This window comes from Actinopolymorpha rutila, from assembly GCF_013407855.1.
Classification (GTDB): Bacteria; Actinomycetota; Actinomycetes; order Propionibacteriales; family Actinopolymorphaceae; genus Actinopolymorpha; species Actinopolymorpha rutila.
The window spans coordinates 6,703,841-6,819,183 of record NZ_JACBZH010000001.1; the positions used below are offsets into that span (position 1 = coordinate 6,703,841).

The 115,343-nt window shown below is 70.1% G+C and carries 96 protein-coding genes, 3 rRNA genes and 1 pseudogene (2 of these 100 running past the window's edge); 38 read left to right on the forward strand and 62 right to left on the reverse strand.

Going from position 1 to position 115,343, the window contains the following annotated elements; genetic code table 11:
- The 3 genes from F4554_RS30190 to F4554_RS30200 form a co-directional block, all read right to left on the reverse strand.
- Positions 1 to 1,373 carry the 5' portion of a globin domain-containing protein gene (locus tag F4554_RS30190; RefSeq protein WP_179790986.1) on the reverse strand. 109 nt of this gene lie to the left of the window's left edge, so only the first 1,373 of its 1,482 coding nucleotides appear in the window; the start codon lies at positions 1,371 to 1,373; its stop codon lies off the left edge, out of view.
- A gap of 154 nt (positions 1,374 to 1,527) precedes the next feature.
- Positions 1,528 to 2,187, reverse strand: coding sequence for an SGNH/GDSL hydrolase family protein (locus F4554_RS30195; RefSeq protein WP_179790987.1), 660 nt, complete (start codon positions 2,185 to 2,187; stop codon positions 1,528 to 1,530).
- 49 nt (positions 2,188 to 2,236) lie between these two features.
- A complete protein-coding gene (locus F4554_RS30200; protein WP_179790988.1) occupies positions 2,237 to 2,449 on the reverse strand; it encodes a hypothetical protein in 213 nt (70 codons plus the stop codon).
- 10 nt (positions 2,450 to 2,459) lie between these two features.
- On the opposite strand from F4554_RS30200, the gene F4554_RS30205 reads away from it, so the two are divergent.
- Positions 2,460 to 2,861: a hypothetical protein gene (locus F4554_RS30205; RefSeq protein WP_179790989.1), complete on the forward strand. Its 402-nt coding sequence runs from the start codon at positions 2,460 to 2,462 to the stop codon at positions 2,859 to 2,861.
- 17 nt (positions 2,862 to 2,878) lie between these two features.
- On the opposite strand, the gene F4554_RS30210 is transcribed toward F4554_RS30205, so the two are convergent.
- Positions 2,879 to 3,889, reverse strand: coding sequence for a phosphotransferase (locus F4554_RS30210; protein WP_179790990.1), 1,011 nt, complete (start codon positions 3,887 to 3,889; stop codon positions 2,879 to 2,881).
- A gap of 22 nt (positions 3,890 to 3,911) precedes the next feature.
- Complete coding sequence (locus F4554_RS30215) at positions 3,912 to 4,829, reverse strand: GNAT family N-acetyltransferase (RefSeq protein ID WP_179790991.1); 918 nt, start codon at positions 4,827 to 4,829, stop codon at positions 3,912 to 3,914.
- A 218-nt stretch (positions 4,830 to 5,047) separates the two neighbouring features.
- On the opposite strand from F4554_RS30215, the gene F4554_RS30220 reads away from it, so the two are divergent.
- The 3 genes from F4554_RS30220 (at position 5,048) to F4554_RS30230 (ending at position 7,425) form a co-directional block, all read left to right on the forward strand.
- Positions 5,048 to 5,950 carry a phosphotransferase gene (locus tag F4554_RS30220; protein ID WP_179790992.1) on the forward strand — a complete coding sequence of 301 codons (903 nt, stop codon included), beginning with the start codon at positions 5,048 to 5,050 and terminating at the stop codon, positions 5,948 to 5,950.
- Between the two features lie 18 nt (positions 5,951 to 5,968).
- Entirely contained in the window at positions 5,969 to 6,358 is a 390-nt protein-coding gene (locus tag F4554_RS30225; RefSeq protein ID WP_179790993.1) for a protein kinase family protein, read from the forward strand.
- A 218-nt stretch (positions 6,359 to 6,576) separates the two neighbouring features.
- Positions 6,577 to 7,425: a C1 family peptidase gene (locus F4554_RS30230; protein ID WP_179790994.1), complete on the forward strand. Its 849-nt coding sequence runs from the start codon at positions 6,577 to 6,579 to the stop codon at positions 7,423 to 7,425.
- A 189-nt stretch (positions 7,426 to 7,614) separates the two neighbouring features.
- Here F4554_RS30230 and F4554_RS30235 read toward each other — a convergent pair whose 3' ends face one another.
- On the reverse strand, positions 7,615 to 8,529 hold the full coding sequence (locus tag F4554_RS30235) for a nitroreductase family protein (RefSeq protein WP_179790995.1): 915 nt from the start codon (positions 8,527 to 8,529) through the stop codon (positions 7,615 to 7,617).
- Between the two features lie 340 nt (positions 8,530 to 8,869).
- Between F4554_RS30235 and F4554_RS30240 the strand changes: the two genes are divergently transcribed.
- Complete coding sequence (locus F4554_RS30240) at positions 8,870 to 10,240, forward strand: serine hydrolase domain-containing protein (protein ID WP_179790996.1); 1,371 nt, start codon at positions 8,870 to 8,872, stop codon at positions 10,238 to 10,240.
- 124 nt (positions 10,241 to 10,364) lie between these two features.
- On the opposite strand, the gene recQ is transcribed toward F4554_RS30240, so the two are convergent.
- From recQ to F4554_RS30255, 3 genes are read right to left on the reverse strand one after another with little or no spacing between them, the layout of a single operon-like run.
- Complete coding sequence (recQ, locus tag F4554_RS30245; RefSeq protein ID WP_179790997.1) at positions 10,365 to 12,203, reverse strand: DNA helicase RecQ; 1,839 nt, start codon at positions 12,201 to 12,203, stop codon at positions 10,365 to 10,367.
- A gap of 10 nt (positions 12,204 to 12,213) precedes the next feature.
- A complete protein-coding gene (locus tag F4554_RS30250) occupies positions 12,214 to 12,483 on the reverse strand; it encodes a hypothetical protein (protein WP_179790998.1) in 270 nt (89 codons plus the stop codon).
- Positions 12,480 to 13,241, reverse strand: coding sequence for a hypothetical protein (locus tag F4554_RS30255; RefSeq protein ID WP_179790999.1), 762 nt, complete (start codon positions 13,239 to 13,241; stop codon positions 12,480 to 12,482). Before F4554_RS30255 ends, F4554_RS30250 begins: the two co-directional genes overlap by 4 nt.
- Positions 13,242 to 13,256: 15 nt before the next feature.
- Between F4554_RS30255 and F4554_RS33890 the strand changes: the two genes are divergently transcribed.
- The 4 genes from F4554_RS33890 to F4554_RS30275 all read left to right on the forward strand — a co-directional run bounded on the left by F4554_RS33890 (position 13,257) and on the right by F4554_RS30275 (position 15,267).
- A complete protein-coding gene (locus tag F4554_RS33890; protein WP_337796260.1) occupies positions 13,257 to 13,730 on the forward strand; it encodes a response regulator in 474 nt (157 codons plus the stop codon).
- 76 nt (positions 13,731 to 13,806) lie between these two features.
- Positions 13,807 to 14,526: a TMEM175 family protein gene (locus F4554_RS30265; protein WP_179791001.1), complete on the forward strand. Its 720-nt coding sequence runs from the start codon at positions 13,807 to 13,809 to the stop codon at positions 14,524 to 14,526.
- Positions 14,527 to 14,668: 142 nt separating this feature from the next.
- Positions 14,669 to 14,911 carry a hypothetical protein gene (locus tag F4554_RS30270; RefSeq protein ID WP_238341444.1) on the forward strand — a complete coding sequence of 81 codons (243 nt, stop codon included), beginning with the start codon at positions 14,669 to 14,671 and terminating at the stop codon, positions 14,909 to 14,911.
- Positions 14,896 to 15,267, forward strand: a complete 372-nt coding sequence (locus F4554_RS30275) for a hypothetical protein (RefSeq protein ID WP_179791003.1) — start codon at positions 14,896 to 14,898, stop codon at positions 15,265 to 15,267. Before F4554_RS30270 ends, F4554_RS30275 begins: the two co-directional genes overlap by 16 nt.
- Positions 15,268 to 15,337: 70 nt before the next feature.
- Here the strand turns inward: F4554_RS30275 and F4554_RS30280 are convergent, their stop codons facing one another.
- Positions 15,338 to 15,727 carry a hypothetical protein gene (locus F4554_RS30280; protein WP_179791004.1) on the reverse strand — a complete coding sequence of 130 codons (390 nt, stop codon included), beginning with the start codon at positions 15,725 to 15,727 and terminating at the stop codon, positions 15,338 to 15,340.
- Positions 15,728 to 15,889: 162 nt separating this feature from the next.
- Here F4554_RS30280 and F4554_RS30285 point away from each other — a divergent pair, with 162 nt between their 5' ends.
- Positions 15,890 to 16,630, forward strand: coding sequence for a DinB family protein (locus F4554_RS30285; protein WP_179791005.1), 741 nt, complete (start codon positions 15,890 to 15,892; stop codon positions 16,628 to 16,630).
- A 410-nt stretch (positions 16,631 to 17,040) separates the two neighbouring features.
- The gene (locus F4554_RS30290; RefSeq protein WP_337796261.1) at positions 17,041 to 17,949 is read left to right on the forward strand and encodes an aminoglycoside phosphotransferase family protein; all 909 of its coding nucleotides are present in this window, start codon (positions 17,041 to 17,043) and stop codon (positions 17,947 to 17,949) included.
- Here the strand turns inward: F4554_RS30290 and F4554_RS30295 are convergent.
- From F4554_RS30295 to F4554_RS30305, 3 genes are all read right to left on the reverse strand, one after another.
- On the reverse strand, positions 17,890 to 19,032 hold the full coding sequence (locus F4554_RS30295) for a mechanosensitive ion channel family protein (protein WP_179791006.1): 1,143 nt from the start codon (positions 19,030 to 19,032) through the stop codon (positions 17,890 to 17,892). The two genes, F4554_RS30290 and F4554_RS30295, sit on opposite strands and share 60 nt — an antisense overlap.
- Before the next feature lie 152 nt (positions 19,033 to 19,184).
- Positions 19,185 to 20,252 (reverse strand): YihY/virulence factor BrkB family protein, encoded by a 1,068-nt coding sequence (locus F4554_RS30300; RefSeq protein WP_202889529.1) that lies wholly within the window; start codon positions 20,250 to 20,252, stop codon positions 19,185 to 19,187.
- Positions 20,253 to 20,357: 105 nt separating this feature from the next.
- Positions 20,358 to 21,410, reverse strand: a complete 1,053-nt coding sequence (locus F4554_RS30305) for a serine hydrolase domain-containing protein (protein WP_179791007.1) — start codon at positions 21,408 to 21,410, stop codon at positions 20,358 to 20,360.
- A 120-nt stretch (positions 21,411 to 21,530) separates the two neighbouring features.
- Here F4554_RS30305 and F4554_RS30310 point away from each other — a divergent pair, with 120 nt between their 5' ends.
- Positions 21,531 to 22,100 carry a GNAT family N-acetyltransferase gene (locus F4554_RS30310; protein WP_202889530.1) on the forward strand — a complete coding sequence of 190 codons (570 nt, stop codon included), beginning with the start codon at positions 21,531 to 21,533 and terminating at the stop codon, positions 22,098 to 22,100.
- 36 nt (positions 22,101 to 22,136) lie between these two features.
- On the opposite strand, the gene asnB is transcribed toward F4554_RS30310, so the two are convergent.
- Positions 22,137 to 24,050 (reverse strand): asparagine synthase (glutamine-hydrolyzing), encoded by a 1,914-nt coding sequence (gene asnB, locus F4554_RS30315; RefSeq protein WP_179791008.1) that lies wholly within the window; start codon positions 24,048 to 24,050, stop codon positions 22,137 to 22,139.
- 180 nt (positions 24,051 to 24,230) lie between these two features.
- Here asnB and F4554_RS30320 point away from each other — a divergent pair, with 180 nt between their 5' ends.
- Positions 24,231 to 25,472: an MFS transporter gene (locus F4554_RS30320; protein WP_179791009.1), complete on the forward strand. Its 1,242-nt coding sequence runs from the start codon at positions 24,231 to 24,233 to the stop codon at positions 25,470 to 25,472.
- A gap of 3 nt (positions 25,473 to 25,475) precedes the next feature.
- On the forward strand, positions 25,476 to 26,003 hold the full coding sequence (locus tag F4554_RS30325; RefSeq protein WP_179791010.1) for a hypothetical protein: 528 nt from the start codon (positions 25,476 to 25,478) through the stop codon (positions 26,001 to 26,003).
- On the opposite strand, the gene F4554_RS30330 is transcribed toward F4554_RS30325, so the two are convergent.
- Positions 25,975 to 26,952, reverse strand: a complete 978-nt coding sequence (locus tag F4554_RS30330) for a pentapeptide repeat-containing protein (RefSeq protein ID WP_179791011.1) — start codon at positions 26,950 to 26,952, stop codon at positions 25,975 to 25,977. The genes F4554_RS30325 and F4554_RS30330 overlap by 29 nt on opposite strands.
- Positions 26,949 to 27,734, reverse strand: coding sequence for a TetR/AcrR family transcriptional regulator (locus tag F4554_RS30335; protein ID WP_202889531.1), 786 nt, complete (start codon positions 27,732 to 27,734; stop codon positions 26,949 to 26,951). Before F4554_RS30335 ends, F4554_RS30330 begins: the two co-directional genes overlap by 4 nt.
- 69 nt (positions 27,735 to 27,803) lie before the next feature.
- Here F4554_RS30335 and F4554_RS30340 point away from each other — a divergent pair, with 69 nt between their 5' ends.
- The gene (locus F4554_RS30340; RefSeq protein ID WP_179791012.1) at positions 27,804 to 28,190 is read left to right on the forward strand and encodes a VOC family protein; all 387 of its coding nucleotides are present in this window, start codon (positions 27,804 to 27,806) and stop codon (positions 28,188 to 28,190) included.
- A 126-nt stretch (positions 28,191 to 28,316) separates the two neighbouring features.
- Here F4554_RS30340 and F4554_RS30345 read toward each other — a convergent pair whose 3' ends face one another.
- Complete coding sequence (locus F4554_RS30345) at positions 28,317 to 29,705, reverse strand: SGNH/GDSL hydrolase family protein (protein ID WP_179791013.1); 1,389 nt, start codon at positions 29,703 to 29,705, stop codon at positions 28,317 to 28,319.
- A gap of 209 nt (positions 29,706 to 29,914) precedes the next feature.
- On the opposite strand from F4554_RS30345, the gene F4554_RS30350 reads away from it, so the two are divergent.
- Positions 29,915 to 30,391, forward strand: a complete 477-nt coding sequence (locus tag F4554_RS30350) for an NUDIX domain-containing protein (protein WP_179791014.1) — start codon at positions 29,915 to 29,917, stop codon at positions 30,389 to 30,391.
- 151 nt (positions 30,392 to 30,542) lie between these two features.
- On the opposite strand, the gene F4554_RS30355 is transcribed toward F4554_RS30350, so the two are convergent.
- Positions 30,543 to 31,511 carry a sulfotransferase domain-containing protein gene (locus F4554_RS30355; RefSeq protein ID WP_179791015.1) on the reverse strand — a complete coding sequence of 323 codons (969 nt, stop codon included), beginning with the start codon at positions 31,509 to 31,511 and terminating at the stop codon, positions 30,543 to 30,545.
- A 640-nt stretch (positions 31,512 to 32,151) separates the two neighbouring features.
- Here F4554_RS30355 and F4554_RS30360 point away from each other — a divergent pair.
- Positions 32,152 to 33,159: a L,D-transpeptidase gene (locus F4554_RS30360; protein ID WP_337796262.1), complete on the forward strand. Its 1,008-nt coding sequence runs from the start codon at positions 32,152 to 32,154 to the stop codon at positions 33,157 to 33,159.
- 283 nt (positions 33,160 to 33,442) lie between these two features.
- Here F4554_RS30360 and F4554_RS30365 read toward each other — a convergent pair whose 3' ends face one another.
- The 3 genes from F4554_RS30365 to F4554_RS30375 all read right to left on the reverse strand — a co-directional run bounded on the left by F4554_RS30365 (position 33,443) and on the right by F4554_RS30375 (position 35,192).
- Positions 33,443 to 33,952: a hypothetical protein gene (locus F4554_RS30365; protein ID WP_179791017.1), complete on the reverse strand. Its 510-nt coding sequence runs from the start codon at positions 33,950 to 33,952 to the stop codon at positions 33,443 to 33,445.
- A gap of 7 nt (positions 33,953 to 33,959) precedes the next feature.
- Entirely contained in the window at positions 33,960 to 34,613 is a 654-nt protein-coding gene (locus F4554_RS30370; protein WP_179791018.1) for an HAD-IA family hydrolase, read from the reverse strand.
- Positions 34,614 to 34,691: 78 nt separating this feature from the next.
- Positions 34,692 to 35,192 (reverse strand): MarR family transcriptional regulator, encoded by a 501-nt coding sequence (locus F4554_RS30375; RefSeq protein ID WP_179791019.1) that lies wholly within the window; start codon positions 35,190 to 35,192, stop codon positions 34,692 to 34,694.
- 152 nt (positions 35,193 to 35,344) lie between these two features.
- On the opposite strand from F4554_RS30375, the gene F4554_RS30380 reads away from it, so the two are divergent.
- Positions 35,345 to 35,869, forward strand: a complete 525-nt coding sequence (locus F4554_RS30380) for a VOC family protein (RefSeq protein WP_179791020.1) — start codon at positions 35,345 to 35,347, stop codon at positions 35,867 to 35,869.
- A gap of 4 nt (positions 35,870 to 35,873) precedes the next feature.
- On the opposite strand, the gene F4554_RS30385 is transcribed toward F4554_RS30380, so the two are convergent.
- The 7 genes from F4554_RS30385 to F4554_RS30415 form a co-directional block, all read right to left on the reverse strand.
- Entirely contained in the window at positions 35,874 to 36,461 is a 588-nt protein-coding gene (locus F4554_RS30385; RefSeq protein ID WP_179791021.1) for a hypothetical protein, read from the reverse strand.
- Positions 36,458 to 37,762 carry a DUF58 domain-containing protein gene (locus F4554_RS30390; RefSeq protein ID WP_179791022.1) on the reverse strand — a complete coding sequence of 435 codons (1,305 nt, stop codon included), beginning with the start codon at positions 37,760 to 37,762 and terminating at the stop codon, positions 36,458 to 36,460. The genes F4554_RS30385 and F4554_RS30390 overlap by 4 nt, the downstream gene beginning before the upstream one ends.
- A complete protein-coding gene (locus F4554_RS30395) occupies positions 37,759 to 38,808 on the reverse strand; it encodes an AAA family ATPase (protein WP_337796263.1) in 1,050 nt (349 codons plus the stop codon). The genes F4554_RS30390 and F4554_RS30395 overlap by 4 nt, the downstream gene beginning before the upstream one ends.
- Positions 38,809 to 38,810: 2 nt before the next feature.
- Positions 38,811 to 39,422, reverse strand: coding sequence for a hypothetical protein (locus F4554_RS30400; RefSeq protein ID WP_179791023.1), 612 nt, complete (start codon positions 39,420 to 39,422; stop codon positions 38,811 to 38,813).
- Positions 39,419 to 40,333: a DUF4129 domain-containing protein gene (locus F4554_RS33895; RefSeq protein ID WP_179791024.1), complete on the reverse strand. Its 915-nt coding sequence runs from the start codon at positions 40,331 to 40,333 to the stop codon at positions 39,419 to 39,421. The genes F4554_RS30400 and F4554_RS33895 overlap by 4 nt, the downstream gene beginning before the upstream one ends.
- A gap of 356 nt (positions 40,334 to 40,689) precedes the next feature.
- Positions 40,690 to 40,908: a BldC family transcriptional regulator gene (locus tag F4554_RS30410; protein WP_092651690.1), complete on the reverse strand. Its 219-nt coding sequence runs from the start codon at positions 40,906 to 40,908 to the stop codon at positions 40,690 to 40,692.
- Positions 40,909 to 41,148: 240 nt separating this feature from the next.
- Positions 41,149 to 41,979, reverse strand: coding sequence for a DUF8083 family protein (locus tag F4554_RS30415; protein ID WP_179791025.1), 831 nt, complete (start codon positions 41,977 to 41,979; stop codon positions 41,149 to 41,151).
- A 134-nt stretch (positions 41,980 to 42,113) separates the two neighbouring features.
- Here F4554_RS30415 and F4554_RS30420 point away from each other — a divergent pair, with 134 nt between their 5' ends.
- Entirely contained in the window at positions 42,114 to 43,196 is a 1,083-nt protein-coding gene (locus tag F4554_RS30420) for a Glu/Leu/Phe/Val dehydrogenase (RefSeq protein WP_179791026.1), read from the forward strand.
- Between the two features lie 190 nt (positions 43,197 to 43,386).
- On the opposite strand, the gene F4554_RS30425 is transcribed toward F4554_RS30420, so the two are convergent.
- Together F4554_RS30425 and F4554_RS30430 are read right to left on the reverse strand one after the other, a co-directional pair.
- On the reverse strand, positions 43,387 to 44,064 hold the full coding sequence (locus tag F4554_RS30425; protein ID WP_179791027.1) for a ThuA domain-containing protein: 678 nt from the start codon (positions 44,062 to 44,064) through the stop codon (positions 43,387 to 43,389).
- A gap of 147 nt (positions 44,065 to 44,211) precedes the next feature.
- Positions 44,212 to 45,093, reverse strand: a complete 882-nt coding sequence (locus F4554_RS30430) for an NAD-dependent epimerase/dehydratase family protein (RefSeq protein WP_179791028.1) — start codon at positions 45,091 to 45,093, stop codon at positions 44,212 to 44,214.
- 545 nt (positions 45,094 to 45,638) lie between these two features.
- Between F4554_RS30430 and F4554_RS30435 the strand changes: the two genes are divergently transcribed.
- Positions 45,639 to 45,845 (forward strand): DUF3073 domain-containing protein, encoded by a 207-nt coding sequence (locus tag F4554_RS30435; protein ID WP_179791029.1) that lies wholly within the window; start codon positions 45,639 to 45,641, stop codon positions 45,843 to 45,845.
- A gap of 21 nt (positions 45,846 to 45,866) precedes the next feature.
- Here F4554_RS30435 and purM read toward each other — a convergent pair whose 3' ends face one another.
- Together purM and purF are read right to left on the reverse strand one after the other, a co-directional pair.
- The gene (gene purM / locus F4554_RS30440) at positions 45,867 to 46,958 is read right to left on the reverse strand and encodes a phosphoribosylformylglycinamidine cyclo-ligase (RefSeq protein WP_179791030.1); all 1,092 of its coding nucleotides are present in this window, start codon (positions 46,956 to 46,958) and stop codon (positions 45,867 to 45,869) included.
- A gap of 56 nt (positions 46,959 to 47,014) precedes the next feature.
- Positions 47,015 to 48,505, reverse strand: coding sequence for an amidophosphoribosyltransferase (gene purF / locus F4554_RS30445; protein ID WP_179791031.1), 1,491 nt, complete (start codon positions 48,503 to 48,505; stop codon positions 47,015 to 47,017).
- A gap of 70 nt (positions 48,506 to 48,575) precedes the next feature.
- Between purF and F4554_RS30450 the strand changes: the two genes are divergently transcribed.
- Entirely contained in the window at positions 48,576 to 50,078 is a 1,503-nt protein-coding gene (locus tag F4554_RS30450; RefSeq protein ID WP_179791032.1) for a serine hydrolase domain-containing protein, read from the forward strand.
- An 8-nt stretch (positions 50,079 to 50,086) separates the two neighbouring features.
- Here F4554_RS30450 and F4554_RS30455 read toward each other — a convergent pair whose 3' ends face one another.
- Complete coding sequence (locus F4554_RS30455) at positions 50,087 to 50,455, reverse strand: hypothetical protein (RefSeq protein ID WP_179791033.1); 369 nt, start codon at positions 50,453 to 50,455, stop codon at positions 50,087 to 50,089.
- A 57-nt stretch (positions 50,456 to 50,512) separates the two neighbouring features.
- Here F4554_RS30455 and F4554_RS30460 point away from each other — a divergent pair, with 57 nt between their 5' ends.
- From F4554_RS30460 to F4554_RS30470, 3 genes are all read left to right on the forward strand, one after another.
- Entirely contained in the window at positions 50,513 to 51,085 is a 573-nt protein-coding gene (locus F4554_RS30460; protein ID WP_179791034.1) for a TIGR03086 family metal-binding protein, read from the forward strand.
- A gap of 165 nt (positions 51,086 to 51,250) precedes the next feature.
- Positions 51,251 to 52,297, forward strand: coding sequence for an L-threonine 3-dehydrogenase (gene tdh, locus F4554_RS30465; protein ID WP_179791035.1), 1,047 nt, complete (start codon positions 51,251 to 51,253; stop codon positions 52,295 to 52,297).
- A 37-nt stretch (positions 52,298 to 52,334) separates the two neighbouring features.
- On the forward strand, positions 52,335 to 53,504 hold the full coding sequence (locus tag F4554_RS30470) for a glycine C-acetyltransferase (RefSeq protein WP_202890276.1): 1,170 nt from the start codon (positions 52,335 to 52,337) through the stop codon (positions 53,502 to 53,504).
- Positions 53,505 to 53,522: 18 nt separating this feature from the next.
- On the opposite strand, the pseudogene F4554_RS30475 reads toward F4554_RS30470, so the two are convergent.
- From F4554_RS30475 to cysD, 3 genes and pseudogenes are all read right to left on the reverse strand, one after another.
- Positions 53,523 to 54,384 (reverse strand): annotated as a pseudogene (locus F4554_RS30475) (IS5 family transposase).
- Positions 54,385 to 54,608: 224 nt separating this feature from the next.
- Positions 54,609 to 55,859: a sulfate adenylyltransferase subunit CysN gene (cysN, locus tag F4554_RS30480; RefSeq protein WP_179791036.1), complete on the reverse strand. Its 1,251-nt coding sequence runs from the start codon at positions 55,857 to 55,859 to the stop codon at positions 54,609 to 54,611.
- Complete coding sequence (gene cysD / locus F4554_RS30485) at positions 55,859 to 56,764, reverse strand: sulfate adenylyltransferase subunit CysD (RefSeq protein WP_179791037.1); 906 nt, start codon at positions 56,762 to 56,764, stop codon at positions 55,859 to 55,861. The genes cysN and cysD overlap by 1 nt, the downstream gene beginning before the upstream one ends.
- 208 nt (positions 56,765 to 56,972) lie before the next feature.
- Here cysD and F4554_RS30490 point away from each other — a divergent pair, with 208 nt between their 5' ends.
- Positions 56,973 to 57,683, forward strand: coding sequence for an LbetaH domain-containing protein (locus F4554_RS30490; RefSeq protein WP_179791038.1), 711 nt, complete (start codon positions 56,973 to 56,975; stop codon positions 57,681 to 57,683).
- A 51-nt stretch (positions 57,684 to 57,734) separates the two neighbouring features.
- Here F4554_RS30490 and F4554_RS30495 read toward each other — a convergent pair whose 3' ends face one another.
- Positions 57,735 to 58,412 carry a sugar transferase gene (locus tag F4554_RS30495; protein ID WP_179791039.1) on the reverse strand — a complete coding sequence of 226 codons (678 nt, stop codon included), beginning with the start codon at positions 58,410 to 58,412 and terminating at the stop codon, positions 57,735 to 57,737.
- 714 nt (positions 58,413 to 59,126) lie between these two features.
- Between F4554_RS30495 and F4554_RS30500 the strand changes: the two genes are divergently transcribed.
- Positions 59,127 to 60,398 (forward strand): GH25 family lysozyme, encoded by a 1,272-nt coding sequence (locus tag F4554_RS30500; RefSeq protein WP_337796264.1) that lies wholly within the window; start codon positions 59,127 to 59,129, stop codon positions 60,396 to 60,398.
- Positions 60,399 to 60,410: 12 nt separating this feature from the next.
- Here the strand turns inward: F4554_RS30500 and F4554_RS30505 are convergent, their stop codons facing one another.
- A complete protein-coding gene (locus F4554_RS30505) occupies positions 60,411 to 61,754 on the reverse strand; it encodes a nucleotide sugar dehydrogenase (protein WP_179791040.1) in 1,344 nt (447 codons plus the stop codon).
- Positions 61,755 to 61,975: 221 nt separating this feature from the next.
- Here F4554_RS30505 and wecB (F4554_RS30510) point away from each other — a divergent pair, with 221 nt between their 5' ends.
- From wecB (F4554_RS30510) to F4554_RS30520, 3 genes are all read left to right on the forward strand, one after another.
- A complete protein-coding gene (wecB, locus tag F4554_RS30510) occupies positions 61,976 to 63,043 on the forward strand; it encodes a non-hydrolyzing UDP-N-acetylglucosamine 2-epimerase (RefSeq protein ID WP_179791879.1) in 1,068 nt (355 codons plus the stop codon).
- A 142-nt stretch (positions 63,044 to 63,185) separates the two neighbouring features.
- Positions 63,186 to 63,863 (forward strand): CDP-alcohol phosphatidyltransferase family protein, encoded by a 678-nt coding sequence (locus tag F4554_RS30515; protein ID WP_202889534.1) that lies wholly within the window; start codon positions 63,186 to 63,188, stop codon positions 63,861 to 63,863.
- Positions 63,863 to 64,318 (forward strand): VTT domain-containing protein, encoded by a 456-nt coding sequence (locus F4554_RS30520; protein ID WP_179791041.1) that lies wholly within the window; start codon positions 63,863 to 63,865, stop codon positions 64,316 to 64,318. Before F4554_RS30515 ends, F4554_RS30520 begins: the two co-directional genes overlap by 1 nt.
- Before the next feature lie 79 nt (positions 64,319 to 64,397).
- Here F4554_RS30520 and F4554_RS30525 read toward each other — a convergent pair whose 3' ends face one another.
- Together F4554_RS30525 and F4554_RS30530 are read right to left on the reverse strand one after the other, a co-directional pair.
- Positions 64,398 to 65,525, reverse strand: coding sequence for a glycosyltransferase family 4 protein (locus tag F4554_RS30525; protein ID WP_179791042.1), 1,128 nt, complete (start codon positions 65,523 to 65,525; stop codon positions 64,398 to 64,400).
- Positions 65,525 to 66,787 (reverse strand): nucleotide sugar dehydrogenase, encoded by a 1,263-nt coding sequence (locus F4554_RS30530; protein WP_179791043.1) that lies wholly within the window; start codon positions 66,785 to 66,787, stop codon positions 65,525 to 65,527. The genes F4554_RS30525 and F4554_RS30530 overlap by 1 nt, the downstream gene beginning before the upstream one ends.
- A 339-nt stretch (positions 66,788 to 67,126) precedes the next feature.
- Between F4554_RS30530 and F4554_RS30535 the strand changes: the two genes are divergently transcribed.
- Genes F4554_RS30535 through F4554_RS30555 form a run of 5 tightly spaced genes read left to right on the forward strand, consistent with a single transcriptional unit; the run spans position 67,127 to position 72,815 of the window.
- Positions 67,127 to 69,055, forward strand: coding sequence for an ABC transporter substrate-binding protein (locus F4554_RS30535; protein ID WP_179791044.1), 1,929 nt, complete (start codon positions 67,127 to 67,129; stop codon positions 69,053 to 69,055).
- A 10-nt stretch (positions 69,056 to 69,065) separates the two neighbouring features.
- Positions 69,066 to 70,076, forward strand: coding sequence for an ABC transporter permease subunit (locus F4554_RS30540; RefSeq protein WP_179791045.1), 1,011 nt, complete (start codon positions 69,066 to 69,068; stop codon positions 70,074 to 70,076).
- 6 nt (positions 70,077 to 70,082) lie between these two features.
- Positions 70,083 to 71,006 (forward strand): ABC transporter permease, encoded by a 924-nt coding sequence (locus tag F4554_RS30545; RefSeq protein WP_179791046.1) that lies wholly within the window; start codon positions 70,083 to 70,085, stop codon positions 71,004 to 71,006.
- Positions 71,003 to 71,953 carry an ABC transporter ATP-binding protein gene (locus tag F4554_RS30550; RefSeq protein WP_179791047.1) on the forward strand — a complete coding sequence of 317 codons (951 nt, stop codon included), beginning with the start codon at positions 71,003 to 71,005 and terminating at the stop codon, positions 71,951 to 71,953. The genes F4554_RS30545 and F4554_RS30550 overlap by 4 nt, the downstream gene beginning before the upstream one ends.
- The gene (locus tag F4554_RS30555; RefSeq protein ID WP_179791048.1) at positions 71,946 to 72,815 is read left to right on the forward strand and encodes an ABC transporter ATP-binding protein; all 870 of its coding nucleotides are present in this window, start codon (positions 71,946 to 71,948) and stop codon (positions 72,813 to 72,815) included. Before F4554_RS30550 ends, F4554_RS30555 begins: the two co-directional genes overlap by 8 nt.
- Before the next feature lie 90 nt (positions 72,816 to 72,905).
- Here F4554_RS30555 and F4554_RS30560 read toward each other — a convergent pair whose 3' ends face one another.
- Entirely contained in the window at positions 72,906 to 75,071 is a 2,166-nt protein-coding gene (locus F4554_RS30560) for a glycosyltransferase family protein (RefSeq protein WP_179791049.1), read from the reverse strand.
- A 282-nt stretch (positions 75,072 to 75,353) separates the two neighbouring features.
- On the opposite strand from F4554_RS30560, the gene F4554_RS30565 reads away from it, so the two are divergent.
- Genes F4554_RS30565 through F4554_RS30580 form a run of 4 tightly spaced genes read left to right on the forward strand, consistent with a single transcriptional unit; the run spans position 75,354 to position 81,086 of the window.
- Positions 75,354 to 77,117, forward strand: a complete 1,764-nt coding sequence (locus F4554_RS30565) for a glycosyltransferase family 4 protein (protein ID WP_179791050.1) — start codon at positions 75,354 to 75,356, stop codon at positions 77,115 to 77,117.
- Positions 77,111 to 78,445, forward strand: a complete 1,335-nt coding sequence (locus F4554_RS30570; RefSeq protein ID WP_179791051.1) for a glycosyltransferase — start codon at positions 77,111 to 77,113, stop codon at positions 78,443 to 78,445. Before F4554_RS30565 ends, F4554_RS30570 begins: the two co-directional genes overlap by 7 nt.
- Positions 78,442 to 79,554, forward strand: a complete 1,113-nt coding sequence (wecB, locus tag F4554_RS30575) for a non-hydrolyzing UDP-N-acetylglucosamine 2-epimerase (RefSeq protein ID WP_337796265.1) — start codon at positions 78,442 to 78,444, stop codon at positions 79,552 to 79,554. Before F4554_RS30570 ends, wecB (F4554_RS30575) begins: the two co-directional genes overlap by 4 nt.
- The gene (locus F4554_RS30580) at positions 79,551 to 81,086 is read left to right on the forward strand and encodes a glycosyltransferase (protein WP_179791053.1); all 1,536 of its coding nucleotides are present in this window, start codon (positions 79,551 to 79,553) and stop codon (positions 81,084 to 81,086) included. The genes wecB (F4554_RS30575) and F4554_RS30580 overlap by 4 nt, the downstream gene beginning before the upstream one ends.
- Before the next feature lie 113 nt (positions 81,087 to 81,199).
- Here the strand turns inward: F4554_RS30580 and F4554_RS30585 are convergent, their stop codons facing one another.
- The 21 genes from F4554_RS30585 to F4554_RS30685 form a co-directional block, all read right to left on the reverse strand.
- Complete coding sequence (locus tag F4554_RS30585) at positions 81,200 to 83,245, reverse strand: endo-beta-N-acetylglucosaminidase (protein ID WP_179791054.1); 2,046 nt, start codon at positions 83,243 to 83,245, stop codon at positions 81,200 to 81,202.
- Positions 83,246 to 83,635: 390 nt separating this feature from the next.
- Positions 83,636 to 83,752, reverse strand: a 5S ribosomal RNA gene (gene rrf, locus F4554_RS30590).
- A gap of 187 nt (positions 83,753 to 83,939) precedes the next feature.
- Positions 83,940 to 87,069 (reverse strand): 23S ribosomal RNA (locus F4554_RS30595).
- Between the two features lie 465 nt (positions 87,070 to 87,534).
- A 16S ribosomal RNA gene (locus F4554_RS30600) occupies positions 87,535 to 89,051 on the reverse strand.
- Together the 16S, 23S and 5S rRNA genes form the textbook arrangement of a ribosomal RNA operon.
- 754 nt (positions 89,052 to 89,805) lie before the next feature.
- The gene (dnaK, locus tag F4554_RS30605) at positions 89,806 to 91,707 is read right to left on the reverse strand and encodes a molecular chaperone DnaK (RefSeq protein ID WP_179791055.1); all 1,902 of its coding nucleotides are present in this window, start codon (positions 91,705 to 91,707) and stop codon (positions 89,806 to 89,808) included.
- Positions 91,708 to 91,860: 153 nt separating this feature from the next.
- Positions 91,861 to 94,476 carry an ATP-dependent chaperone ClpB gene (gene clpB, locus F4554_RS30610; RefSeq protein ID WP_179791056.1) on the reverse strand — a complete coding sequence of 872 codons (2,616 nt, stop codon included), beginning with the start codon at positions 94,474 to 94,476 and terminating at the stop codon, positions 91,861 to 91,863.
- Between the two features lie 135 nt (positions 94,477 to 94,611).
- Positions 94,612 to 95,082: a heat shock protein transcriptional repressor HspR gene (locus tag F4554_RS30615; RefSeq protein ID WP_420360739.1), complete on the reverse strand. Its 471-nt coding sequence runs from the start codon at positions 95,080 to 95,082 to the stop codon at positions 94,612 to 94,614.
- Entirely contained in the window at positions 95,079 to 96,269 is a 1,191-nt protein-coding gene (dnaJ, locus tag F4554_RS30620; protein WP_179791057.1) for a molecular chaperone DnaJ, read from the reverse strand. Before dnaJ ends, F4554_RS30615 begins: the two co-directional genes overlap by 4 nt.
- Positions 96,270 to 96,292: 23 nt before the next feature.
- On the reverse strand, positions 96,293 to 97,027 hold the full coding sequence (gene grpE, locus F4554_RS30625) for a nucleotide exchange factor GrpE (RefSeq protein WP_179791058.1): 735 nt from the start codon (positions 97,025 to 97,027) through the stop codon (positions 96,293 to 96,295).
- Positions 97,024 to 98,913, reverse strand: coding sequence for a molecular chaperone DnaK (gene dnaK, locus F4554_RS30630; protein ID WP_179791059.1), 1,890 nt, complete (start codon positions 98,911 to 98,913; stop codon positions 97,024 to 97,026). Before dnaK (F4554_RS30630) ends, grpE begins: the two co-directional genes overlap by 4 nt.
- Before the next feature lie 422 nt (positions 98,914 to 99,335).
- A complete protein-coding gene (locus F4554_RS30635; protein WP_179791060.1) occupies positions 99,336 to 101,552 on the reverse strand; it encodes a M4 family metallopeptidase in 2,217 nt (738 codons plus the stop codon).
- A 296-nt stretch (positions 101,553 to 101,848) separates the two neighbouring features.
- A complete protein-coding gene (locus tag F4554_RS30640; protein ID WP_179791061.1) occupies positions 101,849 to 104,038 on the reverse strand; it encodes a M4 family metallopeptidase in 2,190 nt (729 codons plus the stop codon).
- Positions 104,039 to 104,216: 178 nt separating this feature from the next.
- The gene (locus F4554_RS30645; RefSeq protein ID WP_179791062.1) at positions 104,217 to 105,617 is read right to left on the reverse strand and encodes a formimidoylglutamate deiminase; all 1,401 of its coding nucleotides are present in this window, start codon (positions 105,615 to 105,617) and stop codon (positions 104,217 to 104,219) included.
- 50 nt (positions 105,618 to 105,667) lie between these two features.
- Complete coding sequence (locus F4554_RS30650) at positions 105,668 to 106,987, reverse strand: allantoate amidohydrolase (protein ID WP_179791063.1); 1,320 nt, start codon at positions 106,985 to 106,987, stop codon at positions 105,668 to 105,670.
- A 31-nt stretch (positions 106,988 to 107,018) separates the two neighbouring features.
- Positions 107,019 to 108,752, reverse strand: a complete 1,734-nt coding sequence (gene hutU / locus F4554_RS30655) for a urocanate hydratase (RefSeq protein ID WP_179791064.1) — start codon at positions 108,750 to 108,752, stop codon at positions 107,019 to 107,021.
- A complete protein-coding gene (hutH, locus tag F4554_RS30660; protein WP_179791065.1) occupies positions 108,749 to 110,419 on the reverse strand; it encodes a histidine ammonia-lyase in 1,671 nt (556 codons plus the stop codon). The genes hutU and hutH overlap by 4 nt, the downstream gene beginning before the upstream one ends.
- Positions 110,420 to 110,708: 289 nt before the next feature.
- Positions 110,709 to 112,028 carry a YeeE/YedE family protein gene (locus F4554_RS30665; RefSeq protein WP_179791066.1) on the reverse strand — a complete coding sequence of 440 codons (1,320 nt, stop codon included), beginning with the start codon at positions 112,026 to 112,028 and terminating at the stop codon, positions 110,709 to 110,711.
- 337 nt (positions 112,029 to 112,365) lie between these two features.
- Positions 112,366 to 113,286 carry an ABC transporter substrate-binding protein gene (locus tag F4554_RS30670; protein WP_179791067.1) on the reverse strand — a complete coding sequence of 307 codons (921 nt, stop codon included), beginning with the start codon at positions 113,284 to 113,286 and terminating at the stop codon, positions 112,366 to 112,368.
- Between the two features lie 110 nt (positions 113,287 to 113,396).
- Positions 113,397 to 114,170, reverse strand: coding sequence for an ABC transporter permease (locus F4554_RS30675; RefSeq protein ID WP_179791068.1), 774 nt, complete (start codon positions 114,168 to 114,170; stop codon positions 113,397 to 113,399).
- Positions 114,167 to 114,817: an ABC transporter permease gene (locus F4554_RS30680; protein WP_337796266.1), complete on the reverse strand. Its 651-nt coding sequence runs from the start codon at positions 114,815 to 114,817 to the stop codon at positions 114,167 to 114,169. The genes F4554_RS30675 and F4554_RS30680 overlap by 4 nt, the downstream gene beginning before the upstream one ends.
- Positions 114,814 to 115,343, reverse strand: partial view of an ATP-binding cassette domain-containing protein gene (locus tag F4554_RS30685; protein WP_179791069.1) — the 3' portion only. The gene runs 643 nt beyond the window's last position; only the last 530 of its 1,173 coding nucleotides appear in the window; the start codon falls outside the window, past its right edge; the stop codon is at positions 114,814 to 114,816. The genes F4554_RS30680 and F4554_RS30685 overlap by 4 nt, the downstream gene beginning before the upstream one ends.

A 115,343-nucleotide genomic window follows, 5' to 3' on the forward strand; every position in this document is an offset into this window, starting at 1 on the left:
CGGCTGTCCAGGGCACGAGGGTCCGCACCGTGTTCGAGCAGCACCTCGATCGTCCTCAGAAAGCCTGCCTTGGCCGCGTAGTGCAGAGCCGTGGCGTTCAGCGCCTCCACTCCACTGGTACGCCCGGGTTCGCCGGTCCGGCGGTCGTCCGCCCGGGCGCCGTACCGGAGCAGGGCCCGTACGTAGTCCGGGTCGTCCTTGCGGGCCTGGTTTCCGGTGCAGGCAGCGCCGATCCACGACCCGGAGGAGTCGATCGACGCCCCGCTCCCGGCCAGCAATGGAGCGAGCTCGGGATGCAGCACCCAGCGGCCCACACCGATCCGGGTCGCGTCCGCGCCATGGTCCAGCAGGAGTTCGACCATCGGCACGCTCCCGTGCTCGGCGGCACCCCGCAGGGCGCGCGCTCCCCCGTCCCACGGTGCCGCGATGTGGCCCAGGAGCACCCGCAGCGCCTCGACCTGTCCGCCGGCGACCGCGTGGTCGACGGGTGTGATGTCGAGGACGTCCACCGCCGGATCGGGCGACCGTGCGAGGTCCGGTTCGTCCTCAAGCGTTCGTACGAGCGAGGAATGGTCGCCGAGGAAGGCGGAGGTGAAGACGTCCTCCCTGGCACCGGCCTCCAACAGCAGCGACTCGACCGACGGACGCCGCTTCAGCCGCGCCACGCACAGCGGCGTCGCGAACACCACCCGTTCGTACGCACGGCCGACCACGCCTACCTGCAGACGGAAGGGAGTGTCGGCTCCGACCCCGTGACGCAGTAGCGACCCGACGACATCGGCCCGCCCGGCGAGCGCGGCCTCCTGCATGATCGCGCCGGCGTACGTGGGAATCAGCAGGTCCGGCTCCTCCGCCAACGCCGCATCGACTCCGGCGACGTCACCGCGACGCGCGAGATCCGTTGCCCGCTTGACGACACGACCACCGACTCCGTGCAAGGCAACGTGTTGTCGACGTTCACCGGCAGCCGGCGATGACCGGTTGACGAGCGCCAACGCCAGCGAGTGGGCCTGGTCGAGGATCGTCCACCGGTCGTCCTCCGCCGCGACCGTGGCGCTCAGTGCCTGCCGGAAGTGCCAGAGCCATCGGCCGGCAACCGCACGGGTGACCGGGACACTCTCGTGCCGGTGGAGCAGACTGCCGTAGGCCTGCTCGCTGTACCGGTGTGGGCCACCCAGCCATTCGGCGAAGAACAGCTTCTGCATCGCACGCCCGTCGGCGAGGTCCCGGGGGAACAGCGGCCGGAGGAGCTCGTCGTTCTCGAAGCCGTCGTAGAGAGCGTCGACCAGCCTGTCAACCGTCGGTTGCCCACCGATCCGGTCGAACAGCCCGGCGCCGCGGAACGGCCGGAAGCCCGGCGAATGCCGCAGCATGACACGATGCGCGAGGGAAGCGGGAGGCGGTGCGACCGCTTCCCCTCGCCTCCCCGTGCGGGTGGTTCGCGACTTCGGCATCCTGACATCCGTCCCCGGCAGGAACCGCGTCCCGCCGACGCAGGCAGAGTAGCGGGAGTCCCTGCGTGGCGGTTCAGTCGCCGAGGATGCGCCGCACCTCGCCGGCCAGGGCTTCGCCGAGCACGCGGTTGTTGTCCTCGGTGAAGTGGATCCCGTCGACACCGTCCGTGCTGATCACCGAGCCCGCGTCGAAGAACGGGATCTTCAGGAAGCTCGCCAGCGCCTCGTACTTCCGGGCAAGCTCGATGGTCTTCTTTCGTCCCCCCTCGAAGATCACCTCGAACCACGGGTGTCCCATTTCGGCCAGCGGCGGCGGGGCGACCAGCAGGACTTTCGGCGCCGGATAGCCGGTCCCGACCCCACCGGCCGAGGTGAGGATCTGGGACAGCAGCAGAGACATGCCGGTCGCGATCTCGTTCGGTGTGCGCCGCAGATAGGACTTCGTGTCGTTCGTACCGAGCATCACGACGACCAGGTCGAGCGGCAGGTGGCTGGCCAGCGCGGACGGAAGGTACGTCGATCCGTTGAGCCGCGGGTCCGCCGGGTCGTCGGCTGTCGTGGTGCGCGCACTCAGCCCCTCCTCGACGACGTGGTAGCCGTCGCCGAGCCGGTCGGCGAGCACTCCCGTCCACCGCACGTCGCGTGGATACCGCCACGACGGGGCGCCCTCCGCCACCGGCACCCAGCCCCAGGTGAGGGAATCACCGAAACACATGATGTTCTTCTCGGTCATCGAGTTTCCCCTTCGATCTCGGCTCGGTGTTCGATGCCGGCTCGGTGGACTAGTCGGCAACCCGATAAGGGCCACCCGTCGCCCTCAGACATCGGCAGGACGAGTCTCCCCTGAGATCCCACACCTGGGTAGCGCCGGTTCGTCCGTAGGTGAAGTTCAGTGGGACCCCGTACGCCGACGGAAAGCTGTCGAGCTTGGCCAGCCCCGCATAGAAGGAAGCGGTCGAGGGCTTCGCGCCGCCGGCTTCGAAGGCGTCGTCCATCAGCGACAACATGTCGCTCGGTCCCGCCAACGTGCTCGTCGACCAGACCTCGGGCGCGTTCACCCTCATCGACTGGGACGAGATCGGGCCGATCAGTCCCAGCCGTGAACTCGCGTCACAACTGTGGACCTGGCACCTGCACAACGGGCAGCCGGACATCGCCGGCATCCGGGAGACCGTCACGGCCTACCGCGAAGCCGGCGGGACGGCCGACATCTCGGACCTGGGGGCGTTCAGCTTCGGGCTGGCCTGCGACCTCAACTACCTGGCCGACGAGATATCCGCGGCGATGGACACCGAGATGCCGCCCTCCATGCGCGAGTACGCCGAACGGCAGGCGGAGAGGTTCCTGGCCGACCTTCCGTCACCCGGCCAACTCGCGGCGATCGTCCAGGCTGCTCGTACGGTCTGAGCGCAGCATGACCGACATCAACGCGCTCTGAGGTCGCCGGTGCTGACGGCAAGCTGGTCGAGACGCGCCACCTTGGCAGTCAGTTCGCGCAGCAGGTCGCCGATGGTCTGCTCGTTCCTCTGGTCGTCGCCCATCCACCACGACGCAGGAAGCTCCCCGAGCGAGACCTGCACCCGTTCGAAGAGAACGTGCAGATCGTGTCGCGCCACGCTGAGGAAGAGGTCCGGTCCGGCCCAGGCGAGGTCACCACCGGCATCGGCGTACGAACGCAGGATCTCGTCGACCCGCTCCGGTTCACCCGCGCCGAAGATGTACGCCACCCGGCCCGCTTCGAGCGCCGCGCTGTCCTCCCGCACGGCGTCCCAGTCGACCAGGACCGGACCCGTCCTCGCCATGAGCATGTTGTGCGCCTTGAAGTCGCCGTGCGTCGTCACGCGATCCGGTGCACCTGCGCACAGCCGGTGGATCCGAGCCGACAGGTCGAGGATGCCCGGCAGCCGTTCCCCCGCGAGCTCCGACCAGACTCGGTTCTGTCGCCGTGCTTCGGCGAACCAGTCCTCCCACTTCGTGCGCGGCCCGACGGGCCGATGCCACCAGGCAGGCAGACCGATCTGCTCCAGCGGCGCCAACCGGTGAATCCGCGCCATCGTCCGGCCGAGCCAGCAGCCGACCTGATCGTCGGCCCGCAGCGCACGATGCTCGATCCATCGGTGTACGCGGAACAGCCGTTCGCCGACGCGAGCGAGCCAACCCACGCAGGGATCCACCGGCAGAACCGGATCGGCCATGTCTATACCGGCGTCGAGTGCACGACGTTCGAACGACATCGCGGCCTCGAGCTGGCCCACCAGGTCCGTACCCAGGTACAGGCCTGCCGACATCGGCCTGTATTTCTTGACGAAGTAGCGGCCCCTGCTCGTGTCGAGCCGCCAGGTGTCGGTGTCGCCGCTCCGGACGTGAACGAGGCTGCCGAGCGGTCGTCCGAGCTCGAATGCCTGCGCAATGGCTTGCGGGGTTGGCGTGTCCACGATTCCTCCGGGCCGCGGAGCTTCAGCGCTCGGCCGTGAACCCGCGGTCGGTTCGGGTCAGTTCGACGAAGCCGAGCTTACGGAACAGGGCGAGTTCGGCGTCGGCGGTCGACATGGCGTACTCCAGCAGGCGGTCGACGTTCGCCATCCGCAGCCAGTCGGCAACCGAGCCGAACAACCACGTGGCGATCCCGCGCCGCTGGTGGTCCTGCGGGACGTGCAGGTTTCCGATGTCGGCCCAGCCGTCGTGCCGGGCCACGCGTCCGGCGTCGGCGAGGTTCTCGACCTCGATGTAGCCCACGCACAGGTCGCCGAGGTAGGCGGAGAAGCGGGTGCCGTTGATGCCCAGGGACCGGCGTACGACAAGTCCGGGGATCGGCGGCTCACCCGCGCTGGGCAGGTCCTCCACCCGGGCGAGCAGGACGACCTCGGTGTGCTGTCCGTCGTACACGAACCCGGCCCGTTCATAGATCGCGCGCACGTGCGGCCAATGCTCCGGAACGCCGTAGATCGCCGGCGCCGGCAGAGCTCCGTCCGCGGACCGTCGGCTGACCCGCCAGGCGTCGAACTGCGCGTGGCAGGCCGCCGCAAGCGCATCACCCGCCGGCTCGGCGTCGGCCCACGGGAAGTCCGGCGGCCAGCAGACCAGCCAGCGGATCTCGCCGAGGCCGCGGTAGCCCTCACCCACCGGCTCGCCGTCGCCGTAGCGAAGGAGATGTGCGGCGGCGACCAGGCGGTCGTGCTGAACCGCGACCAGCGTGCGGCGTTCGGCGACCCAGGGATCGACGATCGGCTCACCCGGCTCGCGTTCGAGTTGGTTCAGCACTGTGTTCGCCGACACCGACATGCCGGGGATCACCGCCTGGATGTGGCGGTTGACCAGGACGGTGAGCTGCTCGCGATCGCTGCGGCGGAACGGACGCACCTGAACGGACGACATGAGCGGACCTCCAAGGGACAGCGCACGACGGCGCTTCGTACGGGCTGGAGGCCGCTACCAGTGCGGCACGAAGCCGACACTACAACAGGGACAACGCTTCGGCGAGGACCTGATCCGCTTCAGGGCGTCCGTGAAACGCGTTGACCAAATAGGCGGCGCTTGCTGAACTTTGCAGGCCGATCGAACCGCGTCGACCGGAGAGCCTGGAGGCAGCCCGCATGACAGAGCCGACCGAGGACCTGGTGCGGGCGAGCGCCGAGAAGGCCCTCGGCGAGACCGTCGTCGCTGCCAATTTCGTCGCGCTGAACTCGAATCACCTCTACCGGCTGGAGACCGCATCCGGCGCGCGGTACTCGCTTCGCGTTCCGCGGCTACGTCCTACGGCACTCTCGCCGTTCTGGCAGTACATGCAGGACACCTTCGGTCTCCGGTACGGCAGCCAACTGCTGTCCGTCGACCCGATCCTCCGCGCCATCGACGAGGACGGGCTCCTCGAGGCCCCGTGTCCGATCGCAGCCACCACGGTGGGCGACAGACCGGCGTACATCTTCACCTGGGTGGAGGGAACGTCGTGGGAGCCGGACGAGTTTCCGGACTCCGGCGAGGTGCACGAACGGCTCGGGGAGTACGTCGCACGCCTACACCTGCGCACCCACGACAAGTACGGAACGCTCACCGAACAGGCCTTCGATCCGGTCGAGTTCGTGGCCCGCACCAACGCGAACCTGCGGCACACGATCTCGCGGTTCTGGACGCATCGGCCCGACATCGGCGCGTGGTTCGAACGCCACGCGACGGCGATGGATCCGGACGTCTTCACCGGCCATCTGGCACCGATCATGCCGGACATCTCGGGCAACCAGTTCGTCTACCGCGACGGGACGCCGGCCGGGGTGGTCGACCTCGACTCCTATGTCGTGGGCCCGCGCGAACTGGAGCTGGCGGTGGTCGAGACGTGCCTCACCCGCCCGGAGGATTTCCGCCGAGGGTACGAGTCGGTTCTGCCGTTGCCGCGCTTCGAGGAGTTCCGGGCGTACTGCCGGTTCTGGATGCTGGTCTGTGAGGGCGGCGGCGACCCGGACGTCGACGAGTTCCTCACCTGCCGCACGTACTTCGCGTGACCGGTTCGGGGAGCCGCCGTGACCGAACCGTTCGTCAAACGCCGCGCACGCGCGACGCCCGGCTCCATCCCGGACGTACTCCGGATGTTCACGAACGAGGTGCGCTTCTACCGCGAGATCGCACCGGTGGTGGGCGTCCGAGTCCCCGTATGCCTTGAGGCCGAGGTCCAGGCCGACGGCGGCGCCACGTTGCTCGTACTCGAGAACCTCTCCGGCTGGACCCCTGGTGCCGACCCGACCGCGGCAGCCCGTGCGCTCGCGGGTATGCACGAGCACTGGCAGGGCGTGGCCCACCGACGACCTCGGCGCTGCCGGAGCAGTGGGACGACACGATTGCCGCGTACGGAACGTCTGCAGGTCTCGGCGACGCCCTTCCGGCCGCGGTCTGCCAGGCCGTCCTTTCCCTGACGGACACAACACCCGGCTCCGCCCAGGCAGGTGCGTGGGTGCGGCGAATCGAGGAAGCGATCCGTTGGCTGTGACGAGCGGCGGATTTGGGTCGAACCGGCGACCGGACACCGTTTCGGACGTACTCTGAAATCGCTGTATCTGGGTCCGTTCCTGTTGTTCACCGTTCGACGCCACACTTCCCCGCTCCACCGCACATTCGTGGAAGGCAGGCTCTGATGGACCTCCACCAATACGACCGCCAGGATCCTCGGCTCGGTCGCCACGTCGAGCACGACGAACGATCGCTGGCCTACGCAGTCGGTGTTCTCCCCCGTTCCGCCATCAAGACCGTCCACTGGGACAGACGGATCGGCATCCTTGATCAGGGCAACCTCGGGTCTTGCACGGGAAACGCCGGCACCGGCCTCATCGGCACCGACTCCACCGCCCGGCAGGGCCTGGTGAAGGTCGACATCACCGCGGACGGTGCCGCCGCGTCCCAGGGAACCTTCACCGTGGGTTCGTACCCCCTGGACGAGGACTTCGCCGTACGCCTGTACTCCCTGGCGAGCCGGCTGGACGAGTTCCCGGGCAACTACCCGCCCGACGACACCGGATCGTCCGGGCTCGGTGTGGCCAAGGCCCTGAAGGCCCTGGGGTTGGCCACGTCGTACCAGCACGCTTTCAGCCTGAACGCGTTGAACGCCACGCTGCAGACGGCGCCGGTCATGATCGGTATTCCGTGGCTGAACAGCATGTTCGAGCCCGACTCCAACGGACTGATCACGGTCGACAAGTCGTCCGGGATCGCCGGTGGTCACGAACTCGAGGTGAACGGGCTGGACGTCGACGCCAACACCTACACCCTCACCAACTCCTGGGGCACCGGGTGGGGAGTCGACGGGGTCGGCTACCTGAAGTCCGCCGACCTGAAGTGGCTGTTGTCCCAGCAGGGCGACGTCACCGTCCCGACCTGGGCCCTGGTCACGCCCGACCCGAAGCCGGACCCGGATCCCGGCACCGCGGACGACACCCACCTGTGGGAGGTCGCGAAGCAGTGGGCGGCCGCGAAGGGCCTGACCTGACAGTAAGGGCCCCAGAAGTCAGGAGGTGAACTTCGGGGCCCGGATGGCCGGGTGTGGGTTGAGCGCCACCGAATACTCACCCCACACCCGGCCCGCGCTTGTTCGAACGTTGGCCGGCAGATCCTCGAACGGCACGCGCGGCTTACAGACGCGGAACTGGTGCGACTCGGTCAGTAAGTATCACTGGTGTCAGGAGCAGAGGTCGTCGGCCACGAAGTCCGTGAGCGGACGGGGAGGCGTACGCGCGATCGACGGTCCCCAGCCGAGCCACAGCCTCACCTGAGCGGGCCTTCCCGCCCGCGGCTGGTGCGACGGCCCGAACGTGCCCGGCCAGCCCACCGACCCGTCGAAGCCATCGAACCCGTCGAACCCGTCGAGCTCGTCAAGCTCGCCGAGCGGCGAGCCGGACAACCCGTGCCGGGCCGCCACCAGCAGGACCCGCTGCAGCGCCTGCCCCGCCACCAGCCAGTCGCGCGGGCAGGCGCTTGACGTGGCGACCGTGGTCAGGACCGCCGGCGTCCAGAGGTCCTCGTACAACGGGGGATACGGGTTGCCGGGCAGTACGTCGTACTCGCCGCCCAAGCCCCTCACCCCGTCGCGATGTCCGTCGTACGCCCAGCTCAGGGTGGCTCCCTCCGCGGCCGCCGCGTCTTCCAGCTCCTGCCGGATCGCCTGCGGGATGTGCCGGTCGGCGTACGAACGCCGGCCGGTCCGCGGCCGGTACAGATGGAGGAGGAGTCCGGCCAGACCGACCTCCTCGCCCGGCCCCGGCCAGACCCGCACCTGCGCGAGGAGCCCCGGCCGACCGGGGTCGGGAAGCAGCTTCGTGGTCGTTCCCCGCGCCAGCGCCGCCGCCGCGACCCTGAGGTTGAACACCGCCGCGCCGACTCCGACCATCGCCCGCCGTCCACCGGAGTCCTCGCCGCGCTGCATCTCGCCGCGCTGTATCTCGCCGTTCTGCATCTCGCCGGGGTCCCGGCTCACGTCGACGGTGTCGCCGCTGAACGCGAACCGCCACGGCCGGGCATCGTGCACCGACGGCGCCAGGATCGCGGCGCGTACGAGCAGTTCGCGTTCGGTCGGATCGAGTTCACGCACGATCATGTGGACGCCTCTGGCCGGATGCGCCTTCGACGGACATGACGCCCTCTTTCTGGCAGACCTGATTCGGTCCATAGAGGATCCCGCTGATCCCTCCGTCCGGGCTGCTACCGATGTCCCCCTTCGGAGTAGTCGAACGTCCCTGACCTCAAGGCCCTTTTCCTCCCCCGCCGCCCGCGCCGGTGTGCGCCACGTCCGCCTGCGGCGACCGGCGACGGTCCCACGGTCCCGTTCGTCGAACGTCCAGGTTTCGAATTGTTTGTGCGGCTGAAGTAGGCCCTGCCGTTTATTACGCTTTTCCCATCTGCCGATTGACCCAGCTGCCGACTGAATGGAGTGCCCCATGCCCGGGAGACGTTTCGTGGAGTGGCAGCAACGCCTGGACGAACTGGTCCGCCGACACGGTGTTCCCGGGGCGTCGCTCGCCGTCCTCGCCGACGGTGACGTGTCGACCGCTGCGTCCGGCGTCCTGAACGTCGGAACCGGCGTGACGGCGACCCCGGACTCGGTCTTCCAGATCGGCTCCATCACCAAGATCTTCACGACCACCCTGGTGATGCGGCTCGTCGACGAACACCAGCTCGACCTCGACCAGAAGGTCGCGGAGCTTCTGCCCGAGTTCCGGCTGGCCGACGCCGACGCGCTCGGCCGGATCACGGTCCGCCATCTGCTCACCCACACCAGTGGCATTCCGGGCGACCACTTCGTGGACACCGGCCGGGGTGACGACGCGGTGGAGAAGTACGTCGAGACCTGTGCCGACCTCGGGCTCGTGCACCCGATCGGCTCCCTCATGTCGTACTGCAACACCGGTTTCGTCCTGGCCGGCCGGATCGTCGAACGCCTCACCGGACTGCCGTGGCGGGAGGCGCTGCGGACCAGGTTGCTCCGGCCCGCGGGTCTGCGCGAGACCACCGCGTTGCCCGAGGAGGCGTTGCGGTTCCGGGTGGCGTACGGCCACGACGTCGACGGCGACCAGCCACCGACCCTGGTCGCCCGGTGGCAGCTGCCCTCTTCCACCGCGCCGGCGGGAAGCACCCTGTGCGCGACGGCCCGGGACGTGGTCGGCATGGCCCGGGTGCATCTGGACGGCGGTCTCGGCGTGAACGGCCGGGAGGTGCTCACCGACGCCTCGGTCGCGGCGATGCGTACCCGCTCGGTGGCCCTGCACCGTGGCGCGACAGCGGTGGGTTGGGGCCTCGGCTGGGCGCTGTACGACTGGAACGGGCGCCGGGCGTTCGGCCACGACGGCGGGACGATCGGGCAGTCGTCGTTCCTGCGGGTGGTGCCGGATGCCGGGGTGGCGATCGCCCTGCTCACCAACGGTGGCCGGGCCGAGGACCTCTACCAGGAACTGTTCGAGGGGCTGCTCGCGGAGTTCTGCGATCTCGCGCTGCCGCCCCGGCGGACGCCGCCCGACGTGCCGGTCGGGCTCGACCTCACCAAGTACGCCGGGACGTACGCCACCGTCGGCCGTCACGTCGAGCTCGCCGTCGAGGACCGAGGCCTGGTGGCCAAGGTCAGCGCCACCGACGCGCTGGCGGAGGTGGTGGCCCAGCCGGTCGAGGAGTACGTCCTGGTGCCGGTGGAGGAGGACCTCTTCCTCACCCGGGCGGCGGACGCGAGGTCGTGGACGCCGGTGGCGTTCTCGACGTTGGAGGATGGGTCGAGGTACGCACACCTCGGGCTGCGCGCCCTGCCGAAGGTCAGCTGACTCTCGAGACGGTAGGACCGGCATATCGGCCGTCGACCGGGTGACGCCATCGACGATCACCCGCCGGACTCGAAGGGCACCGACGAATTCCCGACCCCGTTGAGCCCGTCGGCAGCAGGCGCGGTCAGCCGGCGAGGGCGGCGAGGAGTTGCTCGCCGTACTTGGCCAGCTTGTTCTCTCCCACCCCGCTGACCTGGGACAGGTCGGCCAGCGTCGTCGGTGGGTCGGCGGCGATCTGCCGTAGCGTCGCGTCGTGGAACACCACGTACGCCGGGACTCCCTGCTCCTTGGCGGCGGCCGCCCGCCAGGCGCGGAGCCGCTCGAACACCGGCTCGGCGTCGGCGGGCAGCTCGACGGCCGTGGTGCCCGCGGACCGGGCCTTCGCCGCCCGGGAAGGGGACGTCGGCCGCTCGGGTTCGCGGCGCATCAACACCGTACGACGGCGGCTCAGCACCTCTGCGCTGCCAGAAGTGAGCACCAGCGTGCCGTAGTCGCCCTCGACCGCGAGCAGTCCCTGGGCGAGCAGTTGCCGCACCACGCCGCGCCATCCGGCCTCGGACAGCTCGCCGCCGATGCCGAACACGGTGAGCGAGTCGTGGTCGTACTGTTTGACCTTGTCGGTGTGCCGGCCGAGCAGAATGTCGACCGATTGTCCGGCACCGAACTTCTGATTGCGTTCGCGCTGCAACCGCAGGACGGTCGACAGCAGTTTCTGCGCCGGGACGGTGCCGTCCCAGGACTCCGGCGGAGTGAGGCAGGTGTCGCAGTTGCCGCACGGCGAGCCGTCCTGGCCGAAGTAACGCAGCAACTGGACCCGGCGGCAGTCGACGGTCTCGCAGAGAGCGAGCATGGCGTCCAGGTGGGCGGCCAGCACCCGTCGGCGGGCCGGATCGCCGTCGGAGGACTCGATCATCTTGCGCTGTTGGACGACGTCCTGGAGACCGTAGGCCAGCCAGGCGGTGGACGGCAGCCCGTCCCGGCCGGCGCGGCCGGTCTCCTGGTAGTAGCCCTCGACGGATTTGGGCAGGTCGAGGTGGGCGACGAAGCGTACGTCGGGCTTGTCGATGCCCATCCCGAAGGCGATGGTGGCCACCATCACCAGACCGTCGTCGCGCAAGAACCGCTGCTGGTTGGTGGCACGGGTGGCCGTGTCCAGGCCCGCGTGGTAGGGCAACGCGGTAATGCCGTTGCGCACCAGGAACTCGGCGGTCCTGTCGACCGACGCCCGGGACAGGCAGTACACGATGCCGGCGTCCCCGGAGTGCTCGGTGCGCAGCAGGTCGAGCAGCTGCTTACGCGGCTCCCGCTTCGGCACGATGCGGTACTGGATGTTGGGCCGGTCGAAGCTGGCCACGAAGTGCCGGGCCGCCGTCAGGTCCAGCCGGGTGGCGATCTCGGCGGCGGTCGAGGTGGTCGCGGTGGCGGTCAGGGCGATCCGGGGTACGTCCGGCCAGCGCTCATGCAGCATGGACAGCGCCAGGTAGTCGGGGCGGAAGTCGTGCCCCCACTGCGCCACGCAGTGCGCCTCGTCGATGGCGAACAACCCGATGGTGCCACGGTCGAGCAGGTTGACGGTCGCCCGAGTGCCCAGTGCCTCGGGCGCCAGGTAGAGCAGGTCGAGCTCCCCCGCGACGAACGCTGCCTCAACCCGGCGACGTTCGGCCGGGTCCTGCGTCGAGTTGAGGAACCCTGCCCGCGCCCCGACCGCTGTCAACGCGTCAACCTGGTCCTGCATCAACGCGATCAGCGGTGAGACGACGACGGCGACACCGGGCCGCACTAGCGCCGGGATCTGGTAGCACAGGGACTTGCCCCCGCCGGTGGGCATCAACACAAGGGCGTCCCCACCGGTGACGACATGCTCGATGATCTCTCGCTGCTCGCCCCGGAAAGCGTCGTAGCCGAAGACCCGCCGGAGCACCGCCAGCGGCGATTCGGTCTGCACGTCGGGGAGGGAGTCCATCCGTCGGAGTCTACGGAGCCCGCCGACAGGTCCCGACCGCGACGGGCCCGCTGACCGCTCGCGCCCGAACGGCCCGGGCGAGCAGGCCGAGCAGCGCGACGGTGACGGCGAACAGCACCGCGACGCCGACCCGTGCGCCGGTCGTCCTCGCCTGCATCGGCCCCCAGGCCAGGCTGTGCCCGAGCAGTGCGCCGGAGGTCAGGGCCAGCAGGTGTAGGTCGTTCCAGCCGTTCGCGGCCGACCAGCGCCGGACCACCGCCGTCCCGACCGCGACGATCACGAGACTGCCCGCGACCGGCGCCCACGCGAGCGGGCCGTGCAGGATCGCGGCGTGCGCGTGCGCCGGCCACGCCAGGACCGCGAGTGCGCCGATCCCGCCAGCCAGGCCGAGACCGAACGCGGTGACGGACGTGGAGCGCGCGCCGCGGCAGCCATCCGGACCGGACGGCGCCGGCTCACCAGTAACGCGGCCACGACCAGCGCGGCCACCGCGACACCGACGGCCAGCAGCAGAGCGGGCGGCGTCGAGTAACCCGGATCACGGGTGCCACGGCCGGCGGCGGTCAGTCCCACGCCCAGACAGAAGACCACGGCAGTCACCGCGAGGCCCAGCCGGCCCAGTAGCGGGTTACCGCGGCGGTGCGGGAATGCCAGATCGGTGAGTGCGATCGGCACCGTCACGCTCCACACCGCGTGGTTGAGGAGTTGGACGACGAGGTAGACGCCGTTGACGCCGAGGACCCGAACGCCCCACGCCGGACCGATTCCGTTGTACATCGTCGGGCTGAACAGGCTCTGCAGCGCGATTCCCTCCTCGACGATCCCGTAAGCCACCCCGAGAAGGGCGATCGCCGGCCATCCGGTGGCGACGCGGCGACGGACGACCTCGCGGGCTGGCAACGCACCGGCGCCGTAGATCGGGAGCAGGAAGAGGAAACCCACCAGTCCCGTGGCCGTGAAGGGCAGGTCGCCGATGGACAGCTCGGCCACCACGGAGGCGAGCAGGACGAGCAGCAGTACCGGAGGTGTTCGGGTCATTCGGCCCGGCAACCGGTGGACGTGGTGGTGATGGACCTGCACATGCCGCGTCTGGACGGGCCGGCCGCGATCGGGCGACTCCGCGAGGTGGCACCGCTCGCCCGGGTGCTGGTGTTGAGCACGTACCACACCGACGCCGACATCGTGGCCGCCGTCGAGGCGGGCGCCGCCGGCTACCTGCTCAAGGACGCACAGCGCCCGGAGCTCCTCGCAGCCGTCCGGGCCACCGCCGCCGGTCAGGCTGTGCTGGCACCCCCGGTGGCCGCGCGCCTGATGGGCCGAGTGCGTCACCCGGAGACGCTGGCGCAGCGGGAGCTGGAACTCCTCACACTGGTAGCGCGCGGCGACACCAACCGGCAGGCGGCCGCGGCGATGTACGTCAGCGAGGCCACTGTCAAGGCGTGGTTGCAGCTGATCTTCGACAAGCTCGGAGCCCGAGACCGCGCGTCCGCGGTGGCCGAGGCCTACCGGCGCGGCCTGCTGACCTGACCCGGAGATCGGGCCGGTGGCAGTACGGGCGGGCCCGAGGGGGAATCGCCCACGACGGTGCGGTAGTTCTGTGCACATGGGCGCAGAAGGGGGTACGACCGAGGAGGCGCGGGCGGAGCGGGCCGCGGCCCGCGTCGATGACCGCGTTGAGGACCGCGGCGAGGGCCGCTTTGAGGACCGCGTGGAAGCGACCGCCGGCACCGAGCGGCTGGTCTTCTTCTCCGACGCGGTGGTGGCGATCGCCATCACGTTGCTGGCGCTGGACCTGCACGTGCCTTCCGGGGCGACCAACTCGGCCCTGTGGCGCGACGCTGCAACACACCGTGACGACTACCTCGCGTTCTTCATCAGCTTCGCGGTCATCGGCAGCCACTGGCTCATGCACCACCGGACCTTCACCTACCTGACCCGTCTCGGCGGCCGTCTGGTCCGCTGGAACATGATGTGGCTGTTGACGATCGCGCTGACGCCCTTCGCCACCAGGGTCATCGTCGGCGACGGCGCGTTCGCCTCGCGGTTCATGCTGTACGCGCTCGTGCAGGTGCTGGCGGCGACGTTCTCGCTGCTGTGCCTGCGGGAGATCGACCGCCACCGGCTGCTCCGTCCCGACGCCGAGGCGGGGGTTGTCGCCCTCGGCTACCGGCGGTTGACGGTGATGCTGGTGGCGTTCGTGGTCTCGATCCCGCTGGCGTTCGTGACGCAGCTGGCCTACCTGTGCTGGGTGGCGATTCCGTTCGTACTGCGGGCCGAACGCGAGATCGCAGCCCTCCGCCGAACCCGGCGCCGCCCAGCCTGACCTGTCACCTCGGGGCGCCGGGGGCATTCCTCGATCTTCTGTACGGGACGAGGCAGTGAGCGGGTCAAACCGTCCGATCCTGCGCAAACGTCCCACGTGCTGTACGGTCTCCGGCGGCCGCCGACGCGAACCGTCGCCGGCCGTGTCCCTGCGGACCGGCACCGTGAACACGACGGCGGTCCCGGTCCGGCTCGGCTGGAATGCCACCGACAACGCCGCGCTGAAGAACGTACATCTCACCGCGCCCACCGCGTTGACGTTCGGGGCCCACCACCACGTCCTGGAACCTCACCGCCGAGTTCGGCACCGCCACCACCTGCGCCATGCGCGCCTACGACTACGCCGGCAACTCGGCCTCGAGTTCCACCAGTGCCACAACCGGTGATCAGGCAGGAGACGCCCACCACCAGGTCCGGGTCCTGGCAGAGCAGGACCTCCACGCACTACCTGGGCGGCGCCTCCTACGGCAGTTCGTCCGCCGGCGCGAGCCTCACCTGGACGTTCACCGGCGGGTCCGCGGCCTGGGTCGTGTCCCGCGCCAGCGGCTCGGGCAAGGCGTACGTCTATGTGGACGGCGTCAACGCGAGTACGGTCGATCTCTACTCGTCGACCGTGATGTACCGCAACGCGATCTGGACTCGAAGCTGGAGCAGCAGCGCCAAGCACAGCGTGAGGATCGTGGTCGCCGGCACCAGCGGTCGCCCCATCGTCACGACCGACGGACTCGTCTACCTGCCGTGACCTCCGGGGAGCCCGGAGCCCGCACCCGTTCCCTTTCCTACCGCGGGCGACGTCCTGCGCGGACGCGAACTCACCTTCGGCGGCGACGCCACCACACCGCGCCCGCACCGGTGACCGCGGCCAGCGCAGCCAGTGCCGGCCCCGCGATCCTGCGGACCGTGGACAGGCAGCTGCTGTCCGCGCAGTCCGGGATGGGATAGGGCTGGCCCGGGTCGAGGTCGTGCGTCTCGTCGGCGGACACGTAGGCGCTCGTCGCCGGAAGGGGGAAGGCGTTGGGGTTCAGCAGGCGATACCAGTACGCCTCGTCCCACTTCTTGATCCGGCAGGTGACGTTGACCGAGGGTGACTCGTAGGGCGACGGGCCGAGAGTGCCGATGACCACGTGGTCCTGGTTGTAGACCGCCACGTGCCCGTTCGGGTCGTTCATCGTGACGGCAGGGTAGTCCGCGTCGAGCCCCATGAGGACCTCCTTGTCGGTCGTACGCCATCAGCAGTAGACGCCGCCCGGCCCGAGGTCAAGGTGGAAAAGCAGAGGAGAACGAGACGGGTGGCGAAGTAGCATCCGCCCGCGTGTCAGGAGTGACCGTCGGCCGAGCTCGAACGCGGCCCGAGAGGAGCAGTCGTGAACGAGATCCTGTACGACGCGGTTCGCCACAACGCCTGGGCGACCAGGCAACTGATCGCCTTCTGCCAGGACCAGGACCTCACCGAGGACCAACTGGTGAACGCCACCGGCGTCGGCACCTTCGGCGGAATTCTCGCGACGCTGCACCACATCGTGACCTGCGACGGCAGCTATGTACGTCGGCTGGCCCAACGTGAGCTCGCATGGGCCGACAGCGACACGGACGGCGTCGACCTGTCGACGCTGGCCAGTTGGGCGGCGGATGCCGAGCAGGTCTGGGAGGGTGTACTCGCCGAGCCGATCGACGTCGAACGTGTGGTCGTCATCGACGACGGACTGCGCGAGTGCCGCGCAGGGATCTTGCTCGCCCAGGCACTCAACCACGCCAACCACCACCGCGAGCAGGTCTGCGCGATCCTGACCGGCCTCGGCATCCAGCCGCCCGACATCCCCGACGAGCAACTGGACGCGCCGATCGAACTCTCGGTCGAGGGCATCGACGACGAGCCGACCCCACGATCACTGCTGTCCCGGCTGATCGGCCAACTGGACATGTGGACGGCCTCGTTCGAAGGCTGCGAATACGACTTGGCGACAGAAAGAGAGGAGCCGGTCGAGCGGATGCGAGATCGGTTGGCACGGGTCGGCCCGGCATTCCTGACCCACGTCCGCGAGATGTCCGAGCAAGGGCGGCTTGACGAGGCCGTCGTGTGCCCGGGCGAGCACACGGAGATCTAGACGTTCGGCGCGGTCATCGCCCATGTGCTCACGTTCGCAGCGCATCGCCGCACGCTGGTCGCTGGTGCCCTGTGGGACGCCGGGTTCACCGATCTCGAGGGTGGCGATCCCATCCGCTGGATCACGAAGCGCACCTGAGCTCACGGACACCATCCGGAATCGGCTGTGTCGTTCCTGTCACCACGCATCGACGTCCCTCGTCGCACATGCACACGACGGGGCCTGCCCGAACGAAGGCTCGGAGAGGAGCGGGCGACAAGAGGCTGGCCACGCAGTACACCGACTACGACGTGGACAAGGCGGAGCAACACTTCGACCGCGCCGGACTCAAGTAGACCTCCGTACGGCAACCAGACCTCCGTACGGCAAATGCGTTGCCCGCCGTCGACGGTGGCTGGAACACTGCGCGGGTGCTTTCGGAGACACATCTCGACGGGCGGGCCGGCATCGACGCGGGCCTGGTGAAGCGGCTGCTCACCGCGCAGTTCCCGCAGTGGAGCGACCTCCCGGTGACCCCGGTCGAGGTCGACGGGTGGGACAACCGCACCTACCGCCTGGGCGAGGAGCTGACTGTCCGCCTGCCGACGGCGCCGGGATACGTGCCGGCGGTGGAGAAGGAGCACCGCTGGCTGTCGGTGCTGGCCCCACACCTGCCCGTTCCGATTCCGGTGTCGGTGGCGCTGGGCGAGCCGGGCGAGGGCTTCCCGCACCCCTGGTCGATCCGCCGCTGGCTGGACGGCGACACCGCTCGTCCGGACCGGATCACCGAGCTGGCGGAGTTCGCGGAGTCGGTGGCAGAGTTCCTCCTCGCCCTGCAGCGAATCGACGCGACCGACGGGCCGACCGCGGGTGAGCACAGCTTCCACCGCGGCGCGCCACCGGCGTACTACGACAACGAGACGCGGGCCTGCCTGCGCACCCTCGAGGGCCGCCTCGACACCGACCGAGCAGCCGCCGTCTGGGACGCGGCACTCGCCGCCGAGTGGCGTGGCGAGCCGGTGTGGTTCCACGGCGACGTCGCGCACGGCAACCTGCTTGTGCGCGACGGGCGGCTGGCCGCCGTCATCGACTTCGGCACCTGCGGCGTCGGCGACCCGGCCTGCGACCTGGTGATCGCGTGGACGCTGTTCGCCGGGCCGAGCCGGGAGGCGTTCCGGCGTACGGTCGCACTGGACGCCGGCACCTGGGCCCGGGCCCGCGGGTGGGTGCTGTGGAAGGCACTGCTCGGACTGGCCGAGGACGCCAGGCAGGGACGGGCGCTAGCGGCGGGCAACCTGCGCGTGGTCGAAGAGGTCCTCGCCGACCACGATCTGGCCTGAGCTCTCCGATCCGCCTGAGCCACCGGAACCGTCGGATCTGCCCGATACGGCCCGCTCGGTTCGCAGCCGGGGCAGCGAGTTCGGGTGGTTGTCCCGCAGCCAGCCGAGCAGGTGCTCGCGTACGTCACAACGCAGGTCCCACGCCGACGCGGAGTCCGCCGCCGAGGCCAGCACCCGGACGACGATGGAATGTTCGGTCGTGTCGACGACCTGCAGGGTCCAGTCGCGCCGGTCCCACAGCGGGTTCTTCTCGATGATCCGCTGAGCCTCCGCACGGAGTTCCGCAATGGGCGTGCTGTGGTCGAGGTAGAGGACGACCGCGCCGATGACGCGGGACTCCGAGCGGGTCCAGTTCTGGAACGGCGTGGTGGTGAAGTACGTCGCCGGCAGCACGAGGCGCCGCTCGTCCCACAGGTTGACCACCACGTAGGTGAGGGTGAGTTCCTCGACCCGGCCCCACTCCTCCTCGACCACCACGACGTCGTCGATCCGCAGCTCGTCGGTGAACACCAACTGCAGGCCGGCGAACACGTTCGCCAGGGTCGTCTGCGCGGCGAGACCGGCGATCACACCGGCGACCCCGGCGGAGGCCAGAATCGACGCCCCGTAGGTGCGCAGCGCGTCGAACGTCATGAAGATCGCGGACGCGGCCACCATGGTGACCACGACGGCGGTCAACCGGCGCAGGGCGGTCAGCTGCGTCTGCACCTTCCGCGCCCGCCGGTTGTCGGTCACGTCGACCTTGATGTGGCGCAGTGCGGCGTCCTCGGCGAGGAAGAGGACCGCGGTGGCCAGCCAGGAGACCGCCGCGATGGTGGTGACCACCATCAGGTGTCGTACGCCGTTCGCCAGTTCACCGTGCAGACCCGCGCTCGGCTCGGCCGCCAGCATCGCCACCGACAGCAGCGTCACCGTCCACGGCCGGTGACAGCGCCTGCGCAGCCGCCCCCAGAACGGCTGGCTCTCCGATCGCGCGAGACGTGCGGTGATCCTGCCGGTGAGCAGGGTCACCACGAACGCCCCCGCCGCGGTACAGCCCAGGACGAGCAGGGTGTGCATCGGGTCGGGCACGGCAGTTTTCATGGCGGCAACTACTTGCATGAAACTCGGCGATCCTCCCCATGGGTGCGGTCGTCCTCACGGTCTCATCCGGACCTGGGACGCCCGCACCACGCGGCCGGAGGTCGCCGTTGACCTGACGGTGTGCCGTCAACCGGTGACGTCTCGTCGGACGGTCAGTGCTCGTCGGACGCGGCCGCCTCGTCGCGCAGCTCACGCGCCTCGTCGAGCGCCTTCTCCTCCTTCTTCGCGTCCTTGTCGATCTTGGAGGTGTCGCGGGGCGGAAGCTGGATCGACTCCTCGGCCGGGATCCCGGCCTGCAACTCCCGGCCGCGCTCCATCTCCGAGTCCAGCTCCGCGCCGAACAGCAACGCCAGGTTGGTGAGCCAGATCCACAGCAGGAAGACGATGACGCCGCCGAGCGAACCGTAGGTCTTGTTGTAGTTGCTGAAGTTGGCGACGTAGAAGCCGAACGCCACCGAGACGACCACCCAGGTGACGATGGCGACGACGGCTCCGACACTCAGCCAGCGGAACTTCGGCTGCCGGATGTTGGGCGTGAGGTGGTAGAGCACCGCGACGATGAAGATGACGATGAACAGCATCACCGGCCACTTGGCGATGCCCCACACCGTGACGGCGACGTCACTGAGTCCGATCACGCCGCCGATCGTCTTCGCCAGCGGCCCGCTGATCACCAGGCCGACCGCGGTGATCGCCACCAGGACGAGCACCAGCGCCGTGATGCCCAGCATCACCGGGCGCAGCTTCCAGATCGGCCGGCCCTCTTCCACCTCGAACACGCGGTTCATCGCCCGGCTGAACGCGTTGACGTAACCCGACGCGGACCAGAACGCCACCGCCAGACCGATGACCAGCGTGAAACCCGCCGACTGGCTGCGGGTCAACTGCTCCACCACGGGCTGGATCGTGCTGACGGCCTTGTCGGCACCGAGGCCACGCAGGATGTCCATCAGCATCGAGGTGGTCCGTCCGCTCTGCCCGACCAGGCCGAGGATGGACACCAGGGCCAGGATGGCGGGGAAGAGGGAGAGGACGGCGTAGTACGTCAGCCCTGCCGCGAGGTCGGTGCACTCGTCGTCGAGGAACTCCCGGAAGGTGTTCTTGAGGATGAACTTCCGGGTCGGCGGAGCCAGGTCGAGTGGACTGTCGGGCTTCTCCTCCGCGTCCGCCGGAGGCGCGTCCCGGTCGGCCGCACCGTTGCCACCAGCGTGTGTCGTCATCCCTCATCCTTCGCCTGGACTGGTCGTACCGGACTGTCGTAGCAGGGACGACTGTAAGGGGAACCGCTACCCGACGCAGGCAGCCGAAACCGTACGACCTGTGCCTCAACCGGCCGAGCGCAGCAGGTCTGCGACCTCACCGGCGAGGTAGGGGCGGAGGTTCTGCTGGTTCGTCAGCACCGCCACGGTCAGGTCGTCGTCCACCAGGTGCATCACGTCCGCCAGCGCGGGACCACCGCTGTGGCCCACCGATGGGCTGCCGTGGCGCTGGTCGACGATCCAGCCGACACCGAACGGACCCGCCGACCCGTCCCGCAGTCGTTCCGGTGTCCACATCTCCCGCACCGAGGCCGGCGAGAGCAGCTCACCACCACGCAGCGCCGCCGCCCAGGTGGCGAGGTCGGCGGGAGAGGAGTAGAGCCCGCCGGCCGCGTAGGTCCAGGCGGGGAAGAGGAACGCGTACACCTGCCGGCGGTCGTCGCGTACGTCGTAGATGGTGGCGCGCCGGGGCAGGACGTCGCTGACCCGGGCCGTACCGTCGTCCGCCGCGTGGTCGAACCGGGTGGAGGTCATGCCGAGGGGATCGGTGAGGCGCTCACGCAGCAGGTCGGTGAAGGTCCGCCCGGTCACGGCCTTCAGGAGGTATGCCAGCACGACATAGTCCGACAGGCCGTACCGCACCTGCGTACCCGGCTCGTACTCCAGCGGGCGCTCGAACGCCGCCCGCACCGCCTCCTCGACCGACGCGGGACTGCCCACGTCGTCGCTCAGGCCCGAGGTGTGCGACGTGAGCCGGCGTACGGTGACCTGCTCCCAGCCCGGCGGCGCGTCGGGGAGGTACTCCCCCACCGGGGCGTCCAGCCGCAGCGTCCCGTCCTCGACCACCAGCATCAGCAAGGTGGTGGTCAGCAGCTTGGTCACCGACGCGAGCTGGAACGCCGTACCGGTCGTCGCGGGGGCGTCCCACTCCAGGTTGGCGGTGCCGTACGCCCTGGCCAGGGGCTCGCCACCCCGAACGACGGCCAGGCCGAGGGCCGGGATGTGGTGCTGCTTCATCCGCGCGCGCAGGTGGTCCTCGACAGCGGAAGGCAGGAAGCCGTCAGAGCCGTCGGAGTTGGCGGGGACGGCGGAGTCGGCGGTTTCGTTGAGGTCGTTCATAGTGCCCGTCCTGGTTCGGTGATGCCGCATGATGGCACGCGCACGGAACCCGAGTCCTGACGATTCGAGGGACCGGCCGGTGGCGGACGCCCGGCGTCGACCGCGGTGTTGGATGGGGACGTGAACGATGCCCCAGCCCGCCGCGACGAAGACCCGCGCGCCGAGGGCGCCGAGGGCGGCGACGTCCGCGTGCGCCCACGGGAGGACGCCGACCTGACCGACTGCGTACGCCTGCTCGCCGAGGTGCACGAACGCGACGGCTACCCGCTGAACTGGCCCGAGCGCCCGGTCGACTGGCTGGTCGGCTCGGCTCCCCTCGCTGCCTGGGTCGCGCTCCTGGACGGGCAGGTCGTGGGCCACGTCGCGTTGTCGCGATCCGGGCCCGGAGACGTGGCCACGGACCTTCTGCGCGAGCGGGACGGCGGCGTCCGCGACGGAGAGCCCGCCGTCCTCGGCCGGCTGGCCGTCGGCCCGGCCGCACGGGGCCGCGGTGTCGGCACGAGCCTGGTGGCCCGGGCGGTCGAGCACGCCAAGGCACACGGCCTGCGCCCGGTCCTCGACGTGGTCGACTCCGACCGGTCCGCGATCGCTCTCTACGAACGGCTGGGCTGGCACCGGCTGGGGAGCGTCGAGCAGCTGTGGGGAGCCGGTCAGCCCGTCACGATCCACTGCTACGCCGCACCGGCCTGACCTCCCGACGATCCGAGCGCGTGCCCCTCGCCGACCTCAGGCGGGCAGGTCGAGCTCGACCCCGTACTCCTCCAGCCACTGGTCGAGGCCCAGCACCAGCTCGACCGCACGCCGGCCGAACTCCGAGCTCACCGTCCCGACCGACTCGGTGAGGATGCCGTCGGCCTGCTTCGGGTCGACCAGCGGCAGCACCGGCGCGTCCGGCCGGGCGAGCAGCTTGCCGAACTCCTCGCGCAGCGCCTGCTCGTAGGCGGGGTCCTGGGTCGAGGGGTACGGGCTCTTGCGCCGCGCCGAGACGGACTCCGGCAGCAGGTCGACGGTGGCGGCCCGCAGCAGGCTCTTCTCCCGTCCGTCGTACGTCTTCATCGCCCACGGCGCGTTGAAGACGTACTCCACCAGCCGGTGGTCGCAGAACGGCACCCGCACCTCCAGTCCGCTGGCCATGCTCATCCGGTCCTTGCGGTCGAGGAGGTACTGCACGAACCGGGTGAGGTGGAAGTAGCTCACCTCCCGCATCCGGCGTTCCAGGCCGACCTCGCCGGACAGCCTCGGCACCTCGGCCAGCGCCTGGCGGTAGGAGTCCGCACGGTAGGCAGGCAGGTCCAGCGCCCTGGTCAGGCCGGGGTCGAGCATCCCCAGCCGTTCCCCGCCTGCGCGGCCGAACATCGCCAGCCACGGGAACGTGTCGGCACTGACCGCCGCCGGGTCGTGAAACCACAGGTAACCACCGAACACCTCGTCGGCCGACTCCCCGGACAGCGCCACCGTCGAGTGCGCGCGGATCGCCGCGAACAGCAGGTAGAGCGAGGTGAACATGTCACCCATGCCGTTGGGCGCGTCGTTGGCCCGGAGTACGGCCGACCGGACGTCGCGGTCCATCAGGTCCTGGGTGTCCAGCACGATGTCGCTGTGGTCGGCGGCCACGTGCTCGGCCAGCTCGTGGACGTACGGCGCGTCCGGCGTGCCCCGCATCGCGTCCGCCCTGAACCGCTCAGTCTGGCCCACGAAGTCGACGGCGAACGACCGGACCGGGCCGGCGCCCCGCTCCGCCAGGCCCTTGGCCGCCAGCGCGGTGATCACCGAGGAGTCCAGCCCACCGGACAGCAGGGTGCACAGCGGCACGTCGGAGACGAGCTGGCGGGTGACGATGTCCTCCAGCAGTTCGCGAACCGTCGCGACGGTGGTGTCCAGGTCGTCGGGGTGTTCGCGCGCCTCGAGCTGCCAGTAGCGCCGCTTGTGCAGGCCCTCCCGGTCGACCCGGACCACCGAGCCCGGGCGTACCTCGTACATCCCGGCGAACGGCGAGCGCTCGGGCGTCTTCACGAACGACAGCAGCTCCCGCATTCCGTCCGCGTCCAGCACCCGCTTCGCGGCCGGGTTGGCGAGGATCGCCTTCGGCTCCGACCCGAACAGCACGCCGTGCGGAGTCGGGTAGTAGTACAGCGGCTTGATGCCCATCCGGTCGCGTACCAGCAGCAAGGTGTCTGTCCGGGTGTCCCAGACGGCGAACGCGTACATGCCGTTCAGGTGTGCGGCCAGGTCCTCGCCCCACTCCAGGTAGGCGTGCAGCACGACCTCGGTGTCGCTGCGGGTGCGGAACCGGTGTCCGACCGCGGCCAGTTCCTCGCGCAGCTCGCGGAAGTTGTAGACCTCGCCGCTGTAGGTGATCACGGCCGCCGGCGTTCCGACGTACGGCGTTCCGACGTCCGGCGTTCCGGGGCCTGGCGTTCCGGTATCACCGTCGCCGCCACTCTCGGCCGCCATCGGCTGCCGGCCGCCCTGGAGGTCGATGACCGAGAGCCGGCGGTGCCCGAGCGCGACGTGCGCGCCGGTCCACGTCCCCTCGTCGTCGGGTCCCCGGCAGGCCATCGTCGCGGTCATCGCGGCCAGCACCGCACGCTCGTGGTCGAGGTCGCGCTCGAAGTCCACCCAGCCGGTGATGCCACACATGCGGGCGTTCGTCCCCTTCGCTCCGGGCCGGTTCTCCGCCGGCCGGGTTCGCTCCGGGAGCCCGGCTTGCCGCGACCTGGCCCCCGCCGTCACGGTGGCGCGTCTCCACCGCACCACCCGTCCAACATAGGTCGCCAACCTGGGAACGCTCCGGCTGAGCGGGGCTCTACTGTCGAAGGTGTGTTCGCCCCCTATCGCGGTCTGCTGCGCCAACCCGGCGCCTTGAGGTTCTCGGCCAGCGGACTGCTCGCCCGGCTGCCGATCTCGATGGTGTCGCTGGGCCTGGTCATCCTGGTCTCGGCGAAGACCGGTTCGTACGGCCTGGCCGGCGTGGTGTCCGCTGTTTTCGTCGTCTTCCGCGCCGTCTGCTCACCGATGCAGGCCCGGCTGGTCGACCGGCACGGCCAGCACCGGACCCTGCCCGTCATCGCGGGACTGAACGCGGCCGCGCTGGGCGGGCTGGTGGTGGCGGTCGAGGTGGACACCTCGCTCGCGGTACCGGTCGTACTGGCCGGTGTGGCCGGAGCGAGTTCGCCGTCGATCGGTTCGTACGTCCGTGCGCGGTGGAGCCATCTGCTCGGACGGGGGCCGAAGCTGCAGACCGCGTTCGCGCTGGAGGCGGTGGCCGACGAGCTGCTGTTCATGGTCGGGCCGCCGGTGGTGACGTTCCTCGCCACCGGGATCAGCCCGAACGCCGGGCTCCTGGTCGCCCTCGGCTGCGGCCTGGTCGGCACCCTGCTGCTGGCCGCGCTCCGCGACACCGAACCGCCGGCCCACGGCCGCGGCGGAAGCGGCACCCCGCTGGCGCCGCTTGGCTGGCCGGCGCTCTTCCCCGTGGTCGGCGCGAGCGTGGGGATCGGCACCCTGTTCGGCGCGTTCGACATCTCCGTGATCGCCCTCGCGACCCAGGCCGATGCCCGGGCGTGGTCGGGTGTCCTGCTCGGCATCACCGCGACAGGTTCGATGCTCTCCGCGGCGGTCCTCGGCAGCCGGACCCTGCGCAAGCCGCCGTTGACACGGTTCCGGATCGGCGCGGCGGCCATCACCGCGGCGATGGTGCCGTTGCCGTTCGTCTCCCACCTCGGGTTGCTGGCGCCGATCGTGTTCTTCACCGGGCTGACGATCTCGCCGACGATGATCGCGAGTGTGGCCCGGGTCGAGGAGACCGTTCCCGCCAGCCGGCTCAGCGAGGGCATCACCTGGTCGACGAGCGCCCTCGTCGGCGGGATCGCCCTCGGCGGCGCGGTCGCCGGGCGGGTGATCGACGGCCACGGGGCGAACGCGGGGTTCTTCGTGTCGCTGTCCGCGGGCGTTGTCGCGACGATCGTCGCCTGGTCCGGCGCCCGGCGCGGGACGGGAACGCCGCCCGTCGGTGCGCCCGGAGTCGGTGCGGCCGGGGCCGATGCGCCGGCCGGAGGATGAGGCGTGTTCAAGGTGTTGGTTCTCATCGCCCTGCCTGTGCTGGCCGTGGGCGCCCCGGCAATCTGCATCGTCGCCGCAGGTGTCCTCGCCACCCGGGCGGTGCGCGCGCTTCGGTCCGGTGCCGGCGTCAAGAGCCTCGCCACGGTCTCCTCGCTGGGCTGGCTGGCGGCGCTGGTGTCGGTCGGTACGGTCGAGGCGTACGCCTACGGCGCGCTGAAGTACTCCCCGGGACTCTTCCCGGACAAGACGTGCTACTTCAACGTGGGTGCGCGGGCGTATCCCGACTCCTCCGACGTGCTGCCGCTCAGTACGGTGTGCCGGGGCCAGGAGATCGTTCCGTTCTGGTTCAACCCGCTGATGGCCGCGCTGGCGGTGGCCTCGGTGGCGTTGCTGGTGGCCGTTCCGTTCGCGTACGCACGACGGCGCCGAGCCGTTGCCACGACTGGCGCGGCCTGTATTTCGGATGCGGTGCGTACGCCGGAAGCGGCGGCCGGTGCGGCGGTCAGCCCATCCAGTGAGCGGGCGGAGTGAACCACGGCGGCACCTCGGTGTCCCGGTCGCCGTTGGCCGCCGCGAGCTGGGTGCGGGTGAGGAACATCGCCTCGCGCAGGTGGGCACCGCGCAGGTCCGCCGCACGCAGGTCCGCGCCGATCAGGTCCGTCCGGGCGAGGTTCGCCCCGCGCAGGTCGGCACCGATGAGGTAGCCGCCGCGCAGGTCCGCACCGCGTAGGTCGGCGTCGCGCAGATCCGCGCCCAGCAGGTCCGCCCCGGGGAGTTCGGCGCCTCGCAGGTCACCGCGCCGTCGGCGCCTGTCCGCCCAACCCGCCCGGTCCGGCCCGCCCGAACGTGACCGCCGGCCCCGCCCCCGCCCGCGTCCTGCGGGACCGGCCGCCCCTGCACCGCGTGCCGGCCCGGGCGTGTGGGACCGGACGAGTTCGCTGGTACGCCGCAAGAGCGGGTTGACAGCCGACCGGTACGCGTCAAGGTCGAGTTGGCGCAGGGTGTCGACGTCGGCACGGGTGTGGCGTTCGGTCCGGTCGTGCAGCTCGGTGAGTTCCTCGCGCAGCACGCGGGCAATCGTCTCGGTCGACGCCAGCTCCTTGGTCGACGCCAGCTCCTCGGTCAGCGCGAGTGCCTCGGTGAGGTACCAGCGGAACTCGTGCAGCTGCCGCATCACCACGAACGCGTCGAACATCGGCTGCGAGGTGTCCGGGTGGGCGCGCCAGTCCCGGCCGCCGAAGGTCACCTGTGCGACCCGTTGGCCCGCGCCGAGGCAGTCGAACGCCGTACAGCCGGGAAATCCGCGAGGGCGCAACTCGGTGTGAATGCCGCAGCGGAAGTCCGGCTCCAGGTTGGGGCAGGGGGTGCGGGCGGGCTTGTCGATCGCGAAGTCCGCCGACGCCGCGAACGCGGGTACGACGCAGCACAGGGCGAAACACCGCGCGCAGTCGGCGCGGAGCTCCTCGCGTGGGTCGTTCACCGACCCAGGCTAGACGCTGTGTCGATGACGACGGCCAGGCCGTCGAGGACCCGCACCAGGCCGAAGTCGAACGCGTGGTCGGGGTCGTGCGCGCTACCGTGCGCCGAGCCGGCGGCCGAACCGACGCGGATGGCCAGCGGGTAGGTCTGCGGGTCGAGCACCCTGGACAGCAGCGGCCCCGCGGCCGCCCACCACTGCTCGTCGTTCATCGCGCTGTCCGCCGCCGCGGCGCGGGACTCGATCCGGGCCCGGGCGTTGGCCTGGACGAACGCGAGGAGGTAGGTCAGGCAGTCGTCCCGGTCGACGTCGGTCAGCCCGAGCCCGTCGAACGCGGCGAGTTCGTGTTCGTACTTCGCGACCAGGCCGGGCCCCAGCGGCGGGCGGAGGGTGGAGACGCCGGCCGCCCACGGGTGTGCGTCGTACAGCGCGCGGTTCTCCTCGGCGACCGCGGTGAGCCGCCGGCGCCACGGCTCCCCGCCGGTGTCGGCGCGGCGCATCCGTGCGTACGTCGCGTCGAGCATCAGGTCGAGCAGCTCCGCCTTGCCACGGACGTAGGTGTAGAGAGTCATCGGCGCGACACCGACCGCCTCGGCCACCCGGCGCATGGTCACCGCCGCCAGACCTTCCTCGTCGGCGAGGTCGGTCGCGGCGTCGACGACCGCGTCCAGGCTCAGACCGCGCGCGGGACCCCGGCGGGGCACCACGGAGGGGTCCCGCCACAACAGGGCGAGGGTGCGGGCGGGGTCGCCGGCGCTGCTGCGTTCGATCGGCACGGGAATCATTCTTGCGCATCGTACGTTGTACGTCGTACTTTGTACGGCATAACTGGGCAAGCATCGTCAAGGAGTCCCGTGAAGATCACCTCGTCCGCCGTGTCGCTGAACGTCGACGACGTGTCGGCCGCCAGCGCGTTTCTCACCAGGCACTTCGGCTTCGTGGAGGAGATGGCCGCACCCGGCTTCGCCTCGCTGACCCGCGAGGACGCGGGCATGAACGTCGTCTTCCTGCGGCGCGGGCTGGAGACCCTGCCCGACGACCAGCGAGACGATCACGCCCGCGGGATCATCCTCGCGTTCGTGGTCGAGGACCTGGAGGGCGAACTCGCCCGCCTGCAGGCCGAGGGCGTGCCGATCACCATGCCCCTGACCGCCGAGGAGTGGGGCGAGCGCGCCTTTCAGGTACGCGACCCCAACGGCGTGATCGTCCAGCTCGTCGACTGGAACGGCCCGCGCTCCTGACGAACGCCCGGCCAGGCGCAGCGGAGCGCTGAAGAGCAAGGGTCCCGGGTGCCGATCGGCGGCACCCGGGACCCGCGTCACCTCACGGGCCTGCAGATCGGCTCAGATATCGGCTCAGTGGTCGACTCAGAGATCGGCCAGGTCGATCGCCTCGGCCATCGCCCGCATGCCCGCGTCGTTGGGGTGCAGGTGGTCACCGCCGTCGTAGGCCGGCAGGAATGCGTCCGGGTCGGCAGGGTCGGCGACCGCCCGGTCGAAGTCGACCACGCCGTCGTACTCGCCGCTGGTACGGATCCAGTGGTTGACCTCGTCGCGAATCTGCTCCTTCTCCGGGGTGTCGTAGCCGTACTCGTTGCCCTTCACCGGGGTGAGCGTCGCCCCCAGGATCCGAACCCCGCGCGCGTGCGCGGCCGCGATCATGGCGTGGTGGCCGGCGATGAGCTGTTCGGCGGTGACCTTCGGTGCCGTGCCGCAGCCGGTGTCCGGCAGCCCGCCGGAGCCGATGTCGTTGATGCCCTCGAGCACGATCACGGTGCGGACCCCGGGCTGGCCGAGCGCGTCCCGCCCGAACCGCGCGACTCCCCGCTCACCGAAGCAGGTCGAGTCACCGAGAACCTTGTTCCCGTTGATGCCCAGGTTGGCTACCCCGAGCCGTAGCCCGGCGGCCACCAGGCGTTCGGCGAGCTCGTCCGGGTAGCGGTTGTCGACGTTCGCGGCGGAGAGTGCGCCGTCGGTGATGGAGTCACCGAAGGCCACCACGGTGCCGACCTGGCGACCGGGCCCGCGGGTGACGTCCACGCCGGTCAGGAGGTAGTAGGAGTGGGTGGCCTCGCCGCCGAACGGCCCGGCCGCGGTGGCGAAGCGATGGTCACCGGCCGCGCGGTAGGTCGTGGTCAGCCCGCCCTCGTGGAACGTCGTCGCCCCCGTCGGCTGGGCGAAGTACGTCGTCACCGCGAGCCGCTGCAACGCCCGCGTCGGCAGCCGCACCGGGTCGGAGGCGAGATCGCTGCCGGCGGGAATCGTCGTGCTCGTCCGGCCGTCGAACGTCACCGGGCGCAGGGTCCCTGGCCGGACGGCCGCGCCGTCGGCTGCCCTGGCGACGGTGACGCCGGTGACCCGCAGCGGCGCCGTGCCGAACCGGTTGGACAACCGGACCCGGACCTGCGAACCGCCGGTGGTGACCCGCACCACCTGCCGCACCGTCTGGTCGGCGAACCCCTCCTCCGACCAGTTGGGCCCGAACCACTCCGACAGGGCGAACGGGTGGTGAACGGCGGTGGCCCAGGCCGCGGTCCAGTGCGCGACCGGTCGCTGCCGGCCGTCGTTCGGTGATCGATGGTCGTACTGGGAAGCGTGCTGGGATCGGTCGTTGTGGGATCGGTCGTCGGCACGGGCGACGGGTGCCGGTCCGACAACGACCGCGGCGGACGCGGCCAGCAACGCAAGCGTCGCGAGCACGGCCACCAACGCCGCGGACAGTCGGGTCGCCCCGGCCGGGACAGTCTTCGAGCGCATGGTAACTCCTTGCGGGTAACGGGGGGTGGAACAGTGCAGAGCAGTGGAGCGGTGTGGCAGTGGAGCGGTGTGGCAGTGGAGCGGTGTGGCAGTGGAGCGGTGTGAAACGCTCTGGGGGTCGACCCGCGTTCCGGCCGGAACTCATCGGTGCGGACAGCATCCTCGACACCACCGACAACGACTGCTGGAGAACCAGAGCGGGAGGCGGCATGGGGCGCGTCGACTTCTGGGACGACCCGAACGCGCCGTTCCCCACCAGCATCGTTCCGTCGGTCACCGCGGTCGTCACCCGTGAGGCGCAGCTGCTGCTGATCCACAAGGTGGACAACGACAGGTGGGCGCTGCCCGGCGGCGGTGTCGATCGCGGCGAGTCCGCCGTGCACGCGGCCGTACGCGAGACCGCGGAGGAGACCGGACTCGACGTGGAGGTCATCGGCCTGGTCGGCGTCTACACCGACCCGCGGCACGTGATGCGGTACGACGACGGCGAGATACGTCAACAGTTCAGCATCTGCTTCCGGGCGGCGCCGGTCGGTGGTGCGCTGCGCCCGCAGCCGGGCGAGACCAGCGCCGCCCGCTGGGTGCCGGTGGGCGACCTGCCGTCCCTGGACATCCATCCGTCCATGCGCATGCGGATCGACGACGGGCTGGCCTGGCGACCTGGTGCGCCCGCCCGCTTCACCTGACAGCCCACGACCTGACTGCGCACGGTCCGAACCCCGGGCCGTGCCGGATCGGGCCGGAGGTGGGCCGGGCATGCAGAACCTCGCGGCGGCCGCGTTCGACCCGGACCTGTTCGTCCACCGGGGCTGAGGCCGCGTCGGGGCAGAGGGAGAGTCAGGCCGTGGCCGGCTCCCGGTGCAGCCACCCCCACAGGTCGGCCGGCACCATCGCCTGCGTACGCGCCCGGTAGCGCGCCCACTCCTCCTCGCCCAGAACCTCCCGGCCCGACCCGGACCGGCCGCGCCGGAAGAACGCCGCGTTGTCCTTCAGTACGCCGGCCGGGTTGGGGGCAAGCTCGTCGGCGCGGGCCCGCATGTGGTCGAACGTCGCCGCCCGGACGAGCGCCGGCCACGTCGGCTCCGGCACCTCGATTCCGAGCACGTTCGCGAGCCGGCGCATCTGCCCCTCGAGGTCGGCGGACAGGTCGTCGTAGTGGACGAGGACGACGTTGGGCTGGTCGCGGCGGGCCCACGCGTCGGACAGGTGCCACAGCACCCCGGGCAGGGAGTCCATCTCCTCGCGGGGATCGGCCCGGCTCGCGGCCCACGACAGCAGCCACTCCCTCAGTGGTGGCCGGGGACGGGGCGGCTGAGGCGGCTGAGGCGACCGGTGCGCCTCAGGAGACGCGACGGTTGACGGCTCGGGGGCGGCCTGCCCGGTGAGCTCGCGCAGCCGGTCATGGTCGATGTTGGCGCCCTGGTGGTAGAGCGAGACCGCCATGTCCAGCGGGTGCCGGGCGACCACCACGTACGTCGCCCGCGGATCGAGCACCACACCGTCCAGCGGCGTGTGCGTCTTCACGAAACGGCGGTGCGGCTGCGCCTCCAGCCGGGCGAACATCCCGTCGGCGGGCTCGACCAGCCAGTCCACCCACGGCGACAGCTCGGTCAGCGGCGCGGGGAGTTCCGGTGTCCGGAAGACCAGCAACGCGCAGATCATCTGCATCCAGGTCGTTCCGCTCTTGGAACGAGTGCTGATCACGATGTCGCCGGGCCGGAACGCGAAGTCCAGCCAGCGGGCGCTGTCCTCGTCGGCGGAGCGGTAGCGAACGGGCGGACCGATGCTGCCATGATCACCGGGCATGCGCGGGATGTTATCCGACCGCTTTGCCCGACCAGCAGGCAATTTCCGGTTGGCGACGTTCGCGCAGCGCCGAGTGAATTGCTTGAGGACCTTTCCCTGCGATTTCCGTATGGCCGAAAAACAGTCGATCGTAAAAGCACTACGGACAATCCGAACTCCCGGCGAGCGGGCGATGAGGCCGTACGACGAAAAGCTCTCACTGCCCGTTGCCGAACTCTGTCGTTGGGTAATCTTTGTGTGGCACCACAGTGATGACCTTCCCCAAGACAGGTGCACCACCTCAGCGCCGAGGCCCTGCCGAAGGAAGCAACACCTCGCCCGATGACCGCCGCCGGTACAGGGGGTCGAGATGGTCCTACGACGAGGGCGCCCGCCACACACGGCGCAGAGCACCGGTTCGACACCGACTGAACTCACCGGTTCGCCCGAATTCACCGGATCCGCCGAATTCACCCGCCCACGTGGGTGGAAAGGCGGCCTCCGAATTCGTGGGGGCCGTATTCGCGGCCTCGGAATTCTCACGCTCGCCACGTGCACCGCCCTGGCCGCGGGGTGCACGGGATCCGGCGGAGGCCCGGACAAGGACGAGCGCGGCCCCACGCCGCTGGCCCGGATCGCCACCGATCCGCTCGACAACGCGGTGGCGGTCGGTCTGCACACCCCGGTCAGGGTGGTGGCGTCCGGGGGCATGCTCACCCGGGTCCGGGTGACCGACCAGACCGGGCGGGCGCTGACGGGTTCGCTGAACCCCGCGCGAACGACGTGGACGGCCACCGGCGCGCTCGTGCCGACCGAGGTCTACAGCGTGCAGGCACAGGCGGTCAACAGCGACGGGAAGAGTTCGCAGACGTCCCGGACGTTCAGCACCACCGAGCCGACGAAGAAGCTGAGCACCGACGTCATGCCGCGCGAGGGCGCCGAGGTCGGCGTGGCCATGCCGATCGCCGTACGGTTCTCCACGGCCGTGCGTAACCGCGCCGCGGTGGAGAAACGCCTGCAGGTGAAGACGTCCACGCCGGTCGTGGGGGCCTGGCACTGGATCAGCCCCTCCGAGATCCACTACCGGCCGAAGTCGTACTGGCCGGCACACACCAGGGTGACGCTGTCCGCCGAGCTGGACAAGGTGAACGCCGGCGCGGACGTGTGGGGTACGGCGAACCTCACCCGCAACTTCGAGATCGGCAACTCCGTGGTCACCAAGGTCGACCTGGTGGACCACCACGCGCGGGCGTACGTCGACGGAAAGCTCGAGCGCACCATCGCGGTCACCGGCGGCAAGCCCGGTTGGGAGACCCGGCAGGGCATCAAGGTGATCATCGACAAGCAGACCGACTACGTCTTCACCAACGAGATGATCAACGTTCCGGAAAGCTACAGCCTGCTCTCGCAGTACGCGATCCGGGTGACGGTGAGCGGTGAGTTCCTGCACACCGCCGAATGGTCCACCGGGTCCCAGGGCAACTCCAACGTCAGCCACGGCTGCGTCGGCATGAACCTCGAGGACTCCGACTGGCTGTTCCACCACACCCACGTCGGCGATCCGGTCGAGGTGCACAACCCCGCCGGGCCGCAGATGGAACTCACCAACGGGTACGGCGACTGGAACCTCTCCTGGTCGCAATGGAAGGCCGGCAGCGCGCTCGGCTGACGGACCTCAGCCCCGGGCAACTGCCCGGCCGGTCCCGCCAGAACGCGCCGGTCACGTCCGCTGCGTGATGACGGCTGCCGGAGCCGTCGCGGACGAGCCGGCGCCGGGGGGAAGGAAGGGCGGGGGAGGGAGCGGCGGGCTCCCTCCCCCGCCCGAGTCGTGTCGTTCGGCCCGACGACCCAGACGTCAACCCAGACTGGGATCTCCGGCCGTCAGCGGCGGACCGTGCGCGCCGCGCCGATTCGGACCCCTGACTCCCACCGCTGACTCCGACCGAACCCCGTCAGCCCTGCATTCGCGCGGCGCCGGCCTGGGCGTCGGCCACCAGCGCGCGCCGGAACATCACCCACAGTGCGAGTCCCAGCACGGCGATCCCGGCCACCAGGTCGGCGACGATGAGGAGGTTCTGCACGCCGTCGAACGCCGACGGTGGCCCGTCGGTGTAGTGGGCCGCGCTGATCAGGCCGCTGACGGAGTAGACCGCGATCCCGCCGACCGCCCGCCACAAACGCCCCTCGCGGTAGGCGAGGTAGCCGACCAACCCGACGGCGGTGAGCACCACCCAGGCCACCGGAACCACCCACGCCCCGGCGCCGGCGATCGGGCTGTCGGGGTCGACGGCGTACTGGTCGAAGCGAACGGTGTTGTCGACGTAGTGGAAGATCGAGACGACGAACGCGAACGCCAGAATCAGCAGCGGCGCCCACCGGGTGGCACCCGCGAACGCACCGGCACCAGGTCCCGCGTCCGCCCGAGTGCCTGCGTGCGAACCCCTCCGGCCCACCTCGGACATCGGTGGGTCACTCCTCCCCGAGCAGCCCCGGAAGCTCGCGCATGTCGTCGAACAACGTGGTGCCGGGGCCTGCGAGCCGTTCGGCGGGGATGATCCCGCCGCCGACATAACCGTACGCCGTCATTCCGGCCGCCCGCGCGGCCAATACGCCGTACTCGCTGTCCTCGATCACCGCGCAGTCGTCCGGCTCGACGCCGAGCGAGCGCGCCGCGTGCAGGAACAGGTCGGGAGCGGGCTTGCCGTGCGCGACCTCGGTGGCGCTGAAGATGCGGCCGTCGAAGCGTTCGTAGAGTCCGGTGAGACCGAGGGTGAACCGCATCTTCTCGTGGCTGCCGCTGGAGGCGACGCAGGTCAGGCCGGCGATCCGGTCGAGCGCCTCCGCGATCCCCTCGACGGGGCGCAGCTCTGCGGCGAGCACCTCGCGGTAACGCGCGACGAACCTGGCGTTGACGTCCTCGGGCACCGGTGTGCCGAGGTGCGCGGCCAGCTCGCCCATCATGTAGTCGGTGGTCCGGCCCACGAACCGCCGCGCGATCTCCTCGCTGGACAGCGGCCAGCCGAGTTCGGCGAAGAGTTCGGTGTCGACCCGGAGGGCGAGGGGCTCACTGTCGACGAGCACGCCGTCGCAGTCGAAGATCACCAGTTTGTACGTCGAAGCCACGCCGAGCACCCTAGGCCATGCCCGCCCAGGCCCCGTCCCGCGCCGTCTCCGCCGCCTTGCACCGTCAGTGCTGCGCGGTCACTCCTGCGCCGTCTCGCGGGCCCGCCGGGCCGCGCCTTCCCGGCCGGCCTCCAGGTGGCGGGCGAGGGTGGCGCTGATCGTGCCGAGCTCGGCCACCTGGTCGTCACTGAGCTGGTCGAACAGGTGCCGGCGTACGCCTTCCACGTGCCCGGGGGCGGCGGCCTCGAGCGCGGCGAAGCCGTCGTCGGTCAGTGCCGCGAAGTGCCCTCGCCGGTCGGTGTCGCAGGCTCGCCGGCGCACCCAGCCGCGTTCCTCCAGCCGGGCGATGGCGTGGGAGAGCCGGCTGCGGGACGAGCCGAGCAGGTCGGCCAGCTCGCTCATCCGCATCTCCCGGCTCGGGTGTTCCGACAGCCGGACGAGGATCTCGTAGTACGCGTGCGGCATCCCCGCCTCGGCCTGGAGCTCCTGGTCGAGGCGTTCGAAGAACAGCCTGGTCGCCGCGAGGAAGTCCCGCCAGACCTGCTGCTGACCGTCGTCGAGCCACCTGGTTTCCGCCACGCCCTCATCGTACCCCGAATTGGTTGAACGCTTGACGATCCTCTGCTACGGTCACAGTAGTCAAGCGTTCAACCAGTCAGCCTGACCCGTACGACCCGGGCATACCGGGCCCACGGACCTCCGGCCGGCTCGTACCAGGGAGGACGGTCGCCATGCCGATCACCCGTCTCAACCACGCCGTGCTGTACGTACGGAACGTGGACCGCAGCGTCGCGTTCTACTCCGACGTGCTCGGCTTCCGGCGCGTCGACATGACTCCGGAGGGCTTCGCCGGCGCGGCGTTCCTGCAGGCCGCGGGCTCGGCCAACGACCACGATCTCGGCCTGTTCGAGATCGGCGCGCAGGCCGGCGCCTCCCAGGCCGGCCGGGCCACCGTCGGCCTCTACCACCTCGCGTGGGAGGTCGACACGCTCGCCGAACTCGACGCCGTGCGGGACCGGCTGGTCGCCGCCGGCGCGCTGGTCGGCGCCAGCGACCACAGCACCAGCAAGAGCCTCTACGGCCGCGACCCGGACGGAATCGAGTTCGAGGTGGCGTGGTTCGTCCCGGCGGGCCTACTCGACGAGGCCACGCTCGCCGGTCGCAAGGTCGGCATCCGCCCGCTCGACCTGGAGCAGGAGAAGCAGCGGTACGGCGCGACCACCCCCGGCGCAAGCTCTGCAGTCAACCCGGCCTGACCGTTCAGCGGCGGGAGTGGCGCGGCAGGACGAGGACGACCGCGACGGCCAGGATCGCCGGAGCGGTCACCACCAGCCAGGCGGCCGGCGGTAGCGGGAGTACGACGGCGACGCACAGCACCACCGCGCCGGCGAGCCCGGCGGCGAGCAGCGGTGCGACCGTCCGTACCCAGCCGGACAGCCAGGCCGTACTCGCCCCGGAGCCCGCGGCCCGGGTGCCTTCGGGCTGCCAGCCCTCCTCCCCGGCCAGCGACTGGGCGAGCTCCACCAGCACGAGGTACGCCAGCGCCAGCAGTCCCAGCACGGCGGCGGTGGGCACCGGCAGCCGCCCGCTGTCGGCCGACAGCATGACGCCGAGCGCGGCGAGGGCAAGCCCGGCGGTGCCGAACGCACCCAGCCCGAGGTCGGCCAGGCCGCGCAGCCGCCCGACGCAGGCGCCGACCACGCCCGCGTATCCCAGGCACAACGCCACCACCATCGGCAGCCCGACCCAGACCAGCGCCGACGGCGGCAGCACCGCCAGCAGGACCAGCGCGAACCCCAGGACGCACGCCCCGGCCGCCAGCGCCGCGGCGAGCGGACCAGTCCTCATCGGGCACCTCCCAGCAGCGGCTCCAGCCGCACCCGGTCCAGGGTGATGCCGACCTCCTCGTCCCAGGCCAGCACGGTCACGCCCATCTCCACCAGGCCGTGCAGGAGGACCTCCCGCTCCAGCCGCCAGACCCGCAGGGCCAGCTCACTGTCCGGTTCCCGGGGCGACGGCTCGGGCTCGGTGGACAGCACGTCGACCACGATCACCGGGTGCCCGCGTTCGCGCAGGTCTCGTACGGCCTCGGCGGCGCGGGCGTCGACCAGCGGCGTGAACACGAACGCCAGCGCGCCCGGCGGCAGTGCCTGCGGCGGGAAGTGGGCCAGCTCGGGTTCGAGGTAGCTCTCGTCCACGCGGGACGCGAGCAGGGTCTCCACGATCCGGTAGTACTGCCGGGTCCCGACGTCGGGCGCCAGCCACCGCAGCGCGCCGCCGAGCGTGACCACTCCCACCCGGTCGGCGTACCGCAGGTACGCCTGCACCACGGTCGCCGCCCCACGCACCGCCAGGTCGAGGGAGGACCGCCCGAACGGCCCGAGGTCCGCGGTGGTGTCCACGACCGCCACCACGTCCGCGGCCCGCTCGGCGGCGTACTCGTTGACGTACAACTCGCCGCGGCGGGTGCTCACCGGCCAGTTGACCCGCCGCACCGGGTCGCCGGGTGCGTACGTACGGATGCCCGCGAACTCCACCCCGGGGCCGGCCCGCCTGGCCACGTGGCTGCCCACCCGGGCCAGCAGCGCGGGAGGTACGGCGACCTCGCGAGCGGCCGAGGGCGGCGGGAAGACGGTGAGCTCGGCCAGGGAGAGCGTGGCGGTCCCGACGTATCCCCAACCGCGGCTGCGTACCCGTAACCGCAGCGGCCCCGCCCGCCAGCGTCCCCACCGCCGCGCCCGGACGGTCCAGGTGTGCGACACGCTCCGCACCTCGAACTCCCGGCAGGCCCGCTCCCCGTCGACCTCGAACGTCCGCGGCAGCGCCAGGTCCAGCCCGATCTCGCCGAGCACCTCCTCCGCGCGCACCACGACGTGCACCTCGACGTCCTCGTCCTCGAAGCTGCGCGGCTCCGACAGCGCCGCCTCCACCCGGATCGTCTCCGGACGCGGCCGGCGCAGCGCGACGACCAGGGCGACCAGGCAGGGCGCCGCCACGAGGACGGGTTCGGGCCGGGCCGCGACGATGCCGGCCACCAGCGCCAGCGCGCCGAACACCGCCAGCCGGACCGCGAGCCTGCTCAGCCGCCAGGTCGGGGTGACCTCGACGCCCGGCAACGGCGACGCCGGTCGCGTCGGCGGGGTGGTCACCGGGCGGCGCCGGTGCGGTCGAAGACCCGGGTGCTGGGCGTCGGCACCCGCCCGAGGAGCTCGGTGATCACGTCCTCGCCGGACACCCGGCGTACCCACAGCTCCGGCCGCAGCACCAGCCGGTGCCCGAGCGCGGCGACGGCGACCTGCTGCACGTCCTCGGGCGTGACGTAGTCGCGGCCGGCCAGCACCGCGGCGCCCCGGGCCAGCTGGGTGACCGCGAGGGTGCCGCGCGGGCTGGCGCCCACCTGCGCCTTCGGGTGTTCGCGGGTGGCCTGCACCAGCGCCACGACGTACGCCAGCACGTCGTCGTGCACCTCGACCTGCTCCAGCGACGCGCTCATGGCCAGCAGCTCGGCCGGCTCCACGACCTGGTTCGGTACCGGCCGCTCGGCGCCCCGGTCGAGCCGGCGGCGCACCATGTCCGCCTCCAGCTCTGCGCTGAGGTAGCCGAGCCGGGTACGCAGCACGAACCGGTCCAGCTGCGCCTCCGGCAGCGGATAGGTCCCCTCGTACTCGATCGGGTTCTCCGTGGCCAGCACGACGAACGGCGCGGGCAGTGCGCGGGTCACCCCGTCGGCGGACACCTGCCGCTCCTCCATCGCCTCCAGCAGCGCGGCCTGCGTCTTCGGCGGCGTGCGGTTGATCTCGTCGGCGAGCAGCAGCTGGGTGAAGACCGGACCCTCCCGGAACGCGAACTCACCGGTCTTCTGGTGGTAGATCGACGCTCCGGTGAGGTCCTGGGGCAGCAGGTCCGGCGTGAACTGCACCCGGGTGAAGCGCAGGCCGAGCGTCCGCGCGAACGACCGGGCCAGCAGCGTCTTGCCCAGGCCGGGCAGGTCCTCGAGCAGGACATGCCCGTCGGCGAGGATGCCGAGCAGGACGAGGGTGAGCGGGCCGCGTTTGCCGACGATCACGCGTTCCATCTCGGCCAGGACGGCCAGCGCCCGCTCCCGGGTCTGCTCCGGACTCAACGCCGGTGGGTCCTGCGAGCCCGGCGCGGCCGGTGCTTGCTGCGTGGCCGGCGGGTTCTGCGGTGTCGTCACGGTCAGGCGCTCCTTTCCGGCCGGTCGACCTGACCGGTCGCGGTGTTCGGCTCGGTACGTCCCCCGGTACTCGCCTCGCCACGTGCCTCGGCACTTACCTCTGGGCGGAGGCGTTCGAGGGTGCCGACCAGGCGGTCCAGGGTGGGCAGGTCGGGCCCGGGCGCGGTGCGGTCGGTCGACGCAGGCTGTCCCGGTCCCAGCAGGTCCCAGGCCTCCTCGCCCAGCAGCCGGCGGGCGACCTCGGGGTTTCGGGTCAGGTCGACTCCGTGCCCCTCGGCCAGCCGTACCGACGCGGCGGCCAGCAGGCGTTCGCGCAGACCGACGTCGAAGTCGCGCCGGGAGAACCTCGCCCAGCCGATGTCGGCGACGATCCGTTCGTACGCCAGGAACGACGCTTCCGACCTCGTGCGGCGACGGCGCCGCGGGAACGGCAGCCGCCGCAGCCAGTCCCACAGCGGCCGGCGGCGCGCGCGTTCGGGGCCCTGCAGCCGCAGCAACGCTCCGACCACCTCGGACACGGCCAGGACGGTGAGCCCGAGCAGCAGTCCCTGCAGCCGCTGGGTGACGGTCGCGGCGAGCAGCAGGACGACCAGGATCGGGCGAAGCTGCCTCACCTGTCCGCCTCGTCCCGGGTCGCCGCCACGCGGAGTTCGGTGTCCAGCCGGCCGAGTACGTCCACCGCGCGGATGCGTACCTGCGGGTCGAGCTCCCGCCGGGTGTAGCGGGCCTGCCGGAACAACTCGGTGAGCTCCTCCGCCGCCGCGGCGCCCGCGGAGCTGAACAGCCCGGCGTCCACCGCCCGCCGGAGCAGGCCGGACGGGGTGTCGGTGGCGGCGCGGGCGACACCTGTCCTCGCCAGCGCCTCCTCCATCGCGGCGTACGCACCGATGACGGCCGCCCGCGGCTCGTCCAGGTCGGCCAGCGCGGCCCGGCCGGCGGCGACCACCGCGTGGACCTCCGCCGCGGAGGGTTCGGCCTCGACCTCCTGCGCCTGCGGAGCCTGCCGGCGGACGACCAGGGCCAGCGCGAGAGCGACCAGCCCGACGACGAACCCGGCGGCGACGGCGATCGGCCAGTTCCACGCCGGGCGGGGATCCTGCTGCGCCCCCGGCCCGGGAGTGGCGGCCCCGGCACCCGGCGGGACGGCGAGTGGCGTGGGCGGCGGCGTGGGTGTCGCACCGTGGTTCTGCATGGCCGACTGGATCTGGTCACGGAAGGCGAAGAGCGCCAGCACGATCACCAGCATGACCACGGCGCCGATCACCATGCTCAGCCCGCCGGTCCGCTGCGGCCGGTCCCCACGGCGGAGCGAGGGTCCGAGGAGCAGCGCCGCGACGAACAGCGCGAGGCCCAGGCCCAGCAGCACCCCGAAGATCGCGATGATCGTCTTCGCCGAGATCTGCCGGCTGTCCAGGGAGATCCGGTCCTGCCAGCCGAGGCCGACGGCGCCGGCGGCAAGAAGCACCAACACCATGGCGACCATGGCCGCGCCGGCCCAGTGGGCCGCCGGTCCGCGTGCACGCACAGCCGCCCCTTCCGTCCCCGGCAACCTCGACGGTCAGCGTCGTCAGCCTGCTGGACGACCTTCGGCCCCGCCAATCGCGAATTCGCAACGATCTGGCCGGACCCTGACAGCCGCTCCGGCGACGAGTCCGACGTTCACTCAGCGTGAGACGGCCGCCGCGCCGGCCGGGGCGGACCGAGGCCGGGTCGCGGGACGGGCAGAACCGAGGCCGGCGGGCACGCGGACGAGACTCTCCGTACACAGATGAGACCCGAACCCAAAGAACTCGTACACAAAGAAAGTGGCGGCCCCTCCCTCATCGGGATGGACCGCCACTTCGCAATACCTGCGTGTCCGAGCGTGAGACAACCACCTTTTCAGCGGCTCTCGGCTCCCCCGCGCTGTTCGGGGAGTACCCCGGCCAGCAGCGCTCGCACCTCGGACTCACGGTAACGCCGGTGTCCCCCAAGTGTCCGGATCGAGCTGAGCTTGCCTGCCTTAGCCCACCGGGTCACTGTCTTGGGGTCGACCCTGAACATGGCCGCGACCTCTGCCGGCGTCAGCAGAGACTCGGTCTCCGGCGTACGTGTCGTCATGAGCGGCCTCCTCCACGAGAACCGGACATTCGTCCGTCCCGCACCCTCCATGGTGCATCGAATCCCTCATCGAGGACAGGGGCTTGTGTCAGGACAAGCACCACTTTAGTCACGCCGCGTTGTGCATCCCCCACGTGACGTAGTGGTCTCAGTCCACCCCTCTCCTCACGTGACTCACCGTAACCCGAATCCGGTCGTTCCGCCCACTTTTCCCAGAATTTCCGGACCTGTTCCAGTGTTTCACGATGCGCGCTCTTTTTCGCGCATCTCCCACCACTGCTTCCGTAGGCGGTGGTAGATCGTTATCGCCTCCTCGTCGTCACCCTTCGCCACCGCCTGGAGGGCGGCGGCCACGTCACTGGCGGAGCGGTCCGCGGCCATCCGCTCCGAGCCCATCAGCCGCACGAGACCGCCGTAGTCCAGCTCCACCCAGCTGTGCGGGTGGAACGACTCGATCCAGCGGCCGAGCGTGCGAAGGGGCTCCAGCTCCCACTCGGGACGAGCCCGGGTCAGCAACCGGTGGGCCCGGCTGAGCCGGCGGCGCGCTTCCACCATGGGTGCGCGGTAGCGAAGCTCCACAGGATCCATCCCGATACTGCGGTCCTCATCACCAAAGATGACGAACCAAGCGAGCGGAACGTGCCATCGCGCGGTCAGGATGTGGGGCTCCGCGTCCGGCGGGCACATGTTCTCACTGAGCGCGTCGAAGTCGACACGGTCCAGTCCGCCCGCGGGCAGCAGGACCCGCAGCACGTGCTCAGGTAACGACATCATGAGATCACCAAGTGCCTGGCGGACCCGAAGGGCGGATTCGTCCGGACACAGCAGGAGGTTGCCCTCCACTTCCATGGCATAAGCGCGACGCGCCCGCGACACGGCACCAGGTGGCAGCATTGGTAACAACGCCGCGAGCGACTCCCGTTGCTCGGCTACGGCCAAAGACGACGTTTCCGGACGTTCGGGCACCCGGACCTGCGCTTCCCACGATGTCCGCTCCCGGGCCGGGAAGGCGGGCAGCGGCTCGTAAACCCGCAGGTAGCAGCAGTACGGCGTGACGACCGAAGTCCGCATGCTCCCATCGTGCACCTCTCCGTTGGTTCGCGGCACCTGTCCAGTGAGATCCTGAGCAGCCGTTATCCGCTCTAAGGTGGAGCCGGACGCCCGCCCCACCCCCTGCGGGCACGCAGCAGCGAGGAGTCACCAACGTGACGGAGTTCTTCGGCCGGCACCCCGGCCACGAGCAGCTGGTCTTCTGCGCCGACGAGACGAGCGGGCTGCAGGCGATCATCGCGATCTCCTCCACGGCTCTCGGACCGGCGCTCGGCGGCACCAGGTTCCACCCGTACCCCAGCGAGGACGCGGCCGTGGCCGACGCCCTCAACCTCTCCACCGCGATGGCCTACAAGGCCGCGCTGGCCGGACTCGCTCTCGGCGGCGGTAAGGCCGTGATCATCGGGGACCCTGACAGGGACAAGACCGAGCCGCTCCTGCGGGCGTACGGCCGGTTCGTCGAGTCCCTCAACGGCCGGTACATCACCGCCTGCGACGTCGGGACGTACTCGCCCGACATGGACGTGATCGCCCAGGAGTCCCGCCACGTCACCGGCCGCACCGTCGAGCAGGGTGGTGCCGGCGACTCCTCCGTCCTCACCGCGTTCGGCGTCTTCCAGGGCATGCGCGCCTGCGCCGAGCACCGGTGGGGGACGCCGACGCTGCGCGGCCGCCGCGTGGGCATCGCCGGCGTCGGCAAGGTCGGCCGGCACCTGATCGACCACGTGCTCGCCGACGGAGGCGAGGCCGTGATCACCGACGTCAGCGAGGCCGCCGTGGAGCGGGTACGCCAGGAGCACCCCGAGGTCGACGTGGTGGTCGACACCATGGCGCTGGTCGAGGCCGACCTCGACGTCTACTCACCCTGTGCGCTCGGCGGCGCGCTGGACGACACCAGCGTGCCCCGGCTGCGGGCCGGCATCGTCTGCGGCGGCGCCAACAACCAGCTCGCCCACCCCGGCATCGAGAAGCTTCTGCAGGACCGCGGAATTCTGTACGCGCCCGACTACCTCGTCAACGCGGGCGGCCTGATCCAGGTGGCCGACGAGCTGCACGGGTTCGACTTCGGGCGGGCCAAGGCCCGTGCCGCCCGGATCCTCGACACCACCCGGGAAGTCATGCAGGCGGCCGACGCGGAGGGCGTACCCCCCGTGGTCGCCGCCGACCGGCTGGCCGAACGCCGGATGGCCGACGCGGGCCGCGGTCGGCCACTGTGGCTGGGCGGACCGGCTCGCTGACCGGCACGGGGTCGACCTGACCGCCCGCCGCCGCCAAAACCTGAACCGACCGCGGGCCCGGCCACTGTGGCCGGGCCCGCGGTCGTGTCGTCGGCGCTTCGCGGTGTTCTCTGCGCCGTGTTCCGGGCGTGTCCCGGGCGTGTCCCGGGCGTGTCCCGGGCGTGTTCCGGGCGTGTTCCGGGGGGACCGGTCAGGAGCGGCCGGCGACCCAGCGGGCGGCGTTGCGGATGATGTGGCGTACGTCGTCCCGGTAGTACGTGGGGTTCTCCTCGTGGCCCGGCCGGAAGTAGAACACCCGCCCGTTGCCGACGGTGTACGCACACCCGGACCGGAACTCGTGCCCGCCCGGGAACGTCGAGTGGAACACCACCGTGTCCGGCTTGCCGCAGCCGAACTCCTCGTCGTACATCTCCTCGTCGTCGATGGCGAAGTCGGTCACGCCCGCGGCGATCGGGTGCTCCGGAGCCAGCACCTTGATCGACTCCGGGCCCGCGTCGTGCTTCACGCCGCCGATCCGGCCGTCGTCACCGATCAGCCGGGTGAACGGCTTGGCCATGTGCGAGGAGTGCAGGGCGAGGAAGCCCATCCCGCGTTCCTTGACGTGCCGTTCGATCCGGTCGACGGTCTCGTCGCTGACGTTGCGGTGCAGCATGTGCCCCCACCACGCCAGTACGTCGGTCTGCGCGAGCACCTCCTCGGGCACGCCCTGACCGGGGTCGACGAGCTCGGCCGTGCTCACCTGGAACCCCTGGTCCTTGTCCTGGCGCAGGCCGTCGGCGACCGCGCCGTTGATGTCGTGCGGGTACCACTCCTTGGGTGCGGTGTGCTCGGACCAGACGAGGACGCGGATCTTTCCCTGCTCGCTCACGTTTCCTCCTACGAGAGGTGGCCGGCGGATGGAGTTCGCCGGCCGGCGGAACCGCGAGGACGTAACGCCGAGACGCCGGTGTGTCGGCTACGGGCCTCACGGGGATCTGGTGGTGCGACGTATGCGGTTCGGACGGGCTCCGGGCGGCTAGGGCAGCGGGCCGACCGCGCACAGGCCGCGCTCCTCGTCGGGGTTCACCGAGTCGGCGAACGCCTCGGAGTCCAGGGCCGGCGTGTAGCCGAGGTCGGCGGTGGCGTTGTCGGTGTCCCACTCGCGGCGGGTGTTGGCGGAGATCCCGTGGTAGACGCCGAACGGCACCTTGGCGGCGTCCGCCTCGACCGCGCCGACCACCAGTGCCCGCAGGTCCTCCGGCCCGATCCAGGACGGCAGCCCGCCGACCGAGCCCGGCCGGGGCTGGACGCCCCCGAACCGCAGGCACACGACCGACAGGTCCGTGCGGTAGGCGTACGTACGCCCGATCGCCTCGGTGAACGCCTTGCTCGCGCCGTACAGGCAGCACGGCGACGGCGGCCACGCCGGGTCGATCGGTACCTCGCCCCGCCGGACGTAGGCGCCCATCGCGTGCACCGAGCTGGCCAGCACCACCCGGCGCACCCCCGCCGCCAGCGCCGACTCCAGGACGGAGGCCACCACGTCGAAGTTCGGGCCGCGCAGGTCCGCCCAGGACGCCTGCGGGCTGGGGTCGGCGGCCAGGTGCACGACGGTGTCCATGCCGGCGACGGCGGCGGCCACGAAGTCCGGATCGGCCAGGTCGCCGGGACGGACTTCCGCCGAGCCCGGGTCGGCGGGCGCCGCTTCCGTGCTGACCGGTGCCGTACCGGCGGAGTCTGCCGGGATCGAGCCGGCTCTGTCGGGCCGGTCGGTCAGCCGGAGCGAGTAGCCGGCGAGGCCGGGTAGCAGGAGCCGGGACACGTTGCCTGCCGCTCCGGTGAGCAGCACCCTGCGCTGGGTCATCCGCTGGTCGCCCGTCCCGTCCGGTGTCGTGGGGTCATCGGCTTCGTCGGCCACGGCGGCGCCTGGCGCCGCTGTCCGACGGTCCACCTCTATCGCACCATGCCGGGAGGGTTCGGTGCGATTCCGGCAGCCGGACCTGCGTGCCCGATCCCGGACTCGGTCGCCCGCAGCGGCTCGCCGAGAGCTCGCGGCAGCCTCTCGACAGCTACGGGCCTGCCCGAAACCGGACAGGCCCGCCCTGGCCGGGCCAGGGCACATGCGAATGCCGGGCGCCTGGGCGTCCGGCCCACGATCACGCCCCGGGACCCGCTCAGGACCTGCTCAGGACCGCTCCAGGGGCCTGCTCCGCCCCTGTTCGGGGTCGGAGGTGGTCGGGGGCAGGGCCGGCGCCGGGCCGGGCGCGACGTACGGAATCTCCTGGTTCGGACAGCTGCCCGCCGGGCCGTCGCCGGGCGACGAGGGATGATCCGGACCCACCCCAGGTGCACGATCCGGGCACGTGCCGGTACCGTTGACCCACGAGCAGATGAGACCGTGAGCCCGAGGGCACACGTCCGTGACGTGTTGCCCCGGTTTATGTTGTGCGAGGGGGTCGACCCATGGGGCGCGGCCGTGCTAAGGCCAAGCAGACGAAGGTCGCCCGGGAGCTGAAGTACCGCACCCACGACACCGACCTCGAAGCGCTGCAGCGAGAGCTGTCGAGTCGTGAGGACGCGAACGGCAACGTTCGTGGCGAGCAGGACGACCCCGACGAGCCAGACGAAGACGGGGCCGACGAGGACCATCGCATCGCACGTCGCCGCTGAACACGGTCGACATCATCGCGGTCAGCTCCGTCCATAGCTGCCCGTGAGATGCGCTGAACCCTCGCCTGCGAGCACTCTCCCGGCGATCCACGCGTGGATGCCGCGGTTGGCAAGAACGCCGACCGCGGCATCGGCGTCGTTCGCGTTCACCAGGGCGACCATGCCCACACCCATGTTGAGCGTCCGCTCGAGTTCGGACTGCTCGACCTGGCCCCACTCCCCGACCAGGGTGCAGATCCGCGGCGGAGTCCACGTCGACCGGTCCATCTCGACGTCCATTCCCCTCATACCCGACGGCAGCACCCGGGCGACGTTCGCCGCCAGCCCGCCGCCGGTGATGTGCGACATCGCGTGTACGTCGACCTCGCGGTTGAGCGCCAGGCAGTCCTTGGCGTAGACGCGGGTCGGCTCCAGCAGTTCCTCCCCGAGCGTGCGACCCAGGTCGTCGACGTGCTCGGCCAGGTCACGGCCGGTCGTCGCGAGTACGTGCCGGACCAGCGAGTAGCCGTTGGAGTGCAGTCCGGACGAGGCCATCGCCACCACCACGTCGCCGGGGCGTACGCGGTCCGGGCCGAGCAGTTCGTCGGCCTCCACCACCCCGGTGGTCGCGCCGGCCACGTCGTACTCCCCCGGCGACAGCAGCCCCGGGTGCTCGGCGGTCTCCCCGCCCACCAGGGCGCAGCCGGCGTGCACGCAGGCCTCGGCGATGCCCTTGACGATGGCCGCGATGCGTTCGGGTACGACCTTTCCGCAGGCGATGTAGTCGGTCAGGAACAGCGGCTCGGCACCACACACCACCAGGTCGTCGACCAGCATGCCCACCAGGTCGAAGCCGATCGTGTCGTGCTTGTCCAGAGCCTGGGCGATCGCGACCTTCGTACCCACCCCGTCGGTGGAGGTCGCCAGCAGCGGTCGCCGGTAGTCGCGCAGCGCCGAGGCGTCGAACAGCCCGGCGAAGCCGCCGACGCCGCCGACCACCTCGGGTCGCCGGGTCTTCTCCACCCAGGCGCGCATCAGGCTGACGGCCCGGTCACCGGCCTCGATGTCGACACCGGCCGCGGCGTAGGACGCCCCCGACTTCTGCCCGCTGCTGGGTTCGGCGGACTGGGTCACTGCTCGGTCCTTTCGTCGGGTGCGGCTCACGTACGGACGTGGGCGTACGGCTCGCGTCAGTTACCCGCGGCCGGGCCCACGACCTCGAGCTGGAACTTTCCGTGCCGGCTGGCGGCCTCGGGGATCGGCACCGGGTAGCTGCCGTCGAAACAGGCCCGGCACAACCGGTCGGCGGGAACGCTGCTCGCCTCGGTCAGCGACTCCAGCGAGATGAAGCCGATGGAGTCCGCGCCGATCGAGGCGCAGATCTCGTCCACGGTCTGCTCGGCCGCGATCAGCTCCTTGGGGGAGGCGAAGTCGATGCCGTAGAAACAGGGCCACTTCACCGGCGGGCTGGCGATCCGCACGTGCACCTCGCTGGCGCCGGCGTCACGGAGCATCCGCACCAGTGCGCGCTGGGTGTTGCCGCGGACGATCGAGTCGTCCACCATCACCAGGCGCTTGCCCTCGATCACCTCGCGCAGCGGGTTGTACTTGAGCCGGATGCCGAGCTGGCGCAGGGTCTGGCTGGGCTGGATGAAGGTGCGGCCGACGTAGCTGTTCTTGACCAGGCCGTGGCCGTACGGGATGCCGCTCTCCTCGGCGTACCCGATGGCGCCCGGCGTCGCCGACTCCGGCACCGGGATCACCAGGTCGGCCTCGACCGGGAAGTCGCGGGCCAGCCGGCGCCCGACCTCGACCCGGGTCTCGTGCACCGAGCGCCCGGAGATCCGAGTGTCGGGGCGGGAGAGGTAGACGAACTCGAACAGGCAGCCCTTGGGCTCGGCGGACGCGAACCGCCGGCTGCGTACTCCCTCGCCGTCCAGCGCGACCAGTTCGCCCGGCTCCACCTCGCGGACGAACGCAGCACCCACGATGTCCAGGGCGGCGTTCTCGCTGGCCACCACCCAGCCGGCGCCGAGCCGGCCGATCACCAGCGGGCGGATGCCCTGCGGGTCGCGGGCTGCGTACAGCGTGTCCTCGTCCATGAACACCAGCGAGAAGGCGCCCCGCAGCTCCGCGCACACCGCCTGCGCCGCGTCCAGCAGCGGCCGGTCGGGGTAGGTGGCGAGCAGCCGGGTGATCAGGCCGGTGTCGTTGGTCGAGCTCCGGTCACCGGGCGACTCGGCGAGATCGGTCTCGGCCGCGCGTTTCGCGGCGAGTTCGACCAGGTCGGCGCTGTTGGTGAGGTTTCCGTTGTGAGCCAGAGCCAGCCCACCGGCACTCGTCGACCGGAAGGTCGGCTGGGCGTTGGCCCACACGCTCGCACCGGTCGTGGAGTAGCGGCAGTGGCCGACCGCGAGGTGCCCGACGAGCGACTCGAGGATCGCCTCGTCGAACACCTGGGAGACCAGGCCCATGTCCTTGTAGACGAGCACCTGCTGCCCGTTGCTGACCGCGATGCCCGCTGATTCCTGGCCGCGGTGCTGCAGGGCGTAGAGCCCGAAATAGGTAAGCTTCGCGACCTCCTCCCCAGGCGCCCAGACTCCGAAGACGCCACAAGCGTCCTTTGGGCCTTTGTCGTCGGGATGAAGGTCGAATGAGAGCAGTCCGTCGCCGCCCGGCACGGTTCGAGTGTAACCAGACGTCCTGGGCAGCCCGTGCGGGGCGTACGCCAGACCGCCATAACCTGGGCGGATGCCACAGCGCAGAGATGCCGGGTCCGTCCCGTCCGAGCCCGCCCAGTCGCCCGCCCAGTCGTCCTTCCATCCATCCGTCCAGCAGGAGCACGGCCGGCCCGAGCCCGTGCGGCCGGAGACCGGAGCGGAGTTGCTGCGGCGGGTCGCCCAGGAGCAGTCCTCCGGCCGGATTCCCGCCCTCACCGCCGCGGTGATGCGCGACGGGGCGCTCGCGTGGAGCGGCGGCCGCGGCCGGGTCGGCGGCACCCGCCCGGACGCGGACACGCAGTCGCGGATCGGGTCGATCAGCAAGACGTTCACCGCGGTGCTGGTGGCCCGGCTGCGCGACGAGGGCCGGCTGGACTTCGCCGACCCACTCGACCGGCACGTGCCGGGTACGCCGTTCGGCGACCGCACGCTCGCGCAGCTGCTCGCGCACGTGTCCGGGCTGCAGGCGGAGACGAACGGTCCGTGGTGGGAGCGCACCCCGGGAGCGGAGTGGCCCGGGCTCGCGGAGACGCTGGACGGCGGGGTTGCCAGGCAGCGGGCCGGCCGCCGCTTCCACTACTCCAACCTGGGCTTCGGCGTGCTCGGCGAGGTCGTGGCCCGGCACCGGGGCTGCTCGTGGTGGGAGGCGCTGCGGAGCGAGGTGCTGGAGCCGCTGGAGCTTCGCCGTACGACGTACGCACCGCAGCGGCCGCACGCGTCCGGGTATGCCGTACACCCGTGGGCCGATGTCGTACTCCCCGAACCCGACCACGACGCGGGCGCGATGGCACCGGCCGGGCAGCTGTGGTCGACCGTCGCGGACCTGGCCCGGTGGGCGGCGTTCGCGGCCGGGGACACCGGCGGCGTGCTCAGCCCCGACACGCTGGCGGAGATGCGCGAGCCGCACGCGGTGGAGCAGGCGCCGACCTGGACCTCGGGGTACGGGCTGGGCTGGCAGGTGCTGCGGGCCGGTGAGCGCACCCTCGTCGGCCACGGCGGCTCGATGCCGGGCTTCCTCGCCGGGTTGTACGTCGACGTCGAGCAGAACCTCGGCGGGGTATGCCTGGGCAACACGACCTCGGGGCTGCGGCCGCTCGGCCTGGTGTCGGACCTGATCGACGTGGTGGAGGCGCGCGAGCCCCGGCTTGCACCGGAGTGGACGCCGGTGCCGAGCCTGCCCGCGGGGACGCTGGACCTGGTGGGGCCGTGGTACTGGGGCCCGATGGCGTCGGCGCTGCGGGCCGGGCGGGACGGGATGCTCGACCTGCGCCCGATCGGCGAGGGTGGCCGGGCGTCGCGGTTTCGGCCGAACGCCGACGGCACCTGGACCGGGCTGGACGGCTACTACGCCGGGGAGACGCTGCGGGTCGGCCGCTGCCCCGACGGCGAGGTGACCCATCTGGACATCGCGACGTTCATCTACGCCCGTGAGCCGTATGACCCGAACGCCCCGATCCCCGGCGGCGTGCACCCGGCCGGGTGGACCGGGACCGACCGGAACGGCAGCTCTGCTGGCAGCACGGACGGCGAGTGAGCCGGAGATCAGTTGCGCCGGGGCGCCATCTGGTGCTCCCTGGTCAGCGTGGTCCGGGCGCGCCGGCACATGGCGGTGAGCGCCGCCGCCTGCCGGTCGCCCGGGTCGGACTCACCGGACTCCCCCAGCGCCGCCGCCCCGTCGCCCGGGGCCGGCTCGGAGAAGGCGCTGATCGCCCGCATCAGGATCGTCCACTGCGGGTGCGGCACCACGCCTTCGAGTTCGGTCATTCCGTCAGCGTGACTTTCGGTGGTCACATAGCGTGCAAGGATTGCCGTGCCGGCGAGCGCCAGCGCCTGCAGGCCGGCCTGGCCGAGGGCTACCGCGTCGATCTCGTCGAGCCCGCCCGACGACACGCGAGAGGCATTCGAAAGCATGTTCGAACGCTATCAGGTAGCCGGCCGACCCGCCAGCGTCACCGGGAGGTCGTTCACATGACGATGACCCAAGGTTCCGCCCGGACCCTGATCCCCGCGGCGGCCCGGGAGTTCGGCGCCCGCGTGCACGGCGTACCCCCTGACGGCTGGTCCGCACCCACCCCCTGCACCGAGTGGTCGGTGCGCGACCTGGTCAACCACCTGGTCGCCGAGCACCTGTGGGCGCCGCACCTGCTTCGGGGCGAGACCATCGAGCAGGTGGGCGACCGCTACGACGGGGACGTGCTCGGCGAGAATCCGGTCGCCGCCTGGGACGCCGCCGTCACCGCCTCGCTGGCCGCGTGGGAGGAGGCGAGGGACGACGACACCGTTCATCTGTCGTTCGGCGACACCTCGGTGGAGGAGTACGCCGAGCAGATGCTGACCGACCTCGTGGTGCACGCCTGGGACCTGGCCCGCGGCGCCGGCCTGGACGACCGGCTGGACCCCCGCGCGGTGCGGCACGTCTGGGAGTACGCCTCGGTGCGGGTGCCCCAGTGGCAGGGCAGCAGTATGCTCGCGCCGCCGGTCCGCACCGCCTCCGACGACATTCAGGACCAACTGATCGCCCTGGTCGGCCGGCGGCCCTGATCGACGGCCCTGGTCGACGGCCCTGGTCGACGGCCCTGACAGGTGCCCCAGGCTGGTGGACTAGACAGGTGGGCCAGACAGGTAGGCCCGGTCGGCGACCCCGACCGCGGTCCGACAAGAGCCCCGGCCACCACACCGGGACGACACACCAGCAGTGGAGATCGAATGCGCGCGCTCGTGAAGGCCAAGGCCGAGCCCGGTCTGTGGCTGGAGGAGGTCCCCGAACCCGAGCCGGGCCCGGGCGAGGCGCTCGTCCAGGTCCTGCAGACCGGCATCTGCGGCACCGACCTGCACATCCTGAACTGGGACGAGTGGGCTCGGACCCACGTGTCCGTCCCGCTGGTGGTCGGCCACGAGTTCGTCGGCCGGGTGGTCGAGGTCGGCGCCGGCGTGGACCGGGTGGCGGTCGGTGACCTGGTGAGCGGCGAGGGTCACCTGGTGTGCGGTCGCTGCCGCAACTGCATGGCCGGCCGCCGGCACCTCTGCGCGCACACCCAGGGAGTGGGAATCACCCGGGCCGGCGCGTTCGCCGACCACCTCACCCTGCCGGCCGGCAACCTGTGGAAGCACCCGGCCGACATCAACCTCGACGTGGCCACGATCTTCGACCCGTTCGGCAACGCCGTGCACACCGCGCTGGCGTTCCCGGTGGTCAACGAGGACGTCCTGATCACCGGCGCCGGCCCGATCGGCCTGATGGCGGCGGCCGTGGTCCGGCACGCCGGCGCGCGCCACGTGGTGATCACCGACGTCAACCCGTACCGCCTCGAACTCGCCCGCAAGGTGGGCGTCACCGCGGCCGTCGACGTCTCCCGCACCACCCTTCCGCAGGTCCAGGCCGACCTCGGCATGAAGGAGGGCTTCGACGTCGGGCTGGAGATGTCCGGCCACCCGAGCGCGCTGCCGGCCATGGTCGACTCGATGTCCCACGGCGGCCGGATCGCGGTCCTCGGGCTGCCGTCGGGGCCGATCAGCATCGACTGGAGCCGGGTCGTACTCTCCATGCTGACCATCCAGGGCATCTACGGCCGGCAGATGTACGAGACGTGGTACGCGATGTCGGTGCTGGTCGAGGAGGGCCTGGACATCTCCCCGGTGGTCACCCACCGGTTCCCGGCCGCCGAGTACGAACAGGCCTTCGCGACCCTGCGCGACGGCAACTGCGGCAAGGTGATCCTCGACTGGAGACAGGACTCGCCGGCGGGGAGCTGACCCCGGAAGGACGGACTTGGCTGACATGGCCTACACGATGCGCGACCACCTGCGGACCCAGCTCGCGGAGATCCGGGCGGCCGGGCTCGCCAAGGACGAGCGCCCGCTCACCACGCCGCAGAACGCCAACGTCGGCGTCGCCGACGGCCAGCGGGTCCTCAACCTGTGCGCCAACAACTACCTCGGGCTGGCCGACCACCCCGACCTCATCGCGGCGGCGAAGGCCGGCCTGGACGAGTGGGGCTTCGGGATGGCGTCGGTGCGGTTCATCTGCGGCACCCAGGAGCTGCACAAGCGGCTGGAGAACCGCATCTCGGCGTTCCTCGGGACCGACGACACGATCCTGTACAGCTCCTGCTTCGACGCCAACGCCGGACTCTTCGAGACGCTGCTGGGCCCGGAGGACGCGATCATCTCCGACGCGCTCAACCACGCGAGCATCATCGACGGCGTGCGCCTGTGCAAGGCGCGCCGCTTCCGCTACCGAAACCGCGACATGGCCGACCTCGAGGCGCAGCTGAAGGACGCCTCGGACGCACGGTTCAAGATGATCGCCACCGACGGCGTCTTCTCCATGGACGGCTACTTCGCCCCACTGCGCGAGATCTGCGACCTCGCCGACGCCTACGGCGCGCTGGTGATGGTCGACGACTCCCACGCGGTGGGCTTCATCGGCGAGCACGGCCGGGGTACGCCCGAACTACACGGCGTGGCCGACCGGGTGGACATCCTCACCGGCACACTGGGCAAGGCGCTCGGCGGGGCCAGCGGGGGCTACACCAGCGCCCGGGCCGAGATCGTCGAACTGCTGCGGCAACGGTCCCGGCCGTACCTCTTCTCCAACTCCCTCGCCCCGGCGATCGCGGCCGCCTCGATCACGGTCTTCGACCTGCTCGACTCCTCCGACGAACTGCGGCAGCGGCTGCGCGACAACACCGCGTTCTTCCGGCAGCGGCTGGAGGACGAGGGCTTCGACGTCCTCCCCGGGGAGCACCCGATCATCCCGGTGATGTTCGGGGACGCCGTCCTCGCGGGCCGGATGGCGGCGGCCCTGCTCGACCTCGGCGTGTACGTGACGGCGTTCTCCTACCCCGTCGTGCCGCACGGGACGGCCCGGATCCGTACGCAGGTCTCGGCCGCGCACACCCGTGAGGACCTCGAACACGCGGCATCCGCCTTCGCCCAGGCCCGGGACAAGGTCGGCTAGGGCGTGTCCTGCGGATCTTCATCGCAGGAGCAGGATGAGGCAGGCGATAAGGACTTCGGAGCGGTAGTAGGCGGCCCGTTTGGCGTAGCGGGTGGCCAGACTGCGGAATTGTTTGAGGCGGTTGAAGCAGCGTTCGACCACGTTGCGGTTGCGGTAGAGCTCGGGGTCGAACGCTGGTGGGCGTCCGCCGGCTCGGCCGCGTTGTTTGCGGCGCTGGATCTGGTCGGCACGCTCGGGAATGGTGACCTTGATTCGCCTGTGCCGTAAGGCTTTGCGGGTGGAGGGATGGGAATAGGCCTTGTCGGCCAGCACCCGCCCAACCTGCACCCGCACCCCGTCGATGCGCGGTCGGAGATCTCATCCAGCAGCGGCAGCAGTTGAGGGTTGTCACCCGCCTGACCGGGGGTGAGGATCACGCTGACCGGTAGCCCGGCGCCGTCGACGGCCAGGTGCAGTTTGCTGGTCAGCCCGCCCCGGGATCTGCCCAGGGCCTCTCCTGGCACGGCGAGGTTTTCGATCCAGTCCGCGCAGCCCCCTTTTTCCGGGCTCCAGCGGCATGCTGGTGTGCCCGGATGTGGGTGGAGTCCACACTGATCACCCACTCGACCTCACCGACGGAGTCGTCTTTGGTGACGACCTCGCTCATCAGCTTGTCCCAGGTGCCGTCCGCGGTCCATTTCCGTAACCGCTCATGGGCTGTCTTCCATGGCCCATAACGTTCTGGCAGGTCACGCCAGGGTGCCCCGGTACGCAACTTCCACAAGATGGCGTTGACCACCTGCCGATGCTCACGCCACCTGCCACCAGGTGCTCCCGCACCCGGCAACAACGGCTCTATCCGCGCCCACGCCCGGTCAGTAACCTCACCCCGTCCAACCACCCACACATCGTGACCGAACGATCACCCAAGATCCGCAGGACACGCCCTAGGGGCTGCAGCAGGTCGCTGGGGGTTAGTACCGAAGTGTGGAGACCAACGGGGCTATGACCACCGCGAGTCTCCACACTTCACGACGACGAGCCGCCCCAACCCGGAAGCGTGAAACCAACGGGGGTCCTGACCACCCGCACCTTCCACACTGCAACGAGCTGCCGGCCCACGCCCTAGTCGGCGTTCATCACCATGCCGGCGCCGACGGTGACGTTGGTGGCCTCGTCGACCAGGACGAAGCCGCCCGTCTGCCGGTTGCGTGCGTAGTCGTCGACGAACAACGGCTGGGCCACCCGCAGGTCGACCCGCCCGATCTCGTTCAGCGCGAGCCGGTCGGCGCTCTCGTCGCGGTGCAGGGTGTTGACGTCGAGCCGGTAGTGCAGCTTCTTGACAATCGCCCTGGCGGTGCGGGTGGTGTGCTTGATGTAGATCCGCTGACCTGGCTTCAGCGGCGCGTCGGTCATCCAGCTGACCATCGCGCTGAGGTTCTGCGCGACCGTGGGCTGGTTGTGCGGACGGCAGATCAGGTCGCCGCGGGAGACGTCGAGGTCGTCCTCGAGCAGCACCGTCACCGACATCGGCGAGAACGCCTCGTCGACCGGGCCGTCGGCGGTGTCGATGCGTTTGATCCGCGAGGTCATCCCGGACGGGAGCACCATCACCTCGTCACCGGGCTTGAGCACCCCGCCGACGACCTGACCGGCGTACCCGCGGTAGTCGTGGTAGTCGTCGGAGTGCGGGCGGATGACGTACTGCACCGGCAGCCTGGGGTCCTGGAGGTTGCGGTCGCTGGCGACGTGGATGTTCTCCAGGTGGTGCAGCAGCGACGGCCCGTCGTACCACGGCATGTTGGTCGACCGCTCGACGACGTTGTCACCGGCGAGCGCGGAGATCGGGATCACCTGCAGGTCGGGGGTCGTCAGCTTGGTGGCGAAGCCCAGGAACTCCTGCCGGATGCGCTCGTACACCTCCTGGTCGTAGTCGACCAGGTCCATCTTGTTGACGCAGACGACCAGGTGCGGCACCCGCAGCAGCGAGACCAGGAACGCGTGCCGGCGGGTCTGCTCGACCAGGCCGTTGCGCGCGTCGACCAGCACCAGGGCGAGGTCGGCGTTGGAGGCGCCGGTCACCATGTTGCGGGTGTACTGGATGTGTCCGGGGGTGTCGGCGATGATGAACTTGCGTTTGGGCGTGGCGAAGTAGCGGTACGCCACGTCGATGGTGATGCCCTGCTCGCGCTCGGCGCGCAGTCCGTCGGTGAGCAGCGCGAGGTTGGTGTACTCGAAGCCCCGGTCGCGGCTGGTGCGTTCGACGGACTCCAACTGGTCCTCGAAGATCGCCTTGGAGTCGTAGAGCAGGCGCCCGATCAGGGTGCTCTTGCCGTCGTCGACGCTGCCCGCCGTGGCGAAGCGCAGGAGATCCACTAGAAATAACCTTCCCGCTTGCGGTCTTCCATCGAGGCCTCGCTCACCCGGTCGTCGGCGCGGGTCGCGCCGCGCTCGGTGATCCGGCTGGTGGCCACCTCGGTGATGATGTCGGCCACGGTGGCCGCGGTCGACTCCACCGCTCCGGTGCAGGAAATGTCGCCGACCGTGCGGTAACGGACCGTCGCCTCGTGCAGCTCCTCACCCTCCCGCCGGGGCAGGACGGCCGACTCCGAGAGCAGCATCCCGTCGCGCTCGAACACCTTGCGCCGGTGCGCGAAGTAGATGGACGGGATCTCCACGTTGTCGTCGGAGATGTACTGCCAGATGTCGAGCTCGGTCCAGTTGGACACCGGGAACGCCCGGATCGACTCTCCGGGGTGGATCCGGCCGTTGTAGATGTTCCAGAGCTCGGGTCGCTGGTTCTTGGGGTCCCACTGGCCGAACTCGTCGCGGAAGGAGAAGACGCGTTCCTTCGCGCGGGCCTTCTCCTCGTCGCGGCGCGCCCCGCCCATCAGCGCGTCGAAGCTGTGCTTCTCGACCGTCTCCAGCAGGACCTGGGTCTGCAGCGGGTTGCGGCTCTGGCCGGGGCGCTCGGTCAGCCGACCCTCGTCGATGGCTTCCTGCACCGAGCCGACCACCAGGCGTACGCCGAGGTCGGCGACCAGCCGGTCGCGGAAGTCGATCACCTCGGCGAAGTTGTGCCCGGTGTCGACGTGCAGGAGGGCGAACGGGATGCGGGCCGGCCAGAACGCCTTCTGGGCGAGGCGCAGCATCACGCAGGAGTCCTTGCCGCCGGAGAACAGCAGCGCCGGCCGCTCGAACTCCGCAGCCACCTCACGAATGATGTGAATGGATTCGGACTCGAGGGCCTGCAGGTGGGACAAGCGGTAGTCGAGGGGCATAACACCACCAGGTGGTCGTCGAGGTGGGTCCTCCGGCGGACCACCCATGGGCAGCAAATTCGAAAGTCTCGGCAACGTGGACGAACGGAGCGATGGTACCTGCAGCGCTGCGGGAACCCACTCGCATCGCCGGATCCTGGACATCACACGCGGCCGACGGACACGACGGTAACGGACGGGGAGTACGCATGACCTCGGTAGGGATGCGATGACGCTGTTCATCGTGGGAGCGGGCGGCTTCGGCCGGGAGACCTACGACGCGGTACTCGCTGCCCGCGACAGTGCGTCGGGGTCCGGTCACCTGAGTCGCCCGGGCAATGGTGGCGCCGGGCAGAGCGCCCCGGGAAACGGTGTGTCGGCGAACGGGTCCCTCGGCAACGGCCGTGCGGTGACCGAGCCGGTGGTGTTCTGTGACCACGCGCTCGCGGGGGAGAAGGTCCGCGGCCTGCCGATCGTCCACCCGGACGAGGTCGACGACGACTTCGTGGTCGCGATCTCCGACCCCGAGGTGCGGGCCCGGCTGTCCGCCGAGTTCGAGGGCCGCGGGCTGAACCCCCGCACGATCGTGCACCCGCGCGCCGTGATCGGCCCGGAGACGGTCCTGGGCGCCGGCAGCGTCGTCCTCGCGATGGCGTATGTCTCGTCCTCGTGCGTCCTCGGCCGGCACGTACAGATCAGCTACAACACCACGCTCGGCCACGACTGCCGGCTGTCCGACGTCACCACGGTCCTGCCGGGCGCCAACGTCGCCGGCTCGGTGCACCTCGCCGTCGGCGCCACCGTGGGCTCGAACGCGTTCGTACGGCAGGGACTGACGGTAGGCGCGGGCGCCTTCGTCGGCGCGGGAGCGGTGGTGACCAGGGACGTGCCGCCGCGGACCGTGGTGGTCGGCGTTCCGGCCCGGCCGCAGGCACACTGACCTGCCGGAGCCTGCCGAGCCGCCGGAGCCGCCGGGGCCGCCGGCGAACGGTCAGCCGGCACGCAACAGTCGCCGGGCCTTCGCGTCCAGGACGAGTTCGTCGGTCAGCGCCTCGCCGCGTTCCTCGTCCAGGTCGGACATCAGCGCACGGGAGTCGACCACGACGCCCTCCCGGGTGAAGACGATCTTCGCGGTCTGCAGGACGATCCGCAGGTCCAGCCACAGCGAGCACCGCTCGACGTACTCCACGTCCAAGCTCAGCCGGGCGCTCCAGCTGACGGTGTTGCGCCCGGCGATCTGCGCCAGCCCGGTGATCCCCGGGCGGACGTCGAACCGGCGGCGTTCGTGCGCGGTGTACCAGAGGTCGTACTTCCGCAGCAGCGGTCGCGGGCCGACGATGCTCATGTCGCCACGCAGGACGTTGATCAGCTGCGGGATCTCGTCCAGGCTCAGCGCGCGCAGCAGCCGGCCCAGTCGGGTGAGCCTCCGGTGGTCGGGGAGCAGATCGCCGTCGCGGTCGCGGCGGTCGGTCATCGTGCGGAACTTCAGGACGGGGAACGGCCGGCCGTTCATCCCGGTGCGCTGCTGACTAAAGAGCACGGGGGCGCCCAGCCGCCATCGGACCACCAAGCAGATGGCGAGGACCAGCGGCGAGAGGACCCCCAACCCGGCGAGGGCGAGCCCGATGTCGAAGGCCCGCTTGCACCCTCGTGCCACCTGGATTCTCACAGCGCTCCCCTCGGCGACGGGCGACCGCGCCTGTTCCGGTGCCCGTCGCACGGCAGGCGTCCGCAGAGGTTTTCCGTAAGGGAAGAAGCGGACGTGATGGCCGATACGAACAGATGCCGGTCGGTGCGGACAGACGATGTTTCGGACAGTTGTCCGGGCCGTCTGCGAGAACACCGCTTCAATTCGCTGACGCGAAGATCTGTGGGCGTTCTCACGTCGCAGGAGATACCCGGAGGGGTGACTGTCGATGCCCAGAAGTGATCTTCCCTTACTGTCCACGACAAACCTGTTGTGTACGACAAATAGGACGATAACGGGCCCCGCGGTGCCCGTGTTTGTACGTACGTAGATCGTTCACCCGCTTGGGATTCCACTGTTCGCGCTCATTCGGGACGGAGTTCGAAGATCGGCTTCTGAACACCTGACCACGTCGATCCGCCGGTGGAACTCGTCGCGACAGTCCGCTTTCCTCCCGACCTGCGCTTCCGCATGCCGGGACGAGCATTTGAAAGTTCTCACCGAAATCCCGCACAATGCAGCACGGCCACGGGGGCCGAAAGCCGACACAAAACGAGCACGGCCTCCGACATGTCCGAGCATCAACAGCATCGACAGCGCTGTCCTGTGTGCCGGAATCCGAGAATTCTGTGAGAGATTTCTCCTTCGTTCGGGTGGCCCGTGTGAACGACGCAGACCCGAAAGAAGGAGTCCTCAGTGCGGCTTTCCGCATCCGCGCGTAGCAACCCCAGCGAGCCGCCCCGTCCCCGCTCGCGCCGTTCGTCCCTCACCCGCGGTGCCGCCACCCTGGTCGGCGCCGCCGCGCTCACGCTCGGGGTCGCCGCACCGTCGTACGCCACCACGTCCGCCGGAGCGGCCGGAGCGTCCGGTGCAGCCGGTGCGAGGGCCGACGGCGACCTGGCCGGCATCCCGGGCCTGCGGATGTCCCCGCAGGCGTTCGGCGGTCCCGACTACCTCGCCCGCTACCGACCCGGCGCCGCGGCCGGCGCCGCGCAGCAGCAGGCCGCCCGGCCCGTTCAGCCGCCGCAGCCCGACGGAGTCGTCGCCGCCACCGGCGAGGTGGCCGACCTCAAGCAGGCGGTGCTCGCCCTGCGGGTGGCCACCCAGCAGCACGCCGCGGCGGTACGCGAGGTCGCGCGGGCCGCGGCCGCGAAGAAGGCAGCCGAGCGGAAGGTCGCCGAGCTCCGCAGGGCCGAGGCCGCGAAGAAGCTCGCCCAGGCAAAGGTCGCGAAGGACGCCGCGGCGAAGAAGGCGAAGGCGAACAAGTCGCAGGCCCCGAAGAAGTCCGCGGCCAAGCCGGCCGAGACCAGGTGGGAACCGCGCGGGCTGACCCGAGGAGCTCCCGGCATCGACGTGGCCAGCCACCAGGGCAACGTCGACTGGCCCTACTACCGGGACCAGGGCTTCAAGTTCGCCTACGTCAAGGCGACCGAGGGCACGTCCTACAAGAACCCGTTCTTCGACCAGCAGTTCAACGGTTCGGCGAAGGTCGGCATGCTGCACGGCACGTACCACTTCGGCCGGCCCGACCAGTCCAGCGGCGCCGAACAGGCGCGGTTCTTCGTCGCCAACGGCGGGCACTGGAAGCCCGACGGCAAGACGCTGCCAGGCGAGCTCGACATCGAGTTCGGCGAGGCGGTCGGGGTGTCGACCTGCTACAACCAGTCGGCGAACGGGATCGTCAACTTCGTCCGCGACTTCAGCAACGAGTACAAGCGGCTCACCGGCCGGCTCCCGGTCATCTACACCAACGGCTCGTGGTGGCAGCAGTGCGTCGGCAACAGCACCGCGTTCGGCCGCAACCCGCTGTGGCTCGCGAGCTACAACCCCGATCCCGGTCCCATGCCGGGAGGCTGGCAGAAGGGCCACACCTTCTGGCAGTACACCGAGACCCCGATCGACAAGAACTACTTCAACGGGTCGCTGGCGGACCTGAAGACCTTCGCCAACCAGCGCTGGCCGCGCTGACGGTCGGCGGCGTCAGCCCCGGCCGGGGCGCCAGCTCCGGTCGGGGGACTCGCCGGGTTCACCTGCTGGCGCGACGCCGATCACCCGGCGGGGCACCCCGGCCCAGCGGCTCTCGTCGGTGACCGCGCGGCCGTCGACCAGGGCGCGTACGCCGGGCAGGTCGGCCGGACCGATCGCGCGGTATTCCGGGTGGTCGGCCTGCAGGATCGCCGCGTCGACGGATGTGCCGAGGTGGTAGGCGGTGAACCCGAGCGCGGCCAGCTCGTCGTCGTCGTACAGCGGGTCGTGCACAACGGCCCGGGCGCCCCTGCGGCGCAGGGCGGCGACCGTGCCGAACACCCCGGAGAACGCGGTCTCCTTCACCCCGCCCCGATAGGCCGCGCCGAGCACCACCACCCGCGCGTCGGACAGGTCGCCGTACGTCTGCGCCAGCACCTCGACGGCGTACGCCGGCATCGCGGCGTTGGCCTCACGGGCGGCCCGCACCACGGTCGCGGCCGGGTCGTTCCAGAGGTACAGGCGCGGGTAGACCGGGATGCAGTGCCCGCCGACGGCGATGCCCGGGCGGTGGATGTGGCTGTAGGGCTGGGAGTTCGCGGCGTCGATCACGGCGAGGGCGTCGATGCCGTTGGCCTCGGCGAACCGCGCGAACTGGTTCGCCAACCCGATGTTGACATCGCGGTAGGTCGTCTCGGCGAGCTTCGCGAGCTCGGCCGCCTCGGCCGAACCGAGATCCCACACGCCGTTGGGCCGGGGCAGGTCGGTCCGGATGTCGAAGTCGAGCACCGCTTCGTAGAAGGCCCGGGCCCGCTCGGCGCCGGCCGGGTCGAGCCCTCCGATCAGTTTCGGATATTTCCGCAGATCGGCGAAAACGCGACCGGTGAGTACGCGTTCCGGTGAGAAGACCACCCAGAAGTCGATGCCCTCGGTGAGCGCCGATCCCTGCTCCAGCGCGGGTTTCCAGCGGGTCCGGCAGGTGCCCACCGGCATGGTCGTCTCGTAGATCACCGTCGTGCCGGCACGCAGGTGCGCCGCGATCGCGGTGGTGGCGGAGTCCATCCAGCCGAAGTCGGGCAGGCCCTCGTCGTCGACGAACAGCGGCACCACCACAACGACGTACTCCGCCTGCGGAACGGCGCGGGAGTAGTCGGACGTGGCCGTCAGCGCGCCGTCGGCCACCGCCTGCTTCAGGCGTACGTCCAACTCGGCCTCGCCCGGAAAGGGCTCGATACCGGCATTGACCGACTCCACGACGCGCGGGTTGGTGTCCACGCCGGTGACGCTGTGGCCCTTGCCGGCGAACTGGACGGCCAGTGGCAAGCCGATCTTGCCCAGGCCGACAACGGTGATCTTCACGGGCAACACGTCTTCCTGGGAAGGGATCCGAGGGACTCCGGCGGGTCGCTGGCTAGGGTAACCTGCCGCGAAGTCCGGTACGGAGTGTGACGCGCCGCTAACGTTACGGGTCTTGTCGCCGGCACCTGCGCGAGGGCGCCGGCTCACCTCGAGGAGGCACAGTGACCAAGCACCCCGAGCAACCGGGGCGGCCCGAGGTGCCCGGGCGGTCCGGGCGCCCGCTGACGGTGCTGAGCGTCGTCGGCGCCCGCCCGCAGTTCGTCAAGCTGGCTCCGGTCGCCGCCGCCTTCGCCGCGACCGGCCACCGGCACCTCATCGTGCACACCGGCCAGCACTACGACACCCGGATGTCGGAGGTGTTCTTCACCGACCTCGCGATACCCACGCCGGACGTCCACCTCGGCGTGGGCTCGGGCACGCACGGCGCGCAGACGGGCGCGATGCTGACCGCGCTGGACTCGGTGCTAGCCGAGCGGCGACCGGACTGGGTGCTGGTGTACGGCGACACCAACTCCACCCTGGCCGGCACGCTGTCCGCGGTGAAGCAGCACCTGCGGGTCGCGCACCTGGAGGCGGGCCTGCGGTCGTTCAACCGGCGGATGCCCGAGGAACACAACCGCGTCCTCACCGACCACGCCGCCGACCTGTTGCTCGCGCCGACCGACGCGGCCATGGCTCACCTGTCCGGCGAGGGTCTGGCCGGCCGCTCGGTCCTGGTCGGCGACGTGATGACCGACGTGTGCTTCGGCGTACGCGACGCCGTGGCCGGCACGCCCCTGCCCGCCGAACTCGACGAGGCCCTCGGCGGCGAGCCCGGCGGCTACCTGGTCGCGACCGTGCACCGCGCCGACAACACCGACGACCCGGCCCGGCTCGCGGCGGTGGTCGACGCGCTCGCCGGGCTGGACGAACCGGTCGCCCTGCTCGCCCATCCCCGCCTGGTCGCGCGGTGCGCGGAGTTCGGCATCGACCTGGCACGACCGGGCCTGCACGCCCTGCCACCGCTCGCCTACCCCGACATGGTGCGCGCCGTCCTCGGCTCCCGCGGCGTGGTCACCGACTCCGGCGGCCTGCAGAAGGAGGCGTTCCTGCTCGGCGTCCCCTGCACGACGCTGCGGACGGAGACCGAGTGGACCGAGACACTGGCCGGAGGCTGGAACGTCCTCGACCCGAACCTCACCCAGCTCAAGGAACTGGCCGCCCGTCCGGCGCCGACCGCTGAACGCGGCACCCCCTACGGCGACGGGCACGCAGCGCGCCGGACCGTCGAGGCGCTGGAAGCGGGCTGAGCCCCCGTTGACCGACTCGCCCCGTTCCGCTGCTTGCTCCACCGGTCCGCCCGCTGCTCCCATCCCGTCCGGTACGCGCCGTCCGTCGCCGATCACCCGTTATGGTGTGGCCTTACGACGTCACCGGGCTGGGAGTGGACTGATGGCGACCATGACCACCTCGGCCCGCCCGGAGCGGGGCTGGCAGTGCCCGGAGGCCGAACGCCTGCTCACCGGCGCGACCGTCGTCACCTTCGTCCGCACCGTGGCGTCCGTGGGCCTCGCGTTGTACGCCGCGTACGACCGGTCGCTGACCCTGCTGCTGGTCGCGCTGGCGGTCTACTGGGTGGGCGACATGGCTGACGGCGCCCTGGCCCGGCTGACCGATACCGAGACCCGGATCGGCGCGGTGTTCGACATCGTGAGTGACCGGCTGTGTGCGGGCACTTTCTACGTCGGGCTGGTCTGGCTGGAGCCGGCGATGGCACTGCCGGTGGGTGTCTTCCTGCTCGAGTTCGCGGTCGTGGACACGTTCGTGTCGCTGGCGTTCCTGGCCTGGCCGCTGCGCAGCCCCAACTACTTCTATCTGGTCGACCGGCCGATCTGGCTGGCCAACTGGTCCAAGCCGGGCAAGGCGGCCAACTCCTCGGCGGTCGCGCTGCTCATGGTGATCACCCACTCCGTACCCCTGTGCACCGCGGTGGCGCTGTGCCTGCTCGCGGTGAAGGTCTGGTCGCTGGTCCGGCTCGACCGGCTCGGCCTGCCGCTTCCGCAGGCGACCGGCTCGCCGAACCCGGCCGCTCAGGCGGGCCAGGCGGGCCACGCGGGCCAGGCGGCCTGATGGGACTGCTCACCGCGACGTTCTGCTACTGCATCGCGTCCGCGCTGATCCCGCTGTTCAACGCCGAGGCGTACGTCGGCGCGGTGGCCGCGACCTTCACCGGCCACTCCACCTGGCTGGTCGCCGCCGCGGCGGCCGGCGGGCAGATGGTGGGCAAGGTGGCGTTCTTCCTGATCGGCCGCAACTCGCTGCGCTGGCGGTGGGTACGCAAGAAGACCGAGTCGCCGAAGTGGCGGAACACGTTCCTCACCTGGCAGCGCCGGATCGGTGACCGGCCGTGGCTGGCCGCGGTGCTGCTGCTGGTCTCGGCCGCTCTGGGGTTCCCGCCGTTCGCCGTGGTCTCGGTGCTGGCGGGCCAGCTCCGGGTGTCGATCACGTTGTTCGTGGTGGTCGGGTTCGTCGGCCGGCTGCTGCGGTTCGCCTCGTTGCTGGGCATCATCAAGGCGTTCCTCTGAGCCCAGGCGCCCGCCAACCCCCGCCCACCAACCCCCGCCCACCGGGGCCAGAGCAAGCCGGGGTCAGAGCAAGCCGGGGTCAGAGGCTGCCGAGGGTGATGCACTGGTGCGGGCGGGCCGCCTGTGCCCAGGCCTCCAGTCGCATCAGGAACTCCCGGGCGGTCTGCGGCCAGTGGTAGCCGGTGCGCGCCACCGCGTGCCCGCGCTTTCCCATCGAGGCCCGCAACTCCGCGTCGTCGCGCAGCCGCAGGATCGCCGCCACGGTGGCCTCGGCGTCGTCGAAGGGGACCAGTAGCCCGCACCTGTTCACCTGGGTCAGGGACACCGCCGCCGGCAGCGGGGTGGAGACCACGGGCACGCCGTGCGCCATGTACTCCAGCACCTTGGTGGGCATCGAGTGCCGGTAGTTGGGCAGGTCGCGCAGCAGCGACAGGCCGCACAGGGCACCGTCGACCAGGGCCAGCGCCCTGTCGTTGGGGACGTACCCGTGCCAGCGCAGGAACCCCTCCTGCTGGGCGCGGACCAGCGCCCGGCGGGAGTAGGAGTCGGCGTGCCCGACCACGTCGATGTCCAGGCCGCTGCCGGCCAGCAGCCGCGCGGCGTCGAGCATCACGTCGACACCGCGGGCGACCGACAGGTGGCCGACGTAGACCACCCGGTCCGCACCGGACGGCTCCACGGACTCGGGCACGTAGGTGGTGTTGGGCACCACCGGGTGGATCCGCCGGAACCGGCCGCGGTAGCCGGGCTCGGCGAGGATCAGCCGGAGGTTGCGTTCGGCCCACTCCTCGACCATCCGCACGCCCGCACGGGCCAGCGGCCGCACGGCGCCGGGGAGCCAGCTCTTGGCCACCAGAGCCGCGCCGGTGTCCTCGTGCACGTCCCACACCACCGCGCCGGGCAGGTCGAGTCCGGGCAGGACGAGCAGCAGCTCGGGGTCGTGCAGCAGCACCACGTCGGCGTCCGCCCCGTGGGTTCGCAGGACGTGCCTGGCAGCGCGGAGCGCGTCGGAACGTTGCCGGCCCAGCGCCCGGGGCAGGTCGACCGCCGTCACCTCCGGCCAGGCCGTGGTGGCGTACGCCGAGAAGGGCGCGGCGTAGGTCACTGTGTATCCGGCGTCCAGCATGGCCCTGATCTGCCGGTGAAGTATGCGCGCGTCCTGCGGATGGTGCACGACCGTGCACACGAGTACGCGCAGGCCGGGCATCACAGCACCTCGGCCGTCCCGTCGCGGACCCGCCCGCGCGTGTCGAACAACAGCCGCGCGCGGGACAACGTCCGCGCGTCGTAGCCGGCGTGGTCCTGCAGCAGGAGGGCGAGGTCGGCGGTGGCGAGCGCGTCGTCGAGGTCGTCCACCCGGGGCACCGGCTCCCCGTCGACCTCCCACTCGGTGACGTAGGGGTCGTGGAAGACGAGGTTGGTGCCCATCCGGCGCAGCCTGCGGGCCACCGGCCGCGACGGCGACTCGCGCTGGTCGGCGATGTTCGGCTTGTAGGTGACCCCGAGGATCAGCACCGTCGACCCGCGCACCGATTTGCCGGCGTCGTTGACGAGGTCCTGCACCCGCTGGGCGACGTAGGACGGCATCCGCTGGTTGATCTCCTGGGCAAGCTCCACGAACCGGAACGGGTAGCCCAGCCGTTTGACCTTGTACGACAGGTAGTTGGGGTCGATGGGGATGCAGTGCCCGCCCACGCCGGGACCGGGGTAGAACGCCTGGAACCCGAACGGCTTGGTGGCCGCCGCCTCGATCGCGTCCCGCAGGTCGATGCCGAGCTCGTGGCAGAAGATCGCCATCTCGTTGACCAGGGCGATGTTGACGTGCCGGTAGGTGTTCTCCAGCAGCTTGGCCATCTCGGCCTCGCGGGTGCCCTTCGCCCGCACCACCTGGTCACAGATCCGGCCGTAGAAGTCCACCGCCCGCTCCGTGCAGTGCGCGGTGTGCCCACCGACCACCTTCGGGGTGTTGCGCAGGCCGTAGGTGGGGTTGCCGGGGTCGATGCGTTCGGGCGAGAACGCCAACGCGAACTGCACCCCGGCGGTGAGCCCGGACTTCTCCAGGATCGGGCGGACCACCTCGTCGGTGGTGCCGGGGTAGGTAGTCGACTCGAGTACGACCAGCATGCCCGGCCGCAGGTGGTCCGCCACGGAGGCGGCGGCTGATCGCACCGCTGTCAGGTCGGGGCCGCCGTCGTCGTCGAGCGGCGTCGGCACGCAGATCACCACCGTGCCGACGGAGCTCAGCGCCTCCTCGGCGTCGGTGGTCACGGTCAGCCCGGCGGCCAGCATGGCGGTCACGTCGGTATCGGAGAGATCGTCGATGTGGGAACGCCCGGCAGCCAGGCCCGCGACCACGCGCGGTGAGACATCGAGTCCGACGACTCGAAGTCCCGCCCGGCAGGCCTCACGGACCAAGGGAAGACCGACGTATCCAAGACCGACGACAGCGAGGTCACGCACGCTCCGCACCCTAGGTTGGGGATTCCCCGCCGAAGCCGCGAAACGACGTCGAGCCAGGGAGAGTTAGGAGAAAGTTACCGTTTAGGTAACCGTTCAAACCCGGTCAGTCATATCTGTCCATGTCGCGTCCCGGCTGCGTTCACCCGGCCGTCGCCCCGCCGAAACCCGCTCCGGGCGCCGAAACTGGCGCGGAGGCGGGTCGTTGTGGGCCGAAACCGGCTCGGGGCTGGCCAGGGTGGTTGACCTCTCTTGACCGGCGATCTTCGAGCCACCCAGTCTGTCCGGCGAAGAACCGGCAGTGACGGCTGGCTCACCGGCCGACACCCGACGAGGAAGGCCGGCGCCGCGATGACCCAGCACGCCACGACAGGACCAGACCACGCCGACGACGCCGGCCTACCCGGCCACCCCGACCGCACAGGCCTACCCGGTGATCCCGACCACGCCGGCCCACCCTCCCGGCGGGCGTTCCTGCACCGCGCCGTCCTCGCCGGGGCGGCGGTCGGCGGCCTGCCCGCGCTGCTGGCCGCCTGCGAGGGCGAGGGCGCCGGAGGAGGCGGAGGAGGCGGCGGTGGCGGTGGAGGAGCCGGCGGCGGAGCGGGCGGAGGCGGCGGCAGCGCCCGGGCCCGTACGGTCGTGTTCGACTACCACGGCGGCCGGGTGCAGAGCCCGGACCTGTGGAACCCGTTCGTACCCGGGTTCACCAACAACGCCGGCTTCCACCAGGCGATGGCCGAGCCGTTGTTCATCCTCGACTACGAGACGGGCAAGACCGAGCCGTGGCTCGGGCTCACGTTCGAGCCGAACGACACCAGCACCGTCTGGACGCTGAAGCTCCGGGACGGCATCAAGTGGTCCGACGGGGAGGACTACGACGCCGACGACGTGGTGTTCACCATGAACCTCCTGCTCAAGGGCAGCGCGGAGCTGAACAACGCGGCCGCGATCCAGGAGTGGGTCAAGACGGTCGAGAAGGTCGACCCGCTGACGGTGCGTTTCACGTTGAACAAACCGAACCCGAGGTTCCAGCTGGACTACTTCTCGGTGAAGATCCACAGCGGCCTGGTGATCGTGCCCGAACACGTGTGGCGGGGCAAGGACCCCACGACGTTCAAGAACTACGACAAGAAGTCGTCGCCGGTGTTCACCGGCCCGTACCGCCTCACCTCGGCGAGCCCGACGAGGTTCACCTACGAACGCCGAGCCGACTGGTGGGGTGCGAAGGCGGGGTTCCTGCCGCTGCCCAAGCCGGAGCACCTGCAGTGGGTGGTGAACGAGACCGAGGACATCCGGGTCGCCCGGGCTGCCGACCACCAGCTCGACTCGGTGGCCGACCTCACCGCAGGTGCGTTCGAGAGCCTGAAGGCCCGCAACCCGAAGGTGATCTCCTGGCTTCCGGACAAGCCGTACGCCTGGCCGGACCCGTGCACCCGGCTGCTGTCGGTCAACAACGCGGTCGAACCGTGGAACGACCCGCAGATGCGCTGGGCGCTCAACCACGCCCTCGACCGGGACGAGATCGTGAAGATCGCCTACGAGGGCACGACCACGCCGGCGAGGTTCTTCTTCCCCAACTACCCGCCCATGCAGCGGTGGGTACAGAAGATCGAGGACGCCGGGCTGTTCGAGGAGTTCCCGATCGGCAAGCACGACCTGGGCCAGACCGAGCGCATCCTGACCGCGAAGGGCTACACCCGCAAGGGCGACGGCTACTACCAGAAGGGCGGCAAGGATCTCCGGCTGCAGATCGACGCACCGACCGACTTCATCGAGATCTGGCGGTACGCCGAGGTGGTCGGGGAGCAGTTGCAGCGCGCCGGGATCAACGCCACCGTCCGCAAGCTCGCCATCGGCACGTGGGGCGACAACCTCGGCAACGGGAAGTTCGAGGCCGCCAGCGACTGGAGCGCCTGCGGCTCGGTCACCGAACCGTGGTTCTCGATGCAGCTGTTCTCGGCGAAGGCGGTCGTGCCGGTCGGCAAGACCGCATCGTCCAACGCGGTCCGCTGGAAGAACGCCGACTACACGAAGTACGTCGACCAGATGGCGAACCTCCCGCTGGACGACCCCGGCCTGGACAAGCCGTTCCTGGACGCCGCCCGGCAGTGGCTGCGCGACCTGCCGTTCCTGCCGATCGCACACGCCCGCAAGCTGTACGCGTTCGACACGACCTACTGGACCGGCTGGGCGACCAAGAAGAACGACTACCTCCAGCCCACGCTGGACTGGGCGAACGCGCACCAGATCATCCACCACCTGCGCCCGGTGAGCGCGTGAGGAGCCGGTCGTGCGCGGACTGAGCGTGGGGTACGTCGTCCGCCGGGTGGGGATGTTCCTGTTCACCATCTGGGCGAGCGCGACGCTGATGTTCTTCATCCCGCGGCTGGCGCCGGGCGACCCGGTGCAGGCGATGATCACCCGGATCACCTCGCAGGCGGGCTACGTCGAGGGCAGCGGCAAGCTGGTCGCCGCCTGGCGGGCCCGCTTCGGACTGGACGACCCGCTGCCGGTGCAGTATCTCCACTACCTGAAGAGCATGGCGACGTTCGACTTCGGCTACTCGCTGGCGCAGTTCCCCGCGCAGGTGGGCACGATGATCGGGCGGGCACTGCCGTGGACGGTCGGCCTGCTGGTCATCGCGACGGCGCTGTCGTTCCTCGCCGGCAGCGCGATCGGTGCGCTGATGGCCTGGCGGCGTACGCCCGCGCTGCTGCGGGTCTTCTTGCCGGTGTCGCTGACGTTCACCGCGATCCCGTTCTACATCCTGGGGATCGTCCTGATCTACGTGTTCGTCTTCACCCTGCGGCTGTTCCCGATCTCCGGTGGCTACCGCGGCGACCTGACGCCCGGGATCAGCCTGGCGTTCGTGAACAGCGTGGTGCAGCACGGCACCCTGCCGGCGTTGTCGATCGTGCTGGCCAGCATGGGGTTCTGGGCGCTCGGCATGCGGGGGATGATGGTCACCGTCGCCGGGGAGGACTACCTGACGCTGGCCCGCGCGAAGGGGCTGCGGCCGCTGGACATCCTTTTCCGGTACGAGATCCGCAACGCGATCCTGCCCCAGGTCACCGCGCTCGTGCTCGGCATCGGCGGGATCGTCGGCGGCACCGTGCTGGTGGAGTACCTCTTCGGCTATCCCGGCATGGGCGCGCTGCTCTACCAGGCGATCTCCACCACCGACTACACCGTGATGCAGGGCATCGTGTTCATCCTGATCCTCACCACGGTCACCGCGGTGCTGATCATCGACCTGGTCTACCCGCTGCTCGATCCGCGCATCTCCTACGAGAGGAGGTGACGGGCCATGGACCCGACCGCCGTCACCCAGATCCAGGAACGGGCGGACGAGGCCGCCGACCCGGCCGGCCGGCGGCCGACGTCGCCTTGGCGCAACCGCAAGTTGCTCACCGGCGCCGGCATGGTCGTGGGGGTGCTGGTGCTCACCCTGCTGGGCCGGCTGCTGTGGGACACCACCCTCGCCAGGGCGGCCAGCTCACCGCTCAACCTGCCGCCGTTCTGGCTGCCGGGCGGCTCGCTCGCGCACCCGCTGGGCACCGAGAACAGCGGCCGGGACATGCTCGCCCTGCTGGTGGTGGGCGGCCCGACGACGCTGCAGGTCGGCCTGGTCGTTGGCGTGACGAGCATGGTGGTCGGCACCGTGCTGGGGTTCGCCGCCGGTTATCGCGGCGGGGTCGTGGACACGGTGATCCGTACGCTGTCCGACACCGCGCTCACCATCCCGACGCTGGCGATCCTGGTGGTGATCTCGGCGTACGTGCGGCAGATGGACGTCACCACGATGGCGCTGATCGTCGCGTTGTTCGCCTGGGCCGGGCCGACCCGGCTGATCCGGGCGCAGGTGCTGTCGATGCGCGAGCAGGGGTACGTCCGGATGGCCCGGCTCACCGCGCTGCCCACGCGGCACATCATGTTCGGGGAGATGATGCCGAACCTGCTGCCCTACCTCGCGGCCAGCTTCATCGGCGCGACGTCCGGCGGCATCCTGGCCGCGGTCGGGCTGGAGGCGCTCGGCCTCGGGCCACAGCGCATCCCCACGCTCGGCATGACGGTGTCCAACGCGATCAGCGGGTCGGCGATCCTGCGCGGGATGTGGTGGTGGTGGGGTTTCCCGACCCTGGTGCTGATGGTGATCTTCATCGGACTGTTCCTGCTGGCGATCGGCCTGGACGAGGTGGCCAACCCGCGGCTGCGGGGAGCGAAGGCATGAGCGTCGACGTGAGTGTTGGCACGGGTACCGGCGATCCCGTTCTGTCGGTGACGGACCTGCGGGTCCACTACCGCACTGCCGGCGGGGACGTGGTGGCCGCGAACGGCGTGTCGTTCGCCCTCGGGCGCGGGGAGACGCTCGGGCTGGTCGGCGAGTCCGGCTCGGGCAAGTCGACCGTGGCGATGGCGATCCTGCGGCTGACCACGCCTCCCGGCCGGGTGGTGGGCGGCTCGGTCCGGCTCGGCGACGCCGACCTGCTGGCGATGTCCGAGGCGGAGCTGCGGACCCGCCGCTGGCGCGACATCGCGCTCATCCCGCAGGGCTCGATGAACTCCCTGAACCCCGTGCTCCGCGTACGCCGGCAACTCGGCGACGCGATCGAGACGCACGAGGGCCGCCAGCCGCGCAGGGCGCTGCGCGAACGCATCGTCCGGCTGCTGTCGCTGGTCAACCTGCCCGAACGCGTGGTCGACCTCTACCCGCACGAGCTGTCCGGCGGGATGAAGCAGCGGGTCTGCATCGCGATGGCGATCGCGCTGGACCCGGCCGTGATCATCGCCGACGAACCCACCAGCGCGCTGGACGTCGTGGTGCAGAAGGCGGTGGCCCAGACGCTGCTGGACGTGAAGAAGCGGCTGAACAGCTCGATGATCCTGATCGGGCACGACATGGCGCTGCAGGCCCAGCTGGTGGACCGGATCGCGGTGATGTACGCGGGGAACATCGTGGAGATCGGTTCCGTACGCGACATCCTGCGCGACCCGCGGCACGCGTACACCCGGCACCTGATCGCCTCCATCCCGTCCATCCGGGAACGCCGGCCGCTGGTGGTCCGCGACGTCCGCGCACCCGACCTGCGCACGCGAAGGCCCACGCCGGCGATGGCCGAGGTCGCCCCAGGCCACCTGGTGGCCACGTCCGACCTGGAGGTGACGGTCGATGGCTGACCAGACGACCGGACAGACGACCGGACAGCCGAATGGGCAGACGCCCGGGCCGGACGGCCCACCGCTGCTGGAGGTCCGGTCGGCGGTGAAGGTGTACGGCAAGGGCGAGGAGCAGACCAAGGCCCTCGACAACGTGTCGTTGACACTGCACGAGACGCCGGCCGGCATCACCACCGTCGCCGGGGAGAGCGGCAGCGGCAAGACGACCCTGTCCGACGCCATCCTGGGCTTCACCACGCTGACGTCGGGCCGGGTGCTGCACCGCGGCCGGGACGTCTCCACCCTCGACAAGGAGGGGTTCCTCGCCTACCGCCGCGAGGTGCAGGCGATCTTCCAGGACCCGTTCGGCGTCTACAACCCCTTCTACCGCGTACGACACGTCTTCGACCTGGCGGTGCGGCACTTCCGGCTGGCCACGTCGAAGGCGCAGGCCCGCGACCTCGTCGAGGACGCCCTGCGGGTGGTCGGGATGCGCGGCGCGGAGGTGCTCGACAAGCACCCGCACCAACTGTCCGGCGGCCAGCGGCAGCGGCTGATGATGGCCCGGGCGTACCTCATCCAGCCGCGGCTGATCGTGGCCGACGAGCCGGTGTCGATGGTGGACGCGTCGTTGCGGGCGCTGATCCTGGACATCATGCTGCGGCTGCGGGACGAGCGCGGCATCTCGTTCCTCTACATCACCCACGACCTGTCCACGGCCTACCAGGTCGGCGACGAGATCTGCATCCTCTACCGGGGTTCGATCGTCGAACGCGGCGACACCCGGGAGGTGATCGACAACCCGCGGCACGAGTACTCCCGGCTGCTGGTCAGCTCGATCCCGGTGCCCGACCCGGACACCGCCTGGGCGTCCGACGGTTGAATCGCCGACGGCTGCCCGTCGGCTGTGCGGCCGCCGACGGCTGAACGACCGACGGCCGCGCCCGACGACCAGCCGTCGGGCGAACGACCGTCAGGCGCCGACGTCGGCGTACGCCGCGAACCTCGCCCGCGCCCGGTCCACCCGGTCGTGCGCCAGGTCCGCCCACGCGGCCACCACCTGGTCGGGGTCGAACCGCCGGGCGACCTCCGCCTTCGCCCACGCCGACCGCTCCGCCCAGGTCGCCTGGTCGGCGGTCTCCAACACCCGCGCCACCGCCTCGTCCAGGGAGCCGCACAGGGCGTCCTCGCCGTACGCCTCGGCGGCGCCCTCCCACGCCCGGATCACCGGCACCGCGCCCGAGCCCATGCCCTCCGCCAGCGCGGCGTGCGAACCCTCCACGTCCGACAGCGACAGGATGTGGCCCACCTTGCGGTACCACGCGGGCATGTCCCGGCCATACGCGTCGAACATCACCGCGCCGCGCAGCAGCGGGTCCTTCTCCACCCGCTCCAGGCTGCGCTGGGTGTCGCGGCGTTCCTCGGGGCGCTCCCACGACGGCTTGTGCGCCCAGCCCATCCGGCTGCGCACCAGCAGGTGGAAGCGCGGGTCCTCCCGGCGCAGAGCGGCGAGCAGGTCCAGGGCCAGGTCGAACCGCTTCAGGCCGGGGGTGATCCCGACCATGCCGAGGGTGAAGCGCGCCTCGGCGTACTTCGGCCGGTCCAGGGCGGCGAGGTCGACGTAGTTCGGGATGTAGACCAGCTTGCCGTCCGGCCAGCCGAGCTCGGTCCGGATCCGCCGGCGCATGTGCGGCGCGATGTAGACCACCGCGTCCACCGCGTCGAGCTGGATCTTGGGAGGGTAGGCGCTCTCGATCTCGAACCGGTGCAGGCGTACGACCAGCCGCTGGTCGGGGCGCTTGGCCCGGGACAGCCAGACCGCGTTCGGCCGGGCCCACTCGGCGACCAGGAGCTGGCCGGAGCGGGCGAGGTTCTCGGTGATGCCGTCGTTGCGCGCGCCGGGCGTACGCCACTCGTCGACGGCCACCTCCAGGTCCGGCCGCTGCCCGAGCTTGGTGGCCAGGCCGCGCATGAACTTCATGTCGTACCCGAACACCCGGACCCGCACGGTTCCCCCGGCCGTCCCGGTGTCTCCGGTGCCTTGATCGGGCTCCGCGAGCGGCGGGAGCAGGGCGAGGACCTGCCGGGCGCCGGCGTCCTGGGCGGCCGCGGTCCACTCCGCATGCTGCTCACCGGTCCGTGGCCACGGCTCGCCGCCCCAGCGGTCCAGGCTGGGCGGCGTCCAGGGGCCCCCGTCGCCGCGCAGCCGGGCCACGGGATAGGAGTACGCCGTCGGCTCGGGGGCCGCGCCGCCCGCCGTCTCGTCCAGCAGCCGCCGCCACAGCGCGAGGTGACCCGGAACGTCCGTGGGGTGTACGTCCGCCGCTCCACCCGCCCGGCCGGAACGCCGGTCCGTACGCCCACCGCGGCCACCGCGGCCACCGCAGGTCGGGCAGCGCCGGTCGGCGGCCAGCGGCGGGAAGACGACGGTGCGCGCGGGCCCGGCCACCCGCTCCAGCACCCCCGCCGCGTCCAGGCTGTCCGCGAGCAGCCCGCCGACCAGCGGAGCGGCCTCCCGCAACTGCCCGGCCCAGGTCACCGGCTCACCGGGGGCGGCGCGTTCGGGCGGGACGGCGAACAGCCACACGGCGGCACCGGGTACGCCGGAGTCGACCGCGGCCAGCGCCGCCGCGGAGGACTCGGCGAGCACCAGGCGGGCACCGGCCAGGGCGGCGAGCTGGGGGTCGGGTTCACCGGAGGTGCGGGCGGGCACCGGCTCCACCGGCGCCGGCGTTCCCGCCGCCCGCCGCCGGGACACGTGCACGCCGAACTCGTGGCCCACCCGCCTGGCCGCCGTGCGGGTCCGCCGGGCGACGGCGTACGCACCGGCGCGCGCGGCCCGGCCGACGAACCGCACCGCCACCCCGGCGGCGCTCGGCACCCGCGCGGTGGGTGCCGTGCTCGGCTCCACCAGCTCCGGTGGCGGCGGCGACCAGGAGACCTGGTGAACGTCCAGGCCGAGTTCGGTGAAGGCGGCATGAACGTTCGCGCGCCAACAGCACACACCCGGGTCAGCTGGCCAGCTCGGGTCGCACAGCACAACTACGCTGCCCACTGCGGCCGGCACAGGGGAGCCTTCCGGGCCTTCCCGGAGGGCCGGCCGCGTCTGCTGGACGCCAAGAGATGTGTCGTCAGCCACGACCGGAGCATAGGGACCCTCGCCACCGATGCCGAGCACCGACGTCGAACAGTCCGGAAATGCCGGGCCCGTTCACACCCCGCCCGACCGCCCCGGCGAGGCGTCAGTTCCCTCACGCACGGTGACATTCGGCTCGGTATCCGGCCGATCTCGCTGTTCGCCGCCCGTGCCCGGCATTGTTTGGCAAGCTGAGCAATCCGGGCTCCGCTCACCGAGCGCTACCGTCCGGCAACAGTGGAAACCGACGACGCGGCACCGCGTACGAGCCATGGGGGGCGGACGTTGAGTTTCGCGGACGACCTGGCCCGGCGCGGGCGTGCGCTCGCCCGGCAGCGCCTCTCTCCTCAGGTCCGTCGGCGGCTGCGTGAGCTCCAGCGGGCAGTACTCGGCCGGCAGACCGCGCTCGTCGCGCGGACCGGCCTGAGTGCCGCCCGAGCAAGCCTCGGCGCCGGGGAGTACGCCGAGGCGGCGGCACGCGTCGATGCCGTGCTGCGGCGCGACCCGGGTGACGTGCCCGCGCTCGACCTGGGGCTTCGGGTGGCGACGAAGCGGGGCGCGGTCACCGAGGCCGGGTCCTACGCCGTCGCCCGGGTCGAGCGGACAAAGCTGCCCGCGCACTGGCGGGAGGCCCGCAGGGCGGTCGGCCGGGCACGGGAGACCGACCCGCGCTGGCGGCCGGTGGTCACCGCACCGGCTCCGCGGGGCTACGAGGCGCGCGAGGGCCGGGTGCTCTACGTCGCCAAGGAGTCCAGGCCCTACCTGCACAACGGGTTCTGCACCCGCTCCCACGAGTCGCTGCGCGCACTCGCCCGCGAGGGCTGGGACGTCGTGGGGGTGACCGAGCCCGGCTTTCCCGGCACGCTGGACGTGACCGACGGGACGGACGGGCCGCATACGCCGACCGCACCGGACCGCAGCGTCGTCGAGGGCGTCACGTACCACCATCTGCTGCCGAACGCAGGTCGTCGCCTCCGCGACCTCGGGCACGACGAGTACGCCAGTCTGGCCGCCGCCACTCTCGCCGGGGTGGTCGCCCGCGAACGCCCCGCCCTGCTGCACGTCTCGTCCGGGCACCGGGGCTACGAGGCCGCGCTGGCCGCCGGTGCGGTCGCCCGCTGGGCCGGCATTCCGTGGCTGTACGAGGTACGCAGCTTCTTCGAGACGACCTGGACCTCCGACGCGCGGCTCTCCGAAACCGCGGAGTATCCCCGCCGCCGGTTCGCCACCGAGACCGCGATGATGCGAGAGGCCTCCCTCGTCCTCACGTTGTCGTCGCCGATGCGGGACGAGATCGTCGAACGCCACGGCATCCCCGCCGACAAGGTGCGGGTGGTGCCCAACGGCGTCGACCTCGACCGGTTCGCACCGCGCCCGCGCGACCCCGACCTGCGCCGCAAGCTGGGGTTGACGGACTCGTTCACCCTCGGCTACGTGAGCAACCTGTCCCACCCGCGCGAGGGCCAGGAGGTACTGATCGAGGCGGTCGCCCGGCTGCGGGCGCGGGGACGCGCGGTGACCGGGCTGCTGGTCGGCGACGGCGGCCGGCGGCCCGCGCTGGAAGCCCTGGCCGAGCGCCTCGAGGTGGCCGAGCACGTGGTCTTCACCGGCAACGTGCCGTTCGACGAGGTGGCCGGGCACTACGCCCAGATCGACGTGTTCGTGGTGCCCCGGGTGGACGAACGCGCCGCCCGGATGGTCTCGCCGATGAAACCGTTCGAGGCGATGGCGATGCGGGTCCCCGTCCTGGTCGCCGACCTGCCCGCGCTGACCGAGATCGTGGGCAGCACGCCCGGGGGAGCGGGAGGCCAACGCGGGCTGGCGTTCCGGGCCGGCGACCCGGGTGCGCTGGCAGCCGCGGCGGTCGAGCTGATGGACGACGTACCCACCCGTCGGCACCTCGTCGACAACGCCGCGGCGTGGGTCGCCGCCGAGCGTTCCTGGGACGCGGTGGCCGGCGCGTTCGTTCAGGCGTACGCCGACCTGCTGCGCCTCGGCGAGCCGGGTCGACCAGCTCGTACTGCACCAGAGGAGGGATCGGCGTGCTGATCACCCGGCGCCTCGGCCACGATCCCGCCCTGGCCATCGACGACGCGACCCGCGCGCTGGCCGGGCACGACTGGACCCGCCCCGACGGCGCGCTGTTCGGATACTTCCCGGTCTCGCGCGGAAACCCCTTCCAGGACATGCTCTACTCCCGGCTGCGCCCGGCCGGGCTCACCCCGTTACCGACGTACGACCTGACCGTCACCCAGCAGGTCGCATCCATGGTCGCGGGCGCCGGCGTGGAGTTCGTCGCCCACCTGCACTGGCTCAACCCCGTGCTGGCCAAGGCCCGTGACGAGGCCGACGCCCGGGACCGCGTGAAGGCTTTCCTGGACGGGCTGGCACAGCTGTGCGACACCGGCGCGCGGCTGCTGTGGACGGTGCACAACATCCTTCCCCACCAGACCCGCTACCCCGACCTGGACGCCGAGCTGCGGCAGGGCGTGGTCTCCTTCGCCGAACGCGTGCACGTGATGAGTCCGCGCACCCGCGAGCTGGTCGCGCCGTGGTTCGACATTCCCGCGGACAAGGAGCTGTCCGTCCCACACCCGTGCTACCAGGACGCCTACCCGTCGTGGATGCCGCGGGCGCAGGCCCGGGCCGAGCTCGGCCTGCCCGACGGCACCACCGTCTTCCTGCTGCTCGGCCGGGTCCAGCCGTACAAGGGGATCACCGAACTGCTCGACGCGTTCGACCGGTTGTGCGAACGCGAACCCGGGCGGTACGCCCTGCTCGTCGCCGGATCGGCCGGCTCCGAACCGGAGACGCTGGCGTTCCGGGACCGGCTGCGGGCGCACCCCACCGCGCACGCCTCGCTGCGGAAGATCCCGGCGGAGGAGATGCAGGTCTACCTGCGGGCGGCCGACCTCGCGGTACTGCCGTACCGCCGTTCGCTGAACTCCGGCGCCCGCGCGCTCGCACTCACCTTCGGGTTGCCGGCGGTGGTTCGCGACGACGCGGCGCCCGGGCTGCGGCTGGAGGCGAACCACACGCTCCGGTACGACGGGCGGACCGCCGACAGGTTCGGCAACGGCATCGGCAACGGCATCGGCGACGGATTCGGCGGCAGGTTCGGCAGCACCCTCGACGACAGCACGGCCGGCAGCGTCGACGGCCTGCTCGAAGCCCTCGCCGAGGCCGGGCGGGTGCTCACCACGCCACAGGCCCGGGCGAGCGCCGCCGCGGCGGCCGCCCGCCTTGCCCCCGCCCGGGTCTCGGCCACCTTCGCCGCCGCCGTGCGCGGATGGCTCGACCCAGCGCACATCCCCGCGCACGACCCAGACCACATCGCAGGGCACGACCCAGACCACGTCCAAGGAGGAACACCGTGACCGTCGTGCACATCACCGGCGCCCGTCCGAACTTTCCGAAGGCCGCACCGGTCCTGGCCGCACTCGCCCGGCTCGGACTCGAGCAGCGGCTGGTGCACACCGGACAGCACTATGACGACCGGCTGTCGGAGATCTTCTTCCGGGAGCTGGACCTGCCCCGCCCGGACGTCAACCTGGGCGTCGGCTCGGGCTCGCACGCGAGCCAGACGGCCGCGGTGATGGTCGCGCTGGAGGAGCTGTTCAGCAGCGAGCCGCCCGAACTCGTCGTCGTGTACGGCGACGTCAACTCCACGGTGGCGGCGGCCCTGGTCTGCGCGAAGATCGGCGTACCCCTGGCACACGTGGAGGCCGGGCTGCGCAGCTTCGACCTGACCATGCCGGAGGAGATCAACCGCAAGGTCACCGACGCGCTGTCCGATCTCGCGTTCGTCACCAGCCCGGAGGCGATCGGCCACCTGGCCCGCGAGGGCGTACCCGACGAGCGGATCCACCTGGTCGGCAACCCGATGATCGACACGTTGCTCACCCACCTGGACCGGTTCGAGCCCGGCCCCGCCCAGGCGGCGCACGGTCTGAACGGCCGGTACGCCGTGGCCACCCTGCACCGCCCCGGCAACGTCGACGGCGAGGCACAGGCCCGCGCGCTGGTGCAGGCGATGCACAAGTGCGCCGACCTGATGCCGATCCTGGTTCCGCTGCACCCGCGCGGCCGGGCCCGGCTGCTCGAGCTCGGCTTCGCCGACCACCCGGACATCCGGGTGGTGGATCCGCTGGGATACGTCGAGTTCATGTCGCTCGTCCGCGGCGCGGAGGCGGTCCTCACCGACTCCGGCGGCGTACAGGAGGAGACCACCGTGCTCGGCGTCCCCTGCCTCACTCTCCGGCCGTCCACCGAACGCCCGGCGACCATCACCCACGGCACCAACCGGCTGGTACGCGCGGACACGTTGCCGGCCGAGCTGTCGCAGATCGCCGACCGCGGGCGCCCGTCGTCGTGGCCGGTGCCGCCGCTGTGGGACGGGCAGGCCGGCCCGCGCATCGCCGCGATCGTCTCCGCCTGGCTGGCCGACCGCTCGTCCGTGGCGGGCGCGGCCAACTCGCCCGGATGAGCGACGCCTCCGCGGCCGGCGACCGCACGGCTGGTGACAGCACGACCCGCGACAGTACGGCTCGAGGTGCCGACTCCGGCGCCGACGGGCGAGGTCCGGCGCGCCGGATCGTCCTGGCCACCAGCAACGGCACCGGCATGGGCCACCTGGCCCGGCAGGCCGCCGTCGCGCTCGCGCTCCAGGACACGGTGGACGCCGAACCCCTCGTCTTCTCCCTGTCCCAGGCCGTGCACGTCGTGACCCGGCACGGGCTGCGGGCGGAGTACTGCCCGAGCCACCACCGCAACTGGATGCCGCACCTGTCCTGGCACGGATACCTCGCCGCGCGCGTCGGCGCGTTGCTGGCCGAGACGGGCGCCGACACCTTCGTCTTCGACGGGGTGGCGCCCTACCTCGGGCTACTCCGGGCGCGGGCCGCGCACCCGGACGTCGCGTTCGTCTGGGTACGCCGCGGCATGTGGCGGCCGGGCGCCAACCGGCGGGCGCTGGCCGCCGAACCGTTCTTCGACCTGGTCGTCGAGCCCGGGGACCTGGCCGCCGAGGCCGACCGCGGCGCCACGGCCGGTCGCCGGAACGCCGTACAGGTCCCTCCGATCAGCGTCTGGCCCCGGAGCCGGCCACTGTCGCGACCCGAGGCGGCGGCCGCGCTCGGGCTCGACCCGGACCGGCCGACCGCGCTGGTCACCCTCGGCGCCGGGTCGATCAACGACGCTGTCACGCCCGCACTGGCCGCGATCCGGACGTTCCTCGATCGCCCGGAGTGGCAGGTGGCGGTGACCAGGGCGCCGCTGGCGCGGTCCGGGCTGCCGCCCGCGGAGGCGGCCCGCGTGCACGAACTCGTCGACGTGTATCCGCTGGCCCGTCACCTTGCGGCGTTCGACGCGGCGGTGAGCGCCGCCGGCTACAACGCGGTGCACGAGTTGCTGCCGGCCGGGGTGCCGACCGTTCTGGTACCGAACGCCGCCACCGCCACCGACGACCAGCGGACCCGGTCCGAGGCAGTGGCCCAGGCCGGGCTCGCCGTACTGGCGGTCGACGACACCGCGCCGTCGGTCGCCGCGGCGTGTGCGCGGGTGCTGGACCCGGCAGTGCGGGCCGAGCTGGCGGCCGCATGCGCGCGACTGCCCACGCCGACCGGTGACCTGGCCACTGCGGAGCAGCTGCGCAACCTCGCCGGCTTCACCGGCCATCGGGCCGGCCGAGCCGAACGGTTGCGAGCGTTCGACCTGGAAGCCCGCGCCGGCGTGATGCGTGCGCTGGGCCCGGCCGGAACCTCCGCCGTACGCCGGGCGCTGGGCCGTCTACCGGTCCCCGGGCCCATGCGTCCGCTGGCCGTCCGGCCGACCGTCACCGACCGGCTGGACCCGGCCCAACTGCGCGGTGACCACCCGGTCGAGCACGTGCTGGCGGGCAGTTCCCCGGCCTACCGCGCCCGGCGCCTCGCGATTGCCCACGACGCCTACCGGTGGCCGGCGGAGGCCGAACCGGACGACCGGCTCGCCCGAACCGGACGACCAGCCGGCCGCGCCTGACCGCGGGAGTCCTAGCCGCTCACTGCACCCGCGGCCTGTTCGAAGCCCGTCTCGGACGGGTCTGGGACCGGGCGTCCCCGCCGCCCCGGTCGTCCGAGCCTCACCGTCGCCGGTCAGGGACGATCGGCGCCGGCCGCACCGCGCCGGCCGTCTGCTCCGACCGGCACCACCTCGACCCGGACCGTCGCGGCGGGCAGCTTCGCGGCGTAGAACGCCGACCCGGTGGTGGCGCCCAGCCAGGTGCGGGCTCCGCGGGCCGTCACCGCCTCGACGTCGTACCGCGTACCCCTGCCCGCCTGGGACCCCCAGTGCACGCGCACGCCGTCACCGGACCGCTCGGCCACGACGTTCACCGGCGCCGCCGGTGGCCGTGACCCGTTGCCCAGCAGCGCCAGCTCGCCGACGTGGACGTCCAGGTCCGGCTGGGCGCCGCGCAGGCGCAGGCCCACGCTGACAAGAGTCCGGCCGGCGAACCGGCCCAGCGGCGCGGTGTGCGTACGCCACCGGTCCGCGGTGTCCCCGAGCGGTACGACGACATCGTGGTCCGGTTGGTCGGCGAACCGGAGAACGGCGTCCCAACTCGCTTCGCCGGTCGCCGTCACCCGCAGCCTGGTGTCCCGCTCGACGCGCAGCCGTGTCGCGTACAGCGGGATGGTGGTGGGCTCGGTGAGACCTCCGCGGATGTGCAGGGACGAACCACCCCGCCAGGCCTGGTCGTGGTCCAGGTCGACGGTCAGCGGCGACCCCCGAACGATCCAGCGCCAGGTTGGCAGGACGTCCTGGGCGCTGAGGTTGTTCCAGTCGCCGCGCTGCCACACCTGTCCGTCGTACGCCCACAGCCGGCCGCGGCCGTCGCCGAACGTCGTGACGAACGGCGTGTGGGTCACCACCGCGTGCTCGGCCACCTTGGTCGACACTCCGCGCCAGCCCTCGGCGTCGGCGGAGGAGGAGCTGGGGTCGTCGTCCGCGCCGACCCAGAAGCGGGCATCCCGCTCGGCGTACTGCGACCTGTCGTCGGTGCCGGTGAGGGTGAAGTCGGGCCGGTACAACGCGACCGAGATACCGGAACCGTCCCCGTCGTCGGGGAACAGCGTGTCGAAGTACCTCTGCACCGCGAACTGCCGCCAGCCCACGTCCACGCCGGCGTGCAGGTCGGCCGGGTCACGGCCCATCGCCTTCGCGTGCGCTGCCGAGGACGCCAGCCGATCGGCGTTCCAGCCGTAGTTGAGGAACATCAGGTCGGAGACGGCGAAGAAGTCGTCGTTGGCGTCGGTGAGTGCGTTCTGCCAGTCCACTTCGCCGGACTCGACCATCGCGTCGTACCACAGCACCTGCTGGCCGTGCGCCCTGAGCTCGACCAGGAAGTCCCGCATGTCCTTGGCCAGCTTCGCGTCCGAGCCCTCCGTCTCCTGGTTGACGAACCAGCCGTCGAACCCGTAGTAGTCCGCCGCCTGCGCCAGCTTGGCCGCGGCAGGGAAATGGCCGGCGGCGTCCCGGGTGAGGAGCTGCCGGACCCATTCCAGCTTTCCGCCGTACACGGTGGGCGGCAGAAAGACGGTGCCGAGGACCGGCACGCCGTTGCGGTGGGCGGCGTCGACCACGGTCGGGTTCGGGGCGAGGATCAGGCCCTCGCCGGCGGATCCGCCCCAGAACACCAGGGTGTCGAGGTACTGCCAGAAGTCCGAGGTGTAGTAGTCGAAGTCGGCCGACCCCTGGGACGGGTTGCCGTCGGTGTTGGCGAACACCGACAGCGCCATCACCCGACGTGGCCTCGCCAGTGGGTTCGCCGTCGTCAGCCGATCCACGACCCGCCCCGCCAGGGGAGTGGTGCTGCGGTTGTACGCCGCATCGGGGTCGGTGGACGGGCTCCACGCGAGCAGCTCGTCCGGGAACCAGTTTGGTGCGTACGGCCGGCCCGCATCCGCCGACGGGGCGGTGGCAGCCGACCGACCGGTGCCGACCGAGGACGGGACCACAGCTGCTCGCGGCGCCGATGCTTTCGGGTCGGCCGCGCCCGCACTCGGTGAGGTTGTATGCGCAGTGCCCGTCGACGTCGTACTCGCCGCGCTCACAGCGCCGGGTGCCATTGCCGCACCGAGCAGCCCGACGGTCAGGGCTATCCCGGCAATCCGGCCGGGACTCGCTGTGGGTCTCGCCATCGTCGACCTCCCCGTCTGCCGGCACGCGCCGGCCCCAGCGTCGCGGACAATCGCCGCGGGCTCGGGTTTCGGCACACCGCCTGCTTCAGGCCGCAGCTGCCGACGTCGATCCACGGTGAAGTGGATCATGGTGCGCCGGCGCCGCAGAGGGCAAGGAAAGTACGAATGACGGCCACATCCGGTGAAGGGAGTGGATGGCCGTCAGCGTGCACGGTCGATGTCGAGCCAACCGGACAGTCGAGCCAGGCGGGAAGAGCCCGGCCCAGTTGAATCGGCCCAACGCCACGCCACATGGGCCCAAGGCCCGGCGAAATGAGTCCGGGGCCTGGCGAATGAGGTCCGGACATGACTGAGGGCCACCCCGTGTGGGGTGGCCCTCAACCAATGTATGTCCGGCGGCGTCCTACTCTCCCACAGGATCCCTCCTGCAGTACCATCGGCGCTGAAGAGCTTAACTTCCGGGTTCGGAATGGGACCGGGTGTTTCCCCTTCGCCATGACCGCCGTAACGCTGTGAAGATATGAACCAGCAACCACAACTACCAGGCCCAAACACACCCTGGGCCGTTGCCGGCGCGCCGGGATCGTGTGGCGGGGTGGGTGGTTCGTGTCTTCAGAACCGCATAGTGGACGCACAGTCTTCGTTTTTGCGTTCGTCACGTGTGATGCTCACACCCCGCAAAGGGGGTGTGGTGTGTGACAAGCCCTCGGCCTATTAGTACCAGTCAGCTTCACGAGTCTTTAGTCCTCGCTTCCACATCTGGCCTATCAACCCAGTCGTCTTCTGGGGGCCTTACCCGGTTAACCCGGTGGGAGACCTCATCTTGAAGCGTGCTTCCCGCTTAGATGCCTTCAGCGGTTATCACTTCCGAACGTAGCCAACCAGCGGTGCTCTTGGCAGAACAACTGGCACACCAGAGGTTCGTCCGTCCCGGTCCTCTCGTACTAGGGACAGCCCTTCTCAAGTCTCCTGCGCGCACAGCGGATAGGGACCGAACTGTCTCACGACGTTCTAAACCCAGCTCGCGTACCGCTTTAATGGGCGAACAGCCCAACCCTTGGGACCTGCTCCGGCCCCAGGATGCGACGAGCCGACATCGAGGTGCCAAACCATGCCGTCGATATGGACTCTTGGGCAAGATCAGCCTGTTATCCCCGGGGTACCTTTTATCCGTTGAGTCACGGCGCTTCCACGTGCCACCGTAAGATCACTAGTCCCGACTTTCGTCCCTGCTCGACCTGTCGGTCTCACAGTCAAGCTCCCTTGTGCACTTGCACTCGCCACCTGATTGCCAACCAGGCTGAGGGAACCTTTGGGCGCCTCCGTTACATTTTGGGAGGCAACCGCCCCAGTTAAACTACCCACCAGGCACTGTCCCTGATCCGGATAACGGACCGAGGTTAGACAGCCAATACGATCAGAGTGGTATTTCAACGTTGACTCCACCCGAACTGGCGTCCAGGCTTCACAGTCTCCCACCTATCCTACACAAACCGAACCGACCACCAATACCAAGCTGTAGTAAAGGTCCCGGGGTCTTTCCGTCCTGCTGCGCGTAACGAGCATCTTTACTCGTAGTGCAATTTCGCCGGGTCCGTGGTTGAGACAGCGCCCAAGTCGTTACGCCATTCGTGCAGGTCGGAACTTACCCGACAAGGAATTTCGCTACCTTAGGATGGTTATAGTTACCACCGCCGTTTACTGGCGCTTAAGTTCTCAGCTTCGACCGTGAGGTCTAACCGGTCCCCTTAACGTTCCAGCACCGGGCAGGCGTCAGTCCGTATACATCGTCTTGCGACTTCGCACGGACCTGTGTTTTTAGTAAACAGTCGCTTGGGCCTGGTCTCTGCGACCTTCACCGCTGCAGGGAGCAAGTCCCCTCACGGATCCGGTCCCCCTTCTCCCGAAGTTACGGGGGCATTTTGCCGAGTTCCTTAACCACGGTTCGCCCGATCGCCTTGGTATTCTCTACCTGACCACCTGTGTCGGTTTGGGGTACGGGCGGCCTTGTCACTCACTAGAGGTTTTTCTCGGCAGCATGGGATCACTCACTTCGCCTCAATCGGCTCGGCATCAGGTCTCAGACATAAAAGACGCGGATTTACCAACGTCTCGTCCTACACCTTTGCCCGCGGATCAGCTTTCGCCTACCATCGCCGCGTAGAGCTACCCTCCTGCGTCACCCCATCGCTTGCCTACTACCGGATCGGTTCACGCGCTCACCCAGAACAACCCCGAAAGGTCGAACCAGGCTCGGGCGCTTAGCATCACCGGGCTCAGCATGGGCGCGACAAAGCCGGTACGGGAATATCAACCCGTTGTCCATCGACTACGCCTGTCGGCCTCGCCTTAGGTCCCGACTTACCCAGGGCGGATTAGCCTGGCCCTGGAACCCTTGGTCATTCGGCGGAGGAGTTTCTCACTCCTCTTTCGCTACTCATGCCTGCATTCTCACTCGTGTAGCATCCACGACTGGGTCACCCCGCCGCTTCACACGCCACACGACGCTCCCCTACCCATCCACACGTCTGGACCCCACCCCGAAAGGCAGAGCCGAACAATACGTGAATGCCACAGCTTCGGCGGTTCGCTTGAGCCCCGCTACATTGTCGGCGCAGAATCACTTGACCAGTGAGCTATTACGCACTCTTTCAAGGGTGGCTGCTTCTAAGCCAACCTCCTGGTTGTCTCTGCGACTCCACATCCTTTTCCACTTAGCGAACGCTTAGGGGCCTTAGCTGGTGATCTGGGCTGTTTCCCTCTCGACTACGAAGCTTATCCCCCGCAGTCTCACTGCCGCGCTCTCACCTACCGGCATTCGGAGTTTGGCTGATTTCGGTAAGCTTGTCGGCCCCCTAGACCATCCAGTGCTCTACCTCCGGTAGGAAACACGCGACGCTGCACCTAAATGCATTTCGGGGAGAACCAGCTATCACGGAGTTTGATTGGCCTTTCACCCCTACCCACAGGTCATCCCCCGGCTTTTCAACGCCGGTGGGTTCGGGCCTCCACGCGGTCTTACCCGCGCTTCACCCTGCCCATGGGTAGATCACTCCGCTTCGGGTCTAGAGCACGCGACTCACACGCCCTGTTCGGACTCGCTTTCGCTACGGCTCCCCCACACGGGTTAACCTCGCCACGCACCACTAACTCGCAGGCTCATTCTTCAAAAGGCACGCCGTCACACCCCACAAAGGAGACGCTCCGACGGATTGTAGGCACACGGTTTCAGGGACTATTTCACTCCCCTCCCGGGGTACTTTTCACCTTTCCCTCACGGTACTGGTTCACTATCGGTCACCAGAAAGTATTTAGGCTTGGCGGGTGGTCCCGCCAGATTCACACGAGATTTCACGGGTCCCGTGCTACTTGGGAACACGTCCAGGAGCCACCACGTTACGTCTACAGGGGTATCACCTGCTATGCCGGGACTTTCCAGACCCTTCGACTTCCGCAGCGGTTTATAACTCCTCGCCGGATCAGCAGCTCCGACAAGACGATCCCACAACCCCGCATAGGCAACACCTGCCAGCTATCACACCTACACGGTTTAGCCTCTTCCGCTTTCGCTCGCCGCTACTCACGGAATCACAATTGTTTTCTCTTCCTGCGGGTACTGAGATGTTTCACTTCCCCGCGTTCCCTCCGAACGCCCTATGTGTTCAGGCGCCGGTGACTGGACATGACTCCAGCCGGGTTTCCCCATTCGGACACCCCCGGATCACAGCTCGGTTGCCAACTCCCCGGGGCTTATCGCAGGCTCCTACGTCCTTCATCGGCTTCTGGTGCCAAGGCATCCACCGAGTGCCCTTACTAACTTGTCACAACAAACAGACACACAGTTCTCGGCAAAACAAAGATGCTCGCGTCCACTATGCAGTTCTCAAGAAACGAACGGACACCACCCCACAACCACCGCACACCACCACGAACAACCCCGAAACGAGAACAACATCCCGCCGGCGAAACCCGGGTGGCCGTTCGGTGAAGGAACGGCCCGACAACCCAAGGAAACCAAAACCACCACACAACAACCGTTGCGTGGTGGGCCTGATCCCTCAGGACCCAACAACGTGCCTCAGCGCCACCCACAGCCCACGCCCCGTTCCACACCCCACCACCAAAGGCAGCGAGAGCAGTACTAGGCCACGCAGAAACCATGGGCAAACACCCACTAGCCGATGCTCCACTAAATGAGCTCACCGCTCCGACACACTCGGCCGGACAACGGCGCCCTGAACAACCACCACAGTGAAACCACCACGACGGCCGCCAGAAAAGCTCCTTAGAAAGGAGGTGATCCAGCCGCACCTTCCGGTACGGCTACCTTGTTACGACTTAGTCCTAATCGCCAGCCCCACCTTCGACGGCTCCATCCCACAAGGGGTTAGGTCACCGGCTTCGGGTATTGCCGACTTTCATGACTTGACGGGCGGTGTGTACAAGGCCCGGGAACGTATTCACCGCGGCGTTGCTGATCCGCGATTACTAGCGACTCCAACTTCACGGGGTCGAGTTGCAGACCCCGATCCGAACTGAGGCCGGCTTTTAGGGATTCGCTCCACCTTACGATTTCGCAGCCCATTGTACCGACCATTGTAGCATGTTTGCAGCCCTGGACATAAGGGGCATGATGACTTGACCTCATCCCCACCTTCCTCCGAGTTGACCCCGGCAGTCTCCTATGAGTTCCCGGCATTACCCGCTGGCAACATAGGACGAGGGTTGCGCTCGTTGCGGGACTTAACCCAACATCTCACGACACGAGCTGACGACAGCCATGCACCACCTGTGCAGAGCCCTTACGGACCCCGTATCTCTACGAGATTTCTCTGCATGTCAAACCCAGGTAAGGTTCTTCGCGTTGCATCGAATTAAGCAACATGCTCCGCCGCTTGTGCGGGCCCCCGTCAATTCCTTTGAGTTTTAGCCTTGCGGCCGTACTCCCCAGGCGGGGCGCTTAATGCGTTAGCTGCGGCACGGAGAACGTGGAAGTCCCCCACACCTAGCGCCCAACGTTTACGGCGTGGACTACCAGGGTATCTAATCCTGTTCGCTCCCCACGCTTTCGCTCCTCAGCGTCAGGTAAGGCCCAGAGAGCCGCCTTCGCCACCGGTGTTCCTCCTGATATCTGCGCATTCCACCGCTACACCAGGAATTCCACTCTCCCCTGCCTACCTCTAGTCTGCCCGTATCGAAAGCAAGTCCGGAGTTAAGCCCCGGATTTTCACTTTCGACGCAACAAACCGCCTACGAGCCCTTTACGCCCAATAATTCCGGACAACGCTCGCGCCCTACGTGTTACCGCGGCTGCTGGCACGTAGTTGGCCGGCGCTTCTTCTGCGGGTACCGTCACTCACGCTTCGTCCCCGCTGAAAGAGGTTTACAACCCGAAGGCCGTCATCCCTCACGCGGCGTTGCTGCATCAGGCTTCCGCCCATTGTGCAATATTCCCCACTGCTGCCTCCCGTAGGAGTCTGGGCCGTGTCTCAGTCCCAGTGTGGCCGGTCGCCCTCTCAGGCCGGCTACCCGTAAAAGCCTTGGTAGGCCATCACCCCACCAACAAGCTGATAGGCCGCGAGCCCATCTTCAGCCAATAAATCTTTCCACCACCACCCATGCAGGCAGAGGTCATATCCGGTATTAGACCCAGTTTCCCAGGCTTATCCCAGAGCTGAAGGCAGGTTGCTCACGTGTTACTCACCCGTTCGCCGCTCGAGTACCCCGAAGGGCCTTTCCGCTCGACTTGCATGTGTTAAGCACGCCGCCAGCGTTCGTCCTGAGCCAGGATCAAACTCTCCGTTGAAAACCAACAAAAAGCCACCCCAGCAAACAAACAACCCACAGGTTGCCTGTCACCAAAGGAATCCGCGACAAAACACCACACACACCATCAGACCAAAGCCATCAGGCACGCACAGCACCTTGCCAACGGGGCAAAAAACACTGCATCGACTTTCGGCACGCTGTTGAGTTCTCAAGGATCAGACACACACCAGAACCAGACCTCCCAGCCCGGCTCCAGGGCAACTCCTCTACGTTACTTGCTCCGACCATCCGTGTCAACTCGGCTGTTCGGGGCGCCCTCAAGACCCGCTCAGAACGCCGAGGCGCTCCTGCGCTGATCTTGTGGGGGTGATCGCTGGTCCGGCCACCTCTCGGTGTCCCGCTCTCTCAGCGACCCGGTAAACCTTACCGATCTCTCCGCCGCCCGGCAAATCGGGCCCTTCGTGACCGGCTCGCCTGGATCTTACGTCCGTCACACAGCTGCGTGACGTCCGGTATGTCCCTGCGATCTGGCCGCCGTTCCGGCCGCCTTTCGGCGTCCCGCTCTCCGGCGACTCGTAGAAGTTACATGGTCGTCTCGCGATGGTCAACTTGGGGGTCGACCATGCGCCGACACCCTCGTGGAGGCGCCTGTGGGACGCCTGCCAGGGGACCGGACAGAGCCGCCCCGGCCGGCGGTGACAGGTCGTCGGACACCTGTGCACCGCCGGCCGGGGCAGTGGTCGAACTGGAGCTGACTGCTCCTGACTACCGACTGCTCTGCCTACTATCGACTACTTCTGCTCGCCGGACTTGTCGTCGTCGACGACCTCGCCCTCCACGACGTCGTCCCCGCCGTTGGTGGGAGCGTCACCGGCCGCGCCGGCAGCGTCGGCGTCAGCGGTGCCCTCGCCGGCGTCGCCGGCCGGGGTGCCCTGGGACTGCTGGGCGTTGGCGTAGATCGCCGAACCCATCTTCGTCCGCGACTCCGACAACTTGTCGAACGCCGCCTTCAGGGCGTCGTTGTCCTCACCCTCCAGCGCCTTCTTCAACGCGGCGACATCCTGCTCGACCTCCGACTTCACCTCAGCCGGAACACTGTCGGGATTGTCCGCGACGAACTTCTCCGTCTGGTAGACCAGACTGTCCGCCTGGTTGCGCAGTTCGGCGGCCTCACGACGACGCCGGTCCTCCTCGGCGTACTGCTCCGCGTCGCGGACCATCCGGTCGATGTCGTCCTTCGGCAACGCCGACCCACCCGTCACCGTCATCTTCTGCTCACGACCCGTCCCCAGATCCTTCGCCGACACATGCACGATCCCGTTCGCGTCGATGTCGAAGGACACCTCGATCTTGGGCACGCCGCGCGGAGCCGGTGCGATCCCGGTGAGCTCGAAGTTGCCGAGCGACTTGTTGTCGGCCGCCATGGCCCGCTCGCCCTGGAACACCTCGATCAGGACGGACGACTGACCGTCGGCCGCGGTGGAGAAGACCTCCGACTTGGTGGTCGGGATCGTCGTGTTGCGCTCGATGATCTTGGTGAAGATGCCGCCCTGGCCGGACAGCCGGCCCGACGCGATGCCGAGGGACAGGGGAGTGACATCCAACAACAAGACATCCTTCACCTCACCCCGCAACACACCCGACTGCAACGACGCACCAATCGCCACCACCTCATCAGGATTCACACCCTTGTGCGGCTCCTTACCACCAGTCAACTCCCGCACCACATCCGCCACCGCAGGCATCCGCGTCGACCCACCCACAAGAATCACGTGATCGATCTTGCCCACCTCGACCCCGCCATCCTTCAACACCTGCTGGAACGGCCGACGACACCGCTCCAACAAATCCCCCGTCATCCGCTGGAACTCAGCCCGAGTCAACTTCTCGTCCAAATGCAACGGACCCGACTCACCCAACGTCACATACGGCAGATTGATCGACGTCTCCGACGCCGACGACAACTCGATCTTCGCCTTCTCCGCAGCCTCCGTCAGCCGCTGCTTCGCGATCTTGTCCGCCCCAAGATCCACACCATGCTTGTTCTTGAACTGACCCACCAGCCAGTCCACAATCTTCGAATCCCAGTCATCCCCACCCAGATGATTGTCACCAGAGGTCGCCTTCACCTCAAACACACCCTCACCAATCTCCAACAACGAGACATCGAAGGTGCCACCACCCAGATCGAACACCAGAATCGTCTGATCCGACCCCTTGTCCAACCCATACGCCAACGCCGCCGCAGTCGGCTCATTGATGATCCGCTGAACATTCAACCCAGCGATCTCACCAGCCTCCTTCGTCGCCTGACGCTGCGCATCCGAAAAATACGCCGGCACGGTAATCACCGCATCCGTCACCGACTCCCCCAGATACGCCTCCGCATCACGCTTCAACTTCTGCAACACAAACGCAGAAATCTGCTGCGCCGTAAACGGCTTCCCATCCACAGACGCCGACCAATCCGACCCCATATGACGCTTCACCGAACGAATCGTCCGATCAACATTCGTCACCGCCTGCCGCTTCGCCACCTCCCCCACCAACACCTCACCATTCTTCGCAAACGCCACCACCGACGGAGTCGTCCGCGCACCCTCCGCATTCGTCACAACCGTCGGCTCCCCACCCTCAAGAACCGCCACCACAGAATTCGTCGTACCAAGATCGATACCGACCGAACGAGACATAACCACAAGCCTCCGAGCCAGATTGGGGTGCGGCGCCCGCGAGGGCGCCGCACCGGATGTTGTACCGATGAACAGGGGAGCCGACCGGTCGGCCGGATCGAACGGACAGGTTCAGTTGCGCAGTTTGCGCGGTTGAACGGTTGTAGGGCCGGGTCAGCCGACCCGAGCGGGTTCGGACGGGACGAGCTCGATCTCCAGCGAGTCGTTGGCGTCGTTGACGTCGACGAGGACGCGGTTGCCGTCGCGTACCTCACCGGCGAGCAGCTTGCGGGCCAGCCCGTCGCCGATCGCCGACTGCACCAACCGGCGTAGTGGACGAGCGCCGTACACCGGGTCGTAGCCGGTCAGCGCCAGCCACTCCTTCGCGCCGTCGGTCACCTCGAGCCGGATCCGCCGGTCCGCCAGTCTCCGGGCCAGGGCGGCGACCTGGAGTTCGACGATCCGGGTGAGCTCCTCCGAACCCAGCGGGTCGAACAGCACCACCTCGTCCAGGCGGTTCAGGAACTCCGGCTTGAACGACGTGCGTACGACGTTCATCACCAGGTCGCGCTTCTTCTCCTCCGCCAGCGCCGGGTCGGCGAGGTACTGCGAACCCAGGTTGCTGGTGAGGATGAGGATCACGTTGCGGAAGTCGACCGTGCGGCCCTGCCCGTCGGTCAGGCGACCGTCGTCGAGCACCTGCAGGAGTACGTCGAAGACCTCCGGGTGCGCCTTCTCCACCTCGTCCAGCAGGATCACGGAGTACGGGCGGCGGCGGACCGCCTCGGTCAGCTGACCGCCCTCCTCGTAGCCGACGTAACCGGGTGGCGCACCGACCAGCCGGGCCACCGAGTGCTTCTCGGCGTACTCGCTCATGTCGATCCGCACCATCGCCCGCTCGTCGTCGAAGAGGAACTCCGCCAGCGCCTTGGCCAGCTCGGTCTTCCCGACGCCGGTCGGACCGAGGAACAGGAACGATCCGGTCGGCCGGTCCGGGTCGGACACGCCGGCACGGGCGCGGCGTACGGCGTCCGAGACCGCGGTCACGGCACGGCGCTGCCCGATCAGCCGGTGCGCGAGCTCGTCCTCCATCCGCAGCAGCTTGCCGGTCTCGCCCTCCAGCAGCCGGCCGGTGGGGATGCCCGTCCAGGCGGACACCACCTCGGCGACCTCGTCGGGCCCGACCTCGTCGCGCACCATCGGCACGGTGTCGGAGACCTCGACCGGTGCCTCACTGGCCTCCCGAAGCTCCTTCTCCAGCTGGGGGATCTCGCCGTAGAGGATGCGGGCCGCGGTCTCCAGGTCGCCCTCGCGCTGGGCGCGCTCGGACTGCACCCGCAGGTCGTCCAGCCGCTGCTTGACCTCGCCCACGTGGTTGAGGCCGGACTTCTCCTTCTCCCACCGGGCCTCCAGGCCCCGCAGCGTCTCCTCGCGGTCGGCGAGCTCGGCGCGCAGCGTGGCCAGGCGTTCCTGGCTGGCGGCGTCGTCCTCCTTGGAGAGGGCCAGCTCCTCCATCCGCATCCGGTCGACCTGCCGGCGCAGCTCGTCGATCTCCACCGGGCTGGAGTCGATCTCCATCCGGAGCCGGCTGGCCGACTCGTCCACCAGGTCGATCGCCTTGTCGGGCAGCTTGCGCCCGGTGATGTAGCGGTTGGACAGGGTCGCCGCGGCGACCAGGGCGGCGTCGGCGATCTGCACCTTGTGGTGCGCCTCGTACCGCTCGCGCAGGCCGCGCAGGATCGCGATGGTGTCCTCGACGGAGGGCTCACCGACGAACACCTGCTGGAACCGGCGTTCGAGGGCGGGGTCCTTCTCGATGCGCTGGCGGTACTCGTCCAGCGTGGTCGCGCCGATCATCCGCAGCTCGCCGCGGGCCAGCATCGGCTTGAGCATGTTGCCCGCGTCCATCGAGCTGTCCCCGGACGCACCCGCACCGACGACGGTGTGGAGTTCGTCGATGAACGTGATGACCTGGCCGTTGCTCTCCTTGATCTCGTTGAGTACGGCCTTCAGGCGTTCCTCGAACTCACCGCGGTACTTCGCGCCGGCGACCATCGAACCCAGGTCGAGCGCCACCAGCCGGCGGCCCTTCAGCGACTCGGGGACGTCACCGGCGACAATCCGCTGGGCGAGCCCCTCGACGACGGCGGTCTTGCCCACGCCGGGCTCGCCGATCAGCACGGGGTTGTTCTTGGTACGCCGGGACAGCACCTGGACCACCCGGCGCACCTCGGAGTCCCGCCCGATCACCGGGTCGAGCTTGCCCTCGCGGGCGCGTTCGGTGAGGTCGACGGAGTACTTCGACAGTGCCTTGTAGGTGCCCTCGGGGTCGGGTGTGGTCACTCGCGCGGAGCCGCGGACCTGGGCGAACGCCGCCAGCAGGGCCTCGGCGTTGGCGCCGGCCCGCGTCAGGACGTCCTTGGCGGGGCCGGCCACGGTCGCGAGCCCGACCAGGAGGTGCTCGGTGGAGACGTACTCGTCGCCGAGCTCGGTCGCCTGGTCCTGGGCGACCTGCAGCACCTGGTAGAGCGGACGGGACAGTCCGGGTGCCTGAACGGTCGACCCGCTCGCCGCGGGCAGCCGCTCGGCGGCGTCGACGGCGGACTTCTCCACCGTCCGGCGGTCGGCACCGACCGCCTCGAGGAGACTCGCCGCGGTGCCTTCCGGCTCGGCGACGAGCGCGGTGAGCAGGTGGACGGGCTCCACGGCCGGGTTGCCGCCGTTGGCCGCCCGGCGGATCGCGGCCGAGAGCGCGTCCTGGCTCTTGGTCGTCAGTTTCTGTGCATCCATGGTTTCCGTGTCCCCGGTTTCGGTGTCCCCGTCGTGGTCATCGGGTCTTCTGCTGGTTGAACGATCCTGAAGTTGAGTCCATTCCACTCAACTTCGAGGTCGTTCGGGGCCCTGGGTCATGGGTCATCCGTGAGATCAGGGCTGTCGCCGACGCCGCGCCCGGCCCTTCCAGACCACGACGGCCTGGCTCGGGCGGGGCAGGAGCTCGGGGAGAAAGGCCGCCTGCTCGGCGGCTCGTTCGAACATCAGCCGGGCGTCCTCGAGAGCGCCCTCCAACTCCTGCACCCGGGAGCCGAGTGCCTCGACGACGGACTCCAACTCGAGGATCCGCCGCACGCCCTCCAGGCCGATGCCCGCGGCGGTGAGTTCGGTGACGTGCCGCAGGGTCTCGATGTCGCGGAGGGAGTAGCGCCGGCCGCCGCCCCCCGACCGGCCCGGGCGTACCAGCCCGAGCCGGTCGTAGGTGCGAAGCGTCTGCGGGTGCAGGCCGGTGAGCTCGGCCGCGACGCTGATGACGTAGACCGGCGTCTCGGCGTCCATCGACACGTCGAAGGCCGGCCGGGAGCGGCGGGAGCCGTCCGGCGAGCCGGCTCGGGTACCCGTCATCGGACGCCTTCTTTCCCGTCGTAACCACCGTGCGCCGCGTCGGTGCCGGTCGCCCGGCGGTAGGCGTCGAGAGCATCCCGGGCCTTGTCGTCGAGATGGTCGGGAACGACCACCTCCACGGTGACCAGCAGATCGCCCTTGGTGCCGTCCCGGCGGGCCGCCCCCTTGCCGCGTACGCGGAACGTACGGCCGTTGGGTGTGCCCGGTGGAACCTTCAGGGTGACCAGCGGGCCGGCCAGCGTGGGCACCTTCACCTCACCACCGAGCGCGGCCTCGGGGAACGAGATCGGCACGGTGACGGTGAGGTGCTCGCCCTTGCGGCCGAACCGCTCGTCCGCCTGCACGTGCACTGTGACGTACAGGTCGCCGGCCGGTCCGCCCCGCTCGCCCGCGGCGCCCTTGCCGCGCAGCCGGATGCGCTGGTTGTCGTACACCCCGGCCGGGATGCGCACCTGCATCGTGCGCGCCGACTCCGCCCGGCCCGAGCCGTGGCAGGTGGGGCACGGGTTGTCCACCACCAGGCCGCGGCCCCGGCAGGAGCGGCACGGCTCGGTCATCGCCAGCCGGCCGCCCTGGGAGGTGGCCCGCATACCGACGCCCTCGCAGTCCGGGCACACCCGCGGCATCGTCCCAGCCTTCGCGCCGGTGCCAGAACACGCCGGACAGGGCGCGTCGCTGGTCATCCGGAGCGGCACCGTCACGCCGTCGACCGCGTCGCGGAAACCGATGGTGACCTCGGTCTCCACGTCGGCGCCCCGGCGCGGGCGGGTGCCCGGCGGGGTCCGGGTGCGCCCACCCCCGGTGAAGATGCCACCGAGGATGTCGCCCAGACCGCCGCCTCCGCGGTTGCCGCCCTGCTGGGTGAAGATGTCGCCGAGGTCGAACGGGAAACCGCCACCGGCCTGGCCGCCACCCCCTCCGCCGCCGCCGGGGAAGCGGAACCCGCCTCCGCCGAACAGCGACCGTGCCTCGTCGTACTCCTTGCGCTTGGCCGGGTCGGAGAGGACGGAGTAGGCCTCGGAAACCTCCTTGAACCGCTCCTCCGCCTTGGCGTCACCCCGGTTGGCGTCGGGGTGGTTCTGCCGGGCGAGCTTGCGGTAGGACTTCTTGATCTCCTCGGCCGAGGCATCCTTGGAGACGCCGAGCACCTTGTAGAAGTCCTTCTCGAGCCATTCCTTCGTGCCCATGGTGCTCCCCACCTCCCCCTTGCTCAGCCGTTGCCGGTCGGCGGCTGGTCATCGGCGCCCGCCGTGGCGCCTTCGTCGTCGGCCGGGCCGGTGTCCTCGCCCGGCGCCGCCTGCTCCGGCGGCAGTCCGACGGTGGGTTCGGTGACGGCGACCCGCGCCGGCCGCAGCACCCGCTCGCCCAGCCGGTAGCCGGGCTGCAGGATCGCGGAGCACGTCGGCCCCGACACGTCGTCGGAGTACGCGTGCATGAGCGCGTCGTGCACACGTGGGTCGAACTCCTCGCCGACCTCGCCGAACTTCACCAGCCCGAGCTTGGACAAGGAGGTCTCCAGCGCCTCGGCCACCGCCTTGAAGCCGCCGGACAGCTCCTCGTGCTCCCGTGCCCGGCCGATGTCGTCCAGGACCGGGAGGAGCTCGGTCAGCACGCTGCCGACCGCCTGCTCCTGGTTTGCCTGCCGGTCGCGGTCGACCCGCCGCTTGTAGTTGACGTACTCCGCCTGGAGCCGCTTGAGGTCGTTGGTGCGTTCGACCACGGCCGACTTGAGGGCGTCCACCTCCGCGGCGGAGGCCACCAGGACCTCCTCGGCACCGCCCGACTCACCGGTCGGGGAGGCGGCCTCCGCGACGGTGTCGGCCGCGTCGCCGGCACCGGGCGAAGGCGCGGTCGCCCGCGCCTCCTCCCGGATCTCACCGGTGCGCGGGTCGATACGCCGCCGGTCGTGGACCACGGGTCCTTCGTGTTCCTCGGCCTGGCTCACTTCTGACCGCCCTGTCCCTCGTCGTTGGCGCCGCCCGCGGGCTTGTCCTCGTCGACGATCTCGGCGTCGACCACGTCGTCGTCCGCGGCGCCGGCGGAGGCGTCGGCGGTGCCCTCGCCGGCGTCGCCGGCCGGGGTGCCCTGGGACTGCTGGGCATTGGCGTAGATCGCCGAACCCATCTTCGTCCGCGACTCCGACAACTTGTCGAACGCCGCCTTCAGGGCGTCGTTGTCCTCACCCTCCAGCGCCTTCTTCAACGCGGCGACATCCTGCTCGACCTCCGACTTCACCTCAGCCGGAACACTGTCGGGATTGTCCGCGACGAACTTCTCCGTCTGGTAGACCAGACTGTCCGCCTGGTTGCGCAGTTCGGCGGCCTCACGACGACGCCGGTCCTCCTCGGCGTACTGCTCCGCGTCGCGGACCATCCGGTCGATGTCGTCCTTCGGCAACGCCGACCCACCCGTCACCGTCATCTTCTGCTCACGACCGGTGCCCAGGTCCTTTGCCGACACATGCACGATGCCGTTCGCGTCGATGTCGAACGCGACCTCGATCTGCGGGACGTTTCGGGGTGCGGGCGGAAGTCCGGTGAGCTCGAAGTTGCCCAGCGACTTGTTGTCCCGGGCCATTTCGCGTTCGCCCTGGAAGACCTCGATCATCACCGATGGCTGGTTGTCCTCGGCAGTCGTGAAGACTTCGGAACGCTTCGTGGGAATGGTGGTGTTGCGCTCGATGATCTTGGTGAACACACCACCCTTGGTGGCGATGCCGAGGGACAGGGGAGTGACATCCAACAACAAGACATCCTTCACCTCACCCCGCAACACACCCGACTGCAACGACGCACCAATCGCCACCACCTCATCAGGATTCACACCCTTGTGCGGCTCCTTACCACCAGTCAACTCCCGCACCACATCCGCCACCGCAGGCATCCGCGTCGACCCACCCACAAGAATCACGTGATCGATCTTGCCCACCTCGACCCCGCCATCCTTCAACACCTGCTGGAACGGCCGACGACACCGCTCCAACAAATCCCCCGTCATCCGCTGGAACTCAGCCCGAGTCAACTTCTCGTCCAAATGCAACGGACCCGACTCACCCAACGTCACATACGGCAGATTGATCGACGTCTCCGACGCCGACGACAACTCGATCTTCGCCTTCTCCGCAGCCTCCGTCAGCCGCTGCTTCGCGATCTTGTCCGCCCCAAGATCCACACCATGCTTGTTCTTGAACTGACCCACCAGCCAGTCCACAATCTTCGAATCCCAGTCATCCCCACCCAGATGATTGTCACCAGAGGTCGCCTTCACCTCAAACACACCCTCACCAATCTCCAACAACGAGACATCGAAGGTGCCACCACCCAGATCGAACACCAGAATCGTCTGATCCGACCCCTTGTCCAACCCATACGCCAACGCCGCCGCAGTCGGCTCATTGATGATCCGCTGAACATTCAACCCAGCGATCTCACCAGCCTCCTTCGTCGCCTGACGCTGCGCATCCGAAAAATACGCCGGCACGGTAATCACCGCATCCGTCACCGACTCCCCCAGATACGCCTCCGCATCACGCTTCAACTTCTGCAACACAAACGCAGAAATCTGCTGCGCCGTAAACGGCTTCCCATCCACAGACGCCGACCAATCCGACCCCATATGACGCTTCACCGAACGAATCGTCCGATCAACATTCGTCACCGCCTGCCGCTTCGCCACCTCCCCCACCAACACCTCACCATTCTTCGCAAACGCCACCACCGACGGAGTCGTCCGCGCACCCTCCGCATTCGTCACAACCGTCGGCTCCCCACCCTCAAGAACCGCCACCACAGAATTCGTCGTACCAAGATCGATACCGACCGAACGAGACATAACCACAAGCCTCCGAGTTGAGAGCCGCCCGGCGGACGCCGTGCGGATGGATCTGGTGTCGTGTTGTGCGTGCGATGCGCTTGCGCGATCGTGCTGGTGTCGCCCCCCTGCGGGCGGACGGTCGGAGTCCGACCTGTCAGCCTTGAGTGCCACCGGCTCAATCTTGCCGACCAAGCGTGCTTCAGTCAACAGAGGTGAGTCAACTCGGCTCAAGTTCAGGGTCGGGTCAGGGTCGCCTCCGGGTACCCGACGGGGCGACGTCGGCGGCAGAGGCAACGGGCGGGCATGCGAGAGGGCCCCGAGATCACCGGTGGCGATCTCGGGGCCCTCTCGACTCGTGGTGCGGCGACTTACGGGTGGCTACCTCCTGTCGGCGGCTCCGCTGACGCGGCAGCTCACCTGGCCGGCCACCCGAATGTCGGTCATGCGCAGGTGTAGATCTTGAAGTTGTCCACATCCATCACCGACGCCTGGGCGTCGCTCGACACACCGCTGGCCGAGATCCGGAACTGGACCTTCTTTCCGGCGAGGGTCAGCAGGTTGTACTTTGCCGAGGCCCAGCCGTGGGAGTCGTGCTGGGTCCAGGGCCCGCCGTTGACCGAGCCGGGCAGGGAGTTGGCATTCTTCCAGCCGCTGCCGTCGTTGTACTCCAGCTTGGCGGTCGTACCTGCCGAGGGCTGGTACAGGCTGAACAGCGTGGCGTAGTCGATCCGCAGCCAGCTACCGACCGGGATGGTCTTCTGGCTCGACGTCGCCGTGCTGGTCGTGACCGCCGGGTAGGGCCCGCTCGCCGGCTGGGTGAACAGCCCGAGTGCATCCTTACCGGTGTTGACGTAGTCGAACCCGATGTCCGCATTCGTCAGGCCGGCCCCACCGGCCATCGACCAGTCCGACGGACTGGCGTCGAAGGTCTGAACGTAGGACGACTTCACGTTGCCCACGGTGCAGTAGGGCGTGGCAACCGGGGCGGCGTTGGCCGGGTCCTTGTAGAGCTCGGTCGCGCGGACGGCCTTGTCGACCTGGGCGCAGTCGTCCTCGGTGATGTAGGTGCCGGTCTTGCCGATGTTCTTGCGGCAGGACAGCGGCAGGACGTTGAACAGATCCTTGTAGTCCGTACCCGAGGTCATCAGGTTTTCGGCGGTCCAGTAGATCTTGAACGCCTTCGCCAGGCCGATGCCACGGATGGTGTAGCCGTTGAAGGTGTCGCCCTGGGTGAGCAGGTAGGCGGTCTTGTTGCCCGGCCCGCTGTTGGTGTGCACGCCCCCGCTGTCGCGGTACTGCGCGTCGGCAGCCCACAGGGAGGAGGTCATGCGGTCAGGCTGGTCGTACTTGGTCGGGTCCTTCAGGCTGCGCAGCGGCGCGGGCAGGTCCGGCGACGCCGGCTTCTCGTCCTCACCGATCAGCCAGCCCTGGTCGCTGGCGGCCTTGCCGGGGTTGGCGGCCAGGTCGATCAGCTCGCCCATGGTGTCGGAGACCGACTCGTTGATCGCACCCGACTGGTAGGCGTAGAAGAGTGCGGAGGTGTGCGCCGTCACGCCGTGGGTCAGCTCGTGGCCCGTCACGTCGAGGCCGGTCACGCCCTCGCCGTAGACCATCTGCTGGATGCCGTCGCTCCAGAAGGCGTTGGCCAGGGGGCAGCCCGCCTGCAGCTGCGACAGGCAGGTCCGGGTGGAGGCCTTCAGCGTCTTGCTGTCGCCGCCGATGAACGAGGAGACGTCCAGGCCGGCGTAGGAGGCGTACCACTTGGAGACCACGCCGAGGTTGTCGTAGACCTTGTCGACGTCGGCGATGCCGGACTTCGCCTGGCCCTCGCGGCGGGTGTAGGCGTTGGTGGACCCGTCGCACACGGCGCCGTCCAGATTACCGGCGTCCTTGTTGTTCAGGTCGCAGACGTCGCGCTTGAGGGCCGCGTGGTTGTTGCTGACGGCCAGCGCGACGGTGTGGAAGCCGCTGTCGACGAAGACGGTGTAGTCGACGGAGTGGTCGGGGGTGTTGACCTGGAACTTCAGCGTCTCGCGGTTGACCGGGGCACCGGGCGCACCGAGCAGCGAGGGGTTGTAGATCCAGCGGCCCTCGCTCTTGACCTCGAGCTTGGCGGCGGAGACGTCGGCCTTCTTGGCGACGTAGTCGCGCGCCACGACGCGGCTCGCGCCGACGGTGAAGAGCTTCTGCTTCCTGACCGTCTGCACCGAACCCTTGGCTGTCTTGCCGAGCAGCGCCTCGAGGTTGCTCTGCTTGTCGAGGGACGCGACCAGCTCGCCCGCGACGACCGGGATGCCGTTGATGTACTGCTGCATACGGACGGTGTTGCCACCGTCGACCTGCTGCGACTTGACGGTCCTCATCTGGGCCGGGTCGACGCCGAGCTTGCCCGCGAAGTTCTGCAGGTGCGTCCTTGCCGCGGCCTTCGGAGACTCCGACGAGCCCTTCGGCAGCTTGATCGCCGCCCCCTTGGCCGCGATGCCTGTGACGTCGCCGTCGGAACCCTCTAGAACCTTGATCGAGCTGTCCGGCTTCTTGGGAAGGAAGCTCGGACCGGACATCGTGCCGGCATATGACGGCGCGGCGAGCGCGAGCGCGCTCCCGCTGATGACCGTCGCCAGGGCGGCGATGCCGCCGACTGTGCGTCGGTACTTCACTAGGAACCCCCATTAGTCCGAAGTGTGACGTGACGTCGCGTGCCGGAAGATCGGAACGCGCATACAGGTGCGCGAGGAGCCTAGTGGCAAATCGGACGATTTGGATACCTGAGGTATGACAAATCCGGAGCGGCCCCCGAGATACCAGAAACCGGACATGACGACGCGGCTACTCTGCGCGACACGACGACGCGGTCTCTCTGCGCCGGATCGTTCGGCTGTGATCCTCCGGAACCGGCGCGGGGGCCGCCCCGGAGCAAATCCCGGAGCGGCCCCCGCAGCAACCTCCGCGGCGCTCAGCCGCAGGTGTAGATCTTCAGGTTGTCCACCCACCAGGCGGAGTCGTCCGTCCCCACCTTGGAGTGGAAGCGGAACTTCACGGTCCTGCCCGCCAGGCTGGACAGGTCGTACCGAGTCCCGCCGAAGCCGTTGGACGTGTTGGCGAAGCTCTTCCGGCCACCGAGCTCGGCGGCGGGGGTGTCCTCGCCGTTGTTGTTCGGCAGTGCGGAAGCAGGCTTCCACCCGGAGCCGGTGTCGTACTGCACCTCGGCGCCGTCGTCGGCGGCAAGCAGGTAGGCGTGGTCGAAGCGGAGGTACGAACCCGCCGGGATCTTGACGCCCGCCTTCTGGGTCAGCGAAACGTCGTCACCCGAACTGGTCCACGCGACCGCGGACTCCTTGCCGACGGTGGCGTAGGGCAGGCCGACCTCGCTGGAGAGCACCCAACTGCCCTGGAACGTCCAGCCACCGCTCTTGGACTCGAAGTTCTCGGCGTAGCTGGCCATGGGCGACTTGCCGTTCGTGCAGTAGTCGACGTTCTTGGCCGAGCCGACCAGCGGGTCCTTGTACATCTCGGTGGCCCGGACGGCCTTGTCGACCTGCTGGCAGTCGTCCTCGGTGATGTAGCTGCCTGCCTGGCCGATGTTCTTCCGGCAGGCGAGCGGCATGGTGTAGAAGACGTCCTTGTAGTCAGCGCCGGACGTGAGCAGGTTCTGCGTCGTCCAGAGGATCTTCGCGGTCTTCGCCAGGCCCAGGCCACGGATGGTGTAGCCGTTGAAGGACGCGCCGTCCGCCGTCAGGTAGACCGACTTGTTGAACACACCGCTGTTCTCGTGGACGCCGCCGTTGTCCAGGAAGTCCACGTCGTCGAACCACATGTCGGAGGTCATCTTGTCCGGCTGGTCGTAGGCCCGGGGGTTCTTCATGTCCCGGATCACGCCGAGGGAGGAACCCTCGCCGATCTTCCACCGGTTGGCGGCGGTGTCGTCGGCGCTTCCGTTGGTGAGATCGACGATCTCACCCCACGCGTCCGACAGCCCCTCGTTGATCGCACCGGACTGGTAGAGGTAGGCCAGGTTGGCGGTGCGCTCCGTCACGCCGTGGGTCAGCTCGTGACCCGTCACGTCGTCGGTCGTCACGCCCTCACCGAACACCATCTGCTGGCCGTCCCAGAAGGCGTTCGCGAACGGGCAGCCGTTGGGGTCGGAGGTGCACACGCGCACCGTGGCCCGCAGCGCCTTGCCCTTGCCGTCGCCGTAGTCGGTGCCGATGAGCTTCGTCAGGTCGAGGTTGACATAGCTCGCGTAGCGGACCGAGGTGTCGCGGAAGAAGTCGTAGACCTTGTTGACGTCGGCCACGCTGGACGGGCCCTGGCCCTCCACGCGCGCGTAGGGGTTGGCCTGGCCGTCGCACGTGGTGTCCGCGTCGACCCGGCGCTTGGCGTCGCAGATCACGCGGTTGAGCGCGCGCTCGGTCAGCGAGTAGGCCAGCGCGGCCTTGCCGGTGGAGGCGTCGACGAGGACGCGGTACTGCAGGGCGCGCCGGGCGTCGCCGACCTGGTAGGTGTAGACGGGCTGGACGCCCTTGGCACCGGGCACACCGAGGATCGAGCCGTCGTACCAGTTCCGGCCCTCGGACCGGACCTTCAGGCCGGCGGTCGAGCCGAGCTTCTCCCGGGTCGCGACGACCTGCTTGGCGACGCCGGCGAACTTGTTGGCCTGGAGCTTTCCGACGCTCGGGAACGAGCGGGTGGGCTTGCCACCGGTCTCGCCCACGATGAACTGCAGGTTGTTGGACCGGTCGAGGGAGACGACCAGTTGGCCGGCGAAGACCGGGACGCCGTCGACGTCGCGGTCGAAGCGGACCGCGGAGCCGTTGGCGAGCTTCGTCGCCGAGGCGGCCTTCAGCTCGGTGCTGGGTACGCCGAACGCCTTGGCGTAGGTGGACAGGTGCGCCTTCGCGGCCGTCTCCGGCCTGGCGTCGGCGGCCACGCCCTTCGGCCGGGCGATGGCCCCGCCCCTGGGCTCGATGACGCGTACGGAACCGTCGTTGCCGCGCTGTTGCACGACGGCGTCCGGGGTGGTGCGAGCAAACGCGGGACTCGTGTTCGAGCCCGCGCTGGCCGGTGCGGCCATGGCAACCAGCGCCGAACCGCTGACAGCGGTGGCGAGAGCTGCAAGACCGCCGACCAGGCGACGCGATCTCACGTGGGACCCCCCGAGGGTGTCGTCTGGGAAGAAGAGAACAGACGTGAGCCTAGGACAGATCGGGGGATTCGGAGGAGGAAGCGGCACACCTGGGGAAAACGTGCCATCGGGCTGATACCCGACGAATGACTACAAGAAATGAACGAATCGAAAGGCAGTCATTCCGCGGCGCCGCTTCTCACCACAACGCACGAACCGCGGCGTCCAGCCGGCCCGCGACGTCGTCCACGCGTCGGTGCCGGCCACCGGCCACAACCTGCACGCCGCCGCTGACCACCGAGTCGACGTCGGCCGCGCCGGCGGCGAACACCACCGTCTGCGCGGCGTGGGCCGGGTCGGTCCCGGCGGTACGCACCGAGTCCAGCCGGACGTTCACCAGGTCCGCCCGGGCGCCGACCTCGATCACCCCGGTGTCGGGGAAGCCCAGCGCGCGGTGGCCCGCCTCTGTACACGCGGTGAGCAGGGCGGACGCCGGCCAGTGGCCGCGGCGGCCGGTGGCGAGGCGCTCGCCCCACTCCAGGGCGCGGGCCTCGGCGAAGAGGTCGACCACCGCGTGGCTGTCGCTGCCCAGGACGAGGGTCGCGCCGGCCCGGGCCAGCGCGCCAGCGGGACCGAGTCCGTCGGCGAGGTCGCGTTCGGTCGTTGGACACAGGCACACGGTCGTTCCGGTCTCGGCGAGCAGGCCGACCCCGCCGTCCTCCAGGTGCGTGGCGTGCACCGCGGTGGTGCGGGGGCCGAGGACGCCGCGGTCGAACAGGAGCCGTACTGGATCCATGCCGTACGCCGCCACGCAGTCGGTGTTCTCGCGGGGCTGCTCGGCGACGTGGACGTGCAGCGGCGCGGTTCGGGCATGCGCCCACGCGGCCACGGTCGGCAGCTGCTCGGCGGGTACGGCCCGCACCGAGTGCACCGCGGCCCCGATCGTCACGTCGTCGGCCCCGGCGTACCTCTCGTGCAGGGCGTCCACGCGTCCCGCCCATCGCTCGGCGTCCCCGTCGCCGAAGCGTTGCTGCACCCCGGTCAGCGGCGCGCCGATCCCGCCGGTGAGGTAGCACGCGTCCAGCAGGCAGATCCGGATGCCGGCGGTCCGGGCCGCGGCGACCAGCATGTCGGCCATCGCGTTCGGGTCGTCGTAGCGGCGGCCGCCCGGCCGGTGGTGGAGGTAGTGGAACTCCCCGACGCAGGTGACCCCGGCCAGGGCGAGCTCGGCGTACACCGCGACGGCGAGGTCGTAGTAGCTGTCGGGATCCAGCCGCTCGGCGACCTCGTACATCCGGTCGCGCCAGGTCCAGAACGTGCCGGTGCCGCCAGTGCCGCCAGTGCCGCCGCTACCGTCACTGCCTTCGGGTGGGTCCTGGGTTCGCCCGCGCAGCGCCCGGTGGAAGGCGTGCGAGTGCACGTCGGCCAGGCCGGGGATGGTCAGCCCGGGCAGCTGGACGGCCGAGGCGGGCGGCCGCGGTACGTTCGTGCGTACGGCCGTGATGCGCGTCCCCACCACCTCGACCAGCACGCCGGCCTCGACCTGGCCGGGCGGCAGCCAGGCGAGCGCGCACCAGTACGCGGTCGGCTCCGGGTTCATCCGGGACTCATCCGGGACTCATGTGGGGCTCATCCTGGGGACCCGGAGCGTCATCCGGCCAGCAGGTCGGTCAGGACGGCGGTCAGCGCGTCCACGCCGGCGAGGCAGTCGGCGGGTTCGGCGTACTCCTCCGGCGCGTGCGACACGCCCGTGGGGTTGCGGACGAACAGCATCGCGGCGGGGATCCTGGCGGCGGCGAGGATGCCCGCGTCGTGCCCGGCCTGGGTGGACAGGACCGGTGGTGAGCCGAGGCGGGCGGCCAGCCGGTCGCGCAGGCGTACGTCGAACTCCACGCGAGGCGTCCACGACTCCGGGTGCACCTCGAGCCGGGTGCCGTCGCGCTGGGCGCGGTCACCGGCCTGGCGGCGGATCTCCTCCACCAGGGCGTCCAGGCTCGGCTCGTCGGCGGCGCGGGCGTCCAGCCAGGCGCGGACGAGGGAGGGTACGGCGTTCGTGGCGTTCGGCTCGACCTGCACCCGGCCGAACGTCGTCCGGGCCTGGGTGAGCCGGGCGCGCTTGTTGGCGGCGAGCGCGGTCATGGCGTACGTCAGCATCGGGTCGTGCCGGTCGGACATCGCGGCCGTCCCGGCGTGGTCGGCCCGCCCGCCGAACTCGAACCGCCAGCGGCCGTGCGGCCAGATGTCGCGCGCCAGGCCGACGGGCGCGCCCAGGTCGGCCAGCGCCCTGCCCTGTTCGACATGGAGTTCGACGAACGCCGACGGCGCGTGCAGCAGGTCGGGTGCGGGTCCGAGGTCGACGGGTACGCCGGCCCGCTCCATCGCGTCGGTGAGCGGAACGCCGGCGGTGTCTCGCAGCCCACGCGCCCGGTCCGGCTCCAGCGCGCCGGTCAGCAGCCGCGACCCCAGGCACGGCACCCCGAACCGCGCACCCTCCTCCTCCGCGAACACCGCGATCCCCAGCGGCCGGGTCGCCTCAGCTCCACCGGCGGCCCCGCCGGCGGCCCCGCCGGCAGTCCCGCCGGCAGTCCCGCCGGCAGACTCGGCGGCTCCCGCGGACCTGATCGCGTCCAGCGCGGCGAACGCCGAGACCACGCCGAGCGGCCCGTCGTAGCCGCCGCCGTCGGGTACGGAGTCCAGGTGGCTGCCGGTGACCACGCCTCCGGTCACCCGCGCGGGATCCGGCCGCCACCACGCGACCAGGTTGCCGTTGCCGTCGGCCTCCACGGTCAGGTCGCGGCGTTCGGCCTCGTCCCGGAACCACCGCTCGCACTCGCGGTGCGCCGGCGTCCAGGAGTAACGGTGGTAGCCGCCGGTGCGGTCGTCCCGGCCGATCGGCGCGAGGGCCTTCCACAGCTCCTCGAAGCCGGTCCCGAGAGAGCCACTCTCGCCGGCAGTCCGCCCCGCCGTCATGGCTGCACCGCTGTCCCCGTAGTCCCCGCTGTCATGGCCGTACTGATCCTTCCACCGGTCCTTCCCGCATGGGCGTGCGTACGCCGAGCCGGCGCGCGGTCTCCTCGGCTCGTTCGTACCCCGCGTCGACGTGCCGGATGACCCCGGTGGCCGGGTCGTTGCCCAGCACCCGGGCGAGCTTACGGGCCGCGAGGGGTGTTCCGTCGGCGACGGTGACCTGGCCGGCGTGGATCGACCGGCCGATACCGACGCCGCCGCCGTGGTGCAGGGAGACCCAGGCGGCACCGGAGGCGACGTTCACCATCGCGTTCAGCAGCGGCCAGTCGGCGATCGCGTCCGAGCCGTCCGCCATCGCCTCGGTCTCGCGGTAGGGCGAGGCGACCGAGCCGGCGTCGAGGTGGTCGCGGCCGATCACGATCGGCGCGGTGACCTCTCCGGACGCGACCAGTTCGTTGAACCGCAGTCCCGCCCGGTCGCGTTCGCCGTAGCCGAGCCAGCAGATCCGCGCCGGCAGCCCCTGGAAGTGGACCCGCTCGCCGGCCAGCCGAATCCACCGGGCCAGCGGCTCGTTGTCGGGAAACAGCTCGAGCACCGCCTGGTCCGTACGGGCGATGTCGGCCGGGTCGCCGGACAGTGCGACCCAGCGGAACGGACCCTTGCCCTCGCAGAACAGCGGCCGGATGTACGCCGGAACGAATCCGGGGAAGGCGAACGCCCTCGTCAACCCGCCCTTGCGGGCCTCGTCGCGGATGGAGTTGCCGTAGTCGAACACCTCCGCACCCGCGTCCAGAAAGCCCACCATCGCCTCGACGTGGCGGGCCATCGACTCCCGCGCCCGCTCCACGAGCCCTTCGGGGTCACGGGCCCGTTCGGCGGCCCAGTCGCCGAACTCCACCCCGAGCGGGAGGTACATCAGCGGGTCGTGCGCGGACGTCTGGTCGGTCACCACGTCGACCGGGGCGCTCCGGGCGAGCAGCGCCGGCACCACCTCGGCGGCGTTGCCGAGCACGCCCACCGACAGCGGCCGCCGTGCCCGCACCGCCTCCTCGGCCAGCCGGAGCGCATGGTCCAACGAGTCCGCGCGGACGTCGAGGTAGCGGTGGTCGAGGCGGCGGCGGATCCGGCTCTCGTCGCACTCCACGCAGATCACCACGCCGCCGTTCATGGTCACCGCGAGCGGCTGGGCACCACCCATCCCGCCCAGGCCAGCGGTGACGGTGAGCGTCCCGGCCAGCGAGCCCGAGGACTCGGACGGGATGACGCCGCGTTCGGCGAGCCGGGCCGCAACCGCGGCGAACGTCTCGTACGTGCCCTGCAGGATGCCCTGCGTACCGATGTAGATCCACGAGCCGGCGGTCATCTGGCCGTACATCGTCAGCCCGAGCGCCTCCAGCCGGCGGAACTCCTCCCAGGTCGCCCAGTCTGGGACCAGGTGGGAGTTGGCGATCAGCACCCTGGGCGCCCACTCGTCGGTACGCAGCACCCCGACCGGCCGGCCCGACTGCACCAGCATCGTCTCGTCGTCGGCCAGCGTGGTGAGAGTACGCACCAGGGCGTCGAAGCTCGCCCAGTCGCGGGCGGCCCGGCCACTTCCGCCGTACACAACAAGGTCCTGCGGATGCTCGGCCACCTGCGGGTCGAGGTTGTTCTGCAACATCCGCAGCGCCGCCTCCTGCGGCCAGCCGCGGGCGTGCAGCGTGGTGCCGCGCGGCGCCGTCACCGTGCGCGGGCAGCTGACGTGTGAGTTGACCGGCGAGTGGGTCATCCGGCACCTCCTGGCCGTGGTCGGTGCGGGCGAGGTGGCTGGTCGAAGCCGCCGCCCCCACCAGACTCGTCCGGACCGCGCGGCTCCGCCAGTACGCCACGCTCGACCACCGTGTCGGCGGCGGCGAGAGCGAGGCCGTCGGTGACCACGGCCACCGCGGCCTCGATCTCCCTGGACAGTTGCCGGTCCGGTCCGGGCCCGAAGACCCGCAGCCGGAGCTCGCGCAGCGCGGCGGCGGTCGCCGGTGCCGGCGCCAGCGGGACCCGCAGGTCCAGTGCCCGCGCCGCGGTCAGCAGCTCGATCGCCAGCACCCGGGTGAGCCCGTCGACCGACTGCCGCAGCTTGCGGCCCGCCGACCAGCCCATCGACACGTGGTCCTCCTGCATCGCCGAGGATGGGATGGAGTCCACGCTGGCCGGGACGGCGAGGCGCTTCAGCTCGCTGACGATCGCCGCCGCGGTGTACTGCGCGATCATGTGGCCGGAGTCCAGGCCCGGGTCGTCGGCGAGGAACGCCGGCAGGCCGTGGTTGCGGGCGACGTCGAGGAACCGGTCGGTACGGCGTTCGGACATGCTCGCCACGTCCGCGGCGACGATCGCGAGGAAGTCGAGCACGTACGCCAGCGGCGCGCCGTGGAAGTTGCCGTTGGACTCCACCCGGCCGTCCCGCAGCACCACCGGATTGTCGATCGCCGCGGCGAGCTCGTACCCCGCCACCGAGCGCGCGTGCGCCAGCGTATCCCGCGCGGCACCGTTGACCTGTGGTGCGCACCGCAGGGAGTACGCGTCCTGGACGCGGGTGTCGGCCGGGCCGGCGTGACTCGCCACGATCGCGGAGCCGGCCAGCAGCGCCCGCATGTGCGCGGCGGCGGCGATCGGGCCCGGATGCGGACGCAGCGCCTGGAGCTCGGGCGCGAACACCCGGTCGGTGCCGAGCAGCGCCTCCACACTCATCGCGGCGGTGAGGTCGGCGGTCCGGATCAGCCGGTCCAGGTCGTGGCAGGCGAGGGCGAGCATCCCGAGCATGCCGTCGGTGCCGTTGATGAGGGCGAGGCCCTCCTTCTCCGCGAGCACGACCGGTGTGATGCCGGCGGCCGTGAGGGCCTGCGCGGCGGGCTGCACCATGCCGGCCGACTCGAGCCCGGAGCCGACGGCCGTACGGACCTCGCCCTCGCCGGTGAGCGCCAGCGCCACATGGGCCAGCGGGGCGAGGTCACCGGAACATCCGAGACTGCCGTACTCCGGGACAACCGGCGTGATCCCGGCGTTCAGCAGCGCCTGCAACGCCTCCGCCGTCTCCGGCCGCACGCCCGTGCGGCCGGTGGCGAGGGTGGAAAGCCGCAGCAACATCATCGCCCGGACCACCTCGGTCTCCGTCTCCGGACCGGAGCCGGCCGCGTGGGAGCGGATGAGGCTGCGCTGCAACCTGGCCCTCGACTCGCGCGGGATGTGCCGGGTGGCGAGTGCGCCGAAACCGGTGGATATGCCGTACGCCGGTGACGTCGACGAGCCGAGTCGCTCCACCGCCGCCCGCCCCGCGGCCAGCGCGGTCAACGCCTCGGGGGCGAGGATCACCCGTGCTGCGTACCGCGCCACCGCGACGACGTCGGCCTCGGTGAGCGGTCCGGTGCCGACCTGGACTGTGTCGGCCTGGGCGAAGTCGACCATGCCCCAATTCCACTGCGCGCGAGGCCGTCGTGCCAGCGTTGACGGGAATCCCCTACGTGACAACACGTGCGCGCAGCGGCGCGGTGAACATTCGACGGCGACGACAACAGCGCCGTCAGGTCAGCCGGCACCGCCAACCACTGACCACCGGCAGCCATCCACATCCGGCAGCCATCGACATCCGTCGGCCAGTGCCAACCGGCAGCCATCCACCACCGGCAGCCGCTGCCGACGCGGAGACCGTCGCCGACGGCGGGCGCCGGCAGCACCCGCCGCCGACGTACGTACGTCAGCAGACGCTGTCGTCGCGGCGCGGGTTGGCGAGCCCGAACGCGGCGCGGCCACGCAACCCGACCCACGTACCGGCGAGCGCGCACAGGCCCCACACCCAACCGTGCAGGCTGCCCGACGCGATGCCGGCGAGGTAGGCGCCGATGTTGCAGCCGCCGGCCAGCCGGGCACCCACGCCCATGAGGATTCCGCCGAGCACGGCGGCGATCGCCGTACGCGCCGGGATGCGGCGGTGCAGCGTCCACGCTCCTCCGGCTGCTGCGGCGACCGCGGCCCCCAGCATGATGCCGATGTCCGTCAGGCTCGTCTTGTCGGTGAGGACCGGGCCGGCGAGCGACGCTGCCTGCTTCGGCTGCTGCCAGTACGCCCACGTCTCCGGGTGCAGGCCGATCGCCTGCAGCGCCTTCGAACCCCACAGGGTGAACGCGCTGGTCACGCCCCAGGCGCCGCCGGACACCACCAGGACACCGGCGCCCAGCACCGCGAGGGCGACCGCGCCGACCCACAGCGGCCACGAGCCGCGAATGGCCCGCAGTGCTCCGCGACTGGTCGGCACGGGTGCCACCGGCGGCGGCACCCGGCGGGCCTGCACGACGCGGGTCACCGCAACCACGACGAGCAACGCGAGGATGGTGATCGCCCACGAACCGAGCCAGCCGACGTGGTCGGCGAGGACGTACGGCGGAAGTTGGGGGAGGGTGTCGACGAGCGGATACAGCCAGGCGTAGAGCACCGACCCCACGATGAAGCCGCCGAGGGTGAGCACGATCGCGGACTGGCCGGAGCCGACGGCGAACAGCGTCCCGGACGCACAGGCGCCACCGATCTGCATGCCGACACCGAACAGGAACGAGCCGACCAGCAGGCCGACGCCGAGCGGACCGCCGCTCGGCTCGGGAACGCTGCCGAAGAGGCCGGCACCGGTGCCGATGACCAGCGCGAACAACGTGGCAGTAGTGCCGAGCAGCAGGGCGTGGGCACGCAGCCCCGCGCCGTTGCCGACCGCGACCAACTGCCGCCACGCGGAGGTGAAGCCGAACCTGGAGTGGAACAACGCGACGCCGAGCCCGGCGCCGAGCAGGAGCAGGACGCCGGGTTTCGCTCCGTACGACGCCCACGTGTAGGCGGCCAGCGCGATGGTGGCGAGCATGGCGACCACCAGCGGCACCCGTGAGACGGGTCCGAGTGGTGCGGGCCGCGGGGTCGGTGCGGACGTTGCGGAGGTCAGGAAGCGCGTCGGCGTGGAGGCGGTCCTGGGCAGGACGCCGGTGCCGGTGGCGCCGGAGGACGCGGGGGTCGAGGTGGTGCCGCTGGACATGGGCGCACTCTCTGCTGAGGAGGAGATCAGGGACGTCGGCGCCGCTCGCGGTGCGAGCGAGGGGTCAGCGGCAGAGCTCGTCGTCGACGAGGGAGAGCTCGGTAGCGAACAGGACCAGGCAGAGCTGGCAGGCCGGGCTACGCATGGCGGCAACGATAAGCCGCATTCGTGGCGCACGCCGAACCCGCGTCCCGCGAAATGGACACCCGGCTCGAAATGTGGACGACTATGGGCGTACGCCCAACGAAAGCCGGCGGAGCGCCCGCTCCGGTCTCCCGAAGCCGGCGCCCCGCCGGTCGCCTCTCGAACGTGCCCCGGGTTCAGCCCCGGTCGGGGGTCAGACGAGGCCGTTCTTGGTGAGCCACTCCTTGGCCACCGCGGACGCGTCCTTCTTGTCCACGACGACCTGGGTGTTCAGCGAGAGCAGCGTCTTGGTGTCGAGCTTGGCCGAGACGCCGTTCAGCGCCTCCTCGACCTTCGGCGACGCCTTGGACTTGTTGATCAGCGGCACGACGTTCTGCGCCGGGAAGAGGGACTTGTCGTCGTCCAGCAGGACGAAGCCGTTCTTCTGCACCACCGGGTCGGTGGTGAACATGTTGGCCGCGTCGACCTGCCCATTGGCCAGCGCCTGCGGGATCAGCGTGCCCTTGAGCGACTTGTAGTCGCCCTTGAACTGCAGGCCGTAGACCTTCTTCAGCGCGGGCACGCCGGAACGCTCGCGGGTCTTCCACTCCGGCGGGCCACCGAGCACCAGCTTGCCGGCGACCGGCTTGAGGTCGCTGAGCTTCTTCAGCTTGTACTTCGCGGCGGTCTCCTTGGTCACCGCCACCGCGTCCTTGTCCTCCGCACTGGCCTGCTCGAGCACGGTGAGCTTGCTCGGAGTGGCCTTCTTCAGCTCGGCGTAGACGTCGGCGGAGGTGGAGGCGGTCGTCTTCGCGTCGAACGCCTGGAGGAGGTTTCCGGTGTACTCGGGGATCAGGTCGATCGACCCGTCCTGGAGCGCCTTGAGGTAGATCTCGCGGGCGCCGATGCCGAACTTCGTGGTGACCTTGACTCCCTTGGCCCGCAGGGCACCGGCGTAGATCTCACCGATCAGCGTGCTCTCGGGGAAGTCGGCGGAACCGACCACGATCGTGTCGGCCGGCGCCTTGGCCGCGGGGGCCTTGGTCTGCTCGGCCATCGGGTTGCCGCCGCCTCCGCACCCGGCGAGGGCGAGCAACGCGACCGTCGCCGCGGCGGCGATCTTTCCAAGCTTCATGACGGGTATCTCCTTGGTGTGACGGTTGCGCGGATCGGTCGCGCCGACGTTCCTCGGGTGTGTCGGCCGTGCGGGTCTGGGTGGGCGGGTCCTGGTGGACGGGTCTGGGGTCAGCGGGCTCCGGCGAGTTCCTCCTGGCCGGGCACCTCGGCGTCCGGCTCCAGTTCGGTGCTCTCGGCCGAGACCGCCGACGCACGTCGCTGTGCCCTGCTGGTCAGGCCGGCCGGAACCACGAGCCGCTGCACCAGGGCCAGCACCGCCTCGACCACGATGGCCAGCGCGGCGACCAGGATCGACCCGCCGACCATCTGTGCGTAGTCGCGGACCGCCTGGCCGTCGACGATGAACCGGCCAAGGCCGCCGAGGGAGGTGATCGCGGCGATGGTGGCGGTGGCGATGATCTGCAGCATGGCGCTGCGTACCCCGGACAGGATGAGCGGCAGCGCGCACGGCGCCTCGACCTTAGTGAGCACGCTCATGCCGGTCATGCCCATGCCGTACGCCGCGTCGCGCGCGGCCGGGTCGACTCCCTCCACCCCGGAGTACGTACTGGCCAGGATCGGTGGGACGGCGAGCACCACCAGGACGAAGATGCTCGGGATGACGTAGACGAGGTCGCCGTGGATCCGGGGCCCCAGCAGCAGCGCCATCACCACGAGCAGACCCAGCGAGGGCAGCGCGCGCAGGGAGTTGGCCAGCCCGGCGACGAGGAACGCGCCCCGCCCGGTGTGCCCGATGTAGAGGCCGAGCGGGATGCCGATCAGCGCCGCGATCAGCAGCGCCGCCAGGGAGTACTCGAGGTGCTCGAGCAGCCGGGCCGGGATGCCGTCCCCACCGCTCCAGTGGTCCGGGTCGGCGAACCAGCCGATCACCGACGAGATCATGAGGTCCCCCTCGCGATGCGCTGCCACGGGGCCAGCAGCCGGGTCAGCACCAGGATCAGCGCGTCCAGCGCGAGCGCGAGGACGACGCACAGAACGATGCCGGCGACCAGCGGCGGGAAGTAGTTCCGGTTGAGCCCGTCGGTGAACAGCAGGCCGAGCTGGGGCACGCCGAGCAGCGCCGACACCGCGACCAGGCTGACGTTGGACACCGCGGCCACCCGCATGCCCGCGGCGATGACCGGCACGGCCACCGGCAGGTCGACGGCGAAGAACCTGCGGAACCCGGTGTAGCCCATCGCGGTCGCGGCCTGCTCGACGTCGTCGGGAACCGAGCCCAACCCGTCGGCCACGGTGCGGACCAGCAGCGCCAGCGAGTAGATCGTCAACGCCACCACGACGTTGATCGGGTCGAGGATCTGTGTGCCCAGGACGAGCGGCAGCACGACGAACAGCGCCAGCGACGGAATGGTGTAGAGCAGACCGGTGAGGCCGATCATCGGCGTGTGCAGCCAGCCGAACCGGTTGGCCACCCAGCCCAGCGGGATCGCCAACAGCAGGGCGATCACCAGCGGCAGCGTCGCCAGCCAGACGTGCTGCAGGAAGTACGACGCGATGGTTCCGGCGTTGTCGCCGACCCAGGAGATCACGGGTTCGCGACCTCCGGCCGGACTGACTGGTCGGGGCCGGACCCGTCGGAGCCGGCGGACCCCTCGGAGGTGGTCCGGCCCGCGGTCGGCTGGTCGAGCCGGGCGAGGACCGGGCCGGCGGTGACGGTGCCGAGCAGGCGACCGGCCGGGTCGGCGACCACGCCACGTCCGGTGGGCGAGGAGAGCGCGGCGTCGAGCACTCCGCGCAGAGAGCCTTCCGCCGAAGCCACCGTGCCGGCGCGGTTGAGGTGGTCGCTGTCAACCGCGTCCTGGCGGGAGTTGTGTGCGTCAAGCCAGCCTTGCGGACGTCGCTCCTCGTCGACGACCAGCACCCAGCCGTCGATGGCGGCCGCCCGGGCGTCGGCGATCGGGGCGCCCAGCCGGACGGTCGGTTCGTCGTTCAGGGAGATGCCGTCGGCCGGGGTGAACGACAGGGCGCGATAACCGCGGTCCTTGCCGACGAAACCTGCGACGAACTCGTCCGCCGGGTGCTCCAGCAGCTGCTTCGGCTCGGCGAACTGAGCGA

Excerpts from the sequence above, each read along its gene's own strand:
- F4554_RS30195 (WP_179790987.1), bottom strand. The coding sequence starts at position 2,187 with ATGACCGAGAAGAACATCATGTGTTTCGGTGATTCCCTCACCTGGGGC.
- F4554_RS30200 (WP_179790988.1), bottom strand. The coding sequence starts at position 2,449 with ATGGACGACGCCTTCGAAGCCGGCGGCGCGAAGCCCTCGACCGCTTCC.
- F4554_RS30205 (WP_179790989.1), top strand. The coding sequence starts at position 2,460 with ATGTCGCTCGGTCCCGCCAACGTGCTCGTCGACCAGACCTCGGGCGCG.
- F4554_RS30215 (WP_179790991.1), bottom strand. The coding sequence starts at position 4,829 with ATGTCGTCCGTTCAGGTGCGTCCGTTCCGCCGCAGCGATCGCGAGCAG.
- F4554_RS30220 (WP_179790992.1), top strand. The coding sequence starts at position 5,048 with ATGACAGAGCCGACCGAGGACCTGGTGCGGGCGAGCGCCGAGAAGGCC.
- F4554_RS30230 (WP_179790994.1), top strand. The coding sequence starts at position 6,577 with ATGGACCTCCACCAATACGACCGCCAGGATCCTCGGCTCGGTCGCCAC.
- F4554_RS30235 (WP_179790995.1), bottom strand. The coding sequence starts at position 8,529 with ATGATCGTGCGTGAACTCGATCCGACCGAACGCGAACTGCTCGTACGC.
- F4554_RS30240 (WP_179790996.1), top strand. The coding sequence starts at position 8,870 with ATGCCCGGGAGACGTTTCGTGGAGTGGCAGCAACGCCTGGACGAACTG.
- recQ (WP_179790997.1), bottom strand. The coding sequence starts at position 12,203 with ATGGACTCCCTCCCCGACGTGCAGACCGAATCGCCGCTGGCGGTGCTC.
- F4554_RS30255 (WP_179790999.1), bottom strand. The coding sequence starts at position 13,241 with ATGACCCGAACACCTCCGGTACTGCTGCTCGTCCTGCTCGCCTCCGTG.
- F4554_RS30265 (WP_179791001.1), top strand. The coding sequence starts at position 13,807 with ATGGGCGCAGAAGGGGGTACGACCGAGGAGGCGCGGGCGGAGCGGGCC.
- F4554_RS30280 (WP_179791004.1), bottom strand. The coding sequence starts at position 15,727 with ATGGGGCTCGACGCGGACTACCCTGCCGTCACGATGAACGACCCGAAC.
- F4554_RS30295 (WP_179791006.1), bottom strand. The coding sequence starts at position 19,032 with ATGAAAACTGCCGTGCCCGACCCGATGCACACCCTGCTCGTCCTGGGC.
- F4554_RS30300 (WP_202889529.1), bottom strand. The coding sequence starts at position 20,252 with ATGACGACACACGCTGGTGGCAACGGTGCGGCCGACCGGGACGCGCCT.
- F4554_RS30305 (WP_179791007.1), bottom strand. The coding sequence starts at position 21,410 with ATGAACGACCTCAACGAAACCGCCGACTCCGCCGTCCCCGCCAACTCC.
- asnB (WP_179791008.1), bottom strand. The coding sequence starts at position 24,050 with ATGTGTGGCATCACCGGCTGGGTGGACTTCGAGCGCGACCTCGACCAC.
- F4554_RS30335 (WP_202889531.1), bottom strand. The coding sequence starts at position 27,734 with ATGATTCCCGTGCCGATCGAACGCAGCAGCGCCGGCGACCCCGCCCGC.
- F4554_RS30345 (WP_179791013.1), bottom strand. The coding sequence starts at position 29,705 with ATGCGCTCGAAGACTGTCCCGGCCGGGGCGACCCGACTGTCCGCGGCG.
- F4554_RS30350 (WP_179791014.1), top strand. The coding sequence starts at position 29,915 with ATGGGGCGCGTCGACTTCTGGGACGACCCGAACGCGCCGTTCCCCACC.
- F4554_RS30355 (WP_179791015.1), bottom strand. The coding sequence starts at position 31,511 with ATGCCCGGTGATCATGGCAGCATCGGTCCGCCCGTTCGCTACCGCTCC.
- F4554_RS30365 (WP_179791017.1), bottom strand. The coding sequence starts at position 33,952 with ATGTCCGAGGTGGGCCGGAGGGGTTCGCACGCAGGCACTCGGGCGGAC.
- F4554_RS30380 (WP_179791020.1), top strand. The coding sequence starts at position 35,345 with ATGCCGATCACCCGTCTCAACCACGCCGTGCTGTACGTACGGAACGTG.
- F4554_RS30385 (WP_179791021.1), bottom strand. The coding sequence starts at position 36,461 with ATGAGGACTGGTCCGCTCGCCGCGGCGCTGGCGGCCGGGGCGTGCGTC.
- F4554_RS30410 (WP_092651690.1), bottom strand. The coding sequence starts at position 40,908 with ATGACGACACGTACGCCGGAGACCGAGTCTCTGCTGACGCCGGCAGAG.
- F4554_RS30415 (WP_179791025.1), bottom strand. The coding sequence starts at position 41,979 with ATGCGGACTTCGGTCGTCACGCCGTACTGCTGCTACCTGCGGGTTTAC.
- F4554_RS30435 (WP_179791029.1), top strand. The coding sequence starts at position 45,639 with ATGGGGCGCGGCCGTGCTAAGGCCAAGCAGACGAAGGTCGCCCGGGAG.
- F4554_RS30450 (WP_179791032.1), top strand. The coding sequence starts at position 48,576 with ATGCCACAGCGCAGAGATGCCGGGTCCGTCCCGTCCGAGCCCGCCCAG.
- F4554_RS30455 (WP_179791033.1), bottom strand. The coding sequence starts at position 50,455 with ATGCTTTCGAATGCCTCTCGCGTGTCGTCGGGCGGGCTCGACGAGATC.
- F4554_RS30460 (WP_179791034.1), top strand. The coding sequence starts at position 50,513 with ATGACGATGACCCAAGGTTCCGCCCGGACCCTGATCCCCGCGGCGGCC.
- tdh (WP_179791035.1), top strand. The coding sequence starts at position 51,251 with ATGCGCGCGCTCGTGAAGGCCAAGGCCGAGCCCGGTCTGTGGCTGGAG.
- F4554_RS30470 (WP_202890276.1), top strand. The coding sequence starts at position 52,335 with ATGCGCGACCACCTGCGGACCCAGCTCGCGGAGATCCGGGCGGCCGGG.
- cysD (WP_179791037.1), bottom strand. The coding sequence starts at position 56,764 with ATGCCCCTCGACTACCGCTTGTCCCACCTGCAGGCCCTCGAGTCCGAA.
- F4554_RS30490 (WP_179791038.1), top strand. The coding sequence starts at position 56,973 with ATGACGCTGTTCATCGTGGGAGCGGGCGGCTTCGGCCGGGAGACCTAC.
- F4554_RS30515 (WP_202889534.1), top strand. The coding sequence starts at position 63,186 with ATGGCGACCATGACCACCTCGGCCCGCCCGGAGCGGGGCTGGCAGTGC.
- F4554_RS30520 (WP_179791041.1), top strand. The coding sequence starts at position 63,863 with ATGGGACTGCTCACCGCGACGTTCTGCTACTGCATCGCGTCCGCGCTG.
- F4554_RS30525 (WP_179791042.1), bottom strand. The coding sequence starts at position 65,525 with ATGCCCGGCCTGCGCGTACTCGTGTGCACGGTCGTGCACCATCCGCAG.
- F4554_RS30535 (WP_179791044.1), top strand. The coding sequence starts at position 67,127 with ATGACCCAGCACGCCACGACAGGACCAGACCACGCCGACGACGCCGGC.
- F4554_RS30545 (WP_179791046.1), top strand. The coding sequence starts at position 70,083 with ATGGACCCGACCGCCGTCACCCAGATCCAGGAACGGGCGGACGAGGCC.
- F4554_RS30550 (WP_179791047.1), top strand. The coding sequence starts at position 71,003 with ATGAGCGTCGACGTGAGTGTTGGCACGGGTACCGGCGATCCCGTTCTG.
- F4554_RS30555 (WP_179791048.1), top strand. The coding sequence starts at position 71,946 with ATGGCTGACCAGACGACCGGACAGACGACCGGACAGCCGAATGGGCAG.
- F4554_RS30580 (WP_179791053.1), top strand. The coding sequence starts at position 79,551 with ATGAGCGACGCCTCCGCGGCCGGCGACCGCACGGCTGGTGACAGCACG.
- F4554_RS30585 (WP_179791054.1), bottom strand. The coding sequence starts at position 83,245 with ATGGCGAGACCCACAGCGAGTCCCGGCCGGATTGCCGGGATAGCCCTG.
- dnaK (WP_179791055.1), bottom strand. The coding sequence starts at position 91,707 with ATGTCTCGTTCGGTCGGTATCGATCTTGGTACGACGAATTCTGTGGTG.
- clpB (WP_179791056.1), bottom strand. The coding sequence starts at position 94,476 with ATGGATGCACAGAAACTGACGACCAAGAGCCAGGACGCGCTCTCGGCC.
- F4554_RS30615 (WP_420360739.1), bottom strand. The coding sequence starts at position 95,082 with ATGACGGGTACCCGAGCCGGCTCGCCGGACGGCTCCCGCCGCTCCCGG.
- dnaJ (WP_179791057.1), bottom strand. The coding sequence starts at position 96,269 with ATGGGCACGAAGGAATGGCTCGAGAAGGACTTCTACAAGGTGCTCGGC.
- dnaK (WP_179791059.1), bottom strand. The coding sequence starts at position 98,913 with ATGTCTCGTTCGGTCGGTATCGATCTTGGTACGACGAATTCTGTGGTG.
- F4554_RS30645 (WP_179791062.1), bottom strand. The coding sequence starts at position 105,617 with ATGAACCCGGAGCCGACCGCGTACTGGTGCGCGCTCGCCTGGCTGCCG.
- F4554_RS30650 (WP_179791063.1), bottom strand. The coding sequence starts at position 106,987 with ATGACGGCGGGGCGGACTGCCGGCGAGAGTGGCTCTCTCGGGACCGGC.
- hutU (WP_179791064.1), bottom strand. The coding sequence starts at position 108,752 with ATGACCCACTCGCCGGTCAACTCACACGTCAGCTGCCCGCGCACGGTG.
- hutH (WP_179791065.1), bottom strand. The coding sequence starts at position 110,419 with ATGGTCGACTTCGCCCAGGCCGACACAGTCCAGGTCGGCACCGGACCG.
- F4554_RS30665 (WP_179791066.1), bottom strand. The coding sequence starts at position 112,028 with ATGTCCAGCGGCACCACCTCGACCCCCGCGTCCTCCGGCGCCACCGGC.
- F4554_RS30670 (WP_179791067.1), bottom strand. The coding sequence starts at position 113,286 with ATGAAGCTTGGAAAGATCGCCGCCGCGGCGACGGTCGCGTTGCTCGCC.
- F4554_RS30675 (WP_179791068.1), bottom strand. The coding sequence starts at position 114,170 with ATGATCTCGTCGGTGATCGGCTGGTTCGCCGACCCGGACCACTGGAGC.